This is a genomic window from Methylomonas fluvii, from assembly GCF_014850975.1.
Lineage (GTDB): Bacteria > Pseudomonadota > Gammaproteobacteria > Methylococcales > Methylomonadaceae > Methylomonas > Methylomonas fluvii.
Genome location: NZ_JACXST010000003.1, coordinates 1 through 115343, shown reverse-complemented (window position 1 = coordinate 115343; position 115343 = coordinate 1). Strand labels below are relative to the sequence as shown.

General features: G+C 50.4%; 103 protein-coding genes, 4 pseudogenes and 1 CRISPR repeat array (1 of these 108 running past the window's edge). Of the genes and pseudogenes, 67 read left to right on the top strand and 40 right to left on the bottom strand.

Annotated elements, in window-relative coordinates:
• Positions 1–1176: the 3' portion of a glutathione-disulfide reductase gene (gene gorA, locus EBB_RS18040; RefSeq protein ID WP_192395156.1), read on the top strand. The gene continues 177 nt to the left of window position 1, outside the view; only the last 1176 of its 1353 coding nucleotides appear in the window; its start codon lies beyond the left edge, outside the window; it ends in the stop codon at positions 1174–1176.
• Positions 1177–1269: 93 nt separating this feature from the next.
• Here gorA and EBB_RS18035 read toward each other — a convergent pair whose 3' ends face one another.
• Positions 1270–1623 carry an EF-hand domain-containing protein gene (locus EBB_RS18035; protein ID WP_192395155.1) on the bottom strand — a complete coding sequence of 118 codons (354 nt, stop codon included), beginning with the start codon at positions 1621–1623 and terminating at the stop codon, positions 1270–1272.
• Positions 1624–2122: 499 nt separating this feature from the next.
• Here EBB_RS18035 and EBB_RS18030 point away from each other — a divergent pair, with 499 nt between their 5' ends.
• The gene (locus EBB_RS18030) at positions 2123–2557 is read left to right on the top strand and encodes a DUF2383 domain-containing protein (protein ID WP_192395154.1); all 435 of its coding nucleotides are present in this window, start codon (positions 2123–2125) and stop codon (positions 2555–2557) included.
• A gap of 320 nt (positions 2558–2877) precedes the next feature.
• On the opposite strand, the gene EBB_RS18025 is transcribed toward EBB_RS18030, so the two are convergent.
• The 5 genes and pseudogenes from EBB_RS18025 to EBB_RS18005 all read right to left on the bottom strand — a co-directional run bounded on the left by EBB_RS18025 (position 2878) and on the right by EBB_RS18005 (position 11278).
• The gene (locus tag EBB_RS18025; protein ID WP_192395153.1) at positions 2878–4002 is read right to left on the bottom strand and encodes a DUF1207 domain-containing protein; all 1125 of its coding nucleotides are present in this window, start codon (positions 4000–4002) and stop codon (positions 2878–2880) included.
• Positions 3999–4619, bottom strand: a complete 621-nt coding sequence (locus tag EBB_RS18020; protein ID WP_192395152.1) for a BON domain-containing protein — start codon at positions 4617–4619, stop codon at positions 3999–4001. Before EBB_RS18020 ends, EBB_RS18025 begins: the two co-directional genes overlap by 4 nt.
• A gap of 283 nt (positions 4620–4902) precedes the next feature.
• On the bottom strand, positions 4903–7137 hold the full coding sequence (locus EBB_RS18015; RefSeq protein WP_192395151.1) for a putative bifunctional diguanylate cyclase/phosphodiesterase: 2235 nt from the start codon (positions 7135–7137) through the stop codon (positions 4903–4905).
• Positions 7121–9751, bottom strand: a complete 2631-nt coding sequence (locus EBB_RS18010; RefSeq protein WP_192395150.1) for a chemotaxis protein CheB — start codon at positions 9749–9751, stop codon at positions 7121–7123. Before EBB_RS18010 ends, EBB_RS18015 begins: the two co-directional genes overlap by 17 nt.
• A 306-nt stretch (positions 9752–10057) precedes the next feature.
• Positions 10058–11278, bottom strand: a pseudogene (locus EBB_RS18005) (IS3 family transposase).
• 324 nt (positions 11279–11602) lie between these two features.
• Between EBB_RS18005 and EBB_RS18000 the strand changes: the two are divergent.
• Positions 11603–11812, top strand: coding sequence for a hypothetical protein (locus EBB_RS18000; protein ID WP_192395149.1), 210 nt, complete (start codon positions 11603–11605; stop codon positions 11810–11812).
• A 1654-nt stretch (positions 11813–13466) separates the two neighbouring features.
• On the opposite strand, the gene EBB_RS17995 is transcribed toward EBB_RS18000, so the two are convergent.
• The 3 genes from EBB_RS17995 to EBB_RS17985 all read right to left on the bottom strand — a co-directional run bounded on the left by EBB_RS17995 (position 13467) and on the right by EBB_RS17985 (position 15768).
• Complete coding sequence (locus tag EBB_RS17995; RefSeq protein ID WP_192395148.1) at positions 13467–13991, bottom strand: hypothetical protein; 525 nt, start codon at positions 13989–13991, stop codon at positions 13467–13469.
• Between the two features lie 336 nt (positions 13992–14327).
• Positions 14328–14489, bottom strand: a complete 162-nt coding sequence (locus tag EBB_RS17990; protein WP_192395147.1) for a hypothetical protein — start codon at positions 14487–14489, stop codon at positions 14328–14330.
• Between the two features lie 385 nt (positions 14490–14874).
• Positions 14875–15768, bottom strand: coding sequence for an EamA family transporter (locus EBB_RS17985; RefSeq protein ID WP_192395146.1), 894 nt, complete (start codon positions 15766–15768; stop codon positions 14875–14877).
• Between the two features lie 692 nt (positions 15769–16460).
• On the opposite strand from EBB_RS17985, the gene EBB_RS17980 reads away from it, so the two are divergent.
• From EBB_RS17980 to EBB_RS17940, 10 genes and pseudogenes are all read left to right on the top strand, one after another.
• The gene (locus EBB_RS17980) at positions 16461–17249 is read left to right on the top strand and encodes a TIGR00266 family protein (RefSeq protein WP_192395145.1); all 789 of its coding nucleotides are present in this window, start codon (positions 16461–16463) and stop codon (positions 17247–17249) included.
• A 137-nt stretch (positions 17250–17386) separates the two neighbouring features.
• Positions 17387–17782 carry a hypothetical protein gene (locus EBB_RS26025; protein WP_225587587.1) on the top strand — a complete coding sequence of 132 codons (396 nt, stop codon included), beginning with the start codon at positions 17387–17389 and terminating at the stop codon, positions 17780–17782.
• A 12-nt stretch (positions 17783–17794) separates the two neighbouring features.
• Complete coding sequence (locus tag EBB_RS26020) at positions 17795–18043, top strand: transglycosylase SLT domain-containing protein (RefSeq protein ID WP_306790038.1); 249 nt, start codon at positions 17795–17797, stop codon at positions 18041–18043.
• 11 nt (positions 18044–18054) lie between these two features.
• The gene (locus tag EBB_RS17970) at positions 18055–18363 is read left to right on the top strand and encodes a flagellar transcriptional regulator FlhD (RefSeq protein ID WP_192395144.1); all 309 of its coding nucleotides are present in this window, start codon (positions 18055–18057) and stop codon (positions 18361–18363) included.
• Positions 18360–18911 carry a FlhC family transcriptional regulator gene (locus EBB_RS17965; protein WP_192395143.1) on the top strand — a complete coding sequence of 184 codons (552 nt, stop codon included), beginning with the start codon at positions 18360–18362 and terminating at the stop codon, positions 18909–18911. Before EBB_RS17970 ends, EBB_RS17965 begins: the two co-directional genes overlap by 4 nt.
• Before the next feature lie 145 nt (positions 18912–19056).
• A pseudogene (locus EBB_RS26750) lies at positions 19057–19152 on the top strand (type IV toxin-antitoxin system AbiEi family antitoxin domain-containing protein); the annotation flags it as partial.
• 349 nt (positions 19153–19501) lie between these two features.
• The gene (locus EBB_RS26345) at positions 19502–19999 is read left to right on the top strand and encodes a nucleotidyl transferase AbiEii/AbiGii toxin family protein (RefSeq protein WP_229427604.1); all 498 of its coding nucleotides are present in this window, start codon (positions 19502–19504) and stop codon (positions 19997–19999) included.
• On the top strand, positions 19996–20217 hold the full coding sequence (locus EBB_RS26340; RefSeq protein WP_192395141.1) for a nucleotidyl transferase AbiEii/AbiGii toxin family protein: 222 nt from the start codon (positions 19996–19998) through the stop codon (positions 20215–20217). Before EBB_RS26345 ends, EBB_RS26340 begins: the two co-directional genes overlap by 4 nt.
• A 731-nt stretch (positions 20218–20948) precedes the next feature.
• The gene (locus EBB_RS17945; RefSeq protein WP_192395140.1) at positions 20949–22097 is read left to right on the top strand and encodes a Fic family protein; all 1149 of its coding nucleotides are present in this window, start codon (positions 20949–20951) and stop codon (positions 22095–22097) included.
• 538 nt (positions 22098–22635) lie between these two features.
• Entirely contained in the window at positions 22636–22911 is a 276-nt protein-coding gene (locus EBB_RS17940) for a hypothetical protein (protein ID WP_192395139.1), read from the top strand.
• Between the two features lie 8 nt (positions 22912–22919).
• Here the strand turns inward: EBB_RS17940 and EBB_RS17935 are convergent, their stop codons facing one another.
• From EBB_RS17935 to traF, 3 genes are read right to left on the bottom strand one after another with little or no spacing between them, the layout of a single operon-like run.
• Positions 22920–26117, bottom strand: a complete 3198-nt coding sequence (locus tag EBB_RS17935) for a conjugal transfer protein TraG N-terminal domain-containing protein (protein WP_192395138.1) — start codon at positions 26115–26117, stop codon at positions 22920–22922.
• 54 nt (positions 26118–26171) lie between these two features.
• Complete coding sequence (locus tag EBB_RS17930; RefSeq protein WP_192395137.1) at positions 26172–27611, bottom strand: conjugal transfer protein TraH; 1440 nt, start codon at positions 27609–27611, stop codon at positions 26172–26174.
• The gene (gene traF / locus EBB_RS17925; protein ID WP_192395136.1) at positions 27608–28609 is read right to left on the bottom strand and encodes a conjugal transfer protein TraF; all 1002 of its coding nucleotides are present in this window, start codon (positions 28607–28609) and stop codon (positions 27608–27610) included. Before traF ends, EBB_RS17930 begins: the two co-directional genes overlap by 4 nt.
• 67 nt (positions 28610–28676) lie before the next feature.
• On the opposite strand from traF, the gene EBB_RS17920 reads away from it, so the two are divergent.
• Positions 28677–28913 carry a hypothetical protein gene (locus EBB_RS17920; RefSeq protein ID WP_192395135.1) on the top strand — a complete coding sequence of 79 codons (237 nt, stop codon included), beginning with the start codon at positions 28677–28679 and terminating at the stop codon, positions 28911–28913.
• Between the two features lie 189 nt (positions 28914–29102).
• Positions 29103–29573: a conjugative transfer protein MobI(A/C) gene (mobI, locus tag EBB_RS17915; RefSeq protein ID WP_192395134.1), complete on the top strand. Its 471-nt coding sequence runs from the start codon at positions 29103–29105 to the stop codon at positions 29571–29573.
• A 401-nt stretch (positions 29574–29974) separates the two neighbouring features.
• On the opposite strand, the gene trfA is transcribed toward mobI, so the two are convergent.
• Complete coding sequence (gene trfA, locus EBB_RS17910; protein WP_192395133.1) at positions 29975–30841, bottom strand: plasmid replication initiator TrfA; 867 nt, start codon at positions 30839–30841, stop codon at positions 29975–29977.
• 8 nt (positions 30842–30849) lie between these two features.
• A complete protein-coding gene (locus tag EBB_RS17905; protein ID WP_192395132.1) occupies positions 30850–31308 on the bottom strand; it encodes a hypothetical protein in 459 nt (152 codons plus the stop codon).
• Between the two features lie 130 nt (positions 31309–31438).
• Here EBB_RS17905 and mobH point away from each other — a divergent pair, with 130 nt between their 5' ends.
• The 14 genes from mobH (at position 31439) to EBB_RS26010 (ending at position 47382) form a co-directional block, all read left to right on the top strand.
• On the top strand, positions 31439–33700 hold the full coding sequence (gene mobH / locus EBB_RS17900) for a MobH family relaxase (RefSeq protein WP_192395131.1): 2262 nt from the start codon (positions 31439–31441) through the stop codon (positions 33698–33700).
• Entirely contained in the window at positions 33697–35523 is a 1827-nt protein-coding gene (gene traD / locus EBB_RS17895) for a conjugative transfer system coupling protein TraD (protein ID WP_192395130.1), read from the top strand. The genes mobH and traD overlap by 4 nt, the downstream gene beginning before the upstream one ends.
• A 2-nt stretch (positions 35524–35525) precedes the next feature.
• Complete coding sequence (locus EBB_RS17890; RefSeq protein WP_192395129.1) at positions 35526–36158, top strand: IncC plasmid conjugative DNA transfer DtrJ family protein; 633 nt, start codon at positions 35526–35528, stop codon at positions 36156–36158.
• 129 nt (positions 36159–36287) lie between these two features.
• Complete coding sequence (locus EBB_RS17885; RefSeq protein WP_192395128.1) at positions 36288–37649, top strand: transposase; 1362 nt, start codon at positions 36288–36290, stop codon at positions 37647–37649.
• A 924-nt stretch (positions 37650–38573) separates the two neighbouring features.
• On the top strand, positions 38574–39068 hold the full coding sequence (locus tag EBB_RS26745) for a reverse transcriptase domain-containing protein (RefSeq protein WP_371741593.1): 495 nt from the start codon (positions 38574–38576) through the stop codon (positions 39066–39068).
• Positions 39069–39080: 12 nt separating this feature from the next.
• Positions 39081–39614: an RNA-dependent RNA polymerase family protein gene (locus tag EBB_RS26740; protein WP_371741592.1), complete on the top strand. Its 534-nt coding sequence runs from the start codon at positions 39081–39083 to the stop codon at positions 39612–39614.
• Positions 39615–39981: 367 nt separating this feature from the next.
• Entirely contained in the window at positions 39982–40935 is a 954-nt protein-coding gene (locus EBB_RS17875) for an AraC family transcriptional regulator (RefSeq protein ID WP_306790083.1), read from the top strand.
• 195 nt (positions 40936–41130) lie between these two features.
• Complete coding sequence (locus EBB_RS17870; RefSeq protein WP_223146866.1) at positions 41131–42588, top strand: alginate export family protein; 1458 nt, start codon at positions 41131–41133, stop codon at positions 42586–42588.
• An 11-nt stretch (positions 42589–42599) separates the two neighbouring features.
• Positions 42600–43841: an ABC transporter substrate-binding protein gene (locus tag EBB_RS17865; protein ID WP_192395126.1), complete on the top strand. Its 1242-nt coding sequence runs from the start codon at positions 42600–42602 to the stop codon at positions 43839–43841.
• Entirely contained in the window at positions 43838–44662 is an 825-nt protein-coding gene (locus EBB_RS17860) for an ABC transporter permease (RefSeq protein ID WP_223146865.1), read from the top strand. Before EBB_RS17865 ends, EBB_RS17860 begins: the two co-directional genes overlap by 4 nt.
• Positions 44663–44772: 110 nt before the next feature.
• Positions 44773–45312, top strand: coding sequence for an OsmC family protein (locus EBB_RS17855; protein ID WP_192395125.1), 540 nt, complete (start codon positions 44773–44775; stop codon positions 45310–45312).
• A gap of 12 nt (positions 45313–45324) precedes the next feature.
• The gene (locus EBB_RS17850) at positions 45325–46521 is read left to right on the top strand and encodes an acyl-CoA dehydrogenase family protein (RefSeq protein WP_192395124.1); all 1197 of its coding nucleotides are present in this window, start codon (positions 45325–45327) and stop codon (positions 46519–46521) included.
• A gap of 14 nt (positions 46522–46535) precedes the next feature.
• Positions 46536–47222 carry an ABC transporter ATP-binding protein gene (locus tag EBB_RS17845; protein WP_223146864.1) on the top strand — a complete coding sequence of 229 codons (687 nt, stop codon included), beginning with the start codon at positions 46536–46538 and terminating at the stop codon, positions 47220–47222.
• Positions 47179–47382 (top strand): hypothetical protein, encoded by a 204-nt coding sequence (locus EBB_RS26010; protein ID WP_223146863.1) that lies wholly within the window; start codon positions 47179–47181, stop codon positions 47380–47382. Before EBB_RS17845 ends, EBB_RS26010 begins: the two co-directional genes overlap by 44 nt.
• Here the strand turns inward: EBB_RS26010 and EBB_RS17840 are convergent.
• From EBB_RS17840 to EBB_RS17795, 10 genes are all read right to left on the bottom strand, one after another.
• Positions 47379–48809 carry an aminotransferase-like domain-containing protein gene (locus EBB_RS17840; RefSeq protein WP_192395123.1) on the bottom strand — a complete coding sequence of 477 codons (1431 nt, stop codon included), beginning with the start codon at positions 48807–48809 and terminating at the stop codon, positions 47379–47381. The genes EBB_RS26010 and EBB_RS17840 overlap by 4 nt on opposite strands.
• A gap of 116 nt (positions 48810–48925) precedes the next feature.
• Complete coding sequence (locus EBB_RS17835) at positions 48926–50197, bottom strand: MSMEG_0569 family flavin-dependent oxidoreductase (RefSeq protein ID WP_192395122.1); 1272 nt, start codon at positions 50195–50197, stop codon at positions 48926–48928.
• 54 nt (positions 50198–50251) lie between these two features.
• Positions 50252–50539: an MSMEG_0570 family nitrogen starvation response protein gene (locus EBB_RS17830; protein ID WP_192395121.1), complete on the bottom strand. Its 288-nt coding sequence runs from the start codon at positions 50537–50539 to the stop codon at positions 50252–50254.
• Complete coding sequence (locus EBB_RS17825) at positions 50532–51707, bottom strand: MSMEG_0565 family glycosyltransferase (protein ID WP_192395120.1); 1176 nt, start codon at positions 51705–51707, stop codon at positions 50532–50534. The genes EBB_RS17830 and EBB_RS17825 overlap by 8 nt, the downstream gene beginning before the upstream one ends.
• A gap of 2 nt (positions 51708–51709) precedes the next feature.
• The gene (locus tag EBB_RS17820) at positions 51710–52678 is read right to left on the bottom strand and encodes a sll0787 family AIR synthase-like protein (protein ID WP_192395119.1); all 969 of its coding nucleotides are present in this window, start codon (positions 52676–52678) and stop codon (positions 51710–51712) included.
• Positions 52675–53217 carry an MSMEG_0567/Sll0786 family nitrogen starvation N-acetyltransferase gene (locus EBB_RS17815; RefSeq protein WP_192395118.1) on the bottom strand — a complete coding sequence of 181 codons (543 nt, stop codon included), beginning with the start codon at positions 53215–53217 and terminating at the stop codon, positions 52675–52677. Before EBB_RS17815 ends, EBB_RS17820 begins: the two co-directional genes overlap by 4 nt.
• Before the next feature lies 1 nt (position 53218).
• On the bottom strand, positions 53219–54331 hold the full coding sequence (locus EBB_RS17810) for an MSMEG_0568 family radical SAM protein (RefSeq protein ID WP_192395117.1): 1113 nt from the start codon (positions 54329–54331) through the stop codon (positions 53219–53221).
• A complete protein-coding gene (locus tag EBB_RS17805) occupies positions 54309–55298 on the bottom strand; it encodes a Nit6803 family nitrilase (protein ID WP_225587765.1) in 990 nt (329 codons plus the stop codon). The genes EBB_RS17810 and EBB_RS17805 overlap by 23 nt, the downstream gene beginning before the upstream one ends.
• A 77-nt stretch (positions 55299–55375) precedes the next feature.
• A complete protein-coding gene (locus EBB_RS17800) occupies positions 55376–55858 on the bottom strand; it encodes an MSMEG_0572/Sll0783 family nitrogen starvation response protein (RefSeq protein ID WP_192395115.1) in 483 nt (160 codons plus the stop codon).
• A 618-nt stretch (positions 55859–56476) separates the two neighbouring features.
• Positions 56477–56638, bottom strand: coding sequence for a hypothetical protein (locus EBB_RS17795; protein WP_192395114.1), 162 nt, complete (start codon positions 56636–56638; stop codon positions 56477–56479).
• A gap of 217 nt (positions 56639–56855) precedes the next feature.
• Here EBB_RS17795 and EBB_RS17790 point away from each other — a divergent pair, with 217 nt between their 5' ends.
• Positions 56856–57167, top strand: a complete 312-nt coding sequence (locus EBB_RS17790) for an integration host factor subunit beta (protein ID WP_192395113.1) — start codon at positions 56856–56858, stop codon at positions 57165–57167.
• A 256-nt stretch (positions 57168–57423) separates the two neighbouring features.
• Entirely contained in the window at positions 57424–57933 is a 510-nt protein-coding gene (locus tag EBB_RS17785) for a DUF1993 domain-containing protein (protein ID WP_192395112.1), read from the top strand.
• A gap of 362 nt (positions 57934–58295) precedes the next feature.
• Here the strand turns inward: EBB_RS17785 and EBB_RS17780 are convergent, their stop codons facing one another.
• Positions 58296–58505 carry a DUF3820 family protein gene (locus tag EBB_RS17780; RefSeq protein ID WP_192396392.1) on the bottom strand — a complete coding sequence of 70 codons (210 nt, stop codon included), beginning with the start codon at positions 58503–58505 and terminating at the stop codon, positions 58296–58298.
• 46 nt (positions 58506–58551) lie between these two features.
• Here EBB_RS17780 and EBB_RS17775 point away from each other — a divergent pair, with 46 nt between their 5' ends.
• From EBB_RS17775 to EBB_RS17760, 4 genes are all read left to right on the top strand, one after another.
• Positions 58552–58890 (top strand): DUF2956 domain-containing protein, encoded by a 339-nt coding sequence (locus EBB_RS17775; protein ID WP_192395111.1) that lies wholly within the window; start codon positions 58552–58554, stop codon positions 58888–58890.
• A gap of 53 nt (positions 58891–58943) precedes the next feature.
• On the top strand, positions 58944–59432 hold the full coding sequence (locus EBB_RS17770) for an HNH endonuclease (RefSeq protein WP_192395110.1): 489 nt from the start codon (positions 58944–58946) through the stop codon (positions 59430–59432).
• Positions 59433–59690: 258 nt separating this feature from the next.
• Positions 59691–59873: a DUF6794 domain-containing protein gene (locus tag EBB_RS17765; RefSeq protein WP_192395109.1), complete on the top strand. Its 183-nt coding sequence runs from the start codon at positions 59691–59693 to the stop codon at positions 59871–59873.
• Positions 59860–60330 (top strand): hypothetical protein, encoded by a 471-nt coding sequence (locus EBB_RS17760; RefSeq protein ID WP_192395108.1) that lies wholly within the window; start codon positions 59860–59862, stop codon positions 60328–60330. Before EBB_RS17765 ends, EBB_RS17760 begins: the two co-directional genes overlap by 14 nt.
• A gap of 43 nt (positions 60331–60373) precedes the next feature.
• On the opposite strand, the pseudogene EBB_RS26735 reads toward EBB_RS17760, so the two are convergent.
• Both EBB_RS26735 and EBB_RS17750 read right to left on the bottom strand, forming a co-directional pair.
• Positions 60374–61129 (bottom strand): annotated as a pseudogene (locus EBB_RS26735) (transposase); the annotation flags it as partial.
• A gap of 84 nt (positions 61130–61213) precedes the next feature.
• Positions 61214–61524, bottom strand: a pseudogene (locus EBB_RS17750) (integration host factor subunit beta).
• A 260-nt stretch (positions 61525–61784) separates the two neighbouring features.
• On the opposite strand from EBB_RS17750, the gene traL reads away from it, so the two are divergent.
• The 14 genes from traL to traN all read left to right on the top strand — a co-directional run bounded on the left by traL (position 61785) and on the right by traN (position 75323).
• Positions 61785–62066, top strand: coding sequence for a type IV conjugative transfer system protein TraL (gene traL / locus EBB_RS17745; RefSeq protein ID WP_192395107.1), 282 nt, complete (start codon positions 61785–61787; stop codon positions 62064–62066).
• Positions 62063–62674 carry a TraE/TraK family type IV conjugative transfer system protein gene (locus EBB_RS17740; RefSeq protein ID WP_192395106.1) on the top strand — a complete coding sequence of 204 codons (612 nt, stop codon included), beginning with the start codon at positions 62063–62065 and terminating at the stop codon, positions 62672–62674. The genes traL and EBB_RS17740 overlap by 4 nt, the downstream gene beginning before the upstream one ends.
• Positions 62671–63624 carry a TraK domain-containing protein gene (locus tag EBB_RS17735; RefSeq protein WP_192395105.1) on the top strand — a complete coding sequence of 318 codons (954 nt, stop codon included), beginning with the start codon at positions 62671–62673 and terminating at the stop codon, positions 63622–63624. Before EBB_RS17740 ends, EBB_RS17735 begins: the two co-directional genes overlap by 4 nt.
• Positions 63624–64979 carry a TraB/VirB10 family protein gene (locus tag EBB_RS17730; protein ID WP_192395104.1) on the top strand — a complete coding sequence of 452 codons (1356 nt, stop codon included), beginning with the start codon at positions 63624–63626 and terminating at the stop codon, positions 64977–64979. Before EBB_RS17735 ends, EBB_RS17730 begins: the two co-directional genes overlap by 1 nt.
• Before the next feature lie 28 nt (positions 64980–65007).
• Positions 65008–65817: a DsbC family protein gene (locus EBB_RS17725; RefSeq protein ID WP_192395103.1), complete on the top strand. Its 810-nt coding sequence runs from the start codon at positions 65008–65010 to the stop codon at positions 65815–65817.
• Positions 65814–66341 (top strand): TraV family lipoprotein, encoded by a 528-nt coding sequence (locus EBB_RS17720; RefSeq protein ID WP_192395102.1) that lies wholly within the window; start codon positions 65814–65816, stop codon positions 66339–66341. The genes EBB_RS17725 and EBB_RS17720 overlap by 4 nt, the downstream gene beginning before the upstream one ends.
• A 128-nt stretch (positions 66342–66469) precedes the next feature.
• On the top strand, positions 66470–66769 hold the full coding sequence (traA, locus tag EBB_RS17715) for a TraA family conjugative transfer protein (protein ID WP_062329743.1): 300 nt from the start codon (positions 66470–66472) through the stop codon (positions 66767–66769).
• Between the two features lie 7 nt (positions 66770–66776).
• Positions 66777–67040 carry an RRXRR domain-containing protein gene (locus tag EBB_RS17710; protein ID WP_192395101.1) on the top strand — a complete coding sequence of 88 codons (264 nt, stop codon included), beginning with the start codon at positions 66777–66779 and terminating at the stop codon, positions 67038–67040.
• Positions 67037–69451, top strand: a complete 2415-nt coding sequence (gene traC / locus EBB_RS17705; RefSeq protein WP_192395100.1) for a type IV secretion system protein TraC — start codon at positions 67037–67039, stop codon at positions 69449–69451. Before EBB_RS17710 ends, traC begins: the two co-directional genes overlap by 4 nt.
• Positions 69441–69758 carry a hypothetical protein gene (locus EBB_RS17700; protein WP_192395099.1) on the top strand — a complete coding sequence of 106 codons (318 nt, stop codon included), beginning with the start codon at positions 69441–69443 and terminating at the stop codon, positions 69756–69758. The genes traC and EBB_RS17700 overlap by 11 nt, the downstream gene beginning before the upstream one ends.
• 4 nt (positions 69759–69762) lie before the next feature.
• Positions 69763–70326, top strand: coding sequence for a signal peptidase I (lepB, locus tag EBB_RS17695; RefSeq protein WP_192395098.1), 564 nt, complete (start codon positions 69763–69765; stop codon positions 70324–70326).
• A gap of 55 nt (positions 70327–70381) precedes the next feature.
• Positions 70382–71512 (top strand): TrbC family F-type conjugative pilus assembly protein, encoded by a 1131-nt coding sequence (locus tag EBB_RS17690; RefSeq protein ID WP_229427603.1) that lies wholly within the window; start codon positions 70382–70384, stop codon positions 71510–71512.
• On the top strand, positions 71509–72540 hold the full coding sequence (locus EBB_RS17685; RefSeq protein ID WP_192395096.1) for a TraU family protein: 1032 nt from the start codon (positions 71509–71511) through the stop codon (positions 72538–72540). Before EBB_RS17690 ends, EBB_RS17685 begins: the two co-directional genes overlap by 4 nt.
• Complete coding sequence (gene traN / locus EBB_RS17680) at positions 72507–75323, top strand: conjugal transfer mating pair stabilization protein TraN (protein WP_371741590.1); 2817 nt, start codon at positions 72507–72509, stop codon at positions 75321–75323. Before EBB_RS17685 ends, traN begins: the two co-directional genes overlap by 34 nt.
• Before the next feature lie 86 nt (positions 75324–75409).
• Positions 75410–78125: direct repeats of the CRISPR family, unit length 29 nt; unit sequence CGGTTCATCCCCGCGGGTGCGGGGAACGC.
• Positions 78126–78257: 132 nt separating this feature from the next.
• Here the strand turns inward: traN and cas2e are convergent.
• From cas2e to cas3, 8 genes are all read right to left on the bottom strand, one after another.
• Positions 78258–78590, bottom strand: a complete 333-nt coding sequence (gene cas2e, locus EBB_RS17675; protein WP_192395095.1) for a type I-E CRISPR-associated endoribonuclease Cas2e — start codon at positions 78588–78590, stop codon at positions 78258–78260.
• The gene (gene cas1e / locus EBB_RS17670; RefSeq protein WP_192395094.1) at positions 78571–79482 is read right to left on the bottom strand and encodes a type I-E CRISPR-associated endonuclease Cas1e; all 912 of its coding nucleotides are present in this window, start codon (positions 79480–79482) and stop codon (positions 78571–78573) included. Before cas1e ends, cas2e begins: the two co-directional genes overlap by 20 nt.
• 422 nt (positions 79483–79904) lie before the next feature.
• Entirely contained in the window at positions 79905–80792 is an 888-nt protein-coding gene (cas6e, locus tag EBB_RS17665) for a type I-E CRISPR-associated protein Cas6/Cse3/CasE (RefSeq protein WP_192395093.1), read from the bottom strand.
• Positions 80792–81574: a type I-E CRISPR-associated protein Cas5/CasD gene (gene cas5e, locus EBB_RS17660; RefSeq protein ID WP_192395092.1), complete on the bottom strand. Its 783-nt coding sequence runs from the start codon at positions 81572–81574 to the stop codon at positions 80792–80794. Before cas5e ends, cas6e begins: the two co-directional genes overlap by 1 nt.
• Positions 81575–81583: 9 nt before the next feature.
• Complete coding sequence (gene cas7e / locus EBB_RS17655; protein WP_192395091.1) at positions 81584–82651, bottom strand: type I-E CRISPR-associated protein Cas7/Cse4/CasC; 1068 nt, start codon at positions 82649–82651, stop codon at positions 81584–81586.
• Positions 82652–82667: 16 nt separating this feature from the next.
• Entirely contained in the window at positions 82668–83231 is a 564-nt protein-coding gene (gene casB / locus EBB_RS17650; RefSeq protein WP_192395090.1) for a type I-E CRISPR-associated protein Cse2/CasB, read from the bottom strand.
• Positions 83232–84806 carry a type I-E CRISPR-associated protein Cse1/CasA gene (casA, locus tag EBB_RS17645; protein ID WP_192395089.1) on the bottom strand — a complete coding sequence of 525 codons (1575 nt, stop codon included), beginning with the start codon at positions 84804–84806 and terminating at the stop codon, positions 83232–83234.
• Between the two features lie 300 nt (positions 84807–85106).
• Entirely contained in the window at positions 85107–87818 is a 2712-nt protein-coding gene (gene cas3, locus EBB_RS17640; RefSeq protein WP_223146862.1) for a CRISPR-associated helicase Cas3', read from the bottom strand.
• A 170-nt stretch (positions 87819–87988) separates the two neighbouring features.
• Between cas3 and EBB_RS17635 the strand changes: the two genes are divergently transcribed.
• Entirely contained in the window at positions 87989–88858 is an 870-nt protein-coding gene (locus tag EBB_RS17635) for a BrxR family helix-turn-helix transcriptional regulator (protein ID WP_192395087.1), read from the top strand.
• A 315-nt stretch (positions 88859–89173) separates the two neighbouring features.
• On the opposite strand, the gene tnpA is transcribed toward EBB_RS17635, so the two are convergent.
• Together tnpA and EBB_RS17625 are read right to left on the bottom strand one after the other, a co-directional pair.
• Entirely contained in the window at positions 89174–89605 is a 432-nt protein-coding gene (gene tnpA / locus EBB_RS17630) for an IS200/IS605 family transposase (RefSeq protein WP_192395086.1), read from the bottom strand.
• Between the two features lie 214 nt (positions 89606–89819).
• Positions 89820–90494: a hypothetical protein gene (locus EBB_RS17625; RefSeq protein ID WP_192395085.1), complete on the bottom strand. Its 675-nt coding sequence runs from the start codon at positions 90492–90494 to the stop codon at positions 89820–89822.
• 438 nt (positions 90495–90932) lie between these two features.
• Here EBB_RS17625 and ssb point away from each other — a divergent pair, with 438 nt between their 5' ends.
• The 10 genes from ssb (at position 90933) to EBB_RS17575 (ending at position 100401) form a co-directional block, all read left to right on the top strand.
• Positions 90933–91373: a single-stranded DNA-binding protein gene (ssb, locus tag EBB_RS17620; protein ID WP_192395084.1), complete on the top strand. Its 441-nt coding sequence runs from the start codon at positions 90933–90935 to the stop codon at positions 91371–91373.
• A 145-nt stretch (positions 91374–91518) separates the two neighbouring features.
• Positions 91519–92571: a phage recombination protein Bet gene (bet, locus tag EBB_RS17615; RefSeq protein WP_192395083.1), complete on the top strand. Its 1053-nt coding sequence runs from the start codon at positions 91519–91521 to the stop codon at positions 92569–92571.
• A 118-nt stretch (positions 92572–92689) separates the two neighbouring features.
• The gene (locus EBB_RS17610; RefSeq protein WP_192395082.1) at positions 92690–93022 is read left to right on the top strand and encodes a hypothetical protein; all 333 of its coding nucleotides are present in this window, start codon (positions 92690–92692) and stop codon (positions 93020–93022) included.
• Positions 93022–94023 (top strand): YqaJ viral recombinase family nuclease, encoded by a 1002-nt coding sequence (locus EBB_RS17605; protein ID WP_192395081.1) that lies wholly within the window; start codon positions 93022–93024, stop codon positions 94021–94023. The genes EBB_RS17610 and EBB_RS17605 overlap by 1 nt, the downstream gene beginning before the upstream one ends.
• Before the next feature lie 220 nt (positions 94024–94243).
• Positions 94244–94465 carry a hypothetical protein gene (locus tag EBB_RS17600; RefSeq protein ID WP_192395080.1) on the top strand — a complete coding sequence of 74 codons (222 nt, stop codon included), beginning with the start codon at positions 94244–94246 and terminating at the stop codon, positions 94463–94465.
• A 154-nt stretch (positions 94466–94619) separates the two neighbouring features.
• Positions 94620–95561, top strand: coding sequence for an AAA family ATPase (locus tag EBB_RS17595; RefSeq protein WP_192395079.1), 942 nt, complete (start codon positions 94620–94622; stop codon positions 95559–95561).
• 2 nt (positions 95562–95563) lie between these two features.
• Positions 95564–96331 carry a hypothetical protein gene (locus tag EBB_RS17590; RefSeq protein WP_192395078.1) on the top strand — a complete coding sequence of 256 codons (768 nt, stop codon included), beginning with the start codon at positions 95564–95566 and terminating at the stop codon, positions 96329–96331.
• Between the two features lie 83 nt (positions 96332–96414).
• On the top strand, positions 96415–97620 hold the full coding sequence (locus EBB_RS17585; RefSeq protein WP_192395077.1) for a DUF3150 domain-containing protein: 1206 nt from the start codon (positions 96415–96417) through the stop codon (positions 97618–97620).
• Positions 97621–97704: 84 nt separating this feature from the next.
• Complete coding sequence (locus tag EBB_RS17580) at positions 97705–99525, top strand: VWA domain-containing protein (protein WP_192395076.1); 1821 nt, start codon at positions 97705–97707, stop codon at positions 99523–99525.
• A 342-nt stretch (positions 99526–99867) separates the two neighbouring features.
• Positions 99868–100401: a hypothetical protein gene (locus EBB_RS17575; RefSeq protein WP_192395075.1), complete on the top strand. Its 534-nt coding sequence runs from the start codon at positions 99868–99870 to the stop codon at positions 100399–100401.
• Here the strand turns inward: EBB_RS17575 and EBB_RS17570 are convergent.
• Positions 100379–100753 carry a hypothetical protein gene (locus tag EBB_RS17570; protein ID WP_192395074.1) on the bottom strand — a complete coding sequence of 125 codons (375 nt, stop codon included), beginning with the start codon at positions 100751–100753 and terminating at the stop codon, positions 100379–100381. The two genes, EBB_RS17575 and EBB_RS17570, sit on opposite strands and share 23 nt — an antisense overlap.
• Before the next feature lie 164 nt (positions 100754–100917).
• On the opposite strand from EBB_RS17570, the gene EBB_RS17565 reads away from it, so the two are divergent.
• The 4 genes from EBB_RS17565 (at position 100918) to EBB_RS17545 (ending at position 104303) form a co-directional block, all read left to right on the top strand.
• The gene (locus EBB_RS17565; RefSeq protein ID WP_225587578.1) at positions 100918–101580 is read left to right on the top strand and encodes a hypothetical protein; all 663 of its coding nucleotides are present in this window, start codon (positions 100918–100920) and stop codon (positions 101578–101580) included.
• A gap of 150 nt (positions 101581–101730) precedes the next feature.
• The gene (locus EBB_RS17560) at positions 101731–102231 is read left to right on the top strand and encodes a hypothetical protein (RefSeq protein WP_225587576.1); all 501 of its coding nucleotides are present in this window, start codon (positions 101731–101733) and stop codon (positions 102229–102231) included.
• 86 nt (positions 102232–102317) lie between these two features.
• On the top strand, positions 102318–102533 hold the full coding sequence (locus tag EBB_RS17555) for a hypothetical protein (RefSeq protein ID WP_192395072.1): 216 nt from the start codon (positions 102318–102320) through the stop codon (positions 102531–102533).
• Positions 102534–102653: 120 nt separating this feature from the next.
• Positions 102654–104303 carry an ATP-binding protein gene (locus EBB_RS17545; RefSeq protein ID WP_225587574.1) on the top strand — a complete coding sequence of 550 codons (1650 nt, stop codon included), beginning with the start codon at positions 102654–102656 and terminating at the stop codon, positions 104301–104303.
• Between the two features lie 765 nt (positions 104304–105068).
• On the opposite strand, the gene EBB_RS17540 is transcribed toward EBB_RS17545, so the two are convergent.
• Positions 105069–105836, bottom strand: a complete 768-nt coding sequence (locus tag EBB_RS17540) for an IS5 family transposase (protein ID WP_223146861.1) — start codon at positions 105834–105836, stop codon at positions 105069–105071.
• A gap of 245 nt (positions 105837–106081) precedes the next feature.
• Here EBB_RS17540 and EBB_RS17535 point away from each other — a divergent pair, with 245 nt between their 5' ends.
• A complete protein-coding gene (locus tag EBB_RS17535) occupies positions 106082–108499 on the top strand; it encodes a caspase family protein (protein ID WP_192395071.1) in 2418 nt (805 codons plus the stop codon).
• A 109-nt stretch (positions 108500–108608) separates the two neighbouring features.
• Here EBB_RS17535 and EBB_RS17530 read toward each other — a convergent pair whose 3' ends face one another.
• Positions 108609–109643, bottom strand: a complete 1035-nt coding sequence (locus EBB_RS17530; RefSeq protein WP_192395070.1) for an IS5 family transposase — start codon at positions 109641–109643, stop codon at positions 108609–108611.
• Between the two features lie 102 nt (positions 109644–109745).
• Between EBB_RS17530 and EBB_RS17525 the strand changes: the two genes are divergently transcribed.
• Positions 109746–110900, top strand: coding sequence for an esterase/lipase family protein (locus tag EBB_RS17525; RefSeq protein WP_223146860.1), 1155 nt, complete (start codon positions 109746–109748; stop codon positions 110898–110900).
• Positions 110901–110986: 86 nt separating this feature from the next.
• Positions 110987–115343 (top strand): nSTAND1 domain-containing NTPase (locus tag EBB_RS17520; RefSeq protein ID WP_192395068.1); only part of this gene is annotated, 4357 nt, incomplete at its 3' end.

Here is a 115343-nt window from a genome sequence, read left to right as displayed (position 1 = left end):
TTTAAAGACGACTTTGCCGCCGCTGCCGGCTTCGGTTGGACGCTGGACAATGCCTCCTTAGATTGGCCCAGTTTGATCGCCAACAAAAACCGGGAAATCGAGCGTCTGCAAGCGGTCTATCAACACCACTTGCAACAATCCCGCGTGACCATTTTTACTGGCAAAGCACAATTGCTCGATGCCCATACCGTAGCGGTCGCCGGCAGACAATGTACGGCAAGACGCATTTTGCTGGCCACCGGCGGCTGGCCGTTTGTGCCGGATATAGCCGGCAAGCAACACATCGTTACCTCTAATGAACTATTTTCCCTGGATAAGTTGCCTGAGCGCATCGTAATTGTCGGCGGCGGTTACATCGCGGTCGAATTTGCCAGCATTCTAAACGGGCTGGGTGTCGATACGACTGTTTGTCATCGGGGAGAAAAACTGCTGGAGGGATTTGACGAAGATATTCGCGATTTTTTGGCCGCTGCGATGCGCAAACAAGGTATCAAGATTCTATTCAATTGCGACGTCCAAGCTATTGCTGCTGATGGCAATGCCTTTAGCGTCAGCTTGCTGGATGGCAATACCATGACGACAGACTTGGTGATGTACGCCACCGGCAGAACGCCGAATTCGCGCGGATTCGGCCTGGAACAATTGGGCGTAGCCCTGGACGACAAAGGCGCGATCATAGTCGATAGCCACTATCAAACCAATGTGCCGTCCATCTATGCGCTGGGTGATGTCACCGACCGAGTGAACCTGACCCCGGTAGCGATAGCCGAAGGCGAGGCGCTAGTGAGTAATTTATTTGCCAAGCAGTCCCGACCGGTGGATTACGATAACATTCCCACCGCCGTGTTTTGCCAGCCCAATATCGCCAGCGTCGGTTTAACTGAAGCGCAGGCGCGGCAAAAATATTCGGACATCGATATTTATAAAACCGAATTCAAACCCATCAAAAATATGCTGTCGGGTAAAGACGAAAATACCCTGATGAAAATGATCGTGGAGCGCCATACGGACAAGGTGATTGGGCTGCATATGATAGGCGCCGATGCGCCGGAAATTATTCAAGGCATGGCTGTAGCGATGCGTGCCGGCGCGACCAAAGCCTTGTTCGATTCGACTCTCGGCATCCACCCTACTGCTGCCGAAGAGTTTGTTAGCCTGCATAAAGCCGTGTCCTAAAAGACGCTTTGCAAGGCAATGCATCCTTGCCGTTATAAGCATTAGCGCCGATCCGGGGAGACTAACGTCTCCTGGGATTGGACTTATATCAACTTACTTAACTTCGCCTTCGCGTTTGGTTTCCATTTTCAGATTTTGATATTCGTGCTGTTCAAGCTTGCCATCGTTACCGGCATCGACTTTGTCGAAGGTTTGTAATAAATAAGGAAAATTCTGTAACTCGCTTTTAGTAACGACGTGATCGCCATTAATATCGGCTTGAGCAAACGTGGGCAAATTACCCTTACCGTCAGGTGATTTTTTAGCGGGTTTTATCTGCGAGTTCTCGGCATTCACCGGCTGCATAATTGCACTCAGGCCGATAGCCAGCACACCCGCTATCCGGATAACTTTAGAAAATTGACTGATATTGTCAGATGTATTGCTGATCGTGTTATTGGTTTTCATATTGATTCACTTTGATTAATAAATATAAGTATTTTTTGGTATAAAAAATAGCCTTCGAGATAATACCTATTTAGCTTTGAAGCCTTGATAATTAAGGCGTGCATTTAAAATGTTTTGAAATTCACCCGAAATCCATGGCAGCAATTAAAAAAAATACACCTGCCATTAATTCATACCCTCGCCTAATAAATTAATATTCCGATACAGCTTAAGTTTACTCCCTACCCATTAATTAAGTCGGTTCGCTGGCGCACATATTAATTTTCATGAAAGCTATAAAAATGGGGGTCTATGTTTGGCGATACTGCCCACGCAAGACGTTTCGGAGAAAATCTCACCGCCCATAAACAATTGCAGAGAAACAGCATTTCAAACAGTAGAGCTGTGTGTGTTAGCGAACTGATAGATTTCCATTTTATTTGTACAGTCGTTATCGTGTGCAATCAACTGATCTACTAGTCGCTAGTCACCCCATAATCAATCAGCTGGGAGTTTTCTTATGTCTCACATCCAATCATTGCTACAAAATGAATTGTCCGCAGTGGCAACCTATCAACAGGCACTGAATAGATTCAGGAAAGAAACTGCTCTGGGAGAAATGGACGTTTTAATGTCTTCTTTTGAGGAACATAAGGCCGCCGTTTTCAGTTTGCAGGGCAAAATTCAACAATTGGGCGATATAGCCGTTCAAGATTCCGGAGCTTGGGGGGCTTGGGCAAAAATATTCATGGCCAGCGCCATGTTGTTGGGTAAACAAGCTGCGCTAAAGGCCTTGCGCGAGGGCGAATTAACCGGCTTAGAGGAATATGAAAAAGTGTTGCAGGATCATGAACTGCCATCGGACATTCGCTCTTTGATCGAAACCAAACTGCTGCCTGCTCAGCAAAGACACATGCGCACGTTGGACAGCCTATTGGTTGCAGTAATGGCCTAGGTAAACCGTTTCAGGTGCATGAATGCCTAATCTTCTATTATGTATCCATGCACCTGAAAAACCCGCAGACAAGTATCGACCACTTGCTAGTCTAAACTAATCCCGCGTTGCCTGGTAATTTCCGTTAGAGCCGCTTCAATGCCCAAGGCTGCAAGATACGGCCGATGCGAGGCCCATCGCTTCGACTATATCCGCGACAGCCAGAATCTTGGACTCCAGCAGTAGGGCGTCGCTATGCGGTACCGGCGGATAGCCGCCCTCTTGTTCCGCCGAAAAAAGCACACCGATAGCAATTCGCTTTGTCTGCTAACATAGGCAATCTAAAAATGGTAATGCGCTCCCAAGCCGACGTATTCCACTTTGTCTTTGTAAAACTGGCCGCTGGGCGAATAGCCGTTGAAATATTCGACCAGAATTTGCAGTTTGCGTCCCAGTACTTTGGAATTGTCGAATTCGACCCCGGCTCTGGCCGATATATCGGCGCTCCAGTTGTTTTGGTCGTAGTTCTTGATGTCGGCGGCAATAATCGGACGCATCGATGCAAAATCCAGACGCCATGGGCTTCTAAATTCGATACCGTATTGTGCCGACCATTTTTTCAGAGCAGACGGTTCTCTATCAAACAGACCGCCGCCGCCACCGTAGATACGCACGCCATAGGGCAATTCGTAAGATAGTTTTAAATCCACGCCCTCATAACTGAGGTTGACCCGCTCGAATGTGGTATTGACTTTGCGCAGCAAAAACTCGTCGCCCAAATGCGAACTTTGATGATAAACGCGGCCAAATGCGGAAAATTGCCCGGCACGCACGCTGGAATAGATAGAGGCAATAAAATCGGTATTGACAAGGTCGGCTGACGAGGCGTCCAGGTTGAAGTCGCTGAACACACCAGCCTGCAAGCCGGCTTCCCATTGCGCCGTGGAATTACCGATATTGGCCCGATAAAACGGTATGGTTTCGCCAAAGCTTACCGAAGCTATATCGCGACCGTCGAAATTATTGCTCTGGTAATTGCGATAAGTCGCGGAAAAATGCGCCCAACGCGGATCGGCTAATAGCCCTTTAAACAAATGCCCGGTCGGCAATAGTCCTGTCGGCAACACGAGGCTCTCGGCCGTGGTCAACGTTGTCGGATCAGCAGCTAGCGAAGCGGCCTCCTTGGCATGTACCTCGGTGGTTTCGGCTATTTTCACGGCATTCACACCGGGAATTTCCGCCAAGACCTTACAGGCCTGAGCGCGTTCCGCACCGGACATCCCTGCGGCAGGCAAGGTAATCACACCGTCTTTTACCGTCAATGCCGGCATATCGAGTTTTATACTGTGCTTCAAAGCGGCAGCAGCATAACCGGCGATATAGGCATCATCGGCGGGCGTAGCCTGCGCCATAGGAGCCGACAGCAACAAAATGCCCGCTAAGCTGGTTAATGAATAATGTCTCATTGTTTACTCGGCACGCTGGTTTTAACCAATAATTCGTTTTGTACCGACTTCACATGTTCCTGACCGTTAACCAGGCCAAGCGCTCTGCCTACCAATTGCTCAGAATCCACCGTGCCGCGCAAGGTGACCACACCGTTTACAGTCGTTACGTCAATCGGCGCCAGTTTCAGGAAGTCATCGTTTAGCAAGGCTGTCTTAACTTTGGCGGTAATCACCGAGTCGTCCAGGTATTCGCCGGTTGCTTTAGTGCTATCCACCACCGCATCCTTGGCCGCTTCAAGGCGGTGTTCGGAATGATTGATGGCTTGATCGATCTGTTTGCCGGCTTTTTCCAATGAGTCGTTGGACGTTTCTGCTGCCTTATCGATGGATGCTTCGGCTTTTCCCGCTTGCTGCGCTACCGACTCTTTTGCCGCTTCAATTTTCTGCCCGGCTTTTTCAGCGCTTTGTTCGATTTTTTGTCCGGCGTTTTCCACGGCCTTATCGACTTTTTTTCCCGCTTTTTCCGCCTGACCTTCCGGCTGGCAAGCGGCAAGTCCTAACACGGCAGACAAACAGGCCATCGCGAACAACTTGTTACTGAAGAGTCTATAGGGATAATCGGATCTGATTTTCATGGCTTGTTCCTTGGGAATGGGTGATTTACGGAAAACGTGCCGAGTCAGGCGGCACTGCATGCGTTAGCAAAAATCCGCATGGAGATGGAAAACCCGGCTGTTTGGAAGCTAGTTGCGATTCTAGGGACAGAACCGGGAGCAGTCTGTACGCTGCCGAACATTGAGTATTGAGTGTTGCCGTTGCAATGTAGATCTACGAGGCAATCACTTGACTAGATTGTGATATATGGCGACAGGGCAGAAATTGGGTTTAGCCTTCCTTGGTTTTACGGAAAGCCGCTAACTAACTGCTTGCCACAGATTCAGTCTTTTCAACCGGAAATAGCTTCTCGAACTCCTCGGCGGTCACCGGTTTCGAGAACAAATAGCCTTGCCCATAATCGCAGCCGGCCTTAATCAGCAAGTCGCGTTGTTCTACCGTTTCCACTCCTTCAGCAATCACTTTCATTCCCAAGACGTGCGCCATTGCGATAATGGCTTCGCAGAGCGCCATGTCGGTGGAGTTGGCGACCAGATTGGAGACAAAGGCCTGGTCGATCTTTAAAAAATCGATGTGGTATTTTTTTAAATAAGATAGCGAGGAATAGCCAGTGCCGAAATCATCCAAAGACGTTTGCATGCCGGCATCTTTAAACGCCAACAATTTATCGGATACCACGCTGGAATTATCCAACAATAGTCCCTCGGTGATTTCCACGGCAATACAGCCGCCCGGCAAGCCCAATCGGTTTAAGTGTTCAAACCAATCTGCCATTTTGTCGCTGTTATTATGAAATTGCGCCGGGGATTTATTGATACTGATCTGAAACATGGAATGGTGATTAACGCGCCACTTGGCCACCTGGTTGGCTACCTGATGGAACACCCAGGAGCCTATCTCGGCGATCAAACCGCTGTCTTCCGCTATCGGAATAAACTCGGCGGGACTCACCAAACCCCGCGTGGGATGCTGCCATCGCACCAGCGCCTCGGCTTTTTTGATTTCGCCCGTCGCCAAATCCACAATCGGTTGATAGGCCACCCAGATTTGATTATCGGTCAAGGCGTGTCGAAGATCGTTGGTTAACCGTAATCGAATCTCGGCGGCTTCCTGCATGGCCGGCGTGAAATAGCAAAAGCGGCTACGGCCCAAGTCTTTGGCGGCATACATAGCCTGATCGGCTTTCTTCAGCAAGTCTTCCATCGTATCAGCATCATCAGGGTATAAGGCAATGCCAATACTGACCGAGACATAGCAACGTTCGTTATTGAGTTGAAATGGTGCCGTCATGGTGCGCAACATCGCCTGCGCCACCCGGTCGATGCTGTTGATTTCGTGCAGTTCGCTCATTATCAACGTAAATTCATCGCCACCCGGCCGGGCCAGCGTGTCGGTGTCGCGAATACAACTCGTCAGGCGCTGCGTGGTTTCCTTGAGCAATCTATCCCCGACATCGTGGCCCAAGGTATCGTTGATGTCCTTGAAATGATCCAGATCCATGAACATTAAAGCCAGCTTTTGATGCTCGCGGTGGGATTTGTTGATCGCCCGCTGCAAGTGGTCCAGAAACATGCGCCGGTTCGGCAGACCGGTCAGCGGATCGATATTAGCTTGTTGATGAATCAATGCTTCGGCGCGGCGTTGTTCGGTGATGTCCGACGCCATCGCCACGCGGCGAATCACCCGGCCATTGTCCCCGTAAACGGTACTGATGGATAAGCGCGCCAGATATTCCGAGCCGTTTTTTCGTTGGTTCCAAATCTCGCCTAGCCATTGGCCGGTACTATTCAATTGCTTCCACATCTCGGTAAAAAAAGCCTCATCATGGCGGCTGGATTTCAGTAAAGAGGTGTTTTGACCAATGGCTTCGGCGGAGGAATAACCGGTGAGTTTGGTAAATGCCGGATTGACGGCAATGATTTTATGGTGGGTGTCGGCTACTAGAATGGCCTCTTCGATAGCCAGATAAACAGTCGCCGCCAATTGCAATTCTCGCTCGTTACTTTTGCGCTCGCTTATATCGACCATGGCGGCCAGACAGGTTTGGCGGTGGCTATCTGCTATGGCCTCGACCGTCACCCAGCGAGGATGACCGCCAGGTTCCAGCACAATTTCGCAATGCTGCGAGCCTGGATTGGCAAACACCTTTTCCAGAAAATCCCTGAAAACCGGTCGATATTCGCTTGCCACGATATTGGCAAAGTGTCGCCCGGTTATTTTGTAGCGCTCGATACCCAACATCCGCTCGCCGTTGAAATTGGTCTGCTGGACGCTGCCGTCCTTTGCCAGTGTAAAGTACGCAACCGGAGCGAAATCGAACAGTTCGGCATAGCGTAACAAGGCTTGTTCCGCGCTGGTACGGGCTTCTTGTAAAGCCTCGTTTTGCATCTGTAGTTCGATTTGATGCACTTGCAATTCATGCATCAACCTATGTTGCGATTCGCTGGCGCTTTTCGGTGCTGTTTCTGCTAATTGCCGTTCCGCGCGCTGACGTAATTCCCCGCTGTTATTACTGCTGCCATCATGGCGTTTTTTCATCGCTGTTCCTTAATTCGGCTTCCAGCTTTTTAGTTTCGGAGATGTCGATGAAGGTAATCACCACACCGTCGATTAAATTATCTTGAGTGCGGTATGGCATGATGCGCACTTTAAACCAGCGCTCGTCGCGGGCTCTGATCTGTTTTTCCACAAACACCAGGGTTCGCAGCACCGCTTGGGCGTCTTGTTGTAGGTCTGGATAATCCAAATCGGTGACAATATCCGATAACGGCCGGCCGACATCGGCGGCGATCACTTTGAACAAATGGCTGATGTGGCTGGTAAAACGGCGGATGTTCAGGGTGTTATCCAAAAACACCGTGGCAATTTCCATGCTATTCAGTAGATTGTTCATATCGTTGCTGACCCGCGACAGGTCGTCCACTTTGACCTGCAACTCGGCATTCACGGTTTGCAGTTCCTCGTTTAAGGACTGCATTTCTTCCTTGGAGGTAGTTAACTCCTCATTGGTGGACTGCAACTCTTCGTTGGTCGATTGCAGCTCTTCGTTGGCGGATTTCAACTCTTCTTGCGAGGTCTGCATTTCTTCGCGCAAGGTTTGTAAATCTTCGCGGGCTTGTTGCAGTTCATTTTGCAACGCTTTCTGGGTAGCGCTCGGTGTTTTACGTATCGCGCTGCCACTAGCCGGCGCTGCGACATCGGTAAACACCACAATCAACATGCCGTTTAAGGCCTCCGGTTTAGTGATAGCTTGAACCGTCAGATTCACTATTTGGCTACCCCCGTTGGTGCCGACGCTGAGCCCGGCCACGTGCACGGCTTCAACTTGACTGCGGGCTTTCTTTAGTGCACCGATCAATTCGTGCCGTAAACCTTCGCGGGCCATGGCGTGAATATTCCAGTTGGCCTTGCCAGCCGCAGGTTCCAGGTATTTCCCGGTGCGGCCGCTGATATAAAGGATATCGCCGCCGGCATTAACCAATACCGCCGCCGGCGAGAAATGTTGCAGCAACAATTGATCCGCCAAGGTTTGCAGGTTGGCAATGGATGGGGTTTTGTCGGTGTCGTTGGTCATGGGTGCTATTGGAAAAAACTTGGTAGGAAAATCCACATCCAGAGGAAAAGGCGTGCCGATCCGCCGGTAAAGTCGCGATTTGTTGTCGATGACACTGAATAAATGCCCGGTATTGCCCGTGGTTTCGGCATTGCCTAGCAACAGAACCCCCTGATTGGCCAGCGTGTAATGGAACAACAAAATCAATTTTTTCTGCAATTCCTGGCTTAAGTAAATCAATAGATTACGACAGCACAGCAGATCCAGCTTGGTAAACGGCGGATCCATGATTACGTTATGCGACGCAAAGATCACCATCTCGCGAATTTCCTTATTAATTCGATAGCCGCCATCGGTTTTGCTGAAAAATTTGTTTAGGCGTTCTGCTGACATATCTTCGGCGATATTAGCCGGATAAAGCCCTTGCCGGGCTTTGTCTATCCCGTCTTGATCAAGATCGGTGGCAAAAATTTGCAGCTTAAACGGCTGCGGCGTTTGGCTGGCCGCCAACGCTTCCTTGAAAATAATAGCCAGTGAATAGGCTTCCTCGCCGGTTGAGCAGGCGGCCACCCAGGCCCGAAAGGCCTTACCGGCCGGATACTGCACGAACAGCGTGGGCATGGCCTCGGTCTTCAAAGTCTCCCATACCACCGGATCGCGAAAAAAACTGGTCACGCCGATCAACAGCTCCTTGAACAGCAAATCCAGTTCTTGCTGATTCTCCCGCAAATAGCGCACATATTTAGCTATAGAGTCGATCTGGTGCAGCCCCATGCGCCGCTCGATACGCCGATAAATGGTGTTTTTTTTGTATAGCAAAAAATCGTTGCCGGTGCGCTCGCGCAATAGGATGACGATTTGCTCCAACGCACTTTGGTTTTTTAACTCCAGGACAATGTCCGGCACGGCATGCAATCCGCGCGGGCGGTGCTGCAGATAGGCCAGGATTTTTCCCCACAGCTCCGGAGGAGTCTCCACAATGTCCGCCACACCGGCGTTAATCGCACTACTCGGCATCGAATCGAATTGCGCGGACTCCGGCGTTTGCACCACGGCCAAACCGGCATTTTCCTTGATGGCACGCAAGCCCAAGGTGCCATCCGAACCCATACCCGATAGGATAACGCCAGTCGCGCGTTCATGCTGATCGTCGGCCAAGGCCCGAAAGAACGAATCGATCGGCAAACGCAAACCTTTGGGTGCCACCGGTTCAAGCAAATGCAGCTTGCCGTGCAGGATGGACAAGTCTTTGTTGGGGGGAATCACATACACCCAGTTCGGCGCAATTTTCATGCGCTCACCGGCTTGGGTCACGTTCAACGGCGTCACACGCTGCAGCAATTCCGGCAGCATGCCCTGATGATTGGGGTCGAGATGTTGAATCACCACAAACGCCACGCCGCAGTCAGGCGGAACATGAGTAAAAAACTGTTCCAAGGCCTCCAAGCCGCCCGCTGATGTGCCTATGGCAATAATAGGCGGTGTACTATCCGAATCAATACCTGGCTTGCTGGTATTTAGGATTTTGGGTGTTTGCTTGGCGGCACTAACAACCGTCAACGCATTGGAGCCTAAACTGGCCGGGTTGGTTTTAACCATGTTTCAGCTCACTTTGAGTTAAATTGACGGCAGAGAATTACATTTTGCCATTCCTTAACCTGCATAATGCTTAAGGTTTGCAGAGAGTACATTCACAAGCGTTTAATCCAAAATAAATTGATTACTTATACTTGCTGGCCGCTAAGTGATCTTCTAAAGGTTTAAAAATAACGCTTCCATAAGCCTAAGTCGGTGCGCTATCGCACATCGGTTCTTAGTCCGAAGGGCTTTAATGCATAAATTCTGGAACAAACGAGCTCCCCCTAACCCCTAACTTGATGTGTCAACACTAAACCGGACACATAGTTAAGCGGCTTGATGCCGCAATTCGTAATTAACCGGAGACAGATAGCCGCTGGCGGAATGAAGCCGCTCTCGGTTATAAAACACTTCGATATATTCAAAAATCGTTTGTTTAGCTTGGGCTCGGGTTTGGAAGGTTTGCTGGTGAATCAACTCGGTTTTCAGGGTATGAAAAAAGCTTTCCGATACGGCGTTGTCCCAACAGTTGCCTTTTCGGCTCATACTTTGTTGAATGCCGTGTTGTTTGAGCAAAGCCCGATGGCTTTCTGAGGCATATTGGCTGCCCCGGTCGGTATGCCATAACAAACCTTTGCTGGGTTTACGTTTCCAAATAGCCATTAGAAGTGCGTCATTAACCAACTGGGTTTTCATATGCTCGGCCATTGACCAGCCAACGATCTGACGGGAAAACAAGTCGATGACCACCGCCAAATACAACCAGCCTTCTTGAGTAGAGATATAGGTAATGTCCCCCACATAGACCCGGTTTGCTTGATCAACGGCAAACTGCCGTTTCAGATGATTGGAGGCAATCGGTAGATCATGATTGGAATCGGTGGTGACTTTAAATCGACGCTTGGTTTTACAGACTAAGCCTGCTTCTTTCATCAATCGTCCAATCCGGCGTCGACCCACCGCTTGACCTTGATGGGACAACGCCATTTTGAGTCGACGGGTGCCGTAAGTGTGACGGCTTTTTTCGAATGTCGTTTGCACCATACCGCTGAGTTGGGCATCTTCTCGCTCCCGTGATGACGGTGCGCGATGCAACCAGGCATAGTAAGCGCTTGGGGAGACTTGTAAAAGCCGACACATCGAAAGCACGGTGAATTCCGGCGAATGTTGCTTGATCCAGGCGTACTTCTCGGCAACCGCTCCTGCGTTGCCCTACCTCCTGCATCCATGCAGTCGACCGTTGCTCCTTGGCAAAGTACCCGCAGGGCATAAATACGCGGCGACCTTTTTTAGTAGATCCCGCTCCTCCGTCAGGCGAGCGACCTCTTTCTGGAGACGCTTGAGTTCGTCGTAAAGATGATCATCAGTTCTTGTCGGATTATCAGGCGATTGGCGACGACTGTATTTGCCAATCCAGGTATGCAGGGTATTCACGTTGATGCCAAGATCAAGGGCGACCTGGGCAACAGATTGCTCTGATTCATTCACCAGTTTAACGGCTGAGGCTCTGAATTCGGCAGTATAGGTATTGGGTTTTTCTCGGCTCATAGGATTCACACTTCTTTTTAAACATTGTAAAAGTGTGTCCAGCAAAGTGTAACCACATCATACATTGATGGCCGAGTTAATTCGGACGATCAAATCTCGGGGCGAAAACGGTTTCGTAATGTAATCATTGACCCCGACTTCAAACGCGCGTACGACTATTATGTTACGAAAATGTGACACTTCCTTCGTCACTTTGGCAAGCAGCTGAAACCCGCAACCATCAGCACGAATCGATCTCGACGACCACCATTACGAATACTAGATCACAGATTTCAGGACAATAAAGATGTAATGTCATGGGCTTTAAATCATCAGAAAACCAACATGTCCCTAAAAAAACATATGACCCTGACACAACAGATTAATCACGCCTTCTTGGCGCCGAAGGGTTACGACGGCTACCGCAATATGCAATCTCACGATGGTCAAGGCATTTACGATTCATACATTCGCCATAGCAAACATATTGCATCCGGCATCACCCAGCAAAACTTCCAAGTCAGTTTTGTCAGCAAATTCGATAGAGCCGTTTGAGTAGCTAGTATTCCGCCCCGTCACTGGTTACCGCATTTTATAAAAGCTATTTCTTGATAGATGACATAACCGTTTAATAACTAGAATGTTTCTTAAGACAACTTTAAGAAACACTCTATAAGTTAAAGGTTCCTACAATTCCCCTACACGGTAGTAATGGACACTAAACCCGCATACTCAGATCACCAATTCAAATCATATAAGCACAATAAACGGCTGTACGTTGCCATAGATGGATCGTTGAAGTCTTGCATGACGGGCCCATTGCTAGAATTGCCCATCGACTTTAAAGAATGGACTCACTCGGACACCCGTAACGTTGTCTTGTTTGCCAGCAGAGCAGCGTAATACCGAGACTTTTTGCGATCCCCCGGGGAGGTGTTCCAGTGACGTTGAATGTTTGGCCATAATGGACAAGCCTAACTGGGTGAGTTTAGTTGTCACACCCCAGACTTCAACGCGATGATAGCCAAATCCAGGATGCGTAAGGCGGCAAACTTATATTCAATCTGACAAAGTCAATGTTCGGCGGGTGTTCTCAGAATGTTCTGGTAAGAAATCCGGTGTGTTGGCGAATACTGTCAGCATATGCCATCAAATCGTTAAATGCCTGAACACAATCTCGATGGTAGGGATGTCTGTTATTATTTAGCGGATGGGTTCGATCCTCCGTCAAATCGTTTATCACCCGTTCAATCTCCAAAAGCTCTGTCGGTTTCTTGTAGAAAAGTTCACTCATTTTCCTGACTCATATTTTCATTTTTTGAAGCTTTAGCTTACAAATGCCCTATGACATCAATGTGACAAAAAGACCTCATTGAGTGAATTCCCGTATCGCTTTTTTGTTTGTTGATCGCCAACATCACACAAAGCATCTAACTCCTTCATCAGCGATGACAGCCTGAGTAAAATGGCAGTCTGAAAACAATCATTCCGTCGAGAATTGACAGTTTACTGACGCAAATGTCAGTTTCTTGCGCCAAAGCCCTGAATCTAAAGTCCGTACTGACTTTGCAATCAATGTATTGCAGGCATGGCATTTTCCTTGCTGTAGCTGAGATATCTAATCCGCAATTAACATTGCCGGTTAACACCAATCAACTGTATACACGGGGAGTTTACATGTTAAGCATAGACAGAAAGCAAAGCTCTTTTAAATCGGCTCACGAGGTTAGCAAATTAAGCCCAAACTATCTTTATGAAATTGATTTGATGAGTAAAACCACTAATTGGATGAGCCAGTCAGGTAACAAGAATAGCATTGCCATAACCAATAAACACATGTGTGGGCGTTGATATCGTTTCTCATGGTAGAGGATTTTTGTCTCTCAATTGGCTAGTTTCCAGCGTCGGTTGAAGATTAGACACTGTAACAGAGTGTCCCCCAATTCGAACCAGTAAGTCGAAGAACCGCAAACAGTTTTTCAGTTCACCTAACTTGGTCGATCTCCAGCCGATCCTATCCGGAAACTTTTCAGTCGGTCAATGCCGAGCTAGCCGCTGAGCTGAACAATCCTAAGAAATTTTTGGTGACTGAACCGACCAAACGCCGAAGTTCGAAAAAGCCCGTTGCGGATTTTGGGTTGGACTGTGGCGAATTATTTTGGAACAGTATTAGGCAGTTTAGGGGAAATTACCGCACCTATCCATTAGGTCAGGCACTATTTTTAGCTTGCTTGATTTGCCAATCCCCTTGACGAGGTTTCACGTTTGCCAAAACGACAGCGTGGCTTTGCCCACAACCAGGCGTTCCGGGCCCAAGTTTCTTATGGCCCAAACATGCATTTTCCGTTGAAAGCTCGATTTCGGCTGTTTCGATAATAGTTGCGTTGACCAACCCGTTAGGCCCTTGTACGGGCGTGGAAGGTATTTCCAGAAATTTGATGCCTACATAAAACGATGTGGCCAAGGTACCGATGGCTATTCGTTGTTGCTCGACTACTTCAAGTTCATTGCCCTCGCAGTCGATCGCAAAACCGGGTGCCACTAAAATATCGCCGCCTTCAATTCCAACGTGTAGCCCGTGTATTACGCCCCAACCGTGTGCGAGTCTGTTGTGGCGGCGAAGTCGATCACGCAAATATTGCTGATCTCTTTCGAGGTCCGCTAGTGTTAATAATTGACCATTGAAATAATTCGTGCGCTCAGGTTTTTTGGCTATCCCGGAATAACTGTTCATATCGCCTCAGCAATTGTTAGATTCATTAGATGGTTCTACCATGTAAACTTATCTGGTCTCAATAATTTTATGATTGTCAACCCGATCAATTCTTAGAAAAGCTTCAAGGAACCAGCCTTTTCAACCATAGCCCAGGCTAACATGGCGATGCTTGATTATAAGACCTGACCCCTGAAATTGGTTATGCTGGCGCCACGTCATAAAGTAGTCTCATTGGATTTGATTCGATGACGGGATAAGGGAACTGCCGATTGTCAGCATCGCTCCCAACTACTTGTCTCACAGTCATCGCACAATAGCCTCCGTGATGCCATCCTCCAGGACAACTCGCTTTGACTACCGCGTATTCGCGATCGGTAACTGAGCCCAGATCGAGACATGTTTGTCGTATGCGAGGTTTTGCACCACGATTTTGAACGAACCGTTGTAGTTAAAACTTCCCGTACCGGACGGGAAAGAGTTGCTAAGGGCTAATGCGAATTCTACTGGCGCAGTCATGGTGTTTCCCCTGTTTAAATGGAACAATCTAAATGTTAGACTCCATTTAAACAAATAGCCGCGATGTTTTATGTGACTTTTTTAACACGGGTGCGTTTAATGATTCGCTGAACAAGTCTGCAATCTGGCAATGCTGCTTTGCGTCGCTAGTTACAATCTTCGATGCCCTAAGAACAGGCCTTACATGACCAGCTGCCTATGAGGGAAAGCGGATTGATTCATCACAGATGATAGTAAGAATTTCTCCGCCTTAAGAGAAATTTTCAGACACGGTCATAAAAGTTAGCCTGTGTATAGGCAAACAAAGCCTGTTGTAACTGATTGCACTCTTGTCATTGACGGCGACCATTTAGGGGTTATTAAACCTAAAGCACGGCTTGCCCCATTAAACTATTTGCATAATACCCGCAGTCATAATGCCAACCAGAACGAGTTTGGTACGCAGTCTATAGCATGCTGCTTCATTACCGTACCGGTGTTTTAGGGAAAACATCAGGATACCCAGCACAAAGGTATAACCCGGAACAGTAGTTTCCATAGCCGCCGCCAAACTAGGTGAACCTAAATCGACTGCACGTTGGCTAAAGTATAGAGCGATTACATTGGCGATTTCGATACCTAGAATAAGCGGTGCCAAGGGTTTGATTTTAGGTAGGTTACACCTAAATGCCTTGCGGACACTTGGCACCACCACAAGCGGCAACACACCGCTTAACGCTACACCAAAAATGATAGTCACGAACCCCATGAAAAAAGTGATATGTGAAAATACGAATTTTTCGATCAGTATGGCTGATATCTGAGCCGTGGATGCCATCAACATCAACACAATTGAATGTCCATTGCCCTGTCGAGAAACATCTATTAGGCAAAAACAAATAGACGCTAACACCAACACGCCTATTGCAAGGTAATAACACGGCTGTAAGACATCGCCCATCAAATAATAGCTGGCCAACGGCATCAGTGTGGGTGTGAAATTACCATACGCTGCAACGATGCCTGCTTCGGTTTTTTCTAGTGCCTGAAAATAAAACCCTTGTCCCAACTGGATCAGCCCGCCAGCCAGTAAGGCCAGTGCGATATAGTGCCAATCTGGAAATTGCCATTCAACTAAAGGCAGAATACAAAGCCCTAACAATAGAATGAACATCGTAGCAAGTGAGCTCGTGATGACCCCCATCCAAGGGCGATAAAACACATTGCCAACACAATGACTATCCAGGATATGAACTAACGCCCAAAAAGGCGGGCCAAGAAATGCGTAGAAGAGCCACATGGGTTTAGCACCTAATCTCGAAGTTCGTAAAATAAAATGGAAAGTAGCTGCTGTGCAAAATCTGTGACGGGCAACTCTGGGTTAGAGACTGGCTCATTTTTGATAGGTTTATATTCATGGAATTTCGGCCGACACCGCTAATTGAATAAAGGACGCTGTATGCACTGAGGTCGAAGACTGATGGTGCATATCCCTACATATCAAAGCGTGTGCCAACCTTTATATAACTAGGTCAATTGCTATCTATCTAATTGTTATTACTTCTTTATATGTATCTGATCTGAGTTGAAACAGCAATGCGGTTTCTCTTGCCTGAACTTACTTTGTTACGAAATACCGCTAGAAATACGAAATTTCGCTACCAAGCTCTGGTGTTCGGGAAACTCGTTGAAGCTGATGTGCAAAAAGAATGACAACTCAATTCGACCGTGAGGATAGGATTGTCGTCATTCAACGCGCAGCTATAGAAATAGCTGGTGTGCGAATACCCCGACCATCTGGCGTGAAAAAAATAGCAATAGCAGTCAATTTTTTATAGCGCAGTCAGGATAGCTGTCGAGTGCTTGATTCATCGAGACGGATATAATGTTGATTCACGTAAAGGACACACAAATGGAATTTGTCTTGGTATAAGCCATACTATAATCTGCGAGCTACAGTGGTCATTAAATTTAACTGAGGGAGCATAAATCATGCGATGCCATGAAGTAGACTACGAACTGTTCGGCGATGACACGCAGATCGTCGAGATCGAACTGGACCCCGGTGAAACCGTGATAGCCGAGGCTGGCGCCATGAACTACATGGACGACGGCATTAGCTTTGAGGCCAAAATGGGCGATGGCTCCAAGCCGATTGGTGGCTTGTTTGATTCACTGCTGCATGTTGGCAAACGTGTCCTCACGGGCGAATCGATTTTCCTAACCCATTTCACCAACCAGAGCCAGGGTAAAAAAAGGGTCGCCTTTGCCGCACCTTATCCCGGGAAGATCATACCCCTGGAGATGGCTCAACTCGGCGAAGAACTGATTTGTCAGAAGGACGCATTCCTGTGCGCTGCCCTGGGTACGTCGATCGAAATTGCATTTCAGCGCAAGCTGGGAGCCGGCTTTTTTGGCGGCGAAGGCTTTATCCTGCAACGCCTGCGAGGTGATGGTAAAGCCTTTATCCATGTCGGCGGGACAGTGATCAAAAAAGAGCTGAAAGGCGAAACGCTTCGTGTGGACACCGGTTGCCTGGCAGCATTCACCAAAGGTATTGAGTATGACATCGAACGCACCGGCAGCCTAAAGTCCATGGTGTTTGGCGGAGAAGGGCTTTTCCTCGCTACCTTGAGAGGACACGGTACTGTTTATTTGCAAAGTCTGCCATTCTCACGACTGGCTAACCGAGTGTTACAGGCCTCTTCCTCCGGTTCGGGTTCAACAAAAGATGAAGGCTCAATTCTAGGCGGGTTAGGTGATCTTTTTGGAGATAATTGATTGCTACCATCTAAATAAATTTCAGATTTCTTGCACTCACAAGATCGGCGAAAAACGCCTAATACAGACGTTTTTCCAACATATAGAATTTTTAGAAACTTCGTACACTCTCTTCAAAACCAGAAAGTGAGTTTGCGATGCAAAATATTCATTGGAAAATTCAAGAATTTAAGTTACTTGGCGCTTCAACCCTGTCGCCTGTAAAGCAGTTTTGGATTGGCGTGATCGGAGGACTTTGCCTCATCAGCCACCCCATTGAATCCATGGCCGATGACGCTACCCATGCTAATATCAACCTCCGACATACCAGAGTTTCCAACACTAAATTACGAAACACGCTGTGGGAACAAGTCGCAATTAAGCATCAGCTTGATCCATACATTTTATATGCCGTTGCACTGGTTGAGTCCGCTAATAGTGCTGACCACGTCAAGATAACGCCCTCCCCCTGGTCTATCAACAAATCGGGTAAGTCGATCATTTCCGCGTCACTGCAAGAAGCTCAACACATCCTCGCTAAAACTATTGCCTAAGGTAATCGGAATATTGACGTTGGCATGATGCAAGTCAATCTTTACTGGCATGGTCACAAGGTCGCAAAACCAGAACAACTGCTTAACCCCATCACCAACCTTGAAATCGGTGCGAATGTATTGGCTGAGGCTATTCAGTCATCCCCAAACAATCTGGAGTTAGGGATAGGCCGTTATCACAGTTGGCAAAATGCACAAGCCGCTGTCCAATACGGACAACGCGTTATTGCGGTTGCCAACCAAATTAGGGCCTTGATCTAAGGTTTAACGGGATGGATGATAATCTTTACAACCTGAATCTGGATTATCTGATCACGGCAAAAGAGCTAATCTTATCCGGCAATGAGCAAAAAGCCTTGTTCTGTTTGGGGCTGACGCCTGAAGCCACTACACATATCAGAAGTATGTCAATCAAGCAATTCAAGCAACTTGCCCGTAGCGACTACTTGAAATTTGCTCCCCGCTTTAACCCAAACCAATGGGAAGAGTTCCTACAAAGCGTAAATGCTGATGATGGTTCAGCAGAAAGTCGTGCTAGTGAGTTATTGATGTTTTTACCCTGTCCCAACAGCAAGTCATGAGCCAGTTGAGCGCTTATCAATCAGGGTTGAAAGAACACAACCTGGCATATGAACTGTTAAAGCGAAAATTACGAACGTCCATCGTTAGGCAAATCATCAAAATCCTGCGACCTAAAGACCTTCGCTATATCTATTATTCCATCCATAAAGAGCGGCCTATTTCGGGTGTCATTCCCAGCGTTGAAGCCATCGCACAAACACGGGAGTCGTTCCTATACATGGCTTTGTTTGCTTCGATTTATCGCAGTGCCAGTCGCGTAGACATCAAAACCAATATGGATATAAACGCCATCGTTTTTGCTTGGGACTATTTTTGCAATATGTTTCCAGGCCATATTCGTGAACGTCGACCTTACGGCCGGATAAGGCCTGCTAATTTTGATGAAGCTTGGGTGATTACTCACGCCATGAAAGCTGGCTCAGCGGATTTGCAATACTGCTCAGGTTGCCGCAGGAATTATTTCATTATTTACTGCACCAATTACCCACCGATTTGCCAGATTTGCGCCATGAAAAACGGAGGTGTTCGTAAGGGCCGACCTAATTGATGGTTTCTAATGGCATCGATCATGACAAATTAACTAGTTGCTATACAACGGTATTTATTGACATTTACCTAGATTATGCAACGCCATAATCACCATGGATACTAATGCTGACAGACTAATCGAACTAGCGCGATAGCGCGGACTAATCCGCCCGTGTGATCTCATGCCATTGGAAATACCTCGCGTATCCTTGACCCGGGCTGTTCGTCGCGGACAACTTGAACGCGTCGGACGAGGACTGTACGGATTGCCGGGGCGTGAGATTTCAGCTCACGGATCGCTGGCGGAAGTGGCGCTCAGGGTGCCCAAGGGCATTATCTGTCTGCTATCTGCGCTACGTTTTCATGGACTAACAACACAAGCGCCTTTCGAAGTATGGCTGGCCATCGAAAATAAAGCCATCGCCCCAATGCTTGAATACCCGCCGCTACGCATAGTCCGCTTCTCGGGCGCCGCGCTGACTGAAGGTGCTGAAGAGCACATCGTGGATGGCGTAACCATCCGCATCACCGGCGTCGCAAAGACCGTCGCCAAATGCTTCAAGTACCGCAACAAAATCGGGCTTGATGTCGCCCTTGAGGCACTACGCGATGCCTGGCATGAGCATTCGAAACATAGGGGCATCGATTCGGGATCGTCTGTTCAACAAGGCTCGGGCAGAAATGCTGGATTACAAACTGTTGCTGACCCGCTACGCATTGGAACGCCTGCTCTACCGTCTGAGTGTCTCAGAACAGCGAGACCAATTTCTGCTTAAAGGTGCACTGCTGTTCGACTTGTGGTTCGATGTACCGCACCGCGCCAATCACGATGCCAATTTTTTGGGTTTTGGTTCTGCAGAAATTCCTCATCTGGAAAAAATATTTCAGGACATCTGCCAGATTGATGTTGAGGACGGCATTGCGTTTCAGCCCGATTCCGTCAAGGCTGCCGAAATCCGGAAAGAAGCAAATTATGCAGGCGTTCGAGTGACGCTGATTGGCCCGCTCGATAGCGCTCGTTGCCGGGTACTGATGGAAGTTGGTTTCGATGACTCGGTCGTGCCGGTCCTGAGGATGTCTTTTACCCGGTCATTTTGCCTGACATGAGCACGCCAAAAATACGTGCCTATCCTCGTTACACGGTCGTTGCTGAAAAGCTGGAAGCATTAACATCACTGGGTGTATTAAATAGCCGGATGAAGGATTTTTTCGATCTCTGGGTGTTGGCAAAACACTCTGATTTCGAAGGTGCCTTACTGGCGAGCGCTGTTGCAGTAACCTTCGAACAACGGCGAATGGCTATTCCCCAGCGAGTGCCGGCTTAAGTGACGAGTTCTTCACCGATTCTCAGAAAGAAAAACAATGGCGGGGTTTTCTAAGAAAAAATGCATTAACCCGGCTGTCACTGGAGAAAGTGATCAGCAATTTGCGTGAATTTCTTTTGCCTGTGTTGGCAACAATCTCTACGGATGGCCGTCTCGATCGGACTTGGCATGCTGGAAAAGATGGCAGTAGTTGGTATTTTTCGAATTCATTCAATCCCACCGTATTTCGAGTGCTTCAACTTGGTCTGCACCACTGAGTAAAAACCAAGACACAGCCATGCACCTTTATCTCTTCACTAACGACTCGTGCCATCCAACTCTGTAATAACGCTCGCACGCCACGCAAGGCTTCCCATTCAGATTCGGGTAATTTTGCTCGAAGCCGCTGCAATGTAGCCAGCGCAACCTAGGGTTCGGGCCAGGATAAAGCTCGAATGACCATGCCCGCTGGCCCGCTTCCCTAGCAATAATTGCCAACGATGTCCTTGTAGAACTCAACGGCACGATTGTCTGTCCCACCAAGCCGTTTTAGGGCTTCGATAAATTACGACGAAACGCAGCCCAAGTAACATGCCTCGTCATGGCGCAACCCTTCACCGATATAAGACTTTCGTGGTGTTTGATAGCCCAGTGGAGCAAACTTCGCGTATTCAAGTATTCTTTGAAAGCCATGCATTAAATTAAAGAATGCTTTAATATGTTTGGGATCAATTAAAGAGAATTTACATATCATGCGCAGCACTGGCGATTACATCATTTCTACAACTTTGGGTGAGCCGGTGCGAGCGTTTGTCCCGCATTCCTTGCCGCCGAGCAATCCCGCTTTAGCTGTCGAAAGCTTAGCCGCGCTCAATCATAACGCTGAGTTGGCCTTGGCAAGGTTATCGGGGGTATCCGGCCTTGTACCTTCGGTGGATTGGTTGTTGTATAGCGCGATCCGAAAAGAGGCGTTACTGACCTCGCAAATCGAGGGCACTCAAGCCACGTTAACGGACTTGTTCGATGACGAAGCTGGCTTTGCCATCAGCAACACAGACGATGTGGAGGAAGTGACCAACTATCTACGCGCCTTCCGTCTGGTGCAGGATAACCTGCGCGCTGCCGATGGCTTGCCGATCAGCGTCCGTTTATTGTGCAATGCTCACCAACTTCTGCTGGATGGGGCGAGAGGCACGGGTAAACAACCCGGCGAGTTGCGCCGTTCGCAGAACTGGATTGGTGGTACCCGGCCCGGCAATGCGGCGTTTGTACCGCCACCGCCGGAACGGGTCGCGGATTTGTTGGCCGATGTGGAACGTTTCATTCACTCAACGTCGTCTGAGGGCTTGCCGCCATTGGTGAAAATTGCCCTGGTTCATGCCCAATTTGAAACCATCCACCCATTTTTGGATGGCAACGGCCGAATTGGTCGCTTGTTGATTGCAGCGTTGATGGAGCATTGGGGCTTATTACCCGAACCCTTGCTCTATCTTAGCGGCTATTTGAAACAACACCAGAGCGAGTACTACCGCTGTTTGTCGGCCATCCGTAGCGAGGGTGACTGGGAAGGCTGGGTGTCATTCTTTTTGGAAGCGGTGGCGATGGCAGCGACCGATGCTGAACGTAGCATTGTGGCGATTGCCAGCTTGGTCGCGGCGGATCGGCGGCGCCTGCTGGGTGCGGCGAAAGTCGGCCCGGCCAGTTATCGTTTGTTTGAATTACTGCCGATGATGCCTCGATTCAGTATCGAACAGGTGCGCCAGAAACTGAACACGACCTTTCCAACCGCTACGGCGGCGGTCAAGGTTTTGGAAGAGCTGGGTATCGTAGTGGAATTTACCGGGCTTAAAAAAAACCGCAGTTACAGTTATCAATCTTATATCGATTTGTTGGCGAGCTGATGGACATAAATCGAGTGTCAGAAATCTAAATTCGTTTCTGACAAATTGCATATGAAGCAAGCCGCTTTTCGCGCATACAGGCAAAATTAATGGCCTGTCATTCTGACTCAGACTTATGGTGAAACTTATGAACTTAAACGTGTAAAAATCCAATAATTTCAATACTATGACTTGGCAATTGACCAATACCGCCGTACGATACTCGCACCAAGATATTCGGGAGCTATGGATGTCATCTTCTCTGTCAAACCGATTTAAAGTCAGCACCACTTTTCAGCAACCCCAATCCGTCCAATCAATGTTTATCGGACATCACGCTACTGTACATTGCCATGAATGTAGCCGAGCAATGGTACCGAGGGTCGTCATTTACTATGGACAGCCACTGAAATCGATTTGCCCTTTTTGTGGTGCTACTTTCACAAAATTCCAAAGCGGGCTTGGACGATTCATAAATCGATTTCATACCTCAAAGCCGTCACTAGCGGTTTTGGGCCAGCTATTGCTCATGGCTGTTTGCAGCCTGTTACTATTTGTCATGAGTGATTTAAACATCGTGTCCGACCAAATTGGCCTCGCAGCCTTCTATGGTGCCGTAATATTTGGCGTCACATTCCTCGCGGAATTACTTTTTCAGGGCATTGAACAATTAGCATCCAAGCTATCCCATGAAAGTAAATACTATTGGTTAACACTAATTACGATCGGTATGTTGATCGCGATCAATTACAGTGAATTGACGAGCTACATAGGCGGATTTTTCTTCATTATTGTGCTTCGCGGACTGGTTGTGGGACTAATTTGCTTCCGATGATCTTCCCACTAATAATTGACTCGACCCAGGGCCCGATTGTAGTTACCGATTTGATTGACTAAATCCATTCGATTCTGGCCCGCCGCACCCAAAAGCAATTTGGCGATATTGTTCCCTTCGACAGTCCCGTCCTCGTCAATCATCTCCTGCTTAAGCTTATCGAGTAGGCCTAGCTGCGTACCACCGACATCAATGCCCGCGAATGCTTCAAACAGGGCTGCACGATAATAGGCTTGTTGATTGGGTGTTAGTCTGTCAGCCACTGCATTGACTCGTTGATCTGCCCAAGTTTGGGTAGCCTCCATAAACCCTGGATATGACTGAGAAGCTGCAAATTTGACCGACTCCCAGACATCAGAGCCCTGAGAACGAGCCTGTTCATAGCCTTCATTGAATTGTTTGATGTATTGGCTACTGGCCGAACCACCTGCTTCAATGTTTTTAGCCGTGTTGTAAAGACTTCCCCCCAAATAGTTATAAGACGCTTCAGCCGCCGAAGGCGTATCGTTGGCCGCAGCAGCAATGGCCGCTTTAAAATGCTCCGCTTTGATTTTGGCCAACTCGGCAAACCCGGTTTTGGAGGTTTGGTCTAGACCTTGAAGGTTCTGATCATGATTCGCCTCGATGGCCCGCTGACCAGAACCGACCTTGTTACCGGTACGATTGATTTGTTGCTGCGCACGATGACCGAGACCAGTGACTTCAGTTCGCGGATCAACCAGGTTAACTTGCTCGACATTCGACTGAACGCTTCCGATGTGTGGCACCCGATTCTGCAACGATTCGTTTCTAACGGGGCTATGACTTTGATCCGCTTGCGGCCCGTTGAAGGCATCGCCCAATAATTGGTAGCCGGCGACTTCGGCTTGCCGGGATTGCTGATTGTCGAGGGTGCGATAGCTGGGCGACGAAAACCCGGTTAACAATGACATGCCCGCAGCGGCATAAGCCTGTTCACTGTTACTGATCCAACCGGCAGCTTTCCACTGCGAGGCCAGTCGCTGGGTATCACCGCGCAACCCATACTGATCCAGGGTGTGATCGAGGCGTTCCATCAGGGAGTTGTCATTAGCGATCTTGTAACCGGTTTCCGCCGCACCAAAGCTGGCCTGACTCCCAAACCGTTGTTGTGCCGATGCCGTTTGTTGGTAGGTTTCATTAGCCGAAACCACATCCGTTGCGCTGCGTTGCAAAGAGGAAAGTGATTGACTTTGTAAACCCATTGAAGCCACATTCCGGGTACCGTCCTGCGCATCCATCGCCAAGTTTTTGGCCAGACCAACCTGATAACCCTGCGCATCATTAACGGTTTGGCTAATATCGGCGGCAATGGCATCTGACTTATCCTGCCCCACTTTGAAATCGTTCTGCAAGCGTCCGGAAATTGCTGCACTTAATTGATCGTTACCCAGTTTGGCGCCGGCATTAGCACTGCCGGCGACCAGTGCGGAAAAACTGTCTGCCGAAATACGGGTATCCGCATGTTTCTTGGCAAAGGCTTCACCGAACTGCCGGTTATAAGCATCGGTATGACTGGAACTGCTGGCGATCTGTTGGCCCAGTGAGCGACTATCAAAGGCATCATGGGTAATGCTGCTGGATTTTGAGGCAGTGGACGACAAGCTGTTCATGAAACTGCTGGTCGCTTGCTCTGACGCGCTATACGCCGATGAAACGGCCGCACTCATATCCTTGCCGGCAGAGAACGTGGGTAGCACTTTGTCACTGCCGGTCTGGGTCACAGCCGAGAGCGGACTGTACTGATGCTGCGGCTGGGCATTTAAAATTGGTGCCGGACTGATGACATCCGGGGTGGCAATGCGTTCGTTGGCATAATCACCGCCGTCCATCCGCCCCAGAAAATGCGTGGCGGTGACTGCCCCCCGATAAATCAACATCAACGTAATGGCCGGTGTCGATGCCGCCAACATGCCGCCGATGGATAGCCACTGCTGCAACTCCATATCCAGCTGGTAAATGCCCATCATCGATGGCAGATTGTAATTGGCTGAGGTCAGTGCCGCCATTTTGCCGGCCGCCGACATTTGGAGAAATAAGTTGATCACCGCCAGAATCGGCATCCATAACTGGATCCACAACAGCATCGAGAAATAGCCAATATTCATGCGAATACCGACACTGCCAAACAACACCACAAAGGCCATGAACGGGGCGATGGCATAACTCAGGCCTTCGATGAACGCCATCATCGGCCGGACGATTTTCGAAAACAAGGTCTGTTCTGCCGCCCATTGAGTATTGCGCTGCTGAATAGCTTGTTCGATCATCGAGGCCTTGGTCCAGTGCAGACCGTCTTCATGCCGCCCCACCACGCCTTGCTCAAACATCGGCATGATCGCCGACATCAACATGTACTGACTGGCATCCACCACACCCGGTCCCGCCAGCGCATCAAACGCATCCTGGATTTTTGCCAGGGTGTCTGCGGCAGCCGGCACCCCCAGAATTTGTTGTAACTGGGTTTCCAGGGCCGTGCTAAAGGCGCCGTTGGCAAGATTGCCCAGATTGGTCCAGGCATCGGTACAGGTTTGGGTTTGCGGCTGACCACCGATATAAATCTCGGTCATGTAAATGTCCGAGTCAAAGCGAATGGCATTGAGCGGATCGGCATCGCGCAAAATCGCATCGACCGATTTCAGATGTAAATCCACGCCGGTCAAGGTACATTCCTTGACGTAATTAGCAAACGAAGCTTCCATGTCGCTACCGGCGACCGGCGCATTGGCTGCACCTAAATGAATCCGCGATAACAGGTTTTTGCGCACCGCCGTTAAAGTCTGCAAGCTATCGGCAAAGCCATTGCCGGTCATGGTCGGTGTACCAAAGGCTTGTTCGAACAATCGGGTGGTGCGATAGCCCATATTCGACATCACACTCCCAACCACGGCCGGCCCCATGGGTACGTTATCGACCACCACTACACTGCCGGTATAGGCATCTTCGATACTGACTCGCACCGACGGCGCATACAGCATCAACCACAGCACATAGGCGATGAACAGATCTTGATAGCGAATGCCGCGACCATCGAACTGAATCAAGGCGCGCAGCATGATAATAATCACACCGATGATCCCACCAATAGCCGCTGCCGTGCGGTAATCACCAGTACCGGCGATCATGGCGACTGCATTCAATACTGCTTGTAGATAGGCGGAATCGCCCACGGAGAAGATTTCAAACATGGGCTACCTGCTTTTATCTAACTCGAAAATAAGACACCGCGTCATGAACCGGCATTACGGACTGGGCCACGCCGTTCCAGTGGCGGAAACCTGAGTGACGCTGCCGTACTGACGCGGTTTGACGGTATTCATCAACTGTTGATAAAACGCCATCAGGGTTTGTGGATTGCCATAACGACCGGCAATGGTGACGTATTCATCTTGAATCTGTTGCCTGGCCACACTCAAAGAATCCATCAGCAATTTGGCGTAGGCATGGTCATTGATTTGCGCGGCCACCTGTACAGCGTTCAAGACATCGTTGACGATCAATTGCGCCAGTTCTAAGGCAATCACCGGTGCTGCCTCTTCAGCCCACAGTTTGGCGATACCGGCATCTTCCCGGGCCAGGTTATGAATCATGCCGCCGATGGCATCGGGCACGGTTTGCATGAAGGCTTGTTCAGCGGCGGTAATTTGGCCGCTGTTGGTGGCGAATTTGTAGATCAGGCCATTTCCGTTATTGGCCGAGCCGAGCAGCATTTCCATCACACGCTGTTTGAGTCCGACCAGATTGACGTTGCGGACGATGGGTTTCAAACACTGATCAGCACCGGTACCGTCCGAGCAGACATAAAGACTCACCGTTTGATAGCTGTTACCGGCATCATTGCCGTACATCAAATCCTTGATGCGTAAAATTGGTGGCGGTGCGCTGATGGCGTTGTTTTCACCTTTGCCATCGGCAGCGGCTTGCGGGGCATCGACGATCACCGTGCCGGAAATACTCATTGCGGCCTGCAATAAATCATTTCCGCCGAAGCGAAACCAGGCGCCGGCGTTTTGGTTGACCAAGGCTCGCCACACCAGATTGCCCTGGATTTTCTGGGTCATGTCATTAGGGGCGTTTTGTTTCACCTGCTGCATCGGATCGCCTAATGTGCTGGTATTGGTCCAACTGGAGAACACATCGCTGATGCCTTGGGTAAACGAGGCGTTGGATAAATTGACCTTGCTTTGTAAATCGAAGGCTTTGACGGTATCGTTGACCAAGCCCTGCGATAACCGACAGGAATTACTGAACATCTGGTTCATTTCCTGAATTTTCTTTTGCAGGTCGGTCATGACCGAAGCGCACCAGGGGCACATGGCGCCGACGGCCAATTGAAACGCATACCCGGCGGCATTGCCCGCGACGTTACGCAGCAACTGCACGAACTGGTTGAAGTTGATAAAACTGAAACTGCCACCGAACAAATCGATACCACCACAACCCGCGCTGAACGATGGCGGTACGAACGACACCAGATTGGTGTTAGTAATGCCATTGCGAGCGACCAGACTGCCGCCAGTAATCACGCCACGGCGTTGGCCTAAATGGGCGGTCGGTGCAGTAAAGTTGGTCATGGTGCCAAACATGCCATCCATCTCCTGCTGCAAATCGGCATAGGCCGGCACACTAGATTCGATCAACAACAGGAATACGACGAGACGTCGAAAGGGAAACGAAGTCATGGAGTACTCCCATATTGCGCACCGGCTTTCAGTGCCTGAATCAACGAAAGCGGATTTTGAGCGGTTGATGGATTGATACTGCCCGCTGCCGGTAACAACAGTGGCGTCGCGCGTAGGCCCTGGGTGGTTTGATATTGCGAGGAGTCCAGCCAGCCGGCTTCCTTGGCCGCCAATAAGATACGGCTGGTGGCTTCTTCCAAAGACAATACGCCTTGCGACAATGGCACGATCTGTTTCGGCGGTTTCATCAAAAACAGCGCTGGGGTTTGTTCAACACCCAACAATGCGGCTTGACCTTGATCGATTTTGAACTGGTTGAACAAGCCATTGGGCATCGGCAAACCATCCAGTGACACCGGATAAATCTTGAAGCCATAGCTGCGCTCCAACATCGCCAAGATCGGTGCCTGCACATGGCAATAGCGGCAATCGGAACGAAAGAAAAACAAAATCCCGGCTTTGGCGGCAATGGCTTTCAGGGCTTGATCGGCAGCGACACTGGCTTGGTGATTGGCTTCGTTGACCGCAAAGGTTGAAATCGGACGGCGCACCGATTCATCGAGTTGCGGATCGGACATCACCACGTAACGGGCGGCATGGGTAAAGCGCTCGGCTTTATCCATCATCACTCGCTGCAGGTAATAAAACGCCGCCACATTTTCCTGACTGGGCTCGTCAATGGCTTTGTTGAGATATTTTTCCAGATTTTGTTTGAGCCAGGCTGAGGTCAGCGGTTCAGGCTGATCAGTAACAGGCACAACCATCGACGCTTCTAGCTTGGCCGTATCGGACTGAGGAACGGGTTTGGGAGGTTCGACTTTGGGTTCGGGCTTAACGGGCTTAATCGGCTCCGGCAACACTTCATACCAAAACCAGCCGCGTTGTTTGTCTTCGAAATACGACGCAGCACTTAACTCGCCCGCGTTCTCTGCCCTGACAGCAAAGACCGGCCAGTAAACACTCAACAGTATCAGGGATAGACGCACGATTCGGTTCATAACCGCATTGTCTATCTAACCACATCCTCATCATCATGCAGCAAATGTCGAATTTGGCATTTGCTGCATGATCGACCTGTTTTTCGATTATCCAAACCATCCTGCAGCTAGTGCCGTTTTCGGCATTTGCTGCAATCATCGCGTTGCGATCAGCTGCCTACAATGTTTTGCGCCGTGGCGTGTCTTGCTTGAGTTCCTGAACAGGATGAAAAGGGTCAGGATCCCTGACATATTCAGGGAAATCGACGTGCTCGTTTTTGAAAATCTGGTCGCTAAAAACGCTGAACAGGTAAACGATCAATGAGATTGCTCAGGGATTTTCATTCGACAACACACCAAAAATCCAACTCAAAATCCCTGATAGTACAGGGATAAGGCAAGCAGCATTCCTGTTCAGACATAGGCTTCACGCCATGGCACACACCCCATTTTTAGCCTCTTTCCCCTCAGGGATTTACACCCAAAATCCCTGAAGATAAGTAACAGGAATTTTATGCGCACTGAACCATCAGAAAATCAGCCTACCTCCACATTGGAAAACGGCGTACACATTTGGCTGGAAACACAATTCGAGCAACTCCATGACCAGGCCCGTATGCTGGTCGATGATTATTGGCGACAATTACAAAGCCGGCAAAAAAAAGTGGCCAGCAATGAACGCGGCCGAATTGGGGTTCGTATCCGGCGCCGGGAAAGTAGTCTGTCGTTTAGCATCGAGTGGTACCGCATGGCCTCATTACGCCAAAACGGCCAAACCAAACCGATATGCCAATACCTCAAAAAAGGCCTTGGCTATCGCTACCCATTGCAGAAGATTTTGAAAGGGGAGCCGGATTGGGAACAAACCTTGGTGGAAGAGCTGGAAAACGAGTTTGTCGATATTCGCAAGCAACTCGCGTTACTGGGCAAGATCCGCGATGCCTACCACCAATTTCAACAGGCTAGGCAAGAAGGCAATCGTTGAGCAGTGGTTCGTAGCAACGATCGATGAGAAATTAATTTTGAATTCTGAAAAAGCCTAAAAGTTATCCACAACTAGGCCTTTTCTATATTTAGATTAAATAAAGATTATAAATAGATTAGCAGCCTGTTTTTGGGTGTTTGAAGAATCGCTACAGGCCTTATCCCACATAACCTGCAGCGATTTCACTTATTCGGCTTGGCGTCGGTCGAATGCCGTGTCAAACGTCGTCCTAATGCCGTGCTTTTCGTCGGTCGAATGCCGTACCTGTCGGCCGAATGCCGTTACCACGTCGGTCGAATGCCGCGCCACTGTCGGTCGAATGCCGTATCCGCGTCGGCCTAATGCCGTATCAAGAACAACAATCTGGCCAAAATCAGCGTCGGTCGAATGCCGTGCTTTTTTCAATGCGATTGCCCCGCCAAATAGCGCTGCTGACTGAGTGTCGGGCGCTTTTTGATCTTGACGGCATCATCGCCAAGTTCATAATTTTCCAAGGCTCCAATCTCTATCAAGGCATTGAGGGCTTTACGCAAACGGTATTTAAAATCGCGTAAGGTATGGGCGCCACTTCCACTCAAGCGATGGATGGTGGTTATTTTCAGGGGATACGGTGCCGCGTGAGACGCCAAAAAGCCATGTAACCACAGTGCCAAGGGTTGCTTGCGCAATTTTTGCCGTTGTTCAAATTCGATGTAGGTGTAGCCTTCTTCAAACAGCCTTAACATCGATTCTGTCAGTTCGACCACATACCGCTGTGTCACTTCATCGCGGTAATAGCGCAAAAAGCCTTTCTCACCGAAGGTGTCGCGGCCTTGAAAAGTGATCTCGACAAAAGCGCCGCCCAGCCGGGCCATCGACTCTTTGAGCCATTCGTGCTGACTTTTGCCACTGCTGCGACCCAAGGCCGTCAACAGGCCATAGGCGGAAAAAGTGACGCCAAATCCGGGTAATTGCTGTCTGGACAGGTGAATGATCTGCATCCAGACATCAAGATCGGATTGATTAAGCTGCACGCCCAAGTAACGCACTTCAATACCGTCTACCGACGCTAACAACGTCCGTTTTTTGTAAGCAATGCGCTCATTACCCTGCACACCGGCAAACAAGGCACTACGTAAACAGGCGTTGGGCGTACCTCGAATGGTCGATGGCCAGGTTGGAATGGATTTCAGCGGTTCAACGACCTTCAGTTTTTCAGATTTACGCTCGACCAGTTTTTGGAAACGATCGGTGAGATTGTTCAGGCTGTCATGGTTAGTTTTTCTCATGGCATGGCCTACTTCTTGAGGCTGTAGGGCGTGCAGCCATGACTCAGCATTTGGCGTGGAATTTGAGTCACCAGAATCAATGCGCGCTCTTCCGGCGTCATATCTAGCTGGTGATGACAATATTTGCGCCAGGCTCGCTCAAGTAGTTCGGGATCTTCAATGTTTGTTTGGCTACTGACTTCGCCATCGGTCTGAACCAAACGTTCAGTGTTTGGTTCGGTCACTGTTAAATCGTGATCAACCTGCCTGACGACATGCTCCAGCGATGAGGCACGATAAACGGCACCGCCGAGCGCACTGGTTTGCCAGGCAGTATCAAGTCGCCAAGGCTGGTCTGGTTGAGACAACGGCAAAAGAGATTCGATGATCGTTTGACTGCTGGACGGGTCTGGCTGTACCAACGATTGACATGCGGTGCTGGTCAGCAACGTCAGCAGGCAATATGCGGTTAGTGGATTGCGTTTCATGGAAGCTCCATAAGGTTTTTGGGAGCTCGTTACACTAAGCACTCTTTTTCCAAGCCATCTTGCAGCTAATGCCGAATTTGGAATTAGCTGCAAGGTGGACCCCTGCGGTTTTCTGTCAGCATGGTTTGCTATGGAAAATCTCTATACCCACCTCATTCAACGCATCGGCAAACGGCTTTTCGGCGAAACGCCGGCTGTAACGATTGAGTTACCAAAGCCAGTTGAAGAAGAGATACCGCGTTATCCACCATTCATGAAGGGGCTACCGGCCGCACCGGTGGAACGGATTTTGGCTAGCCAAGCCGAATTGATCCGAGCCATCGAACAGGCTTTAGCATTACCCGATGAGTTATACCAATCGGTCGTACTTCCCGTGATTGCCCGCTATGCGGCATTCAGCCACTTATTGCCGGCGTCCGAATCCCATCACCATCGCGGGGCGGGTGGTTTATTTCGTCATGGCTTGGAAGTTGCCCATTGGGCTACCTTATCCTCACAAGGCTGCTTGTTTGCTACTCATGCAACGCCACGCGAGCGTAAAACCCTTGAATTACGTTGGCGACTGGCCGTGTGTTTTGCGGGTCTTTTGCATGACATTGGCAAACCAGTATCGGATATTGCTGTCGTCGACAGACAAGGCCTATACATCTGGAATCCCTGCGATGAAAACCTGACTGACTGGGCCGAGCGCTATCAAATCGACCACTATTTTTTACGCTGGCGGGAGAATCGCCATAAGCGCCATGAACAATTTTCGGCGTTGGTAATTGAACGAGTACTGACCAAAGCCTCACGTTCCTACATACTGGAACCCGGTCCCGATATTATGCAGGCCATGCTGGAAACCATTCATGGTTTGAATCGCGGTGCCAAGTTATCCGAACTGGTCATCGCCGCCGATTGCCAAAGCGTTGAGCGTGATCTAAAAGCCCATTACCACAGCCATGATTTGGCGATGGGCATGCCGGTGGAAAAATACTTGTTCGATGCCATGCGCCGTCTGATCAAAAGCGGACAATGGCTAGTCAATGAAAAAGGCGCCCGGCTTTGGCGATTTCAGGAAGGCATTCATATCGTTTGGCGAATGGGCGCACAGGATATCGTCGCCATCCTGACCAAAGACAAAGTACCGGGGATTCCCAGGGACGAAGATACCCTGGCTGATATTTTGATCGAACGTGGCTTTGCGATTGCCAAAGTGGCGAGTGATGGCCGGCAGTATCGCTATTGGAGAATGCAACCGGAGGGTCTGGATGTCGGCTTATACATGTTGCGCCTTGCTTCCCTGGAATTGATCTTCAGCAACGAGCCTCCATTTGCTATCCATGCCATCGAACTGGCTGATACGCCGGAAGCCGATACCACCATCGCGAGCGATGAGCCCAACCAAAATCCTACTGCAATTGACCATCCAAATGCTGAAGAATGGGATGTTAATCAGGCTGTAGGTGATGGTACTTTGACCGCTCAGTCATCCGTCATGACCGAAGAGGAAACAGCCATCTCACCTGGGAATGCCGATGTGCAGGTAATCGCAGCAGCTGATGAAACAGGTTCACAAAAACCATCTGGAAATAGCGAGACACTGATAGCCCATCATGAAACCGTAAACATCGCCACCGATGACAGCAATAGTAGCCAAACCTTGACCATCGCCTGGTTACGCACACAAGGAAAAGCCGGTGAATGGTTGATCGAGATCGCTGATAAGCTCAATCGCGGCGAATGGCAGATGGGTGTGGAAGTCGTGGCAAGACAAACACAGTTTTTACTGGCATTCCCTGGCGTACCTGAAAAACTCCAGGTCGAACCGGCCGCATTCATTCAGGCCATTGAAGCCAAAGGTTGGCTCATCATCGATGTGCTGTCACCCATGCTTAAAGTACAAAAGGTGGGTCAAATTCGCGGCCTGCTGTTGGCTGAAGAACCCAGCAATAGGCTGGGAATACTGCTCACCCCTGTAAGCGCGAATAACCAAGCAATTCAGCCCATAAAGCCTAAGAAATCGAGTAAAAAATCACCCGAAATTGCAACCCCAGATAACTCAGTACCGAGGCAAGCGACAGCCGATCGATCATCCATCACGTTGCAATCATCCTTAGTCAAACGATCGCCCTCCCCTCGCCCGCCAGCTAAAGCCGATGCAAAACTCGCTTATCCAGAAGCCATATTGCATTGGTTGCAACATGTACGGTCAGTAAATGCCACAAAAAAACCACAACCAGGCGACACTGACGAAGCCTGGCATTTCGTTTCGGATGATGAACTATCGGCCTATTTAGAGCAGTATCCGCAATTAAAACGCTATGACTTTCTGCGTGACATCGGTTCACTGAAAGAATGCCAAGTCATTGGTCGTGGCAAAGGCGTAAAAGTCAGAATCGAACCATGAAATCCGATTACGACTATCAGTTTCCCTGGCGACCGATTTACGAAGTCACTGCGATTGCCGGTTGGACAGGAGGTGCGGGTCTGGCGTATCTGACCAGTCGCTGGTCGGGATTACCTCGTGAGCCATTCGACTGGTTGATGATTGCGTGCGGAGTGATGGTGTGTTGGCGACTGCCGGTGACCGTGAGTCTCTGGTATCGAAAACGACGGCTTAGTCAATTTCGTTTCCAATATCTGGATGCGGAAAAACTCAAAGTGTATGTCACAAGCCATCCCGACGACCTTTGGTTTGGTTGGGGATTCGACTGGGTGCAAAAACATGCTCAGTTGGCCTATGAGATTCTCAAGCGCGATGTCTCGACGCTAATTCCCACCGATCATCAACGCATGGGCTCGGCCTGGATCCATGGCCTGGAAATCTCGGAAAGCGATGTTCGCCAACCGATTCAACATACTGCGGGGCACACGTTACTGGTAGGCACTACGGGCGCTGGAAAAACCCGTGCTTTTGATGTTTTGGTCACTCAAGCCGTATTGCGCGGCGAAGCGGTGATTATCATTGATCCTAAAGGCGATAAGGATTTGATGGCGTCGGCCAACCGCGCCTGCCAGTTAGCCGGACGACCAGAACGCTTCGTGTATTTCCATCCTGCCTTTCCGGAAGACAGTGTGCGACTGGATCCCTTGCATAACTTCAATCGACCCTCGGAAATTGCCAGCCGCATTACCGCCATTTCACCGGGTGAAACAACTTCCGATCCCTTTAAGGCCTTTGGCCAGAAATCTCTGGATAACGTGATTCAAGGACTGATGGTCATTGAGGAACGACCTACCTTATCAAAATTGCGTCGTTATCTGGAAGGCGGGCCATCCACGCTGGTGATTCAGGCGTTGGAACGGTATTACGATAATTGCCTGGGCAATTGGCGTCAGGAAGCCAGGCCGTATTTGAAAGCCGCCAAAGACACCGATTCCAAAGCCGCGGGCTTGGTACGCTTTTACCGGGAGTACTTGCAATACCAAGCGCCCAACTTGGATCTGGAAGGTCTCTTGTCTTTGTTCGAACATGATCGTACTCACTTCAGCAAAATGGTGGCGTCCTTGATACCGATCATGAACATGCTGACTTCGGGACCATTGGGGCCTTTGCTATCACCCAATCCGAATGACGCGGATGATCTGCGGCCGATTACCAATACCGGTTTAATTATCGAAAAAGCCCAGGTGGCGTATATCGGTCTGGACTCGTTATCAGATGGTCTAGTCGGTAGTGCTATTGGATCCATTCTGCTTGCGGATTTGGCTGCTGTGGCCGGTGATCGTTATAACTACGGCGTCTCGGATAGACCCGTGAATGTGTTTGTCGATGAAGCGGCCGAAGTCATCAACGATCCATTCATTCAAGTATTGAACAAAGGCCGTGGCGCTAAAATTCGCTTGTTTATCGCCACCCAGACCTTTGCCGACTTTGCAGCCCGTACCGGTTCACAGGATAAAGCGCGTCAGGTATTAGGCAACGTCAATAATTTGATTGCCCTGCGGATCATGGACAGCGAAACGCAGCAATACATCACCGACAATCTGCCTAAAACCCGCTTGAAATACATCATGCGCACCCAGGGTGTTGCCACCAGTGCGACTAATCCGTCCATTTTTTCCGGTAATGTCGGCGAACGCCTAATGGAAGAAGAAGGTGATTTGTTTTCGCCGCAACTTTTGGGGCAGTTGCCTGATTTACATTACATCGCCAAGTTATCCGGCGGTCGCATCGTTAAGGGTCGCTTGCCGGTGCTGCAATCGGCATTTGATACCCAACCGACCTGACCATGCAACGCAATTTGCTATTCAGTCTGATGATCTGGCTGTTGGAAGTGATCCTGGTGGCCAGCTTTGTTTCGGATCGCTGGACGCGGGAAATCCAGGCAACCGAAGATCGAATGCTGATTGCCTATTTCGACGCAAAAAAGGAAGCGGAGATTCGGCACACGGCGCAGCACTGGTTCGACCAATTGTTTGTCCGCACCGGCATGAGGGAGAGTGTATACCGTTACTTCATTCCAACGGAGCGCGAACGACAAATGTCCAAAGGCTTTGAAGATGTTGGTCGCAATGATTTGTTTCCGTTCATTCAAAGCAGACTCGATGTGCTGTGGGATACCGTGTATCAGATGATCAAGCGCTTCGTCATGGCTTGTGCATGGCTCCCCTTTTTGGCCGTAGTCATACTCCCGTTTGCCGTTGATGGCTTGATTAGACGCAAAGTCAGCCAGACCAATTTTGACTACCCCAGTCCAATGGCTCATCGTTACAGCCTCTATGTCATGCTGGGGGCGTTATACCTATTACTGATGGGACTGACGTTGCCATTTCCAGTACCGCCGCAATCCATGCCGATCGGCATCTTCATAGTGGCCTGGGCGATGAACACGTTATTAGCTAATACGCAGAAACGGGTATGAAGAATAATTTTGAGTGTAATTTGATTTGAATGAACTAATTCGGCCGATTGTGTTGAATAACTCCTAAGATAACTGGTTTCGAGAGGAGTAAAATAAGGCTCGACTCCGATCAGATCGAGAGATACCGCCATGATGGGACAACAATCTGGGATACAGGAACAACTGTTTTTCTGTTTCAGTCTGGAAAACCATGTACCGAAAGATCATCTGTTGAGAGGCATTCACTGCCTTCTCGATCTCGGCGACTTCCGCCAGCAATTATCAGGGTTTTACAGCCCCATTGGCCGGCCCTCGATTGATCCGGAATTGATGGTCCGCATGTTGATTCTCGGCTACTGCTTTGGGATTCGCTCCGAGCGCCGCCTGTGTGAAGAAGTCCATCTAAATCTGGCGTACCGCTGGTTTTGCCGACTGGATTTAGACGATCCCGTGCCGGATCACTCGACCTTTTCCAAAAATCGCCATGGCCGTTTCCGGGAAAGTCAGGCATTCCGGTTGCTATTTGAAACGGTCTTGCAGCATTGCATGGCTGAGGGTTTGGTGAAAGGCGAAGGCTTCGCGACCGATGCGAGCATCATTAAAGCCGATGCGCAACGGCAACGCCGGGTTGAGGGGAATGACACCGTGGACTGGGGCGATCCCGAACAAGCGTCTCGACCGGTACGCGAATACTTAGCCGCGATAGAAGACATCAACGATCCCAAAGAAACTGCGCGGACCTTGTCACTGACCGATCCTGCGGCAAGTTGGACAGCAGCACCCGGTGGTCCGGCTTTCTTCGCGTACTCCACCAATTACTTAATCGATCTGGAAGCGGGCATCATCCTCGATGTTGAAGCCTCCATGGTTAACAAAGCCGCCGAAGCGGAAGCGACGCAGACCATGATCGACCGGGTTGAAGAAAAATTTGACCTCAAGCCCGACCGACTGGTGGGTGACACCAACTATGGCACCGCCGCCATGCTCGGTTGGCTGGTCGACGAAAAAGACATTGAACCGCATGTCCCCATGTTTGAAAAGTCAGAACGCACCGACGGCACCTTCGGTCGTGCCGATTTTACCTTCGATGCTGAAAACAATCGCTATACCTGTCCCGCGGGTAGGTTTCTGAAAACCGCTTGGCGCAGTAAAAAAAAGAATCCTTACCGCTACCGGGCTAGCATACTCGACTGCCAGGCATGCCCACTGAAATCCCAATGTTATCCGAATATGGACCATCGGCAGATCGACCGCGGTCCGCATGAATCTGCTCGGGAAGTAGCGCGGGCCATTACTACAACCGATGCCTACAAACAGTCCCGCAAGGAGCGTAAGAAGGTCGAAATGCTATTCGCGCACCTCAAGCGTATCTTACTATTGGATAAGTTGCGATTGAGGGGATTTAGCGGGGCACAAGATGAGTTCTTATTGGCAGCGACCGCCCAAAATCTGAGACGAATGGCGAAAAGGTTGGCCATCACTAAGCCAATAGCCCAAGTATTACCTGCATAACGGCCAATCAGGCCGGCTTTACCCTCCAAAACTCAAAATTTGCCTGTTCACATCGAGCAAAATTCCTCAGTCGTTCAAAGTACCACAGTCAAACACTCGAAAAAATACCGACTTTTTCAACAGGTGCGCCGGGAGGCCGGCAAGGAGTAGGCGGTGCAAGTCCGCTACGATGAAGGATTAGCGATTCACATCGGCCCCGAGCCGTGCGCAGGCATCCGCGAGGGTGTCGGCGAAGCGTCGGTTGGGGAACGTGCAGGCCAGCCATTGAGCCGCGAAATAAAGTTAGAACCGGGTGCCGACGCCGTGTGTTGGTCGGAAGGCAATACGGTAGCGTGCGTTATCGCGAGTGCGCTACCGACCCGGCGAGGTCTGAGACCCTGGCATGCACGCAAGCTCGTTGTTCGGAAACCGGGAGATCTGCTGTCTACCCGGGTGGTGGATACGTCACCGGGTCGCATCGGGAAGGCGAGGAGCCGAAGCCGATGATGAACGGGCGGCAGAAGTCGGACCTCGGCATAGTAGCATTGAAGCAGGCGAACAAAACCGGAAAACCGGTGGCGGAGTCCGCGGAGCGAAGGCCGGGGGCCAAGGGGAACAAGGTAAGATTGCACACGGACCGGACGCTGGGCCGGGTTTCCGTGTCCCAGCGACTCGACCCTGTACAAGGCTGAGGAAGCAAGAGCGATTCACGACGCTGTTCCATTACCTCGATATTGATCTACTGCGGGAGTCCTTCTTCTGGTTACAACGGAAGTCGGCGGCTGGCGTAGACGGTGTTGTGTGGGGGACTATGAGGAGGACCTGGAGAATAGGCTCGTTGATCTGTACGATCGCTTGCGCCGAGGGGCTTATCGGGCGTTGCCATCCAGGCGGCAGTACATTGCTAAAGCGGATGGTTCGCAACGACCATTAGGCATCGCCGCGTTGGAAGACAAGATCGTCCAACGCGGCGTGGTGGAGGTGCTGAATGCCGTGTACGAGGCTGACTTTCTGGGATTCTCCTATGGGTTTCGGCCGGGGCGCTGCCAGCATGATGCACTAGACGCCGTCGCGTTTGGGATCATGCGCACGCCAGTGAACTATATCTTGGATGCTGACATCGAGAAGTTCTTCGATCGCATCAGTCATGATTGGATGATGCAGTTCCTGGCACATCGTATCGGTGATCCGCGCATCCTGCGGTTGATTCGCAAGTGGCTGAAAGCCGGTGTACTGGAAGACGGCAACGTGACGCCGGCAGTGATGGGCACGCCTCAAGGGGCGATCATATCGCCGCTGTTGGCGAACATTTATCTACACTACGTTTTCGACCTATGGGTACATCGGTGGCGACGCCGCCAAGCCCAGGGAAACCTGATCGTGGTCCGTTACGCCGACGATACCGTCATCGGTTTCGAACATAGGACCGATGCCGAGTGATTCATCAGCGAGATGCGTGAGCGGGTAGCGCAGTTCGGGCTGTCCGTGCATCCACAGAAGACACGTCTGATCGAGTTCGGGCGACAGGCGGCCAGGCGGCGTGCCGAGCGCGGATTGGGCAAACCGGAGACGTTCAACTTCCTGGGTTTCACGCACATCTGTGCTCGGACTCGGCGCGGTGCATTTGCGCTCAAGCGTCTAACGCGTCGTGATCGGATGCAGGCCGCACTGCGGAAAATCAAGGAAGAATTGCACCGAAACCGGCACCACGCGATTCCGGAACAAGGAGCAAAGCTGCGTCAGATATTGACGGGGTACTTTGCGTACCACGCCGTACCGACGAATGCCGAGAAACTCAGTGCTTTCCGGCATCATGCTGTTCGAGCCTGGCTCTGGGCATTGCGACGACGCAGTCAGAAAGACAAATTCTCCTGGGAGCGCATCAAACGGTTGGCGGCCTATTGGCTGCCTCCTCCGCGCATTCTTCATCCGTGGCCTGACAAACGCTTTGCCGTTACACACCGGAGGTGGGAGCCCGGTGCGTGAATTGCGCACGCCGGGATCTGTGCGGGGGGTATCCAGTAATGGGTATCTCTACCGCGACAATCGGCCAATACTGGTCAGATGCATGGGGTAAATGTGCGCCCGTTACGAATGCAAAAGCAGTCATTAGTTCAATAAGTAGCTGTTGCAAAATCTGACATTAGATTCAAACCACCATATCTAAACTATACCGTAATTTAGAAATCTGATTTGATTGGCTATTTGCATTCCAAGGTTTGGAAATAGCCATTTGATTTCAATGCTCGTTGCTGATTATGCGATAAATAGATATATGTATGCTCAACAATCATTTTTAGGCAACTTGACTGGTCTTTATACTGAACCACCTTGATGTTCGTTTTTAACGGTGATGGAGGCCTGCTCAATGAATCCCGTGACAGATCAATTGGCTCATTGGTTGTTAGCTAGTTTGGAGCTTGATACAACGCTTTTTCATGTCGGTCAGTATTGCGGCACATGGAGGGCCGCTCCCTCAGATGTGATGCGATCAGGATTTCACTTGGTATTGAACGGCCAATGTTGGCTGCATTTGCCCGACACGGTGGAAGCCTTACCCTTGCAAAAAGGCGATGCGGTGTTTTTTATCCGCGAGACTACTCACTATCTCAGTCCAAGCGCATCTCCCGATGATCCGGCGCTGTGCCGGGTCAAATCCGGAGACATGTTACCGATTGACGAAAGCGTACCGGATGCGGTGGCGCTGGCCTGCGGCTTTTTCCATTTCAAATCGGGACTAAGCGCGATGTTGCTTAGCTCTTTCCCCGACTATTTAATTATTCGTGGCGACCAAACCGAACTGCTGGCCGCCAAAACCATCTTCGATCTAATCCTGACCGAAGCCAGGCAATCCGGCGAAACCGCGTCGCCGTTGATTGTTCGACTGACAGATGTGTTATTTTTTTACGCGATTCGGCAATTGGCGACAACCCAGGAAATTTCTGCCGGTCTCTGGGCTGTGGTGCAAAGCCCCGAATTTGCCAAACTGGTGGAAGCAGTAATCAATGAGCCAGAGAAAGACTGGCCGGTCGAGAAAATGGCCGATTACAGCCATATGTCTCGCGCGACTTTTTTCAAACGTTTCAGCCAGGTGGCCGGACAAACACCCAATATTTTTTTAGTGATGGTGCGGATGAAAATGGCCGCGCAATTGTTGAGGCAAGGTAGAACGATTTCTCAAGTCGCTGAAAAAGTAGGTTATCAATCAGAATCGGCATTTTCGAAAGCCTTTAAGAAAGTAATAGGCCAGCAACCTGGTGCCTATCAGAAAAGTTCACATTATTTCAATAAAGTAAAAACCAATTAGCTTGTTAACAGCCTTTTATACGAAGGAGACGATTTAGCAGAAGGTCGCGACGCCTGCGCATTTTAAATAAATTTATATCCAATAAAATCTCACTCATATTGTTTTTTAATTATTTGATATTGAGATATGGATATAACTAAATTAGATATACGCTTAAAATATATACGGGGCAATATTACACTACCAATTTTTATATTGAGCATTATCAATATTGATTTTTATGCCGCCGCTATCGCCGCCGACAAACCGTTGGGGCAAATCAATGATAACTTGCGTATCACCGGTGAGTTCAGAGGCCGATATGAAGCCTATGACTTTTTCAAGCCAGGACCTGCCAGCAACAATAACAACGACTACGATTTTTGGGCTTTACGCGCACGCCTCGGGCTTTTGGCGACCAGTCGTTTCGTAGACGGCTATGTGCAAGGGGAATACAGCGGCGTTTACGGTTTGCCCAATAATTCTTTCGCCACGCCGGGAGGCGCATTGGGTTTAGGCGCACTTTATTACACGGAGAACCACAACAACACCTCGCCCAGCGATGTGCATCTGAAACAAGCGTACCTGAATTTCAAATTCGATCCGCTCGGCTTGAATGGATTATCGCTGAAAGCCGGGCGCTTCGAAATCAAGGAAGGCCTGGAATATCAAACCGGCGATGCCAAATTCGATGGTCTGAAAACTACTCGCGTTTCCCAACGCCTGCTTGGTACTTTCGACTTTGCCCATGCCTCGCGTAACTTCGACGGCGTATCGACGGTTTACGATCAGCCTCAATACAACATCAGCATCAGCGCCACCCATCCGACGCAGGGCGGCTTCAATCTGCAGGCACAAAATGAGATCAGTAATATCGATTTGTTTTATACCGCCGTCACCAGCAAGAAAGACGCATTGCTGCCAGGCACCGAAGGCCGCTTGTTTTACCTATATTATGGCGACGAGCGCAACATCAAACCAATAGACAACCGTGCCGCAGGTTTGCGACCCCTGTTGAGCAATTCTGATTTACGTATCCACACAGTCGGCACTAATTTATTGACCGTTCAAAAGCTTGGTCCGGGCGCTGCGGACGCATTGTTCTGGGGCGCTTACCAATTCGGTGACTGGAGCAATCAAACTCAGCAAGCCTGGGCTTACGATGTCGAAGCAGGTTATCAATGGGCAGGTTTGCCGCTAAAGCCCTGGGTGAGAGGCGGTTTTTTCCAAAGCTCCGGCGATGCTAATGCGAACGATGGCAAACACGGCACTTTCTTTCAAGTGTTGCCAACCGTGCGCTTGTACGCGAAATTTCCGTTCTTCAATCTGATGAATCTGAACGACGCCTTCGCCCAGTTAATCGTCAGTCCGACCGATAACACCAAGGTCGCGGTTGACTTTCACCACTTGACCCTGTCGGAACGCAACGATCTATTCTACGCTGGCGCCGGCGCCAGTTCGCAAGATAACAGCTTCGGTTTTCTGGGTCGCCCCAGCAACGGCAACAGCACCATCGGCGAACTGGTCGACATCAGCTTTACCCACAACATCAATAAGGAACTGTCCTGGAATGCCTATTACGCGCATGCGTTCGGCGGCAGTTACGTGGATAACTTTTATAGGCAGAAGCAGGACGCCGATTTTGCTTACGTGGAATTCAATTACGCTTTTTAACGGAGACGACCATGACACATAACAAACCAGATCACACAAACCAAAGTTTGGATGAACTACATGCGGCGGGTTGCTCTTGCTGCGGCGGAATCAGCCGTCGCGACTTCATCAAACTGACCTCAATTCTAGCCGCTGCCTCGGCACTGCCGGGCGGATTTGCCAGAGCGCTTGAAGCAGACCCTAAGCGCCCCTTACGTATCGGCTATTTGCCGATTACCGATGCATCGCCGTTGCTAGTCGCTCATGCGAAAGGCTTTTATCAGGAACAGGGCATTGAGGTAGAACAACCCAAACTGTTTCGCGCGTGGCCGCAACTGGTGGAAGCCTTTATCGCCGGCCAGATCGACGTAATTCATCTGTTGGCACCGACCGCTGTGCTGATGCGCTATGGCAGTAAGTTTCCAGCCAAGATTGTGGCGTGGAATCACGTCAATGGCTCTGCGTTGACTGTGGCGCCAAGTATCAACCAGATCAGCGATCTGGCGGGCAAGACCGTAGCAATCCCGTTCTGGTTCTCGATTCATAACGTGATTTTGCAACATTTGTTAAGGCAGCAAGGGCTGGTCGCAGTCTCGAAACCGGCCGGCACGGCCTTAAACACCAACGAAGTGAATCTGGTGATCATGCCGCCGCCCGACATGATTTCGGCCTTGGCCAACGGTAGCATCGCCGGCTATATCGTTGCCGAACCGTTTAATGCGGCGGCGGAAAATCTGAAAATCGGCAAGATTCTGCGCTTTACCGGCGATGTCTGGAAGTCGCACGCTTGCTGCGTGGTGTTTATGCGCGAAGCCGATTTACAGCAGCGGCCGGAATGGTCACAGGCGGTAGTCAATGGCATCGTCAAAGCCCAGGCCTGGATCCGCGATAACCGCCAGGGCACGGCGCAATTGCTGGCCAAGGAGAGCGGCAGCAACTACACCCCGCACTCTCAGGTCGTGCTGGAACGGGCTTTGTCACATTACGACGACACTAGTTATGGCTCGCAAGGTGCACTGAAGCATGCCGATTGGCAACAATCGCGGATCGACTTTCAACCCTATCCATTCCCGTCATACACCAAGCAATTGGTGCAATTGCTGAAGCAGACTCATGTTGAGGGTGACAATGGCTTACTGGCGACACTCGATGCGGATTTCGTCGCCGGTGATTTGGTAGATGACCGTTTCGTCAAGGTCGCCATCGACAAACTGGGTGGGCCGAAGGTGTTTGGTTTACCCGATAATTTGAGCCGCGAAGAGATTCTGGCATGAGCGCGATTCCTGAATCAGGAACTCGGCAAGCATTGCCGACAATGCCCCTGAATACCATTCGCCTGAGCGCTCGGAGTTTGCTACCGTTTGCCGGGCTGTCAATCGCATTGCTTATTTGGTGGGCGACGACCAGTCCGCTGCTCTATCCCGACAGCGTGGCGGCTAAATTCGCCCCGGCAGCCTGCTTAGAAGCGCTATGGACACTGATAGCAAGTGCCGAGATCTTTCCGCATATCCTCGTTAGTCTAAAGCGAGTGTTGCTGAGTCTGCTGTTTGCATTGCTGGTCGGCATTCCCCTGGGTGTGCTGGTGGGCGTATCGCGTTCGGTGGAACGGGCAACCGGGCCATTGTTTCAGTTTGTAAGAATGATTTCGCCATTGTCTTGGATGCCTTTGGCGGTGATGGTATTCGGTATCGGCGATGTGCCGGTTTATTTCCTGCTCAGCGTCGCAGCAGTCTGGCCGATTATGCTCAACGTTTCGGCCGGTGTGCATGCTATTGATCCACGCTGGCTGACCCTGGCACGCAGCCTGTGCGCTAATCGCCGGGAAACTATTTTGCGCATCATCGCGCCTGCCATCGTCGCCCATATTATGACCGGTATTCGTTTGGCAATCGGCATCGTCTGGATCGTACTGGTGCCGGCCGAAATGCTCGGAGTCAGTCAGGGCTTGGGTTATTTCATACTCGATACTCGTGACCGTTTAGCGTATTCGGAATTAATGGCGGTGATATTAATTATCGGTCTGTTGGGATATTTATTGGATTTAAGCGTGCGTTTGATTACCCAAAAATGGACACATCGCCGCCAGGACAACTAATAATTACAACTCAGACGAATGAGCAGAAACTTGCGAGTTTAGAACATTTAATGTTTTTAAAACTATTCATAAAATAAAGCCGTATTTAATTTAAATAACCCGAGGATTTTATGTCTCAAGTAAATGTAAATTGTTTTTATCCGGATTTATTAAGGCCTATCGATAAAACCGGCCTAGAAAACCTCGCCGAAAAAGGTAAGGCCAACCCCGACTCCAAAGTCACATTAAAAGCCAAAACTGTCTGCGAAGGCCAGTTCCGCAACTTGACTTATATTCGAAATCTGGAGCCTTATGTCATCGACGAACCGCCACACCTGTTAGGCGAGGACACTGCACCGAATCCATCCGAAGCCTTGTTGGCGGCATTGGGTGCTTGTTTGTCGGTCGGTATCCATGCTAATGCCACTGCGCGCGGCATTGCCTTGAGCAAATTGGAGCTGGCCTTGGAGGGAGACATCAACATCACTGCTGTCTGGGGTGTGGGTGATTTGGCGGATAACAAGCCGCTGGGCTTTACCGCGGTAAGGGTAAACATTGACCTAGAAGGCAACGCCGATGCTGCCACGTTGGCGGACATCATCGCCCACGCCAACCGTTGGTCGCCAGTTGCCAATACTTTGCGCAATGCGGTGCCGGTGACCGTCAACTAAGGCGGACAATTCATGTACCAAGCAGCCCAGCACGCACAAATCAGACAAATTCAGCCTACCATTGACTCCGCCGAAACGGTGATTCTCGGCGCTGAGTTGCCGGACTTGGTGGAATTGATCGCCAAACAATTGCAGCCCAATGTCGTCGCCATAGATCAGGAAGGCTTCTATCCAACCCAGTTTTTGCAAGATCTGGGCGCTTTGGGCGGCTATGCGGGTGTTATCGCGCCGGCCTTTGGTGGCAGTGGTTTCGGTTTAACGCACAGCGTGCAGGTTATGTATAAAGTTTCCCAAACCTGCTTATCCACCGGGTTTGCAATATGGTGTCAAACCGCCTGTCTGCGTTATCTGCAACTGTCCGATAACGAAAACCTCAAAACCCGATTTTTGCCGGAATTGGTCGATGGTCGGTTGCTGGGCGGCACCGGTTTGTCGAACACACTGAAATTCAAATGCGGTATCGAACGAGCATTGCTGAAAGCTCGGCGGGTTGCCGGCGGCTATGAAATCAATGGCAATTTGCCTTGGGTATCCAATCTGGGGCCGGGACATGTGTTCGTTACGGGTTGCCCAGTCGAGGATGACGGTCGTTTGCTGTTTTTTCTGGTGGAAACCCAGCGCAGCGGATTTCGCTTAGTCGAGGGCGGCCATTTTGCGGCTATGGAAGGTACCGGCACACTGGCATGCCAGTTTCGGGATTATTTCGTCGACGATGATCATGTGCTTGCCCAGCCTGATAAGTCCGAAAACTATCTGGCAAAAATCAAGCCCGGCATGATTTTGGCACAGATGGGTATGGGTCTGGGCTTGATTCGGGCTTGCATAGACTTGATCGAATCCGCCAACAAAACCTCGGCGCTAACCAATCAATACCTGAACGACCAAGCCGAGGAATTGGCGGATGAATTTGAGATTGCTGAGCGGGAAACCTACAGGCTGACGCGGTTGCTGGATAACGATCCGGCAGCCGATGTGCTTGCCGATGTATTAAAAGTCAGACTGGCGGGGGGCGAATTATCGCTGCGCGCGTCGCAGTCTGCCTTGTTGCATCAAGGTGCCAAGGGCTTTCTGACCCACTCCGCAGCGCAGCGTAAAGTCCGCGAAGCCTACTTTGTCGCCATCGTCACGCCGGCCATTAAACATTTGCGCCGGGAACTCGCGAATCTTAAGGGTGCTGAAGTTTGTGCCTTGCCTTTGTCGAAAACATGACCGGAGCATCGAGCATGTATATAGAATTCAACCATACCGAAGTTGTTTTTCAACAGCCGGTAAACCACTCCCCCGCCTCGGACGACACGCTGCTTGAGGTACGAGGCTTAGCCAAGCAATACCTCAGTAAAAACCACACGATTGCTGTGTTTGACAATATTGATCTGCAGGTGCGGCCACACGAAGTGATTTGCCTGTTGGGCGCTAGCGGTTGCGGCAAGTCTTCGTTGCTAACCACGTTGGCGGGCTTGCAAACTGCCAATGCCGGTGAGATTCGCTTCGCTGGCGAAGCCTTGAACAAGCCCGACCCGCGCTTAGGCATGATGTTTCAAGACCCTTGCTTGTTACCGTGGCTCAACGTACGGCAAAACATCAGCTTTGGTTTGACCTTGGACACCGGGCCGAAGTTTTGCAAGGTAGAGCTTAAGCAAAAAATCGACACCGGGATGCAATGGGTAGGCTTGCAAAACTCAGCCGACGCTTATCCCAGTCAGTTATCAGGCGGCATGGCGCAGCGGGTATCCTTGGCAAGAGCTTTGGTGCGTAATCCCGACATACTGTTGATGGACGAACCCTTCAGCGCCCTGGATGCGATTACCCGTTTAGGTTATGCAAGAATTACTATTGAAGCTGATTGCCGATCGCCGCAGCGCGGTAGTGTTGGTCACCCACGATATCGACGAAGCCTTGATTTTGGCTGATCGCATCCTGCTGATGGGCGGTTCGCCTGGGCGTATCGTTAAAGAGTGGATCGTGCCAATTCGGCAACCACGGGTACAACAACTGCATCGCTTAATCGATTTACGCATGGAAATACTAGAGACTTTGTCGTCCAGCTCTGCTGAATCTAGCGACGGTTAGCTATTTTCTGCCAGTAAATCTCGGGCAATATCGCCAAGCTTCTTTAACGCTTTTTCCACCCTGTCATTCCACGGCACCGCGCAACTCAAACGGATGAAATTGCCATATTTCTTTTGTGTGGCCGAGAACAAGGGGCCGGGAGCGATGATGATGTTTTCCTGGCTGGCGCGACGGTGCAGTTCCATGGCATTGACGCCGGCTGGCAGTTCCACCCACAAGGCAAAGCCACCCTCGGGCTGGGTCACTCGGGTGCATTCCGGGAATAACAGGCTGACGGCCTTTAAGGTCAATGCCACGTTGCGGGCATATTCCTGACGCACATGCCGCAGGTAGCGGTCGTAACCGCCTTGTTCCAGCATGTGCGCGACTATCAGTTGGTTCAGGGTCGGCACCGCCTGATGTTTCATGTATTTCAAGTTTTCCACCCGTGCCATGTAGCGGCCCGGCACCAACCAGCCTACGCGCATGCCCGGCGATAGGGTCTTGGCGAAGGAATTGCAATATAAAACCTGACCGTTCCGACTCCAGGCTTTGCAGACCGAAGGCCGGCGAGAACCAAAGCCCAGGTCGCCGTAGACATCGTCTTCGACCAATGGAATCTGCTGCTTTTCCAGCAAAGCCACCAAGGCTTGCTTGCGTTCGTCGCTCATACACGAGCCGAGCGGATTGTTGTAATTGGAGACGATTAAACAGGCTTTGATTGGCCATTGTTCGATGGCCATTTGCAGTGCATCCAGCGACAAGCCGTCGTGCGGATGAGTAGGAATCTCCAGCGCTTCCATGCCGCAGGATTCGATGACTTGCAACAAACCGTAAAAGGTCGGCGATTCTATGGCAATCAGGTCGCCGGGTTCGCAAATAGCCATTAACGCCAACCTGACCGCTTCGCGCGCGCCGTGGGTAACCACAATATCGTCCGGGCTATCCGCGCACTGCAATTCCACCATGCGCTTGGCGATTTGCCGGCGCAGTTCCTGGTTACCCAGCAATTCTTCGGCGTCGAAACAGCGCTTACCATAAGCGCGCGCTACCTTGCCGGTAGCGTGTTGCAGGGCATGGGTAGGTAAGAAATCGGCATGCGGCACCGAGGAGCCCAGGTTGATCTGATACGGGTCTTTGGCCGCACGCAGAATTTGCCGGGTTAGCGATTGGCCGGTGACTTTGGCGGGTGTGACCGGCGCATCGGAAATGTCCGGCTCCACAATCGCCTGCCGACGGAAGCTGCTGACATAGTAACCGGAACGCAAGCGCGCTTGAATCCTACCGCTGTCTTCCAACAGGCGATAGGCTTCCAGCGCTGTCGAAACACTGACATTCAATTGCTGACTCAGCTTCCTGACCCCGGGTAGTTTTTCGCCTGGTTTGTAAACACCCTGCTCGATATGCGCAATCACCGTATCCGCGACGGTTTCGTACAAGTGTTTCATGTTTTTATCCAGGTTGATCCATGCATTTGCGCCGGGCATTGCTAGTATTGCTTCGATCAGGAAGCGCCATTATAGAGGCAACTGTGCGCTTGCCTGACCATACCGATTACTAGCGATTAAAGCTTAACCGCATCCTTAACCGCCAATTTGCTATGAATAATACCTGCCAAATAGTCTGCATCATCGGCAATCCCCAGGAACCGTCCGGAACCCCAGGTATGCAACCAAGGCAAACCGATAAAATACAAACCCTCCACGTTGCTGACGCCGCGATCGTATTGCGGAAAGCCGCGGCCATCGAAAGCGGACAGTTCTATCCAGCGGTAGTTCGGTCTAAAACCAATCGCCCAGATGATGCTGGTGATATTTTCGGCATCGGCATCAATGCGGGTAGGATCGAACTCGGGTTCCCATACTTTGCGGAACGGCGGCTCTACCGGAGCATCGATATTATTCTCGGCGATGTAACGGTCGATGTCATTGCGGATATTGACGTAGATGTCGTCGGCATCGTCCAGGTTTTTGGTCAAGTCGGGTAAAAACTCCAATCGGCTACCGTTGATATTGGCCATGCTGCCGTATAGTTTCACGCCTTCCAAGGCAAATTTCCGCAAGTCGATTTCGTGGCCGCCGCTACGCCCGGTCAGGTAGTGATTGGTTTTATGCTTGGCTTCGTCGCCCAAGGGATGGCGGTCGATGGTCAATTGATAAAAGCCTAGGTCAAACAACCATTCCGTGGTCTCGCGACCGCGATACATGCGCGGCGAACGCGGGGCGCTACCGACGGCAAGATGTACCTTGCGGCCGGCCAGATGCAAGTCTTCCATTAACTGCACGCCGGATTGGCCGGTGCCGACCACCAGCACTTCTCCTTCGGGCAGTTGCTCTGGGTTACGGTAATTGACCGAATGGATTTGGGTGATGTGTTTGGGCAGGCTGTGGGCATAGTCGGGCACGATAGGAATATCGTAGCCGCCGGTTGCTACCACGACATGGTCGGCCGAAAATTCGCCGGCTGAGGTGCTGACATGCAATTGGCCTTGCTTGCCACGCCACACCCGATTTACCGCGACACCTTCCATGATGGGTGGATTCACTTTTTTGGCGAAAGCTTCAATATAATCGACGATTTCATCTTTCAGCATAAAGCCCTGCGGATCGTCGCCTTGGTAGGGAAAGTCCGGCAGTTGGCATTGCCAGTTTGGGGTGACCAAACAAAAGCTGTCCCAGCGGTCGTTACGCCAGGAATGGCCGATGCGGTTTTTTTCGAAGATGATATGGTCGATGCCGTGTTTTTGCAGATTATAACTGACGGACAAACCGGCCTGTCCAGCGCCCACGATAATCGTGTCATAGTGCAGGCGGGTATTTTCGGATTTTTCTTTCATGACGTCCTCGTTTTGACTTTTGCTATTTGCGTTGAGTGGCTGTGTGGTAGTGGTTTATTCGATGAACTCGGTTACGCTTACCTGGAGATCGTCGCTATCCAGATATTGGCTGGCTTTGGCTTCGATTTCCGCCAGTTGGCTCATCGCGCTGGAACAGGTGTAACCGTATTTTTGCCGCACCCGCTCGCTAGCTATTTCCAGCGCTTCGCGGCAGTGCTTGACGAATTCCGGCAAGGGATAACTTTGGCCGGGTTGGAAATAATCCTTAATCACCAATGAAGGCGAGTAACACAGGCTTTCGGTTTGGTCCGGCCAGCGGACGCGGAAGCGCATTTCAGGCATGTTTAGTCCCTTTGGTATTGAAAAGTGAACGGTAAATTTCAAGATGGGTGTCGGCTGATTGCGCCCAGGAAAATGCCTCGCTTAAACGCTTAGCGATAGGTGGCAGGCTATCCGTGGGGAAATCTTCGACGGCTCTAAGCATCGCGATTGCTATCGCCGCGCTGTCTTCTGGATCAGTCCAGATGCAGTCCTGATCTTGCAAATAATCGGTAAAAGGCGGTCTTAGCGAAACAATGGCCGGCGTGCCGGAAACAATGGCTTCCAACACCACCAGACCAAAGCCCTCGGTCAATGATGGAAACACCAGTGCGTCAGCCAGGCGGAACAAACTTGGCATGTCGGCATCGGGTAATGGGCCGGTGAAAATCAAGGATTGGCCGGGGCTAGACTGCAAACCACTCTCGGCGACAGCAGCATTGAAACGCTGGCGATACACATCATGATTTAACAAGCTGGCACCGCCGACGATGATCAATTGGGCATTGGGGCGCTGCTGTAAGACCTCTCGGAAAGCGGCGAAAATGCGTAAGGTGTTCTTGCGCGCCTCGATACCGCCGACCACCAGAAAAATCGGGCCGCCGCGCGTCAAACCTAACGACTGGCGCAGTGTTTCATCATTAGCTTGCGGCGTGGGTGAATAGCGTTGCATATCGACACCGTTATTGACTTGCAAAGCGGCAATACGATGCTGCTTGTGCAATTTGTCCTGCCAATCACGGCTGACGCACAAGACTTGTTGCGCGGCCAGGAAGGAGCGGTTTTGCCACGCTGCCAACGAACTATCGTCGAACTGATCCAAATGATGCACGGTGCGGATGAAACCATCGACAATGCCGCGTTCAGAAAGTCGGGCCATCGCGCTACCGCTGATGGCATCCTGGGCGTGGTAAATATCGAATGTCTCGGTCGTGGACTGGCTGAAGTAATCGATGTACGCCTGAATGCGCTGGCCGACACTGGTAACAAAATCACCGCTCAATGTGGGCAGCGGTATCAGGAATGTCTGGCAACGTGCGGAACGGAAGAAATCTTTGCCGGGTTCCGCTGCGGCGATCAAAGTCACATCGTGCCCTAAATCCTGCAAGGCCTCCGCCAATTGCATAGCGTGTACCACACCGCCGCGTGGGTTAACAGAATGAGTCAGCATGGCAATGCGTAGTCTTGGCATCGCTAATCCTGCCGTTTTGGGCAGCAGCCAATCAAAGCTTCGCTGTGTAAATCCCAGAGAAGTTGTTCGTCGTCGCCGGCTTTCAACCTTAGCCGGCGGCTATCGTCAGTTTTGCCTATTGCCGCGCAAGCGATGCCGCGCTGCTTAAACAGTTCGATCACCGCTGCACTGTTATCCTCATCAACACTCAGCACGAAGCCGTAGCTGGGAAAACAGCGCAACCATCTTTCTAGGTTGATATTGCTAGGGCGGGGAATGGCGTTGATGTCGATGACGCCGCCCACATCTGAGCATTCAAATAACATCAGCAATGTGCCGATCACACCGGCATTACTGATGTCCTTAGCGGACGCGCATAATTCAGTTTCAGCCAGTGTTGGCAAAAGCTCTAAATCCTGGCGCAGACGTTCGGGCGGCGCGCCGGTACTGGCATCCCACCAGAGGTACGGTTCCCGGAAATGGCCACGCAAATCAATAGCCGCTAACAGAATTTGCTCAGGTTTGGCGGCAAAGCTGCTCAATAGCCGTTTGGCACGGCCCAGGATGGCTACCGAGAATTGCGGAGCATCGTTTCTTAAATTGGTATGGCCGCCAACCACTGGCACTCCATAGACTTGCGCAGCGGTTGTTAGCCCCTCCAGAATCGGTTTGGCTTGATTTTCGCCGTTGCTCCAGATGGCATCGACGACGGCGATAGGCCGACCGCCCATCGCATAAATATCGCTGACATTGACCATTACCCCGCAATAGCCGGCAAACCAGGGCTGGCTGGCGACGAAGTCATTCAGATAGCCTTCGCAGGCCAGTAATAGATAGCCGTCAGCATCGGGAATGGCGGCGCAGTCGTCGCCTACGACAATCTCCGCGCCGGCATGCATCGGTAAATGCTGCATGACACGCGCGATATCGCGCTTATGCCCCAGCCCTGCGCTCTGGCGGATTCTGAGCGTCAAGTCAGCCAGCCAGGTCATGCCGCCATCCGCGTTGTGGTAACAAAACCGATGGCGCCGTCGGCATAAGGCGGATACCAAGCCAAGTCCGCTTGCATCAGATAATGCGGCCTCCCGTGCACGGAGATTTCCTCTAAGGATTTCCAGTGCAGGCGGCGGAACAGCAATTGGTTTCGACTTTGCACCTGTGCCAGAAAGATGGTGCAGCCCTGAGCGTGAGCTGAAGTGACTGCCAATTTGATCAGCGCCGCACCGAGACTGCCTTGTTTACGATAGCCTTGATCCACCGCCAACCTCGAGCCCCACCAAACGCCGGGTTTTTCCTGATGAATACGCACGGTGCCCACTACTCGATCCGGTAAACCGGCGACGCAGGCGATGGCGACGATGGGTGTGGCGATATTGTCAATGTCGTCCAGATCGTCGCCGGCAAAGATACCTTGTTCCTCACAGAACACTGCCTGACGTAGCGCCATCATTTGTTTGCGCTCCCAATCCTCGGTGACGAATTTGATCAGGTAGGCATTGGCAAAAAACGGTTTAAAGTTATCTACCCACATCTCACACCTCATAACTGGCGAGTGCCGAGCAGGCACCGCATTTAGCGCAGCCGGCTTTCATGTCTTGGGATAGCAGATTTGCCTGCTTCAGCATCGCGCCCAATTGCGGCAGGATTTGCGCCATAAAGCCTGGCGTCGGCGCCGGATGGTTTGCCAAGGGCGTGCCGGTAATGGGTACGAACGGCACCACGAAGGGGTAAACGCCTTTAGCTATCAACCGTTCGGAGACCGACAAAATCGCTTCCGGCGTGTCGCCCAAACCCGCCAGGATGTAGGTACTCACCTGACCACGACCGAACACTGCAACTGCGGCGTCGAATGCATCCATGTAACGTCCCATAGCAACACTTGCCTTGCCGGGCATGATGCGGGAGCGCACTTCCGGCGTGACCGCTTCTAGATGCATGCCTAAGCTGTCTATACCGACGGCTTTCATGCGTTCGAACCAGATGTCGTCGTCTGGCGGCTCACATTGGCCTTGAATGGGTAGATCGACTGCCGCTTTAACGGCTACAGCACTTTCGCAGAGCAGTGCCGCGCCCCTATCCGTTAGATTCGGCGTGCCGGTGGTCATGACCATGTGCTTGACCTGATCCAGTTCCACCGCTGCTTTCGCTACCTCGGCCAGTTGTTCCGCCGTTTTACGTAAAATGGTCTTGCCCGCTGCCAGTGATTCGCCGATGGCGCAAAACTGGCAAGAGGTTTTACGGTTGCCATAACGGATGCAGGATTGCAGTAGCGTGGTCGCCAATACATCGGACGAATGCAGCGTGGCGATCTGCGAATAAGGAATGCCTTCGGCAGTCTGTAAACCGTAAAAAAGTGGTTGTCGGGGAAATTCAATATGACTGACTACTACGCCATCTCGACGAATCTCGCTGATGCCGTGTACGTCCGGCCGACTGGCAACGAACGGCGACTCGCAAGCCGAGACCGTGGCAATCGGTATCATCACGGTTCGGCCAGCCAAGTTAACGGCTTTGTGATCGGAAGGACCGGCGCCACCACGGCGGCCGGTTACGCCAACTTCACTGTCTTCCAGGCGTAAGCCTAAGGACTGCAGATCGGCGATCAGCTCTGCCAGACCAACATTAGTTTGTGTTGATAGCATCATCGCGTTCGCTCTCTTGGACGGTTTGAGTTGAAACGGCTGGTCGTTCGCTGAACATAGGTGCCGCCGGCCTGTCGTCGATGCGCAGGCTCAGCAATTCCGGCCTAGCGTAATGGCCGACCGAATCCATCATGCGTTTGCGTTTGGTGATTAAATTCATATCCAGATCGGCGATCAATATGCCTTCACCTTCGCGCAAGGGTTCGACAACATGCTGACCTTCCGGCGAGATGATGGCCGTGCAGCAACCGCCGCGCAGGGCTTTTTGCAGGCCAGGGTCGGTGGTCACCGTGTCAATTTGTTCGTCACTGAGCCAACCGGTGGCGTTAACTACAAAGCAACCGGATTCCAAGGCATGGTGGCGGATCGTGACTTCAATTTGTTCGGCAAAAATCGGCCCAACCAATGAACCGGGAAACTGGCTGCAATGGATTTGTTCGTGCTGGGCCATCAAGGCATAGCGGGCCAGTGGGTTGTAATGCTCCCAGCAGGCCAAAGCACCAATGCGACCTATGCCGGTTTCTACGACCTTTAAGCCCGAGGCATCACCTTGACCCCAAATCATGCGTTCGTGATAAGTCGGGGTGATCTTGCGGCGTTTCAGCGCCAGACGACCAGTTTCGTCGAATATCAGTTGCGTGTTGTACAAGCTGCCGTGGTCGCGCTCGTTAATCCCCAACACCACCACAATGCCGTGCGCCTTGGCTTGCGCCGCGACCGCGTCGGTGATTGGTCCCGGCACCGTCGGCGCGTAATCGTAAAGCTTCAAATGCTCGCGGCCCTGGGTGACCGGCGGCAGTACGAAGGAAAAATACGGGTAATACGGCACAAAGGTTTCTGGGAATACCGCGATTTGTGCGCCTTTCGCGGCAGCGTCGCTGATGGCCTGGCAAACCTTGTCGCAAGTAGCGGTGGCGGATTCGAACACTGGCGCGATCTGGACGGCGGCGGCTCTGACGATAGTGGACATAGTCAAAACAAAATCTCCTGCTGCGAGTCAAAAAAAGCCCGAACCTAGGTTCGGGCGAGCACAGATGGCTGGAGGATTTACAGCGTCCAAGTATCCATAATGAAAGCGTTGTCGCGCTGATGGATCAGCACTATGTCTAACACGTCCAATGGGCTGATCGGCCTAATACCCGGTAACAAGCTGGGTTCGCCATGGCCGTACAAGGCTTGTAAGGCAAAGCGGCACGCATAAACTTTGCCGCCTTCTTCGATGAATTTGCCGATTTGATTGGCGTAGTTTTGGTGACCGGGAAAAGATTCGTCGCCCAGACGCGGAAAGCCGCGTTGCAGACCTAAGGTGACACCCGGCCCATACAGCAGGATGGAGGTTTCGAAGCCTTTGCGTTGTAAGCGGGTAGCTTGCAACAGATTGACAAAACCTATCGACCCTTCAAATGCGACAGTGTGGAATTTGACTAAGGCTTTCTGCCCTGGTTCTGCTTTGACATCTTCAAATACTTTTTCTTCGAAATCGACAAAACAATCGCCTTTTTGATGGGCCGGTGCGGTGACTGCGGGCATGAAATTCTCCTGGATGTTAGTAAAAAATGTCCCGCATCGGAGGGATGGGATGCAGGGTGGTATTCTGGTCGTCAACCGTTACCTGATCGACGGTGAATACTTTACTAACCCAGGAAAAAGCCAAACAGATTCAGTTTATTGCTTAATTTTTAAGTACAGATTTAGCTAAAAGTGATCTGTATGGCTTGAAACTATGCACAACTGTTATGGTCAAATGTTGCCTGATCGGCATAGCTGTTGAACCTACCAATAAGTTCCTGCAGGCTTATTACCGATGTTGTTTACAAAAGATAGAGGAAAATTGACGAGCTGATTCCTTCTGATCTAGAGAGTTTTGTCCGCTTTGTATTTTGAAGCAGTCAATTTATAAAAATGGCCGAGCATCGAGTAGGGGTCGCGATTTGCATGTCAGATTGTTAGCAGTAAACAAGACCTAAATACAGCAGCGTCTTCTATCAAGGGACTCGGAAGCTAAGTTAAGAAGTTCTTACCGGATTATTTGATGCTGGAAAAACAACAGCCACAAAAAAAGCCCCTACAGTCATCAACTGTAGAGGCTATGGAATGTTGCGGCTAGGAGGAGCCGCGAAATACAACGAGGAGGTTACAACACAAAAATCAAATACGAGCAGGCATCGCCAAATCCAAGTTACTGGCTAGCGATGCGGCACCAAACAACAGCGTGGACAGAATGAATTGACCGGACATAAAGCTCAATACACCGGTTACAAAAAACAATCCGGTTGTGACGTCTTTGTATATGCTTTTTGGAGAGTTCATCTGGTTCACCTTTGTCTAAGTTTGGTCGCTTTGTAAGTACGACTTAACTATAAACCTATTCATAAAATAAACAATAAGACAGTTAAAGCATATTTTGTTTCCATTAAAGAAACAATTGACTAATTCTTTTGCGATAACCCGCGCAGCATTAAAATGATTACATGCCTATACCGAATGACTTATGCCGTTATTGTTTTTTGTTCTCAAACATCTCGCTATGACCAAATCCGAAGTGATTGCCGCTATTGCTAATAAACAACCGCATCTTCTTCAAAGAGACGTTGAGCTTGCGATAAAAAATATTTTGGGTGTCTTAACCACCACCTTAGCGAACGGTGACAGGATTGAAATTCGCGGACTTGGTGGTTTTTCTATTACACACCGCGATCCGCGTATTGGCCGGAATCCCAAAACCGGTGAAATCGTTAGTGTGCCGAGACGACGAACTTTGCACTTTAAGCCTGGTCTCAGTTTGCGCGACAAGGTGAACGCCTCACGCGAACGCTGCAAAACCATTAGAGACGCCTAGTTTCCTTCAGGCAAAAAAAATCCAGCGATGTGCTGGATTTGAGGGAGGAAGTTATTGCACTGAACGTCTCTGCAATGGTGAATATAATATCAGTATTTTCTTATATTTCGAATGCGGCATAGTGTCACACGCTGTAACTAGACTGCGTCGTACCGTTCGATTTTTTGCAGCGTCGCTATCGCTAAAGTGCAACGATTAGCTTGTTGCGTCACATCCATTGCCATCTAAACACAATAACGATTCAGGAGAATTGACCATGTCCAGCTTAATGTATGCCGCTGCTATACCGCCGATGATCAAAAGTTTGACCAACTTACGCGCCATCTTAGAGAAAGCTATCGCCTATGCGGAAGCCAAGAAGATTGATCCTGCGGTATTGGTTACTGCACGTCTTTATCCCGATATGTATCCGCTATCACGGCAAGTGCAAATTGCCACCGATGTTGCCAAAGGTGCCGCATCGCGTTTAGCGGGATTAGAACCGCCCAAATACGAAGACAATGAATCCACCATTCCTGAACTCTTGGCTAGACTTGATAAAACCATTGCTTTACTGGAATCGTTTACGCCGGATCAAATAAACGGCGCGGAAGAAAAAACGATTTTATTACCCATGCACGATAGAACATCCACGTTTACGGGACTAGAGTACCTAACCGACTTTGTGCTTCCCAATGTCTATTTTCATGTCACCACTACCTACGGGATATTGAGGCATAACGGTTTGGAGATTGGTAAGAAAGATTTCTTGGGCGAGGTTGGCTAAACCCCGCAGACCAAATAACCAGCTCAAAAAACTGCATGAACATATCAGCAAAGATTGATAGTCACTTCATCCATTCGGGTCGGTTTTGATTGCTATAACGCACTCAAACCTTCATTAATCGACTACACTGATAAGCAAGGGACTAAAACCTACGTTAGATTTACCTCGACAGTTTATCCATTCGTCTATTAGACAAGGGGGCTTGCAACTGATGATCGTAATTTACAAAATAAACAGTGGTCTATATGACCGTATTGATTAGTCAAATCAATTGAATAGTTACCGATAAGAGCCTCCCTAGTGTCATGCTACGGAGGCTTCTTTATGTCTGGGGTTGATAGATCGCTTATTGCCTATGATGTTCATTTTCTCAAAGGGTCAAGTAATGGCTTGAGGCCGTTGTGTTTAATTTCTTGCATCAGTATCATTAAGCGCCCCAGTTCACCCTTGGGGACACCTTCCCGGACAAACCAATTCAGATAGTATCCTGGCAAATCAGCAATAACACGCCCTTTGTATTTTCCGAAGGGCATGGTCATTGCCACCAGCTTCTTCAAATCATCTGGATTCATCGAGATAGAATGTTCGTTTGGATTTAACGCTGATACCATTCTAACCATGACCAAAGACTATTATCAAAAACCGTCACCCCAGACGCAGGAGGAAGCGTTGAAAATTGCCAAGAGCATTCAACGTCCCGCACAAACAAAAGAACAAACGAAGCTGATTGCTCAAGGTATTCAGCAGGGTATTGACCTCTATAAACGGCAGCAAAAAGAAAAAGCCCGCGAATTAAACAAGCAGCGTAAAAAACTGGCTAAACAAAAAGAACAAATAATTGAACAGGATGACCAAGAAGATCAGTCGGTCATCATTTACCAACCACATTGGTTGCCTTGGTCGTTGTTGATAATAACTTGGTTGGTAATCGGCATTTACTATACGCTGGTGAAATAAACGTATAACGTCGCGTTTGCTTGCTACCGGCGTTGGCACCTAGGGAGGTTATGATGCTTAGATTATCTAGATTGCTATCACTGGTATTCTTAGTGTATTCAGTAACGACTATCGCTGATGATATTCCCGATTTAGCAAAGACACCTGGTGTAACGCGCCTAGGATTGACCAAGACCAAAGTATGTAGCATTAAGTGGGGCGCCGATGAACGTCACGTCACTCCGAACATGAAGAAGCAAGTGTTTGCAGCATATGGGTATAGCGGCTATGACGATCCTCGCTGTACTGCCGATGCGCATGGCAAAACTTGCGAAATTGATCATCTCATCAGTCGTGAATTGGGCGGTGCTGATGACGTCAACAACCTTTGGCCACAAGCCTATGGTGGAACGCCTTGGAATGCCCACCTTAAAGACAAGTTGGAAAACCGGTTAAACAAGGAGGTGTGTGCTGGACGTCTGTCCTTAAAAACCGCTAGGCAGATGTTAGTCAACGATTGGCGTAATGCTTACGTGCAATATTATGGCAAAGTTGCTGGTTAAGGTCGTTAATCACCCTCGTAGGCCAGCTACCTGGTCATTCAGGCCCCACCCGATGTTATCCCCAATCCCTGTGGAAAACTCTGTGACAAAACCGTGACAACGCCCCTTAAGTAGCTGCCAGCAAACAAGGAAGGTCAAATTGTATAAAAATTGACCAGTATTCAGCCACGAGTTATTACAACCGCCGTGCACGGTCAATCAGGCCGTTAATCGGCTTGTATTGATCACGGACGAAAGCGAACGCCAATACTTTCGAGTATGGAGGAAGATGAATTGATCAATCTCCACTTTTGCCTTGGGGTGGCGATCCGGAATGCCTTTGGATTGCACAAGTCCGACAGCGAATTGCTGGCGGCCTTTGGTGTGGGGATTCATCCGGATGATGCAAATGGATTGATCATCAAGGCGCTTTGGAAGCGGCTGCAAAATGGCGAAGAGTGATAGTCGGGCATATCCCGAATATTCATTTGAAACTTCCAGGGGTCCGGTTGGCCAGAAGGTAGCGAGTCTCCAGCGTGAAGCGGTCAAATACAAAAGCGGGAATTTGCCCGCTGCCGTCGCCTGCTTAGAAGCGGCCGCTGATTTGATGCGGCAGCATCCCGGTAATTATCCCCTGGACCGGTGGTTACGCTTACCGATGGTTCTCCAGCATGTCGGCCACTTTGATGAAGCTATCGAGGAGTTTCACCGATTACTGGATGAAATTGAAGAACGTGTCAATAATGAGTTTTCTTGCTCGAAACCGGTAATACGGCAAAAGATTGTTCATCTGAATTATTTCCAGATAGACGACAAGATGAGTTTGGCCTGTAAACGCCAGAAACTAGTCAATCAAGCGAAGCAGTATGCCGTATTGGCGGAACAGCACTATCAGGAGTTTTTGGATAAATCAGATTGATGCTTGCTGCTTTTTAGTCGTCCCTGAAAAAGCCGAAATTTTTTCAGGGACGACCGTTCTCATGCGAACGATAAAAATGGTTCGGACAAGAATGTGTCCCAAAGCCGAGACAGCGACTGGCAAAATGAGACCAAAAAATCCTCAACCGCCTGAGGATCAAACGGATGTTGTGGCCGGCACCGCACAGAATGGCATGCAACGCATCGCCCATTTCGCCTTTCAGGTAGTTGCGTCCCAGTAAGCCGTCGTTCTTCAGATGACCAATGACCGGTTCGATGGCATTGCGACGTTTGAATGGGCGTTTGAGTCGTCGGGTATTTACGCCGCGTTTTTGCCGGGTTTTGTAAATCGTGATGCCCGCGAGCTCGACGCACCGGTAGCCCAGATCGACAAACACTTCTTTGGCGCGGGTGCCGCTCAGAATTTCCGCCTGTTCCAGACAAGATTACAGTGTGTGTCCATCATAGGGATTACCCGGGAAGCTGCGGGCACCCAGCACGAAATTGCTCTTATTGGTGACGGTTATCCCTACCTTGACGCCAAACTCGTATTTTTTGTGTACCTTGCCCTTGGCAATACACTCCACTTCCGGGGCGTGAAAGCTGTACAGCTTGTTTTTATCCTGGGTTTGCTGAGTCAGAATACGCTGCGTTTTCTCCAAGGTGTCCTTGAAGGCCAGCTTGACGGCATCGGATTGGTCAAGCAAGTGACGATCGATATCCCGGTAAACCCGTCCCACCAGGGTTTTCAGTTGTTTGAGCATCTTGCGTTTGCGATTCATTTGCTTGGCATGACTGTAGCAGCTCTTCCTTGCTCATATCCGACCACTGGTCGGATTTTTTTGCCTATTGTTTTTACCGTGAAGTCACGGCACATCCAAGCGCTAGACATCCCTAATGGTTTTGAAAATCGTTCGTGAGGCGTTGACCTTTTCTCGCAAGTCCAATCCTGGCTTGAAGTGCAGCATATAGCGACTGGGCACATGCACCGTATCACCCGTTTTGGGATTACGCCCCGTTCTGGCCCGACGCTGGTTTATTGAAAATCCCCCAAAACCACGGATTTCGATTCGTTCGCCGTTTGCTAAGGCAGTAGTCAATATTTCAACCACACTGTTTACCGCAAGTTCGACATCTTTTTGAAGCAAATGAGGTTGTTTGTGGCCATCTTGGCAATGAGTTCCGATTTTGTCATTTTATTATTGTCGCCATTGGTCTTTGGCGTAATGATTTAAGATTTAGATAGGATTAAAGCTTTTAGTTTGCCGGAAGATTAGACAAAACTGAATAACCGAGCAACGTCAAGGCAAAACGTACAGCACTGATCGTTCCCACCTATCGCATTACCACTAAAAAATTGCCACGCCTTGCAGCAAATGCCAAATTCGACATTTGCTGCAAGATGCCTTACTGAATATCACTTCACAATGATGACCATCCTAATCAGAGGTCATTATGGAACCCGTTGCCATTCCCCAAGCCATCGACGATCCGATTCACATTCTGTTGTGGAGTGCCGACGAGATTGTGCCGTTCATGGTCTGCATGCTCACGGGCATGTTGATCGACCACTTCATTCCTGCACTGGCCATTGGATTAATCGCGGTTAAGTTCTACCGCCGATTCCGTGACAACCGGCCCGACGGCTATACCTTACATGCCTTGTATTGGTTAGGGTTGTTGCCCAGCCATGCAATGACCATCCCTAATCCGTATATCCGGCGGTTCCTGCCATGAAATTGTCGGATTTTCTACAGACCTGGGACGGTCACGAGACCGAGAACCGCTTTAGCCGGGTGATTATCATCGGCTTGCTGGTGGTGTGCGTGATTACCTCGCTGGCCGCCTGGCGCACCGAGCGCAGCATCATTCTGGTACCCCCTACCCTTAGCCATGAAGTCGAAGTCACCCGCACCTCAGCCTCTAGTGAATTCAAGGAATCGTGGGGCTTGTTTCTGGCGGAACTGTTGGGCAATACCACGCCCGCCAATGCCGATTTCCTGAAAACCGCCATCGAGCCGTTATTGGCGCCGGACATTTATCGCAGCGTCCTGGATGCCATGACCGATCAAATCAAAGCCATCAAGATGGATCGAGTGGCGATCAGCTTTACCCCACGTCATGTCGATTACGAAGCCGAGACCAATAAAGTCTTCGTCAGTGGCGAACTCAAAAGCCAAGGCCCCAATTCCAAACCGGACATCAAACCGCGCACTTACGAATTCATCATCGCCATCAAAAACTACCGGCCGCGTCTGGAGTTTATCGATGTCTATCCCGATGCCCCGAGAACAGTGGAGCGCTTAAAAGCCCTGCCACCCCAGCCAGGAGAACTCAAGCCATGAATAAAACCTGCCGCCATTGGGCATTGCTGTTGATCATCAGTAGCACTGCGTCCGCCGAGGAGTTACCGATCACCGTATTACCGCCGGTGACCACCGTGGGCGATCGAATACCCGAATCAGCTGAGCCATCGAGCGATTCACAATCGCTGGGTATCGAACTGCCACCGGTTGACGCCAGCGTATTAAAAGCAGCCAACCAACAAGTCTCTTCATCGGTTGCGCCACAGAACATTCAAGTCAAACCCGGCATCAACGAACTGATGCCGATTGCGGTGGGTCATCTGAATCGTTTGGTCACGCCGTTCGATAATCCGGTGGTCACGACGACCAGCCAGGCTACGACCAGTACCAAAGGCAAAATTGTCTATGTGGCCACTACCGATGAGACGCCGGTGACCTTGTACATTACGCCGGGCGATAACCAGGACATTGCCTTGTCGCTAACACTGATTCCCAAACGCATCCCGGCCCGGGAGATTCATCTGAGCCTAGATAAAGACAGTGTTAAGGTGCTGACCAAACTGCAACAGCAGTCTGCCGCATCGGGCAGCAAAGCCAGCGATCAGGAACAGGCCTACATCACTCAGCTAAAAAAGTTGTTCCGCGATCTGGGTCTGCAAAAGACACCAGCAGGCTATGCCCTGCGCGAGCCCAGTAAATCCGAACACATCCATTGCCTGCAAGATAAAGTGCAGATTCGGACCGGCCAGGTGTTGGAGGGTCAGGACATGCTGATTCTGGTGGGTCTGGCCCGTAACACCAGCAGCGATCCATTGGAATTGGATGAACGCGCTTGTGCGACCAGCAAGGACGACGTGTTGGCGGTCGCCGCCTGGCCCAAAGTCGTGCTGGGACAGAATGAATCCACCGAACTGTATATCGCGGTTCGACGCGAACCTGAATCTGAATCCACGCTCAGACCGTCTTTACTCACCGGAGGCCAACGCTAATGGCCGATGTCGATTCATGGTGGTCCACGTTAAGCCCCACGGCCAAACGTAATTTGGCCGTCGGTGGTATTGGCGGCGTATTGCTGGCCACCATCATTGGTTTGGCCACCGTCACCCCGGAAGTCACCAAACCCCTCAGTAAACAAGCCACCATTCAACACATATTGACCGATAGCGATCCGCGATCGTTAGGTATTGATGGTATTTCGGCACAGCTGCGGGATTTACTGCAAAAGAATGAAGAGCAAAGCCGCCGTCTGGCTGCGATTGAAGAGCAGCAAAAACGTGAGCAGCAATCCGATGAACAACGCTTCAAACAATGGACCGAAGCTGAACGGGAAGCCTATGACCAGAAATTACAAGCCGTGTCCGGTGAAGTTGCGTCGCTTAAAAACAAACCGACGGCATCGACTCAATTGTCGGCTGATGCCCCAACAACGCCGAGTACGGCCTCCCCTACCCTCAACCATCCGAATGACCACCGATTTCCTCCGCGTTCATCATTAGATAGCAACGACCTGAGCAGCGCCTTTGAACAAGCGGCTATTCCGGCACCTAACCACGGCAATACCGGCGTCTCGGGCGGACGATCCGCCAACGGTCAACCAACCACCGCATTGCAAATCCGTGTCATTAAGGACGAGAAGTCCTCCACTGAAAATGCTGAGAGTAGAACCACAGGCGACCAACCCGCCAAGCACAGCGAAGTCTTTATTCCGGCGGGCAGTATTTTAACGGGTGTTCTATTGAATGGCCTGGATGCGCCGACCGGCAAGAAAGCCAAGAAAGAACCCATGCCGGTGCTGTTTCGCATCAAGAAGGAAGCCATTCTGCCCAACCACTTCCATGCCGATGTGCGCGAGTGCTTTCTGTTGGCGGCAGGCTTCGGTGACTTGAGTGCTGAACGGGCTTATTTTCGGGGTGAGACCTTTTCCTGTGTCCGTCAGGACGGTGGCGCGATTGAAGTGCCTATGAATGCCTATGCGACTGGCGAAGACGGTAAAAACGGCGTGCGCGGTCGTGTGGTGTCCAAACAAGGCGCCCTACTCGCTCAATCCATGATGGCCGGCTTTTTACGCGGCTTTTCCGATGCCTTTGGTCGTAACCAGATTCCGGTGTTGATGACCGGCGGTTTGGGCAGTCTGGCAGGCAGCACGCCATTCCAAAGTGCTTTTTCCTCGCAGTCCATGGAAGGCGGTGCCTTGAAGGGTGCCGGTTACGCCATGGAGCGGCTGTCGCATTTTTACATGGATATGGCCGAAGAAATTTACCCGGTCATCGAAGTCGATGCCACGCGCCAGGTCAACTTCATCGTGCAAAAAGGCACGGCACTGAAGCTGAAGTCACCGAGTTAATTCATTCAATCCCCACTCAAAGGTCGTTATGTCGCTACGCAAATTCCATTTACTGCTGCTGGCACCACTGTTAGTGACTTCAGCCAGTTTTGCTGCCAACCCACCAAAGCCGGCGATTTCCGAAATAGCCGCGGGCCTTTTATCGATCAAAATCGATGGCATGCAGGATTTACCGATCACGGGCCTGAAGATGGTCAAGACCGGCGAGCAAACCGTGTTCATTTCCAGTAACGGCCGCTTCGCGCTAACTGGCGGCAAATTGATGGATATTTGGACCCAACAGGAAATCAAGGATCTGCCCGACATCGACAAAATCGCCAACCGCATTGATCTGTCGCGCATGAAACTCAATGTCGACGATTTAGGCCCGGTGGCGATTGGTCACGGCAAGACTTCGGTGTTGGTATTCATCGACCCGCTTTGCCCGTATTGCGGCAAAGTGATGAAAGACCTGCAAGCCTTGCAGGACCAATACACCTTCAAGTTGGTGATGGTACCTATCCTCGGTCCCGAGTCGCAAAACATCGTCGTGCAATTGACTTGTCAGTTGGGATCCAGCGACACCAAACTCAAAGACAGTGTCCGTGATCGACTGTTGAAGCAGGATTACGCTGGATTACCGACCGAACCACCTAGCCCATGCAATAAAGAGCCGCTGCAAAAATCCGTGGTCACCGCCAAGCTGTTTGGCTTGCAGGGTGTGCCGTTTCTGATTGCCCCGGACGGTCGTACCCACAGCGGTGCCCCTGACGTCTTGGCAGATTGGTTAGCCAATAAACCGCATGAGGTCGCCAAAGCGATTACCCCTGAAGCCTCTAAGACTGAGAAAAAGCCATGAGCCGTAAACACCCTTTTTTATTGTATGTTTTCGGCCTGATTGGATTGAGTTTATTATCCGGTTGCGCCACCACCGAATACGGCTGTAAAGGCATGCCTGACGAACCGCAATGTTTGTCAACCACGCAGGCCTATCAAGAAACCAACCGCGCCTTAGCGGACGTGACAGTCAATCCCGATCATCCAGCGGAAACCGCACCTGCTAGTGACCTTATTCCAGCAGTCCAGCAACCGGTACCCAAAATCGATGACCCGACACCGATTCGCACCCCATCGCAGGTAATGCGGATCTGGATTGCACCTTGGGAAGACGCTGAAGGCGATTTGATGGTGTCGAACTACGTCTACACCGAACTGGAACCGCGGCGCTGGATGATCGGCAAGTCGGCACCTTCTTTAAGTCCATCGTTAATTCCCTTGCAAGTCGAGCAACGCGCGCCGGAAAAGCACCCTTTAGCAGACGTTGATGCTGGCGAGTCGCGGAATATGCAACCGACGCTGAACATCCCAGCCGCCAAAAACTAAACCCTACACCTTCACCGCCGGACTTTCGGGTTCAGCGAGCCTTAGCGGGCGACCGCTTATTGTTAAGCCGGAAATTCCTTCCGAGACCAGACGGGCAGCCGTCTTTACTTACACAAGAGGTCGTTTCAATGAAGTCGTCTACTCGAAGCCAGGTGTTAGTGGCCCTGGCATCGCTTTTTTTCCTATTGATGGCATCCGACGCGATGGCCGGTACCGGCGGTACCGAGTTCAACAACGTCTGGACCTTGTTGACCGGCTGGGTCGAAGGCTTACTCGGTCGGATCATTGCCATCGTGTTTGTGATCGTCGGCCTGGTGGCCGGTGTGGTGCGTGGCAGCATCATGGGCTTTGTCCTGGGTGTGGCCAGTGGCGTGGGTTTGTTCGCAGCGCCGACCATCATCACCAATATCGTCACAGCAACCCTGTAAAGGCGTTATGAGTACAAACACCGGACCACACACCCCTTCCGAGCTGGCGGCGGGTGACCGCCGTAACCCCGAACACACGACCGATCGCACGGTTCGCGTTCAGGCCGCCGATGGCACACCACTCAATCCCTGTCATCCGGCGCGAGCGCGGGAACTGCTCCGCCAAAAACGGGCGATACGGGTCAGCCGCCATCCTTACACAATACGTTTGTTGCAAGCCCATCAAGCAGCCGCCATGAATATGCTGTACAGCGAGGAGGTATCAAAATGAAAGCCTCCCGAACCCATACAGCGGACAGCCTGTTTTCAGCCTTAGCTTATGACAACGCACATCATTTATTTTTACTGGCCGATGCCAGTATCGGTTTTGGTTTTATCTGCCGGCCACTGACCGGCGCCGATCAAAGCGTCGCGGCCCGCGTCAATGTACTGCTAAACCAGGACTGGCCGACCGAGACCTTGCTGCAAGTTAGCTTATGGACCTCACCAGACATCGAAGAATCGCTGGCGGTGATGCAAACCCGGCGGATTAAACAGCAAAAAAGCACTTATAAAACCATGACTGGTGCCAGTATTGAGTTTTTGCGCCAAGGCACGACCAAACCGCCAGAAGCGATTTCAGGGGCCAGATTACGACGTAGTCATGTGATCGTCACGGTGAAATTACCCATCGCCAACCCCAGACCTAACGAAGCCGAAATCCGTCGGGCCACGGAATTGCAACTCGCCACTCAACAGTCCTTATCGACGATTGGTTTGTATCCTTCGATTTTGGATGCCGATCAGTATGTGCGGGTGTTGAATACCCTCCTCAATTGGAACCCCGATGCCGGTTGGAAAGATCGTGTCGTGCCGGAATGCGATCCGACCCAGTTGATTCGTGATCAGCTCTTGGATTACGACAATGCGGTTGAGACCGATGAAAAAGGCGTCTGGCTCGGCAATAAGCGCGTTAAGACCTTATCCGCCAAACGCACACCGGATCATTTCTATTTTGGGAGCGCCAAAAGCTATCTGGGCGACATTCTGTCAGGCACCCGTGGCATTCGCCAAAATGCCTTGCTGAGTTTGACCCTACATTACCCGGATGCCGAATCGACCCGCACCCGCCAGGAAGGCGTGCGGCAATTCATTACTAACCAGGTCAACACACCAATTGCTCGCTTCTTGCCGGCATTGGTACAGCGTAAACACAACTTCGACGTCTTGTTTGAAGCCTATGGCGACGGCGACCGGCCAATCCGCAGTTATTTTGGTGTGCTGCTGTTTTGCGACGAACAAGAGGAATCGGCTGCCGTGTCCAATGCGCGGGTGTATTTCCGAGAACTGGGTTTTCAGCTGCTGGAAGATAAGTATTTTTGCCTGCCGTTTTTCCTGAACTGTTTGCCCTTTGGGCCGGAACGTTCTGCAATTGCCGACCTGAAACGATACCGCACTCTGGCCACCCGCCATGCCATTCCGCTATTGCCGCTATTCGGCGACTGGGCAGGCACCGGCACACCGACCTTGAATTTCGTCTCCCGTAACGGCGAACACATGGCTGTGTCGCTGTTCGATACCACCGGCAATTACAACCTCTGCATCGCCGCCGAATCCGGCAAAGGTAAATCCTTCCTGACCAACGAGATCATCGTCAGCTATCTGACCGAAGGCGCGCAGATCTGGGCGATCGATGTCGGCCGCTCCTATGAAAACCTCTGCGAGGTATTGGAAGGCGATTTCGTGAAATTCACCCACGGTTCCGGCATCTGCATGAACCCCTTCGAGATCGTGCAAAACTTTGAGGAAGAAGCCGATATGTTAGCCGGCTTGGTCAGCCAGATGGCGGCACCAACCGAGAAACTGACCGATTTCCAAACCGCCGGTCTCAAACGAATTTTGAAGCAACTCTGGACCGAAAAAGCCCAGTCCATGTCGGTCGATGACATTGCCCGGCAGCTCTGCGCCGAAACCGATCAACGCTTAAAGGACGTCGGCGAGCAGTTGTTTCCCTTTACGACTAAAGGCGAATATGGCCGTTACTTCAATGGCCGTAACAATGCCAAATTCGCCAACGACTTTACCGTGCTGGAACTCGAAGAACTCAAGGGCCGCAAACATCTGCAACAGGTGGTGTTGCTGCAACTGATCTACCAAATCCAGCAGGAAATGTATCTCGGCGAACGCAACCGGCCCAAGATCGTCATCATCGACGAAGCTTGGGATCTGCTCACCGAAGGCGATGTGGCCAAGTTTATGGAACATGGCTACCGACGGTTTCGTAAATACGGCGGTGCGGCAGTGACCATCACCCAGTCGGTGAACGATTTATATCGCAATGCGGCGGGCCGGGCCATTGTCGAGAACTCGGCGAATATGTATCTGCTTGGCCAGAAAGCCGAAGTCATTGATGGCATGAAGCAGGATCGGCGCTTGCCACTCTCCGATGGCGGCTACGAGTTGCTTAAAACCGTGCATACCTTGCCTGGCGCCTATTCGGAAATCTTCTTCATCACCGAAATGGGCTCTGGCATAGGTCGTTTGATCGTCGATCCCTTCAAACGCATTCTGTTTTCCACCAAACCGGAAGATGTGCAGGCACTCAAGCAATTGCGCCGGCAAGGCTTGAGCTTGGGCGACGCCATTCAACAGCTTCTCGACAGTCGACAACCCAAACCCCGCGAGGTCAGCCATGGACGTTAAATCACAATGGCTGAGCATGGTATTGATCGCCGCCAGTTTAGGCACCGTGGGCGGCTGGTTTGCCGCGCGTCAACAATTGCAGCAACCCATCGCTCGACTCAATCTTGTGACACCGGTGTTTATCCTGGACCGGGCGAAGCTGATTCAGTCGATACCGCCCAATGCTACGCAAGAGCAAATGACCAAGATGGTTGACGACTGGCAAGGCCAGGCCAAAAAACTAAGTGATGCGGGCTATCTGGTGATTGATTCGACTGCCGTGGTCGCTGCGCCCAGTGATTTATACATTCAAGCGCCAGGACGGTGAGTTTATGAGCACGCATCATCAACCCGCATCCTCTACGCAATCAAAACCCGGCCGATTAAGACCTTACCAAACCAAAGCGGCTTTCGGGATGTTCTTGCTGAAAGCGCTGCCCATCTTGGTATTGATATTGGCCGTTGAACGCTACGTCGGTCAACGCTTCCTGTTCGGCGGCGACGATCAAGTGGATCGCTGTTTACCGGATAAATGGATTTATCTGATCGACACCTACAACAAAGACATCTGGCGAGGCGATCTAATGGCGTTTCGCGCGGAACGCATGGCCCCGTATTTCAAGGACGGCCAGATTATCGTCAAGATTGCCGCCGGTGTCACCGGTGATCGAATTCAGGTCGACAGTCATCAAACTACGGTCAACGGTTCACTGATCATCGAAGGCTTGCCGTTGGCGGAAAAACTCAAAAAACCCGCCGCCAGCTTTAAACGCAATGAAACCATTCCACCGGCAGCCTACTGGATGACCGGGCAAACGCCGAAGAGTTTTGACTCGCGCTATTGGGGCTATGTCTACGACCACCAGGTGATTGGGCGGGCTTATGCGTTGTTTTGATCGACCACTACATCGTTGGCTGCAATCGGCGCTTTGTTTTCTCTGCTGCTTCTGTGTGCAGACAGTTAAGGCGGAGGAAGCCTGGCTGCAACGTTCTCAGGCCATCTTGCAAGCCTTGGAAGGCCAGCCTCGACCGGATTGGCTGAACGGTCAGACTGCACCGTTGGACCTGAAACGCCAGGCGATGCAGGTATTTGAAACCGCGCAATCAATTCAAAACCCTGCGTTATCAACGGGAACGGAAAGAAGCCTTTCGACAAACCAATCCAACAAACCCCTCACCCTTATATTTGTCTCATTTTCGCTCGGTGATACGGCGCTGAAAGGCATTTTTGAAGAAGCTTCAGGGCGAGATGATGTGTTGCTGGTGTTTCGCGGGCCTAAGCCCGGACAAAAACTACCGGCGTTGATGGCGGACCTCAAACGCTTGCTGAAAGACATTGAGCAGCTGCCCAACATCCTGATTGATCCCACCCGTTTTCAACACTGGTCGGTAATATCCGTACCGGACATCGTCGTCGAACAAGACGGACAATCGCGTTTACACGTTCGTGGTGTCAGTAGTTTGTCCTGGCTGGACGAGCAGATCAAAGCCGGCAAACGAGGTGATTTAGGCACCTTAGGCGATGTCGGTGAGATTGCTGAAATCGACTTGCTCGAAGATATCAAACGCCGGATGGCCGCCATCGACTGGAAACAAAAGCAACAACAAGCCATCGCTCGATTTTGGGCACAACAGAAATTTGAAGATTTACCCACGGCTCAGGCCGATCGTGATCGGACGGTGGATCTGACCATCACCGCCCCGCGGGATCTGGTAGCGCCCAACGGCCAATTAATCATCCGTGCCGGACAAACCGTCAATCCGTTGGACAAAATGCCGTTTGGCTTATGTCTGATGGTATTCGATGCCACGGTACCGGCTCAGGTCGAGCTGATTCAGCGTCAATCCTGCCAGGACAAAAAAGCTCGTGTGCTGTATTTGGCCACATCCCTACCGCGTCTGGATGGCTGGGAACAGTTGAAGACATTGGAAATCACGCTGCAGGCACCGGTGTATTTACTGACGCCGGATGTGCGCAGTCGTTTTCGATTACAGCAGGTACCGGCGATTGTGGAACAGGCTGGCAACCACCTGATGGTTCATGAACGCAAAGTGCCGCCTTCACAGGGAGCGCGGTTATGAAGCGAAGCGTTTTCCACTGGGTTTTTGGGGTGCTGATGGCACTGACAAGCCCGCTTTATGCCGATACCACGACAACCGCTACTGATCCTTTATGCGCCGATGCCCAGCTGTGGTCGGGCAAACTCATCACGGATATTTGTTGGAGCTGTTTGTTTCCGATTCGCGCCGCCGGTGCCTCGTTAGGGGGTGGCAATGTGCCGAGTATCGCTACCGATCAGAAGTTCTGCTTCTGTACCGATCCCATGGGCATACCGGAACTGGGCATGACCATGGGTTTGTGGAATCCAGCCCGTTTGATTGAAATCGTCCGCAATCCTTGGTGCTCCCCTGCCCTTGGCGGTCATAAGTTCAGTGCCTCGAATGTGCGTTTGATTGCGACCACCGGCAAGGCCGACTTCGATGCCAGTGAGATGTCGTTTTTCAATTACCACTACTTCGCCTTTCCGCTGACCATTATGCTGGATCTGTTCTGGGATGGTCGCTGCAACAGTGACGGCTACCGGGATTTCGATTTGCTGTATGTCTCAGAACTGGATCCCACCTGGAACAACGACTTACTGGCGTTTTTTACCAGTCCGGAAACGGCGTTGTTTGCCAATCCTGTAGCGATATCGGCTTGTGTCGCCGATGCCGCAGCGGCAGCCACCGGCAATCCTTTGGATGCGTTGTTCTGGTGTGCCGGTGCTTGGGGGCATATGTATCCCTTATCGGGCATTTCGCCGACCAGTTACGGCACTGATCCTCGAATTACCAGTTTGCTGGCGACACGGGCAACGGCGGCATTACATCGCCGAGGCCTTGCCTGGAAAACTTCCGGTAACGAGTCTCTGTGTGGTGGCTCCATTTACCCCTTTATCCCCAAATCCCAATACCGGCTGTCGATGTTCTATCCGGTCGCGGAAACCGAATCCAACCATGTCATTGGTGAAACAACGTTCAAATGGGGCGCTGGACGTACCTTTCCGGGGCCAGGTGAAGATCACCTCTACCTGCTGTGGCGTTGGCAGGACTGCTGCGTGGGTTTGTGATGGGCTTCAGAGCGCTATTCGATCCGCAGTGCCGGTTTGTCCAGACACTGTCTGGAATATTGTGCGTGACGCTGGCCTGGACGCCGTTTGGTGTGTCCTGGGCGGATGCGATTCAAGCCGCAGGCCAGCAGGGACAGCAGACTGGGCAACAAATTCTAGGTGGGTTTCACTTTCCGCTGGATAACGGCAGTGGCGTGATGACCTTGAATCCGGGTTCGACGCAGGAAAGCACCCTCTCGATTGGCACGTTGTTTCCGGATGCCAATACCACCAACAGCACGACCGCCAATATCACCAGTCTGTATGGCAATAATCCCGGCACGATTGCTGCCGGTTTGGATGCGCAGACCTCGTTGAACACCGAAAGCAGTGCCACCGGCAATGCCTATCGCACCCTGGTCAACAATGCCCACCAGTCGCATCCGGATTTACAAAACGATGCGGTCTGGAATGCTGGCGATCAAGTGTTTGCCCATTTTACGCCTTGGGCGCAGTCGTTCTCGGACTGCACCACGGTGACGACGCAAACAGCGACTAGTCATGCGGTACAGGTGCCGGATTATCAACTGTGTCTGCGCCAACCGACCATACCGTCCAGTTGTACGGCGACACATCAAGTGCAGGTCGAACCGTTACTGACCTATGTATCCGGTAACGGCGGCATCTCAAGCTGCGGTCCGGGCTGTATGGATTTGTATGTGGGTGTGGTCGGCGACAATTACTGGTCAGCCGGTTGTAGCGTGTTTACTTGGCAAGTCACTTATAACGTTATCCACCCGGAAGCGATTACCAGTGCCACCTTGGAAATGGTCGAGTTCGATGACCATGCACGGGTGTATTACGGCGGCAATCTGATTTATACGGGTTCCTCGGGCTGGGGCGGATCTTGTGAGCTCAGCAAAAGCTGGGTGGATCATCCGAATACGGATGTGACCTATGCCTTCAACAGCACCGGCAATAAGGTGTTTCGACAGGACACGATGGTTGGTGGCAATGGCGAAGGCTATTCACGGATTCGCCTGCGCTACGATGTCTCGAAGTTGATTAGCCAGGATCAATGGAGCTGGAGCGGACCGAATTGCCAAAACCTGGCCAATGCGATTACCGATGGGATTTGCCAGGCCGGCAGTCAACTCAGTTGTACCAACGACCCTGCCAATAACACGGGTTGTTATGTCGATCCAACATCGCAAGTTTTGATGTGTGGGTCGGATTTAAGTCAAGCGCCGGTGGCCAGCTCAACCGGAATTCGTAATACCTGCATGAGTGTCTCGGCGTCAGGCCAGTGTGATTTAAGTGCCACGGGACAATGCTGGACCGACACAGCAGGCACGCATTGTCTGCAACCGCCGAGTGGTAATACACCGACCACCCGTTGTTCCACTTTGGAAAGTCGCGGTTGTGCGTTTATCAAAAGCCAGTGCTTGGACGTACTGGGATCCGGTACCTGTTGGGATAGCGTCGATACCTATGACTGTGGCCAGTCGGTGGCCATTCCCGGTATTCAAAGTAGCACCCAGCAGCAATGTGCGGGCCCGATTCGCTGTATGGGTGAAGACTGCGTGACGGTGAACCGTACGCAAAGTCAGGATTTCAGCAAGGCGGTGGCTTTACTCAATACCGCTCAGCAAATGGCGATGGATTTGAGTTGTGATTATGCCAATGCTGATCTGCAGCAGAAAGATCCCACCTCCTGCCAGGTATTCAAAGGCAAGGATGCGAGCTGCAAAATGGTCGGCGGCACCTTGAATCTGGTGGATTGCTGCGAAACGCCTTCAGGTGCCATGGGGCTTGGAAAATACATCGACTTACTGCTGGCCACCAGTCAAATGGACAATGCGATTATGACCATGGACAGTACCTCGGCGATTCGTGGTGCCTGGGAAACCCTGAGGACACCGTTCTCAATGGCAGGCGATGCCTGGAATGGCGTGCAAAACAGCTTTGCCTCCGGCGTCAATGACTTGGTCGGCTCCGATTTGCTCAGCGTATCGGATATTGCCGAGCAAGGCCTGTTGGATGCACTCAAAACCGAACTGACCAATTCCGTGGCGGAATGGATCGGTAGTACCTTTGGCGAGGCGGCGGGTAATGCCTTGTTCAGCGCTGGTGGCCAGGCGGCGTTCGATTCGGCGGGCAATCTGACGCCAGCGGCGCAATCCGGCGGCGTTGAACTGGGCGGCGGTGCAGCCGTGGCCGGTGAAATGCTCAGCACCTTGATGGGAGCTTATACCGTGGTCATGATCATCATCATGATTATCCAGATGGTGTATTCCTGCGAACAATCGGAATACGAACTGGCGGCGAAAAAGCAGTTGAAAGTCTGCAAAGACTTAGGCACCTTCTGCAAAAGCAAGGTCGCTGGCGTCTGTTGGGAGCGCGAGGAAAGCTATTGCTGCTACAACTCGCCGCTAGCACGCATCCTCAACGAACAAATCAAACCACAACTGGGGATGGATTTTGGTACGCCGGAAAATCCCAGTTGTAGCGGTATCAAAGTATCGGATCTGTATCGCGTCGATTGGACTCAAGTCAATCTGGACGAATGGTTAGGCATTCTGGCACAGACCGGGCATTTGCCGACAGACGCCAATGCTGCATCCATGTTGAATCTCGATCAATTGACCGGCAGCGGCAGCCGGTTGAATCCGCAGAAATACGGTGCTGCCTCCAGTGGTCGGCAGGATACCTTAACCCGCACCCAAGGCCGGATGACCGATCTGAATGTGCCCACGGTCAAAAGGCAGTCGGAACTGGAAGGCTGGGGCATGGGGCCGCAATAATATTGGTGACGTCTTTCGACCATGTCAGAACCATAATAGCTGTCGTACTTTATACAAGATTTTGCGATTAATTCCGAGATCAATTTCGGTTCATCCCCGCGGGTGCGGGGAACGCATAACTACTTCCATTGAGCCATCTTGCGGAAGCGGTTCATCCCCGCGGGAGCGGGGAACGCAGCGGTGGTGGAGCACCTTGGGGCTTAGCCATCGGTTCATCCCCGCGGGTGCGGGGAACGCTAATGGCGCAGTTAGGTTTTCGTTTCCGTCAACGGTTCATCCCCGCGGGTGCGGGGAACGCGATATTCAGGTTGACGAGTACAGCAGGGTGTTCGGTTCATCCCCGCGGGTGCGGGGAACGCCACTTTGTCAGGTACCTGGGCCGGATTAGCCGCGGTTCATCCCCGCGGGTGCGGGGAACGCCATTTCCGAAGCTGAAAGCTGTTTGTTCATGGCGGTTCATCCCCGCGGGTGCGGGGAACGCGCAATAGAGGGTGCGCGGCATGAGTGATCATTCGGTTCATCCCCGCGGGTGCGGGGAACGCTTCTCCGCCAGCTTCCCGCCGTAGGTGGACAACGGTTCATCCCCGCGGGTGCGGGGAACGCATCCGGCCGGCCATGAGGTTTTCCGGTGCTGGCGGTTCATCCCCGCGGGTGCGGGGAACGCCAACGCTGGAAATTTCAGCCGGCACCGGGTTGCGGTTCATCCCCGCGGGTGCGGGGAACGCAATGAATCAAAGTGGGCCATTATTTCGGCCGGCGGTTCATCCCCGCGGGTGCGGGGAACGCCTCTGCAACGTCTGCGCCCTTTTTCCATGTGTCCGGTTCATCCCCGCGGGTGCGGGGAACGCGAATTGATACCGTGGACCAGTCACAAAAATAGCGGTTCATCCCCGCGGGTGCGGGGAACGCCGGATGACCAAGGCTATCCGCAAACTGATAGCCGGTTCATCCCCGCGGGTGCGGGGAACGCTGGCACAACGCTATCACGACAACTGTAATCAGCGGTTCATCCCCGCGGGTGCGGGGAACGCAAATGCTTAAGTTGCTGGAGGTTAATCCAAGGCGGTTCATCCCCGCGGGTGCGGGGAACGCTGGTGATGCCTGGCGTTACCTTTGATTATCGGCGGTTCATCCCCGCGGGTGCGGGGAACGCTTTCTCGATCATTTCCGGAGTAGTGACTGATTCGGTTCATCCCCGCGGGTGCGGGGAACGCTACTACTGCGACTGTTTACCCTCCTTATAACGCGGTTCATCCCCGCGGGTGCGGGGAACGCAAGACCTGGAACAACTGGAATCCGCGCCATGACGGTTCATCCCCGCGGGTGCGGGGAACGCGAAACGGCGGAAACGTTCACGCTAACAACTGGCGGTTCATCCCCGCGGGTGCGGGGAACGCGGTGGTGGTGCGCCTGCAACTGGTTCCGGTGGCGGTTCATCCCCGCGGGTGCGGGGAACGCTTTCTCGATCATTTCCGGTGTGGTCACTGACTCGGTTCATCCCCGCGGGTGCGGGGAACGCTGTAACCGGTACCCCGGGCAGTGGTAAGAGTGCGGTTCATCCCCGCGGGTGCGGGGAACGCCAGGAAAGCGACACGCTAACTGCGACCGCCAACGGTTCATCCCCGCGGGTGCGGGGAACGCTTTGTAATGTCAAATTAAGTTAAATGAAATGCCGGTTCATCCCCGCGGGTGCGGGGAACGCGATAGCGGGCATCAGTGCATAACCGATGATGACGGTTCATCCCCGCGGGTGCGGGGAACGCGCGTTCAGATACGATCATGTGTCCGCCTCTTGCGGTTCATCCCCGCGGGTGCGGGGAACGCCTCTTCATCTTCGCCGTATTCGTCGTCATCCGCGGTTCATCCCCGCGGGTGCGGGGAACGCGCCATTGGTGGGATTGATAGGCACACGGAAGACGGTTCATCCCCGCGGGTGCGGGGAACGCCATTACCCAATAAACATACTGCGGACCGACGGCGGTTCATCCCCGCGGGTGCGGGGAACGCGTTGAAAATGAGCTGCGCAACCTGTTTATCGACGGTTCATCCCCGCGGGTGCGGGGAACGCCGCTCCAAACTGATCGACCTCGGCGTAGTGGCCGGTTCATCCCCGCGGGTGCGGGGAACGCTGGCCGGGGCGTAACGGGCGGGCGGCGCATGTCGGTTCATCCCCGCGGGTGCGGGGAACGCAACACCCAAATCGGCGGCAACCATTACAAAGGCGGTTCATCCCCGCGGGTGCGGGGAACGCGTTTTAAGCGGTTTAGTGGCGGTGGGTAATGCGCGGTTCATCCCCGCGGGTGCGGGGAACGCCTTGCCGTGCGCCTTTGCCGCGTAACTCCATCACGGTTCATCCCCGCGGGTGCGGGGAACGCGCGTTCTTTGCCTCTGTGCTGCGGCTGTTTACCGGTTCATCCCCGCGGGTGCGGGGAACGCCTCAATAGCATCGGCGCGGCTGAGGTTTATTACGGTTCATCCCCGCGGGTGCGGGGAACGCTTGAAACGCCGTATGGGTAAGCCTCAGTGTGACGGTTCATCCCCGCGGGTGCGGGGAACGCCAACGATTCAAGAGGCGCCCGATCTTTGCAAGCGGTTCATCCCCGCGGGTGCGGGGAACGCTCACCCGCCTTTGATTGCACCTCAAACTATCGCGGTTCATCCCCGCGGGTGCGGGGAACGCGTTCGGGTAGGTGTCACCGTTGTCCATGTAGGCGGTTCATCCCCGCGGGTGCGGGGAACGCCTCAATAGCATCGGCGCGGCTGAGGTTTATTACGGTTCATCCCCGCGGGTGCGGGGAACGCACTAATCGTAACTTATTGTTACGCATATAAAAATAACTCGGCTAAACTTCTACCGAATTTTTTACCTTTTCCAAGTTGTTAAAAAGCTGACGAAACCACTTTGCGCCCTGTACCCCAACAGAAATTTAGTACCTATTTTCCCTCACCCGCCCCTCTCCCTGAGGGCGAGGGAGACAAATCGGCTTCGTCCGGCGGAAAAAACGACACCAATTTCAAGCCGTCCAGTTCTACGGGCAGGCGGCGGTTTTTACCCAGCGTCATAAAATCGAAACCCGATTCGGTATTGGTGGACCAAGCCATTACAGCGTTGCCGTCTTCCAAGCCATCCTCGACTTGCGACCAGATCATTTCGCGCACCTTGGCCGACAAGTCGCCGACATAGACGCCAGCGCGAATTTCGATTAGCCATACGGCCAAGCGCCCACGCAGTCTGGGCGGAACGTTTTCAACTACGATGACCAACATCGCCGATGCCCTCCGCATTGGGAATGGCCGGGGCAATGTTCTCCTCGGCCGGTTTGGGGACTTCCAATTCGCCGGCCGCCAGCACTTCTTCGATGGTCGGGATGATTTTGCGCAGAATTTTGCTTTGCCGGAACACGTCGCGACACATCAAGCGTACTTCGCGCTCCGGGTTGGGATAATTCTTGGCGGCGATTTTGAAGGCGTGCGGGACGATCTCGTCGAATTTGAACAGGTCGGCGATGTCATAAACAAACGACAGCGGCTTGCCGGTGTGGATAAAACCGATGGCCGGGGCGTAACCGGCGGCCAACACCGCCGCTTCGCAGATGCCGTACAGGCAAGCAGTCGCCGAACTGAGGCAGCGGTTGGCGGTGTCGCTGTTGTCCCAATCGGTATGGTCGTAATTGCGGCCATTCCATTCCACGCCGGCCTGTTTGGCCAATAATTGGTACAACTTCCTGACTCTGGCGCCTTCTATGCCGCGCAGTTGCTCGACGCTACGGCGTTCGGGCGGTTTTTCGCCGAAACGGATTTCGTACATCTTGCGTACCACTTTCAACCGCGCGTCATCGTCCAGCGCTAGTTTGGCTTGATACAGCAATCTGTCCGATCTGGCGCCGCCTGGCTGGCCGGCTGCATATAATCTGACACCGGCTTCGCCGACCCAGACCAGCAAGGTCCCTGCCCTGGCGGCCAACGCGGCGGCGTGATGGGAGACGCGAGTGCCGGGTTCCAACATGATGCAAGCGATGGTGCCGACCGGGATGTGGGTGCGGATACCGGTTTCGTCGATGACGACGAAGGCGCCGTCTTGGACATCTATTTGGCCTTTTTCGATGAAGACCAGGGAAACGCGTTCTTTCATGGCGATGGGTTTTAGGGGAGGAAGCATGTCGAACAGTCCTTATTCAAGTGACAATGTGAGTAATCGGCGCCAATCAATCGCTAGGCTGGGGTTTGCTGGTTGCGTTGGCCATCCAAAATCGCATACCCCGCCGGCAAAAAGCGCCTATCGCCGGTTTCAGTTCATTTCTTATTCGCGGTACGAGCAAAATCGATCCAGAAACAGCGATACTTCCGAAGCCTTCTGGGCAACCACAGAAGGTTCAAGCGCACCTAGGAAGCATTCTATCGTACGCACGGCAGGCTCGGATGCACGACCGAAACGTTTGGCGGCACGCCCGGAAGGTCTGGACGCACGCACAGACCGTTTGCGGGCAGCCACAGAACACGCGTCGGCACCTCCGAAACGCTTGTGCACACCGACAAAGCCTTGGTAATCACCCACAAAGCGGCCGAATGCACAGACACCGCCTAGCGATTGCCCAATCGTCTTACCATCAACAAGCCGCAACCGAAGGCTTTGGCCCGGCCCAGACCGGTAAACAGAGTTTGGCGGAATTTTTCGGCGTCGGTGATTTGCAGTTCGCCGGTGAAATCGACTGAGCTGAAGCCTGATTTTTCGCCTTTTTTGGCGGTCTTTTGCTGCAAGCCGTGCCATGCGTAAGTGCTGTTTTGCAACTTGGGTAAACCGTCATCGCTGCTCAGTAACGTAAATCCGCAACGCTCGCCTTGCTTGATCATCCAACTAGTCAGTGCCTGATCGACGCGGGCTTTGATCGCCCATTCCAACTTATCAGCCAAGCCGGAGATTTGCCCCAAACGTTCGGCGTAACGACTATCCTCAGCCAATAATTGAGACAGTTCCGCCTCCAGCCCTGCCCCGCCATTGTCCAGTAACAGTCTTTTGTAGATACCTTTGTCTATTTTGGCGGGCAAAGCACCATCCAACCCATGCGATTTGATCAACAACGCCAAAAACTGCAATTGCGCATCCATGACCACATCATGCTTTTTGCCTTGCCGACTGACCACTGGGTTGACTCGGCAATCGAATTGCATGCATAGGCCGTTCGCCAATCGTGGGTCGTATTCTTTACTCTCGACCTTGAACAACGACCCTTCAAGCTCAATAGGCTTATTTTGCGAAACGACGTAATACAAGGGCTCTCCGCGTACCGCCGGCGACGGACCAATCTGTTCGCGGGCAATTTCTTCGCGGTAGAGAAAAGTCCGTTTGTCCTGTTCAGGAAACAAATCCCATAACAATTGATGGCAACCGTAAACATTGCCTTCCAACACCCTCGCCAACTGCGACGATTTGTAAATATCCGGCCGTATCCTGACCCTGGAAAAATACATCACTCGCCTCCCTGATAAAAATAATGTTCCTGCCGTGGCGCGAACTGCCAGCGTTTGCGTGACAAGGGTTGATCGTGACGAATGCGGGTTTGCCGGCGTTGTAAATCGCTGTCTTTGGCAAAGTCTTGTGGCTCGCCTTCCCAGTAATAATGCCGCTCACCACCGGCATTCAGCCAATAGGCGTCTTGCTGAACCGGCTGACCCGCTGCGCCATCCACCTGCTTGCGCGGCAATAACGGTTTATGTAAATAGGCTTTGAACGCCGTCAACAAATCGGCTTGCTCCGTCAACAATTGCGGATTCAATGGTGCGGCCAGCGGACAAGACTTGCGGCCCAGATACAAATGAAACAACGGCTTGCGCAAGTTTTCCTCGATCTGCATCAGGCTGAACGGTGCATCCGCCAAGGCGCGCAAAGCCACGACGGCCAAGGCGTCGCTACGGTATTCGCGGCTGGACAAAATGGTGCCTAAACGCTCCTTACCCAATATCAGCTCATCGCGGCGGGTGCGGTAAACGAACTTGCCGGTCGAATCCGGCACTTGCGCAGTATGGTAATCGCGCAACAATTGGCCGGTACTGAACACTTCGACGGCCACTTGGTAACCATTCTGCAAGCCGGCTTGTTGCTCTTCGTCGTTACGCTCTATGCCTAAAGCCGCGCCGACCAAACCCAAAATCGCCGACTTGCTTGGATAATTGGCGCTATGGCGGCTCTCTCCGACGGCGATTTCGCCCCAGCTCGCCAACGGCCCATATAAACGGAATAACAATAAGTCCATGATCGGCTCCTATTGGCCGACGAAATCGAGCAATTCGGCCAGCTTGCCTTGGCGTTGCGACGGCAAGGCATTCAGTTCATAACGAGTATCCGCGCAAGCGCCGTAAACTTCGTCAAAACTGCTGTTCTGCTCTTTCAACGCGGCAATGGCCTGAACGGCATAATCCTCAGCTTCCCGGCCGATGGGTTTCAAATAAGCCACCGACAAGGTACGCGGCTGCTGGTCACCTTTTTCCGCCAATACGAAGGATGCATAAGCCCTGGACGCAAAGCTGTTTTGCTTGCCTTCCGGCGCGACTTTGACGGCGGCTTCGGTCAAGGCACGAATAGCTTGATTGGCAAGCTCGGTATTGCCGTCCAGGTTTTTAATCAGCAACTCGCGGTTGATACAGATGTAGGCATAAAACAAACCGGCGGCGAAACGGGTTTCGCCAATGTGGGCGGCGCCCATGTCGTCCTGTCCATTGTTCAAATCATCGACGGCGGTGAAATAATCGTCTTCGATCACCACCGGATGCACGCTAATAGCGTGCGCCACTTGGCAGGAGGCTTCGATGTTGTAGGCCGGGCTGGACGCCAACATGCGACCGAACAAGGCGATGTCTACCGCCTGCTCTCTAACGCGCAGCAAATTCAATTCCTCTTTTTCCGGCGCTCGCGGTTCGGCAATCAGTTTTGCGGTCAACGTATCCAATGCCGCCCGTTCCGCCGGGCTGACGTGCACCAACTGCTCGATTTCCAATTCGGCCAGCGGATCGTTTTTGTCGGCTTTTTTCAAGGCGCCGAATACGCCGGCGATAGCCTTGGTGCATTCCTTGGCGTCTTTTTCTTTAACCCCGCCTTCCAGCAATTTGTTGTAGATCTCCAAACCGAGCAATTTGGTGCGCGTACCCAAATGGCTGCCAACCGCCGCCTGGAACAAGTCCGAGGTGCGCCAAGTTCGCTTCAGGCATTGCGACGATACCCGCAAGCGGTCGTAGCCGCCCATCTTCGCGGTTTTCGGGCTGCCTTGATCATCGCGGTTCAGGTTGGCGGGCGGGTAAGCGGTCAACAAATGCAATTGAATGAAACGGCTCATGTGTCTCTCCTTGAAATTAATTTTTGGGTAAGGCGGTGAAATAGTCGGTGGCCCAGCGTATGGCAAGGCGGTCTTTGGGATAGCGGCCAAGCGGCTGATTGAACTCCTTGTGCCAATGAATAATGTCGTTGACGAGCGATACGACATTGGCGGTTTTGCCCAGCAAACGAATCGCACGCAGCATGCGCCGGTAGAAATCTTCGACGGTTGGGCTTTTTTGCAATTGCTGAAAGCGCAGTTCGCTCATCGGCGGCTTCGCTTTATCTTTCGCCGTGCCCAATTGGGTTGCGAAGCGAGCGTTAACGTCGTTAGTTTCGACATGCGCCAGCAAACCGGCAATCGTCGCCGCGACCGGCAAGCGCTGATCGTCCGACACTTTTTGCGGAAAGCCGTCCGGCATTTGCCGCAAGAAATGAAAAAAGGCGTCGGTTAACAAAATGTCTTCCGGCGCTTCGGCGCGGCGCAAACGGGCGCGGGCGCCACGATTGCCGCCCCGGTCGCCATCGTCGCCGTTCAACCAGCGATGCCAAGCCAGCAAAGCCGGTAATTCCTCAGGCGTTAAAAAATAGTTCTCGCTCATTTAGGCAGCCTCCTCCGTTTTGGCATGGGTTTTTAATTGCTTGATGATTTTGTTGCCGTGAAAACGGCCCAACATGGATTTCCGGGCATTGATAATCCGTTTTAAATCGAGGTCTTCCGGGTTAGCGCTTAAAGTTGCGACTTCAAAAACCTCGGTCATTTGCGATCTCAACGCTGCAAACCAATCGGCGTAAATGTCAGCTGGGGCCATATCGCCGCCGTCCGAGAAGACCGCCAAGCGTTCCAAGAGGCGGAAAAACTCGGCTTCGCTGGCTTGCCAAAATTGCGAGTCGATTTGGCTCATGTCGCCTTTTGCATCTTCCGGACGGCGGAACCAGGCGGCTTTGACTTCGCCACGCAAAATCTTCACGGTTTCCCGTGCCGCATCGATCAATTCGCCAGCCCAGCCGACAAGGTTGTGTTGCTGTTGCGCGGACAGATAAAACACCGGAAACCTCGCTTCGTACCAGCAACGCGCCTTCATGTTGTCCATGTCGTAACCGAAGCACCACAACGCCGCTCCACCTCGATCCGCCAGCATGCGGCCTCGCTCCTGGCTGTAATGCCGGACAATTTGTGCAGCTTTATCGCCGTTGCTATCGTCCTGTAAGGCCATCCCCAACCAATGCCTATAACCCAAGCCACCTTGCTGGCCTTTCAACGACAACGGCGGATTAACCTTTTTAATGTCATGGCGGTAGGGTGTTAGCGGATGCTGCCAGGCGCCGTCGTAATTGGTGCCATAGTTTTTGGTGCGATATTCGCGGAATAGCGATTCGGCATCGCATCCGCATAAATCACAGGCGCCGGGCTCGGAAGTTTCGCTCAAACGAATCCTGCGCGGCATGCCCCAATAAGCATGTAGTGGATGAACATCAGCCGGCGTGGTGATTTGGCCTTTTTCGGAAGTGCGGGTTTTGCCTAACCATGGCATAACGGCGTTTTCCAGCTTATCTAACGGTTGCAGATCTTCCTGATTGAACACATTCAACCAAAGTTTTTGCCACAACGTGGTTTGGGTAGCTTTGGGGATGACCAAGGTCGTCAACGGCCCGCCACCGCGCAATCCGACCCGATGCCCGACGCCTCCGGATGGCGCATTGGTCTGCAAGGTAAATAATGCGATGGCTGCACAACTTGGACATAGCTGGTTCGCCGAACCGCGTTTGATGAAGTGGTCGAGATTGTCTTTCAGCGTTTTACCGCCGGGCGCTTCGATCAGCAACGCCGCGATAGGCTTGACTTCACCGTCCGGCAGTGCCAAATCCTGCAAAAATACCGGGCCGTTATCGCTGGTCAGTTCGAACGCTGGCGAGAGAGATGAAAAACGACCTTGCAAATTTGTGGCGTCAGGTGCCTCTTCCCAATGCTCCAGCCATTGCTCCTCGTCTTCGGGTACAAACCCGGTTTGCAACAAACCAATCAGGAACTGATACAACGCCCCCTGAAAATCCGGCCTCGGCGCATTGATTTCGATCACCGGGTTTTCGATCTCACCGATTTGCCAGGGCGCAATCCAATCGTTTTGGCCGTTTTGGCGAATAACCGGTATCCATTTCTCGGTAACAAGATTCATGTTATCTCCTGTGAATTCAATCACATCTTTAGTGCCACGATTATTGCCAGCACCAGAGCCAAGAAAATTACAGCTGATGGCGCAGGCGAAAACGAATTGACGACACTTACAAAGCCCTTAATTTGATCCATAGCAGCCCCTCATCTCGTAATTGACGGCGAGATGATAACCTGGAAAAAATAGAAATCAAAGCTTCTTTCTTTATCTAATTTACAGATTGCTTGAAATCAATTAAAATCTCCGTCATTCCCCATATCGATGGGGATGAACCGCTTCTATCTTTGTCTTGATGAAGCAATATCATACGTTCCCCGCACTAGCGGGGACTTCCCCAACAAATCCAAGCTTGGCCGAATACGGGCTTTGCCCCTCGATCAAAGGCAAAACCTCCAGCCAGCGCAAGGCTTTTTGTTCGTTTTTCAAAGCTTCAATCTGCGGTTTCAAATCATCCGGTATTTGCCGACTGACTTTTTTCCATTCACGTTCCGGCAACTTAATCGTGCTCAATGCCCAAGCATAACGATCGACATCGGCGTAAGGTTTAAGCTGACCGTCAACCAACAATGCCAATGCCACCGCAACACTGTCCTCTTCGCTAAGACGTGTCGGGATTCGGGTTTCCTCATCCCAATCGCCGCTTTTCCGGGTATAACCTTTCTCCAGCTTCAAACCGTTCAAATCGGCCATGCTCCGCTGAACCATGGTTTTGCCTTCCGCATCGAACGACGCTTCTTGCAATGCAAGCGGTATCCGAGCCTGCGCTTCCTCGGAATAGACACCTTCGATCAATTCCCGTGCGTCATCCGGCATCGCGAAGCCGCCTTTATCCTCCAACAATCGCACCGACAACCAAAGTTGGCCGATATGCGGATAAACCGCTTGGGTGCCGGCGTGATCCGGTTTCAGCCAAGCTACATTTGCATCGTCCGACGGCATCGGTGCATACAGATAAAACACTGGCTCGCCGCGGCCATCTTCCGAGCCTTGTTCTCGCAAGCGGCTGCCTAGCGCATCGCGGATATGGCGACGCAAGCGGCCGGCGCGTTGAATCAACAAATCGATAGGTGCCAAGTCGCTAATCAACACGTCGAAGTCCAAATCCAAAGATTGCTCGACGACTTGAGTAGCAATCAGAATTTGACCTTTGCGGGTATCATGCCCTGATGGTTCACCAAAGGTCTGCAAGGTGCGGTTTTCGATGGCTTGCCGGTCTATCATTGCAAAACGGCTATGGAACAGTGCCACAAGGTTGGCAGAAAAGCCGCTGCTCAGCAGGGTTTGATAAGTCTGGCATGCGGATTTGACAGTATTACGTATCCAGCAGACGCAGTGGCCTTGCTCGATGCTTTGCCGAATTTTGGCGATGATTTGGTCTTCACTATCCAACCGCTGAACATGAACCGTGCGTTTGACTTCGGTTCGGGTATCGATGGGCGTTTCCAGCGCTGGTGCCGGGGCGTGCGTCGCCAACGGGTACGCTGCCGGATAGGCCAAACTCGGACCTTCCAATCCGAGTCCTCTATGAAAAGATACGGTCAGATTTTCGCGCATAGTTTGCGGCAAGGTGGCCGATAGCAAAATCGCACTGCCGCCCTGGCGGGCATGGGCTTCCAATAACGTCGCCAGCAGCTTTTGCATATAGCTGTCGTAAGCGTGAACCTCGTCCACCAATAGCACTTTGCGGCCCAAGCCCAACAGCCGCAAGGACTGATGGCGCGCCGGCAATACCGCCAATAAAGCTTGGTCGAGCGTGCCGACGCCGACATCGGCCAGCAAGGCTTTTTTGCGGCTGTCCGCCAGCCAGGCGTTGCAGTAAGCGGTGGCGCTCAGCTCCTGATCTTCTTCGAGCCGACCGCTTTGATAATCGACATCGATATTGGCTTGTTCGGCCAGTACCACAGAATCGCGAAACGCTTGCGACAATTCACGGGCACCGTGCGCCAGGACCAGAGATGGCTGTTCGCCGGTTTGATAAAAACTGCGGTAAACCTTGCCCAAACGCTGGTACATAGCGTTGGCGGTCGCCATGGTTGGCAAGCCGATGTACAGACCGTCAGCCAAACCTTTTGCAATCAAGCGTTGAGTCAAAATCAGCGCCGCTTCGGTTTTTCCGGCACCGGTGACGTCTTCGAGGATGAAGAGCTGCGGTTGATCGGTAAACGGCTCTTCGACGGCATATCGTTGTAGAGGAGTTGGTTGTTGAATGAAAGGGAACAGGGTTTGCACTGAATCGAATTGTCCGGCAACGGGCGACTTCGGCAAATTGGCTAATGCTTGTTCAGCCTTTACCAATGCGATGTTTTCCCAATAACCAGCAAGCTTCATCGGCTGGTCGCAATAGCCGAAATACTCCTGATTCGAACCGAGCCAGTCGGCTATTACCGCGATGCCAGCCAATTGCCAGGACATGGGCTTCAGGCGCTTGCTTAAGTTTTTATCTGTTAACGAATGGAACTCAAAACCACTCAGTAAGCAATCGATCATGTCTTGAACGAAGGCCAACGCAGCTAGTTCGTCGTTGGCCTCGAAGAAATTGCGAAGCCGAAAACTATCCAATTTCGGTGGCATGCCATGGTGGCCGGTAACGATTTCCAGCCAGGAATCGATTTTGTTGATCCAAGCAGCGTGCTCTGGCGGAAAATTTTGCGCCAATTTTTCTTGCAAAAAGTCGCGCCAAAGCGCGAACCCCAGACTATCGTGACGTTCCGAGTAAGTCATTCTCGGATTCGGTTTTACCAAATCGCCGGACAAATTCGTTCGCAAACCTTGAAAAGCCCGAGCAAACTTGCCCAAATCGTGCAACGCCAGACAAAACGTAAACCAACGTTGAAGCCAATTCGGCTCGACTTGTAGCTTTACAGCCAGTTGTTTACAAACCGGTGTTTCTGGCGCCAACCAACTCCACCCAACCGCCGCCACATCCAAACAATGGTAAGGCAGTAAATGGGAAGCCGGCCCGGTTTCGGTTTCCGGTTTGGCTTTACCCCAGTATTGGAAATAGGATGCTGTCACGCTCAATCCTTGGTTTGTTTGAAAATCCATATCTTGCGGACATTATCCGCCGCCAAATAGTGTAGTCGTTTGTTAGCCTTCATCCGAAAGTAACCGATTTACCAGTTAATAGTTGCGGTAAACTGTACCTCATAACTAAATTGGCATGCAAATAAAGTTTGCATATAATCATGACTGATAACGAGCAGGATTTATTACTCAAGTGGGACGTGCGCCAGCGCTTGACGTTGCTGGAAGCCACCGTTTTCTGGACAGGAGAGTTGGTAACCAACTTTTTGACGGAAACCTTTGCCATTAGTCGGGTGCAGGCTACCAAAGACATCGCACTTTACATATCGCTACGGCCGGACAATCTACGTTACGACCGCTCATTGAAGCGCTATCTGATTACCGACCAATTTGTTCCGCTCTTGATCACTGGTCACCCGCATGAGTGTTTGCATGTGCTGCAGGCAACACAGAACTCGTCAGCATCGATACTCACTTTAATCAGTAACTTACCCGCTGTTGAGGTTGTCTCAGCCCCGATGCGCCTAATCGATATTGCCGTTTTAAGACCGATTTTACAGGCGGCGCGTTTCGGTTTACTTCTTGAAATCGAATATCAATCCATGACCAGGCCCGAGCTGGCTGCGCGCCTGGTGCAACCCAAAACTTTAGTATTCGATGGTTTGCGTTGGCATATGCGGGCTTTTAGCCTGACCCATGGCGAGTATCGCGATTTCGTGCTGGCGAGAATTTGTGTGGCCACGTCAAAAGGTAAACCGGATTCGCCCAGCCCTGTTGATACGGCTTGGGAAACATTACTGACTGTTAATATAGGTCCACATCCTGGCCTAAGTACATCCCAGAAGCAAGCAGTCGAACGCGATTATGGGATGATAAACGGATGCATTTCGACGCAAGTCAGAGCGGCACTATTGCCGTATTTTTTGTTGGCACTTCGTATTGGCAACGACGATTTAAAACGCGAAGCCATCACTCAACAAATCGTTTTGCTCAATCGTAACGAATTGGGAGCCTTTATTGATTTTAACTAAGTAGTGAGCTTCGTCACCCAGCCATTAGTATGTTGATCACTTCTCAACCGACTAGTCCAAGTTGCAGCCCATTATGGCGTGATCCAATTTTCCCCAAACTCTGCCAGATTGCGTATTACCGCCTTGTCTGTAACCAATGTTCGCCAAGTTGCTTTTAACAAACTCTGCTCCCGTCATCATTTGGTAAGCCTTATCTTAGTTAGCATTAGTAAATATCCCCCGGCAAAGCCGGGGGCTTTATGTTGTGAACCGCTCAAAGCGGTAAATAGGGTCGCTAACGCGGCCCTTTAACTTTAGCCGCCAATAGGCGGCGACTCATTGCCAAAGGTTCATTTGTTCGATTCGTTGGTCTTCCTGTTCTTGATGACGGATATACTCCCGTATCATCGTTTCGTCCCGGCCCACTGTCGAAACAAAATACCCCCGCGCCCAAAAATGTTGACCAACAAAATTCCGCTTCTTTTCACCATAAACACGGGCCAAGTGAATCGCACTCTTCCCTTTGATGTATCCAATCACCTGCGACACCGCATATTTCGGCGGGATCAATATCAGCATATGCACATAATCCGGCATCAAATGGCCTTCCAATATTCGGCTTTCTCTCTGACTAGCTAAGCGCAGAAACACTTCACCTAAATGCTTTCGCAACGCCTTATACAAGGTTCGACGGCGGCATTTCGGTATAAACACCACATGATATTTGCACCCCCATTTCGAGTGACTTATGCTCTCGTTCTCGTCCATCTGGTTCTCCTCTTGCGTTTGCTTGGCGGCTCACGCTACCGAGTTTCCTGATGGACTCCTCTAAATGTCAAACTCCTGCTGTCTCCCCGGCAGAGCCGGGGGATTTCTCATTTTTGGTTAAGACATATTGCAAACCAACCCGCTTTAGAACCTACTCCAAACCTTATGATCGGATAATCCCATCATAACTAGAACAGTTTATCCAGATTAGTAGTCATATTGACCCGCCACTTCCGGTGGTTTGCAATGAATCGGGTTCATCAATCACTGACTCGTCCTCGGTAACAGTATCCGGCTCATCCTGAAGCCCAGATTCTTGCCGTGCCAACCGTAACTCTTCACCATGCCCTTGCGCATACGCCTCCCGATGCGCCTGCCGTTCGATGGTAACAATTCGATTAGCCAAACGCTGTAACCGTTGCTGCCAATGGTATCGGGCATCTACGCAATGCTTATTGTCGATGACCTGGCATAGCCACAAGCTATCCATGACCATCATCAACTGATCGAGAAGCCGAATCAGCTCTACAAACTGGGCGATTTGCGGCGAGGCAATCCGAGCGACAAATTCGCTAGGATGGGTGTAGGTGGGTATTTCAGCAATCCCGTTATCGGTTTTCAATTTCTCCAGCCGGGCTTTTTCTTGCTGAAGTTGTTCGGCGCATTCGGTAATCATCATGCTGACAATGGCTTCAATTTCATCGACGGCTTGTTCCTGGCCGACGATCCGTAAAATCACATCAATGGCATACAAAGACCGAATCAAACGCTCATAACTATTGCGTATGACCCGAATGGCTTGCTCGCTGTTAATTTTGAAAGTTCGTTCAAACACCGGACGACTAATCGCAGTTCGGGCGGGTTTATTCGGTGCGGAAGTTTCAGCCATTTGCGTTCCTGGTTCACGATAAGAAATAGCGCCCGATAGTAAGCCAAGATTTTTTAATGCCCTTTGCAGCTAATGACGAATACGACATTAGCTGCAAGGTCCACCCAAATGTTTTCTGCTTCAATGCCACCGACAGTTGTTGGCCGGCCTAGCCTGTTCAGATTTTTCAGTAAGGCCGATTCCGGTTAGCAACTCCACCCAACTCTTCATGTTGTCTTTCAAGACGGCTGAATCCGGCATTAGCCGGCGTTCCGTTATTAGGCGGCGGCGATGATTTTCATCGTCGTGTCAGGTGCGTCAAGCCTGATGTGTTTTTGTTTTTACCCTGTCCGGGAATGTATTTTCCCAACCGGGATGATGCCTCAAGGACGATTCCCATCACCGCGCAGATGGGCTTATTTCTTAACTGTCGGGCGCGGTCGATTGGAGGATTTGATCATGGCAAACCGTGGTGTGAACAAAGTCATTTTATTGGGTCGTCTTGGAGCCGATCCGGATATTCGGTATCTGCCCAATAACGGCGGCAAAGTAGTTGCGGTGCGTTTGGCGACCAGCGAAATCTGGAAAGACGCAAAAAACGCCAAACAAGAACGCACCGAATGGCATCGGGTGGTTTTTTTCAAAAAACTGGCCGACACCGCCGGTGAATATTTAAAGAAAGGTAGTCAGATTTATGTGGAAGGCACGCTTCGCACCCAGCAATGGGATAAAAACGGCGAAAAACGCTACCGCACGGAAGTCGTGGCTCATGAACTGCAAATGCTGGATCGTGCAAGCGATACGTCTGGCACCAATGGCACGTCTCAGTCATCTTCATCATCCTCTGCGCCTGATACGGCCGGTATGGATGAGGATTTTGATGATATTCCGTTTTTCTGATCAACAGCATTGAGTGACTTCCGGCCAACCGGCTTGATCTGATCACAATTTGCCGAATAGCGTTGCTATCTCGGTGTTTTTTACCCCATGGGGACGTCATTCCCCGGCTGGGGCATTGCGTCCTCACTTTTTAAGGAGACACGCAATGAGCAATCAATCCCGTACCAATTACCCACCCAAAACCCGCAATCTGCTGATGCCGATTGACGCAAACCAGGTCTATGGCCTTTCCGAGCAGTCCTGGAAAGTGCTTACCGAAGTGACTTTCCCCACAGCTAAAACCCCGGAAGCCATCCTAATGGCTCTGGATTACTGCAAAGCCCGCAAGCTGGATATTTTCAAAAAGCCGGTGCATGTGGTGCCGATGTGGAGTGCTGCTTTGGGGCGTAATGTCGAAACCGTCTGGCCGTCCATTATGGAAATCCAGACCACCGCCTCGCGCACCGGGGTTTGGGCCGGTATGGATCGCCCCGTATGGGGGCCCGATATCACCAAAACCTTTACCGGACGCTACAAGGACGACAACGACCAATGGCAGGAATCCAGTGTCACCGTGACATTTCCCGAATGGGTTGCGGTAACCGTGTACCGGATTGTCAGCGGCAAGCGCTGTGCCTTCACCGAAGAAGTGTATTGGCAAGAAGCCTATAGCACCGCCGGTGGTAAAAACTCACAAGTGCCCACCGCCATGTGGATCAAACGGCCGAAAGGTCAGTTGGCCAAATGCGGTAAAGCGGCTTCACTGCGTGCGGCCTTTCCTGAGGAATGTGGCTATGCCGCAGAGGAAATGGATGGCAAAAGCATCGACGAGATCCATGATGGCAGTGTGATTAATGGCACAGCCAGTCGCGTTGACGAAGCAGCGTTTAGCGATGATGCGATCGTTGGCACGGTCGAACCACCAAGGGTGATTGATCTATCAATGATTTCACCCAAGGTGCAAAAAGCGGTCAGTGAACTGGTCCGACGTACCGCGTTGGCTGGAGCCTGGAAAGCGGCTTACGACTATGCCAACAACAAGTTTGTCGGACTGGATTTGACCTTTGCCATTGCGGAATTGGACAAAGCCTCGACAGCGGCCGTGGCAACGTCTACAGATGCCCAGCATCCGATTGACAGCACGGCCATGCCGCCGATGTCCGATCCTGCTTCTGAAGCGCTCACCCAAGCACGGGAAACGCTCGGGACGCATCGCTAATCGGTTGTTGTTTTAACTTTTAACTGCCAGCAAATCGCTGGTCATTTTAAACCCTACGGGCGTCTTGCATCGCCCCTGGGGTGCATGTCATGGCGCCTTTTTTATTGAAGGAGATGTCATGAATGCTATTGACCAATCATCCAACCGCATACCCTGTCATACCGACTGGCATCGTTACGATTCACCGACGGTGTTACGCCGGCATGGACGCAGTTTCCTGGAACGCAGCTTAAATCCAGGTAATCCAGTCCATGAAATCCAGGTGCCCACCCCATCTGAATTGCAAAGTATGGTCGAAAGTTATGGTGGGCTTTATCTTGCTCATGCCGATCAGACTTTACTGGTCTTTGCCGACTATCACTGGGCCAGGCGTTGTAATCATCAACTCATGAAACGCGGGTTGTCGACACTACGTCTGGGCTGTCATATTCGCTTGCAGGAGCAACGGTGATGAACATCATCAATGTCTCGCAACGATCACCGGAATGGCGTTTATGGCGTTCACAAGGGGTCAGTGCCAGTGAAGCGGCGATTATTATGAATCGTTCGCCGCACAAAACCCCTTGGCGGTTGTGGGCCGAAAAAGTTGGCCTCGTGCTCGAAGCAAACCTGGATAACAATCCGTTGATTCGCATCGGTATCGCGCAAGAACCCGAAGCCTTACAACGCTTCGAGGAACAGCACGATGTCATGCTGCTACCGCTTTGTGCGGAATCCGAGCAGTTTCCACTGATGCGAGCGTCGTTTGATGGCTTATCGGACGCTAACGAACCGGTAGAAATCAAATGTCCGCATGAATCGACCTTTCTGGATGTCATGCTCAACCGCGAACAGTCTGAAGCCTATCAACTTTACTGGTGCCAAGTGCAACAACAAATTTTGGTAGCCGAGGCGCAACGGGGTTTTTTGTATTTCTACCATCAAGGTCAGGACGTGACGTTTGAGATCCAACGGGATGAGGCTTTTCTCAGTCAGTTGGTCGATACCGCCATGGAATACTGGGCCAAGGTCAAAAACCGCAAGGAACCTGACAAGCAACCGGAGCGGGATTTGTATTTGCCGCAAGGTCAGTCTGAACAGCAATGGCAGCAACTGGCGGCGAACTATCGCAGCCATGCCACGAAAATCGACGACCTGAAAGCTCAGCTTAAAGCTTTGGAAACCCATCAAGCGGACATCGAGCAAAACCTGGTGTCGTTAATGGGTGAGTACTTGCTGGCTGAACATTCCGGATTACGGGTAAGTCGTTTTCAATCGCAAGGCGCGATTGATTACAAAGCGGTGCTGAAGGCGTTATTGCCTGATGTTACCGAGGCTGTACTCGACCGCTACCGTAAATTGCCCACCCCAAGGGTGCGCATTACCTGTCGTGATGACAGCGGTCGCTTGGCGGAAGTGTCCTTTGATGCGGAAGCCTTGAAAGACATGGTCGGTGCTGATTTCTGGTTCTGATCTCGGATTTTGTCGTCAGTGAGGAAAATTTAGTTCGAAAACAGTTTAGCTGTTTGTTAGGACACACGCTGCTCCGGTGTAAGCCGGCGTTTCGCTGTGAATTAGCATGAAGGTCAATCGCTTTCATGTGCCAGGTGCATCAAGCCTGGTTTGCAGTCCCGTTGGGGTTCATCACCCTAGTGGGTCATGGTGACCCCTTCCATCAACCAAGGAGGTCGCTATGAATAAAGACTTTTGGAAATGCCTGTTTTGCTGGTTGGAAACGGCCAGTGTTGACGAGATTAGGCATAAGCAATGCGTGGTTCGGCAAATGCTCGATCAAACCCGAGATCCGGATTTAAAAACCGACATTCGGCGAATATTGCGCTTTATGGACGAGGAAATGCTTGCCCGTGCGGAATTGGCGAACCTGATGCGACTGTCAGTATCGATGCCGCGCTAAAGTTAGCTTTGACACCGCTATAACCTTTTATCGTTCAATGTATTAACCCCCCTGGCTAGCCAGGAATTTATCTCAACCCGACGGGGACACACTACCCGTCAGGGAAATGGTGTGCCTCGTGTTGCGGGTTCAACCCAAGCATAAGGAGTTCACCATGTATCAATCCTATTCGATTGCCGACACATTCGGCATACCTGCACCAGCCGCCATGAAAGTGGAAGGCTTTATCCCTGGACAAAATGCCTATATCCCGGCGCAAAAGCCGTATGTGTTTCGCAAGGATCACTTGCGCGATGTTCTGGCGTTTTTAGGCGCACACAATGGCGATGGCTTATACCTGACCGGTCCTACCGGTTCCGGTAAAACCTCGTTGTTGGAGCAAGTCGCTGCGCGTCTCAATTGGGGCGTGCATTCGGTCACCGGTCACGGTCGGCTGGAACTCAATGATCTGCTGGGCCAGTACATGCTGGTCGACGGCGGCGCGATGAAGTGGATCGATGGTCCGTTGACCCTGGCAGTTCGCTTAGGGCATGTGCTGTTGATCAACGAAATCGATGCCATCGATCCTGCCGAGCTGATTGGCTTGAATGAAATTGTCGAAGGGAAACCTCTAACAATTCCGCAGACCGGCGCTGTGATTACTCCGCATTCCAAGTTTCGTTTGGTGGCCACCGGCAATAGTGCTGGGTCTGGCGATCAGTCGGGCTTGTACCAAGGGGTGTTACGGCAGAACCTCGCTTTTCTGGATCGGTTTCGTTTGATGGAAGTCGGTTACCCAGAACCTGAAGACGAAATGAAGCTGTTGGCCGATGTGGTGCCAAGCATGCCGGAAACGGTACGCGAAAGCATGATCAAAGTCGCCAATCAGATTCGTAAAGTCTTCATTGGCGGTGCGGATGGCGGTGGCATGTTATCAGTGACCTTATCCACGCGCGGTTTAGTGCGTTGGGCATCATTGGTTGCCACCTTCAAAAGTGCGCCCAATGCCTTGGCCTATTCCCTGGATCGGGCCTTGACCTTTCGGGCTGAACCCGCCGAACGCGAAGCGATTCATCGGATCGCCAAGGATGTGTTCGGTGATGACTGGCAGGTCTAGTCATGGCTGCCTGGAATTTATATCGTCATCGTAACAGTGACGGCAGTTCCAAAGACTGGGCAGTCAGGAGTAATTCGGATGGTTCAATTACGACACGTTGGGGCAAAACGGCATCCTGTTTACCAGGTGTCAGTAACCGTAGCGGTGTTCGGCAATTCGACATCGAAAAGCAAAAACAGGCCAAGGGCTATGTGTTGGTCGCCGAGGTGGAAATTGATGGTGATGGCAATGTGGTGTTTCCGGGTAATGCTTCGGCAACTCCATCACCATTGCCTGAACCTGATTCAAATCCCGAACTCGTGCCAACACCCCCGGTCGAGGTACTGTATTGGACCATTGATTGCCATGCAAAGCAGCCGGTTCGAGTGGAGCTGGGTATCGAGGTCAGGCGACTGATCGGCGTTATTCAATCCGTATCGGATCAGCAATCTAAGCCTGAAAAATATTGGGATGGCTGGCAACAATTCATTGATGCCACCCTCAATGCCGAAACCTTTGAACTCAGTGGGCAGATCAAATCAGTGCATGGCGTTTTGCCTTGGCTGTTTTTACTGGCGCTGAAAGCAAAAGGCTTTAAAGGCGTGGAGATTGATATTGCCACCGAAACTGCCCGAGATCTCTCGGTCGATCTGAAAGCTGAACAAGATGTGCTGGTGTTTTTTGGCACCGGTCTGGACAGCATTCGTGACACTGCCGAAGTCTTAGGTTTGCTCAAACCCCGATTAAATCTGGCAGCGGCCATGTCCCACACGGACGACTGCTGGTTTTAACCGGTTTTTTATTTTCATTAAACCCGACAGGGGCACATCGGCCCCAGCGGGGATGGGTGTGCCTCTCATTTTAGGAGGTTCCCATGTCCCATGAAACGCAAGTGATCTTAGACCGCGTGGTCTTGGTAAAAGTGGACGCCAATATCTACGGTGCCCGCAAGAAACTGAAAAAAGAAGACCTGGTGCTGGCCGACGGTAGCAAATTGCCGCCGGAGGACTTAGCCAGCCTGGGTTCAAAACGTTTGCTCGATCCCGATAAGCTGACGGTATTTAACCGCCTGAAGAAAGAAGCCGAACGCATTTGTTTGCGCGTTGGCACTCGCTTTCTGGGGGGCTTTGCCGTGCCGGTTGAGTCCGCTGCCAGTATTACTGCGGAACTCGAGCGCATAGCGCTGGATTTTGCTGCAGCTAAAACCGAGTTTATCGCCGGTTACGATGCGGCGGTGACGGACTGGGTGGTTCGCCATCCGGAGTTCGCCGGCATTATCGAGCAAGCGGTGGATTCGGTGGAGTTTGTCTCAACGCGGTTGTCGTTTGATTTTCTGGTGGTTAGCGTTGGTTTACCCGAGGGCTTGCCGCCGGCGGACATTGCGCGTCTGGACAGCAAAATCGGTTCGCTCAGTGAGCAGATGTTCTACGAAATATCCGTAGAAGCCAATCAACTGATCGAGCAGTCGTTGCTGGGCAAGGAGCAAGTAACGCGTAATGCGTTACGGCCGATTCGCCGCATGCGGGACAAACTCGATGGCCTGGGGTTTTTGGATCATCGGGTCGCACCGGTCGTCAGCACCATTGACGATCTGTTGGCGAGAATCCCCACCAAAGGCGCCATTGAAGGCGGCATTTTACAGGAGATTATGGCCACGGCGATGCTGTTGTCTGATCCGGATAAAACCCGGCGGCATGGTGAAGGCTTGTTGGTAAATCAAACACCCGTTGTTGAAGAGACGGATGTTGATGAAATCGTCGATCATGCAGAGTTAGAACCACCAACGGTACTAACAGCAACAACAGTCGCAGCAGAACCAACACCACTCATCGTTGAAAGTGTTTCAGACAGTCCCGATTTTACCGATCTGTTTGACGGCATCTTTGATGATGAACTTGAAGCGGATTCTGCAGCGGATGACTGGGCGATTGAGGTCTTGCTGGATAAAAGCCAGGCGTCACTGGACACAGTTAACTTTGCTGATGAATCCAACCACTCAGAGAATTCAGCAACACCTGAAACGGTGATTGCAGGAAGCGATGACGAGGCGGACGATTCTGACCAGGATTACTGGTTCTGATCTGACGCCATTTAACACTTTACCCACTGGGGCAAATTCATGTCCCACTGGGGTCATGGTTTGCCCTTAATTTAGGAGCACACCATGAAAAATAGAACCTTACACAACGCATTTCCCATCGTCGCGGCCGCCATCGGCAATCGCTTTGGCGTCAAAGTCAGTGTCGGCGGTGATAAAGCCGAAACCGATGGGCAAACCATTTGGCTGCCGGCCTATGAGGGTGATGATCCGGATTACCAAGATGTCGCCTGGGGACTGTTGGCACATGAAGCGGCGCATATTCGTTATTCGGATTTTTCGCTGCGCTATGGCAGTTCGGTATTACGCCGGCGCTTATGCGGTGCCATCGAAGATGTCCGCATTGAGCATGAACTGGCCAAGGACTTTCCGGGGACACGGCTGACGATACGCACTGTGATTGAAAAGATGATAGTCAAAGGCGACTTTGTCGCCAGCAATATCGAGGATCATCCTGCCAATATTCTCTACAGTTTTGTATTGAAAAATTTGCGTGCAAGGGTACTGGGTCAAACTGCCTTATTACCTTTGGTCGCGCAAACCGAAGTGGCACTGAAAGCGAAATTTCCGAAAGGTGCCGTAACGCGGGTGAAAGGCTTGTTGTCCGAAGTGCCGCAGGGTTTGCAGTCAGAAAGCGATTGTCTGCACTTGACCGACCGTATCCTGACCATGATCGAGCAGGAATTCGAGCAACAACGGCAGCGTAATCAGGCACAGCCAGCGGCAGATGAGGACACACCGCCTGAACCGGATGATACGGATCAGGCCGCTCTATCAGCAGTTTTGAACGGTTCGAACGGCTCGGATTCCGAGGATGATATGGAACACGATCAACGTTTACCTGCCGATAATGACGACGAACAGTCGTCAGAATCCGGTGGTAACGATGATTCAAATCCGGAAAATCCTGACGATGACCCGGCAACGCCATCCGGCAGTTCGACATCCAACCCGCAAGGTGAGGATGAAGAAATCGCGGAGATTGCCGATCCGATGGGCGTATTGCAAACCTTGTTGTCCGCTGGTGACAGTGACATCGAGCAGGATTTCTTCGAATCGCTGAAATCGGCGTTGTCGTTGGCTGTGGAAAACGTTTCGGAATTACTGATGCCCAGTGGCCACGAGCCAGCGATGGATGATCGAGCCGGTGCGTTTTTGCTGCGTAAGGTGCAAAGCGAATCGGGGAAAATCCGCGCCGCGTTGCAAGGCTTGGTGCAGTCACAAACCCTCAGCCACTCGCAACACGCGTGTCGTGGACGGCGGATGGATGGCAAGCGTTTACACCGCTTGCCGTTAGGCGAAACCAAGGTGTTTCAGCGCAAACAGACCAAACCAGCACCCAATACGGCGATTCATCTGTTACTCGATAAATCCGAAAGTATGGGTTATCAGGTAACCGATAGCCAAGGCCAACCCATCGGATCGCGTATGCCGATTGCGATGGAAGCCACCTTGGCATTGGCGATGGCCTTTGAAGGTATTCCAGGGGTTAATCCTGGCGTCACCGCGTTTCCTGGGTCTCACGATGACTCGGTATTTCGCTTGCTGGAACATGGCCAACGCGTGAATACTCGAACCGGTGCCTTTTCGCTGGCCGCCACTGGCAGTACGCCGATGACCGAAGCAATTTGGTTTGGTGCTGCCTCGCTGTTGCGTTGCCGGGAACCGCGCAAAGTGTTGATGGTCATGACCGATGGTCAGCCCAACGACACTTTGAGTACGCTGGAACTGTTACAGCGTTGCCGTGATAGCGGTATTGAAACGGTCGGCGTAGGATTGGGATTGGATGTCAGTCATCTGTTCCCGGTTGCCATCACCATTAACGATCTTTCAGAGCTGAGAGCGCAATTGTTCGAACTCTCGAAATCGTTGTTGTTGGCGGCCTAAGGCCAGTCAATTATCCGTAGTCCAATCCTTGGCTAAAGCCTTGGATTGTGGCTACGGGTAGCTGATTGCAACCGTAGTTTGTCGAATGCACTCAATTCATGGAGCCCATTCGACAAACAGACATTTCATGCGTTCTTTCCAGAATGCTGAATCCGACTTTGGTCGGCGTTCCGTCATTAGGCGGCGAGCACGTTAAACCGTGATCGTGTCGGGTGCGTTAGGCCCGATGTAAAGCGCAGAGATATTACTCTCTGCAAATTCTAAACCCACTTCGGGCGACCATCGCCCGGCCGGGTGCTGTTCATTCGAAGTGTTTTCTTAAATTTTTAAAGGAGAACTTTAATGAACTTTATTTTCGGCATCATTATTTTGGCGCTGTTCATCCTCGCCTTGCGGGTGATCTGGGCAACTGCGTTGCAACTGCTGAGCGCATTGAAACATGTGTCTCAAACGTTTCACCGCTATCGTGCGCAACGATTAGCAGGAAACCCGTTACCGGTGATTATGCCTCAAATCCGTCATGAGGTGGATTGGGTGGCCATGTCCGATTCGGTGCGCCAGGAAATTCAGACGCGCAATCATAGTGTCAATCGTGAGGTCGTTCGACTGGAAGCACAATTACAGGCTAAGTTAAAAACCATCGATATCTATGAGGCAGATATTCAAATCGCTAAGCTGGAACGGGAATTATTGAAGATCAAACCAGTGATCGAAAATCCCGAGCCTGAAGTCAAAAAACCTCGGCGCTCGAAAAAGCAATCGGTTGTGGTTTCTGACTCAGCGGCCCAGAAAATTCCGCACCAGGTATCCCAATTACGGGCAGCACTGAAAGGCAACGGTTTATCCGTGCCGGTCAGTGAGTCTGTCCGCCATTGAAAACCGCAAGCGTCGCACCGGTTTGTGTCATTACGGTGCGTACCGGGCTAGCTAAATCAATCTTAGGCTCGTCGAAACGAAAGCTATCCGGCAGCAGCGATTGGAGATCCAGAAAGGTTTCCCGTCGCAATTGTCGGATATTGCTCAACAACTCCCAGGCGCGCTTCGGATCGTCGATATTTTGCAAAACATCGGCTTCCGCGGCATCCAACTTGGTCAAAATTGTTTTGCAAAGATTTAACGCATTCAGTCTGGGATCGAGTGGTATTGCCATCGATTTTCGTACTGGTTGCGCGCTCTCAGTCTGCTTAGGACTGAGGAAATCAAAAATGCGCAAAATATCGTCAAACATGGCTATTTCTCTGCTTTTTAATGAGTTATAGCCACCATATACCGATTTTTTCGCGAATTCAACCCCGCTGTATGGGCCAATTTTTGGCTTTAATCAGCGTTCTTTACCTGCAGGAACCTCATCCTGCCGGGTGGTCGTTCCTGCATTTTTTGGAGGACATCACCATGACATTAATCGAACAACCAAGCGTTACCGCAATGCAGACCGACGTCAGCACCGTTCGTTATCTGAATCAGTACCGCTGCCCTTACTGCCAAACCGAATGGGAGGATGGTTGGGATTGCGGCTGTAACGATCGCTGCCCGGACTGCAACAAGGAAATCGAGCGTTATGAAAGCGCATTGATCGAGGGTGAATCGGCGAAAACCGAATTGCCAGTTGAAGAACCAGCCTCAGCCAATATCACGCCAGAAGGCATGAATCGACGTTTCGTAGTCTCCTACGAAATCGACTATGTGCACCGGGTGGCGGTGGGTATTACCGCGGACAGTCCCGCAGCGGCACAACAGCTTGCCGAGCAAGCATTCAATGACGCCACGATTTGGGATGACACCGCTGCCATGCCGTTATTGTCCGATGAATATCATGAATCGGAGGGTGAAAGCTTGGTATGGGAAAGCGTTGCCGTTGCACAGTTGCCGGAACCGGATTATTCGGTACGGCAATCAAAGAAGGAACAAGCGGCCATGCGGGTTTGCCGGGGTTTGATTGAAGCCTATCAACAAGGCGAAGCCAACGGCGGCAGTATCGATTGGGACGACTTGGATCGGCTGATTCCTGTGGCGTTACAAGCCTTGGGAAAAACAGCTCTGGAAATCCAATCCTAAAAACTGAGCGCGGTGTTTAAGCGCGCAATTTGTAAAAGTCTGAGTTAGCCAGGTCATTCGATTCGGCACTCATTTTTATCCACCCACACGGGAATGTCCTATTCCCGCCGGGGAATCGTGATGTTTCCGTATTTTATTGAGGACAACATCATGAACTCACACATCTTTGAACACACGTTCGGCACGGGTCATTGCATCCAATATCAGCGTTTGCCGTCCGGCACCTGTTATCACGCCGATACACCAGAACCGGTGGTCGAGTTGCTGGAACAGTTGCGGTACAGCCGACGCAAAATCCGACTGTATTACGGCGATACAACTACCGGTCAATCCTGGCTCGATGAGCATGACGTCATCGGCTGGATTGGTAGGTCGACCGGCACCATCAAAGTGCCGCTATTGATCGAACCCGGCGATGTTGGCGGCCCGGCATTGCTGGACCATTGCATCGTTCGTGTAGACAGTCCCCGCCAGGTACTTTACCAACATGACGACTTTCGAGTTGGCGAGGTGGAACTAGTGAAAGGTGAGCTTAAACGCTTGCCCTGGGAAATCTGCATCGACGGTGCAGTGCATGCCCGTTTTAAATCCAAAACCGAAGCCAGACACTTTGAGAGCTTTATTCAAGGTAATCGGTTTTCGTTTATTTAATCCCACTTGGCTGGAAGCTGTTTATCCTGCCAAGGTTACAGATCCAGCCTGCAACATTTTCTTGGAGGTTGATATGCAATCCGATTTTGAACCAATCTTGGGGGGTAGTCAGCGCTATTGAATTGATCCAGGCACTCGATGTCGTGGTCAATTTGGCAGAAGGCGATTGTCTGGAAACGACTGACCCTTTAATCGCAAGCGATCCGGCATTATTGCTAGAAGCGCACTGCCAATTGAGGGTGTTAGAGACCTTTAACGCATTTTTAGCAAGGCTAGCCGACAAACCAATTGCTCAAGCCTAAAACAACATGATTTAACCACTGGCCTAACCAGAATTACCCGCCTCGGGGAGATGAACGATTCTCCCCAAGGGGTTAGTCTGTTTCATGTCCTCGGGGCTTTTTTATACCCGGAGATAACGCATGAACACAGAAACTAACGAAGTCGCGATGAAAGTCAACCAAGCCAATTTGGTTAAAAGTCTACGCTTCAGCTTCACCAACAAAACCACTGTCCTGGGCGAGCTCATCCAAAATGCCCGCCGAGCTAATGCGGCCATGGTGGTGATTAACTTTTGCCCTGAAACCAAATCCCTTCAAGTTTTGGATGATGGCTGCGGCATTGAATCGATGGCAACATTACTGACAGTCGCCGAATCCGGTTGGGATGCGGACGTGATAGTCAATGAGCATCCGTTCGGGCTCGGCTTTCTATCGGCACTGTTTGCCAGTCGGCGCATCAGCGTCATCAGCAAAAGCGGATCAATCGACGTCGAAACCGACCACATTTTGGCATTTAAACCGGTGACGATCACGCCAGTCCACGACTGGAACGGCATCACTAGCATTGCCTTGCAGGATGTGGATATGGAAATGGGTCAAATTTCCACCACGCTGAAACGCTTGGCGCGCGGTTTCCCCATTCCAGTGCTGTTCAACGATCAATTGCTTGAATGTTCCTGCGCACTGGATGGTGGATTAACCTTTGTTGACACCGAGATTGGCGCGATTTATCTGCATGGCATGGATCAACCCAATGGGGCGCAATATGAGTTCGATGTCTATCTGCAAGGTTTGCCCATATATTCCTCGCACAGCTACACATCAAATCGCCATATTATTCATCTGGACTCTTCTCGTTTTCACGCCCGCTTGCCGGATCGTGACAAACTGGTAGACGAAGCGGATGTCATCAAACGGATTAAAGCGGTTCTGGCACAAACCATCGAACAGCGCTTTATCCAGATGAAAACCACTCTGTCTGATGAAGAATTTGTTGGTTTTTATGAAATGCTGCGGCATTGGGAACTGCTGAAGTTACTCAACGATGTGCCTGTAGTACCACCCGAGGCTTTACGGGAAATCATTGCTTATCCAGTCTGCGATACCGAAGTTTTTGATAACTTTGAGCAGCAACCGGATAAAGCCATGACCCGTATAGAAATTTTGGCTCGCGGCATCGTCTCGATTGACGATGACATCAAACAGGACGGCGCAGGGCGCTATTTGTTCGCCTGGAGCCGGGATTATTTGCTGTACCACGGCACACTGGATAGCGGGCATTGGCTTCATTCGCTGGTTCGGCATCTCAATGATGAAGAACTGGTGATTGAAACGGTCAATGAAAGCCATCAGGCCCAATTCCAAGGTGATTGGTGCTGGGTTAGCGTGCGTTTTTGCGATGCTTACCAAATCCGACTAGGACAGGATGTTGTTGAAATCACGGCTGATGCTTGCTACCAAGGCCAGGAAAACGCCGATGACATCATTGTGCCCAAAGGCGATAGCTCCGCTCAGGTGTTGCAACAAATGGCCAGCTTCAGAAGCGAGTACGATGAATTTCAAGAATCGACCTTCGAAAGCGATTCGGATGCCTTCGTTGCTTTTGTGGTGGCCAATACCGCTAGTGATCCAGCCAATGCTATGCAACGCTTGTTACCGGATTTTTGCGGTTGTCCTGCATTGTACGGTATAGCTTTCTTGGTTGAGTTGGATCAGCAAGGTAAACCGGCATCGGTGATCGCATATCCCGGAATCGGGTCAAATGCAAATCCTTCATACCAGCATGAATAGCTAAAACTTGATGCGTGAGCGCATTATCCAACCGGATAATTGCGCTCATTTTTTTACCAAAAATGAAAATAAGCCATAGTCCCATATCCGCCAAAATGTGCATATTCCACGTCAAACCAGCCCCCATTCCGATAAGCTTACGCTAGTGATGAATGACGGCTTTTGGAAATGGCGAATTGTCGTTATCGACCCAAACCCTTCTATCGAGTTTCTCCAAAACGGTCATTCAGTGAAATACAGATTCTTCGAAATGTTGGGCTATAAAGCAGACGTTGGTGGCCTCAACCTATCGGCCAACATGAGACGTACAGGAACTTCAAAGCAAAGTCAGGTGTATGCTTTATAGCCGCCGTTCGAGGAGAGAAGTTAAGCGTCGTGGCAAAAAGTCCAACTCAAGTAAATTACTATGCACCGAACTCTGCAACGAAGTAAGCAATCAAGTTTCGATTTGGTATTGCTGTTCGCTAATCTGTTTTTATAATTCGCTGATACCGACTTATAAAAGTGACATTTTTATTTGCCACATTTCCTCTATTTATACCTTTACATGTCATAGTATAACCGGACATTATGTCAATTTTGAAAGTCAGTGTGGGTGGATTCATTTGGGCTACTCGATCATTTAGAAAAGTTGGTTTTGAAAGCTTTTCTTGACAACTGATGTTAAAAGAGTAAAACCTAGTCAACTAGTAAGAAATGTTTTGGCAGCTCTACATGATAATGACGGCTATTTTTGGTTTTAATGTAACCGAAAAAACTCCAAAACTAATGCAAATGTAGAGACGGAAAGTCACACCCCTCCATACAAACGAAAAGCCGAGCTGTCGATGGACTTAGTAATGGCCGCAAACGATACACCCGACCAACCACGGTTTTCAGCTGCTTGAGCATTTTGCGTTTGCGCTTCATGTGTTTGGCATGATGGTAACGGTTGGCCATTAGCAGCAAATACGGAGCTTTGCGATTGTAATTTTGCCGCAACGGAATCTCATGTTGCTCGGCTAAACGCACCAGGTGCTGGCGGCAGCGTTCGTACAGTTTGCCATCCGTTGGATACGTGATGGCTTTTTCTTGAACCGTGCTATCGACCGTCACCGATTCAAAATCCTGTTTCTTGACGGTTTTGCTATCCACGCCAGCCTGGATCGTCACCGATAACATCCATTCACAGCCGGCTTCGCCAATCCGCTTCCGCCAATACGTCAGCGAGGTGGGGTGACAAGGCATCTGGTGTTGGGAATATTCTTCGCCGCAAAAGTATTGCCAGTACGGATTTTCCAGCCATTGCGCCACAACCGCTTCGTCGGAGCGTGCAAACGCATGTTTGAGGTAATGGAGACCGGTAATCAGCCGCGTGGGCAAGGCGGGCGCACCTTGATTCTCGGTGAAAAACTCACCGAACACATCCTCCAGTACTTTCCAATCAATCAGGTTAGCCAGTTGGTAAAGTCCGTGTTTTGGACTTAACAGATCAGCCAGAGGAGTGTTGAATAAATCGATTTGGCCGCTCGTTTCTTGGGATTTTGGATTCATTTTGAATAAAAATTTGCAAGAAATTAATATCTATTTTACCCGTTTCTTGCAATTATTACCCGAGTTTTTATTTAAATATTTATTTTTAATTCAATGCGTTAGCGTTGATTTTATGGCTTTTCAGGGACGACTAATTCTAAATAACTATACAACTTATTGGAACTTCTTACAGGACAAAACTTAGAGTTCAAAGGTACTTCAATGCTCTTGTAGTGGGATAAAACTTAAATTATAAGGAAGGTAAAATGACTGGCAACATATATTCATTGTTAGTTGGAATTGATAGTTATGCACCAAGCCAAGGTATTCAATTACCTTCATTACATGGCTGTGTAAATGACATCAAAGCTATCGAAACCTATCTCAAATATCGGATTGCCGGAGAATGGAAATTAATAGAACCCAAAATCCTATTAAATGAACGAGCTACGCGGGATGCAATTATATGTAGCTTTCAAGAATATCTTTGTCAAGCGGAGAGCGGCGATATCGCCCTATTTTATTATTCAGGACATGGGGGGCAAGAAAAGGCGCCTGAAGAGTTCTGGCATTTAGAACCTGATCACTTAAATGAAACCTTAGTTTGCTATGACAGTCGTTCCCCAGGTAAACACGATTTAGCCGATAAAGAACTCAGGTATTTACTGGTTCAAGTCGCTAAGAAAAATCCTCGAGTCATTGTGATTCTTGATTCCTGTCATTCCGGTTCGGGAACTCGAAATATCCCTCAAGGAGTTCGCCTAGCTCCAGAAGATAAGAGAGATCGCCCATTATTTAGCTTCATTTTTGCTGAAGACACAATCTTTATGGATCACCTCCTCAGTTCTTCAAAAGTAGACAAGAAAAAAACAGGGTTAGATTTGCCAAAAGGAAGGCATATTCTCATGGCAGCTTGTCGAGACTTCCAATATGCGAAGGAATATAAAGGGGACGAAGGTGAAACCAGAGGGATTTTTTCTTACTTTTTCCTGAAAAGCTTAGAGCAAACGAATGGCAGTTTATCATACCTGGATTTAGCCAGAAATATAGAGGCGTTGGTTAAGGGGAAAGTCCAAGATCAAGTCCCTCAACTTGAAGCAACTAACCCAGAAGATTTAAAAGAGTCGTTTTTAGGGGACGCGATTCCCGAACGTACTTTTTACTTCAATTTAAGCCACAGTATCAACCCTAATGATCAAGGCTGGGAGATTGATGGCGGGGTAATGCAAGGCATTCCAAAATCATCTTCTACAAATGAAACTACTTTATTAGCCATTTTCCCTGTAGGAAGCAAACCTGATGAATTAATGCAATTATCAAAAGCAATTGGCGAAGCAAAAGTTATTAAAGTCTTGACCACAAAAAGTAAAATAGAAATTACCAAAGGACAAGAAAATTTAATCCAAAAGCAAGGTTATTGGGCTGTCGCCACCAGTTTGCCTTTAGCGCCTTTAAAGGTTTATATTCAGGGGGAGTTGGCAGAGGAAGCAGGCATAATCTTAGCAAAGAGAGCCTTAGAAGAGTCCAATTGCGGTAATAAATCCCTATACGTTAAGCCAGTCGAAAACGCCAAAGAAGCTGATTACAACCTGTTAGTTGATAAAGGGCAATTCTGGATCAATCAAGATGAACGACCTGTTGTTGCTCCGATTCCAAAACAACCCGGCTATAGCGAAAAAAATGCTAAAGAAGCAATTCAAGCTTTAGAAGCGATCGCCCGTTGGCGCAATATTCTCAATTTGAAAAGTCCTCAAAGCAGCGAGATAAAGTCCAACGATGTGGAAATGGAGATTAATCTTATTGGTTATCAAGGAAAAGATGAAGAAATTAAACCCGCTCAAGACTCGGACAAACCCCTAACGACAGCTTCAGAACTGCGCCTAGAGTATAAGTACCAAGACGGGGAGTGGAAAAAGCCTGTCATCCAAGTCAAACTGATCAATCACAGCAGCCAGCAATTCTATGCAAATGTCATCAATTTGGCAGAAGATTTTTCTGTGGAAGTACCTTTTTTCGACGAGAGAAGCAGTGTATTGCTACCAATCCAAACCGTAGAGGGGGCGGGGATTGTGGCTGGCTTTGATGATATTATTCTCTACATACCTGATACGTTTTTAGAACAAGGAATTACTGAATATAAAGATGTATTTAAGTTGATTATCAGTAAAACAGATTTTAACGCCAGTTTACTTGAACAAGATGGACTGGAACCTCCAAAAAGGGGAAGGCGTGGCATAGAGCCTGAAAGTAGTCTAGACCGGTTAATGGATCGAATCCAAAGCCGTAATGCGGCTCGTTCTGGTGGAAAATATGACGATTGGATCGCCAAAGAAATTGCCGTTACGATTATCAAGCCACGAGATGCTGAACAGCTTCAACCTGGTAAAGGAGCAAAACTACTCAATGGTTTAATTGAAGTGCAACGCCACCCCAGTTTGCAGGCAAAAGTTACCCTGACCACAGTTTCCCAAACCACACGAGATATTGGTAATCTTATTGCACCACCCATTTTATGGGATGAACAAGGCATCATTGAGTCTTTTCAATTTACTACCAGTCGCGGTAGCGATCCCGGACTGGGTGCTGTGGAGTTATTTGATGTTAATAATGTTACCTGGGTCACCAAAGATGCGCCTCTCATTTTAAGGGGGCACCTCGAAAAACCATCGAAAAGCCCGGCTTAGCGCGAAGCCAAGTCAGTTTGTTCCGCAAAAACGCGGCAACTTATCCATTTTCTTGTTCTGCTTTCGTGTTGAAGAGCGATTTATTGGCTCTTCAGACACGTTTTGCCTGCTAACTGGCAAAAGCCGAGACTACGCCACCGGTTTTCAAACTGCATAACCGACGCAAGTTGTAGGCTGCCGCTTTCAGGTTGAGCTGTAAAACAGCTCGGTCCAATCCGATACAGCGCAAGCCTTTGCCGCCCATTTGCTCCAAGCTGGCATGGACATGCTCGACGCGGGCGCGGCTTTTGGCAATCCGGGTGTTGCGTTGCTTCTGACAATCCGACAAAGGCTTGCCTTTCCCTGCTTTGCGCTGGATATGCACTCGCCAGCCGGCCTCTTTAAGCTGGGTTTCGCGTTCACCGTCCACATAGCCTTTGTCGGCATAAAGATCGCGACAGGTGTTGCCAGTATCCAATACGGCTTCCAAATGATGCGTGTCATGTTCGCTGGCCGTGCTGACTTTGAGTTTGCGGATTAATTTGTAACGCTTGTCGGCACTGGTCGATAACTTGTAGCCGAAATACGATTTGCCATGCTTTTTCGTCCAGGTGGCGTCGATGTCCTTCTGGCGGCGTTGAGCAGGCTTCCAATCAATCGGCATCGCTGCTTGCTTCACAAGGTCTTTCTCGCCTTTTTTTAAGTGTTGCCGAGGTGCCGGGACGATGGTCGCATCGACGATTTGCCCGCAACGCGCGATATAGCCGTGCTTGTCCAATTCCCGGTTGACTGCGTCAAATAAGGTTTCGCGGGCATTGGCTTTGACCAATCGCTCCTTGAACGTCCAGAAGGTCGTGCGATCAGGAATTTGGCTGCTATAGCGCAAGCCCACAAAACGCTGAAAGCTCAGACGATCCAGCAATTGAAATTCCATTTGCTCATCACTCAGGCTGTAAAGCTGTTGCAATACCAAGGCGCGAACCATGATTTCAGTCGGAAATGGCGGACGACCACCTTTTTCCTGGCTCGGACGTGGCGCTGCCTCATCAATGGCTTTCGCTAAGGCGCCAAAGTCCACATGTTTTTCCAGAACTTGCAAAATATCACCCAGCTTATCGAGCTTGGCTTCGCGTTCTTCCTCTGCAAACAGGCTTTCTTTGATCATAAAGGCTCAGGTTTGTGGTTATGTCTTGCCTATTTTCTCATGCGCATGGGTTTTTCGAGGTTCCCAAGGGTTAACCAAGCCTTAGAGGAAGGGGAATATCTCTTGCCTTTAAACTATGACGGGGAGTTTTTCCTGCCTCTCGGTTTTGGAGTTAAGAAAGGAGAACAAATTGAAATCAAGCTGGAACGCTTGCCTGAACCTACTGCAAGTAGCCGTAGCTTGGGTGGCTCGATCAAAATTTTCTTCAAAAAGCTCCGCAGTCAAAAGCTAGGACATAGTTATGAATATCCCATTCTAGCAGCAGCACTGGTTAAAGAAGAAGGAAATAAAATCGAAGTTATTTACAATAAAGATTTCGGTAAAGTTAAAGGCTTAGTGGCCTCTGCTCAGAGGATTATCCTCTACATTCATGGAGTTATCGGCGATACCGAAAGTATGGTTGGTAGCGTACTACAGGCAAAAGTAAAGGTGAATGGCCAACAAGGTCCACTACAGAATTACTACGATCTAGTTCTGACTTTCGATTATGAGAATCTTCAGACCACCATTGAAGATAATGCGCGATCACTCAAACATCGGTTAGAAGCAGTGGGTTTAGGCGCTAAGCACGGCAAAGAGTTACATATTGTTGCTCATTCAATGGGGGGGTTAATCGCTCGCTGGTTTATCGAACGCGAAGCAGGTGGAACTAATAAAATGGTTCAACATTTAATCATGTTGGGTACTCCCAATGCGGGTTCTCCTTGGCCAGTCATTCAAGATTTGGCTTTCGCCCTTTTAGGGGAGGGCTTGAATCAAATTCCTGAGATGGTTTGGCCTGCAAAAGTAGTGGCTAATTTAGCCGCTAAGTCACTGATGTTTATCGACGATAATCTTAAGACTCTCGACCAAATGCAACCTGACTCCCCTTTTTTCCAGTCGATGATTCATAACCCAGACCCTAAAGTTCCTTATAGCATCATTGCAGGGGACAAGTCGCTGACAACATCATTACAGTCTCAAGATCGCTTACGGCGATTAATGGCAAAACTCTTTACTCCAGTCGTCAATAAAGTAGTTGATGGTTTAGTGTTTGGGGGAGAGCCTAACGATATTGCTGTTCACCTTGCCAGTATTAAAAGTGTGAGTGGTGATCGCACACCTCAGCCCAAAATTCTCCCTGATGTTGCTTGCGATCATCTGACCTATTTCACCACCGAAGCAGGTTTAAAGGCATTGGCGGATGCTCTTAATCCGTATTTTAAACAACCCTACTGATTTGTGTAAAACCAACAAAGAGCATCAAGCAGCTAGAAAAATGAACAATATCTAACCTTAACCACCTAAAAAAGGAAGCCATTCCGATGCAAATTAACCGAAGTTTAGCGATTATTATTGGGATTGATAATTACGAACATATTCCTAAACTCACGAATGCGGTTGCTGACGCTCAGGAAATGGCTAAAGTTCTTAAGGAGCTCTACCACTACGAGGTATTACTGTTACTCAATGAAAAAGCAAATAAGGAAAAATTTGATGAACTTTTAGCTAATCTTCAAAAGCAGATCATTGTGTTCAATGATAAGGAAATTAACGTTGAAAAAACCGATCGTGTTTTGTTCTACTTTGCCGGTCATGGATTTCCTGAGGAGGCACAAGATAGTCAAGATGGTCAGCCAGCTGGTTATTTCATGCCTCAAAACGTGGAGGATAGTAATAAAGAAACTTGGCTATCCATGCAGAAACTACACAAAGTTTTTACTGACTTAAACTGCCATCACTTATTAATGATTTTAGACTGCTGCTTCGCAGGTAGAATTTCTTGGGTTGGAAGTGGAAGAAATGCAGCGCGCTCCCGAAAATTGTATCAACAAAGTTATGACCGATTTATAAAATATCCAACTCAACAAATAATTACCTCTGCCGCCCATGACGAGGAGGCGCAGGATGTTTCTCGTTTTGCACAAAGGGGAGAAAAGAATGGACATTCGCCCTTCGCACATTTTCTGTTAAAAATGCTCAAAGGTGACTCCGATGGGGGTAAGGATAAATACATTGCGGCAATTTTTGATAAAAGAGTAATTACTGTCCAAGGTATTTTTACCTATTTGCAAGAACAACTGGCTGAAGAAAAAGCAGAACAAACACCTGGTCTGCTTCAGTCACGAACGGAGCAAGATGGTCAGTACGTCTTGTTGAAGGGTGAATACATTTTTCCCCTAGTTGGTTTTAATCGCGAAGATTTGGAAGAAATTAAGCTAGACGAGGATACGAATCCTTATAAAGGGTTAAACGCATATGAGGCAAAAGATAAAGACCTGTTTTATGGCAGAACAAGACTGATTGATGGTTCAAAAGATCCAAAAGAGCCGAAGGAAGGTTTATTTTCAAAAGTTAGCAAGCATGCGCTAACTTTGGTGTTGGGGGTTTCAGGCTCTGGTAAATCAAGTTTAGTAAAAGCAGGCTTGATTCCTGCTATAAAAATAGCAGGAGAAACTGGTCAGCAGAAGTGGATCATTCTTGAGCCTATGCGACCTGGAGAGTTTCCTTTCGATGCTTTAAACCAACTATTAACTCCACCGGGATCAAATTATTCTGGATTTACGAGCTTAGATAATCAGAAAAAATGCGAAATTATCTATAGTAATATTGGCAAGAAGTTCTCTCTAAATACCAAATTATTATTGGTGATTGATCAAGCCGAAGAGTTATTTACGCTTTGTCAAAACCCACAAGACTGTTCAGAGTTTATCAAGCTATTAGATAAGTTATTAACTGATCATGAACATTTGCGAATAGTGCTAACCTTGCGCTCTGAATTTGAACCTAAATTCAAAAATGCTTTAAAGGAAACCCGTAGGCAACAAATTTGGCAAGAAGTGCGATTTTTTGTTACTCCGATGAATAGGGAAGAGTTACAACAAGCGATCGAAGAACCTGCTGCACAAAAGGCGCTATTTTTTGAGTCACCCCAGTTAGTCAATGCCTTGATTGATGAAGTTATTCAAATGCCTGGGGCTTTACCCCTACTTTCTTTAACTTTGAGTCAACTTTATTTAAAGTATCTCAATGCTGAGGGAAAACAAGATAGGCATGACCGAACCATTACTTGGGCAGATGTATATGATGGAAAACTTGGTATTGGTGGTGTGCTTTTATCTCTTACACAAACTGCTGACGAGACATATAACAAATTAGTAAAAGAAAATGTTGATGCATCAACTATTCGTGATGTAATGCTGCGAATGGTGGTGAGGAGTAGTGGAGGTGAATTGGCTCGCAGAAGAGTATTAAAATCTGAATTAGATTATCCAAATAAAGAAAAAAATGACCAAGTAGATAAAATAATCAAATACTTCTACGAATCCCGTCTACTTATCAAACAACCAGATACAGAAAATAAAGAATGGGTAGAGCCCGCCCATGATGCTTTGATAACGGGATGGGGGAAAGTTAGAGATTGGCTGGACGAGAAGCAAGAGATCGTCCAAAAAGGAAGCGGGTCGAATCCGATTAAAAAATTTCTGGCTGTAAGTAAAGTCCTTCAGCTCCTCAAGTCCCTATTCCCAGTGTTCTTAACATCGAAAGAAAATGGCAATAAAAGCGATCTCACCGAAGCTGAAAAACACACAAAGGTAAATCTTTCTTTGCAACAAGAGGTGACTACTGCTGGTTTAAAATGGGAAGCGAACAAGAAAGAGACAAAGTATCTTTGGAATGCTAGCCCCTATCTTAATGTTTTAAAGCTGGTACTCAAATCTGAACAAAATAATAACTGGTTAAACAAGTTAGAGTCTGAGTTCGTGCAGCGTAGTCTCAACCAAAGAGAAAAAAATCGCCGCTTTATAATAGGCTTCGTTTTTACTGCGTTCTCTATCGTATCGGTATTTTCTCTAATTCAGTGGAAACAAAATCAGGAGGCTCAGAGTATAAATTTAGCTGAATCTGCAAAAACCATGTTTAAATCAGCTAAACAATTAGAAGCTTCGATTCAAGCGATAAAGGCTGGTAAAAAACTGAAATGGGTTATTTTTCCAGACGCGGTCGCCACTCACCAAGCTGTGGCAGCGTTACATGAAGCAGTTTTTGATTCATATGAATTTAATCGCTTGAAAGTCGAAAGTAATCAAGAGTGCGAACACCGTATGATGTCAGTAAGTAATAACAGGGATATTCAGCAAAAAGTAGAGGAATTTAAATTGGAGTTTAAATCCAAGAAACATAATTGCGCATTGTTGATACTAAATTCGACAAATGCTTCTGATAAATGGACGATTGCTGGATTTGATGATAAAAATGAATTTAAAGAATATTTGATCCATTATCCCAGTGATGAGTTGTCAGTAGCGCTGAAGAAAAAGACTAACCTAGGTGAGATTGTTGAGTTGGTTACATCAAAGCTAGGCCTCACCTCTGATGTAAATGCTAATGTTATATCTACACAATTTGGTTCTGATGGCAATATATTGATTTCACTGAGTGAAAATGGTATTGTCAAGTTATTGAGTCTAGATGGCAAGATAATCAAGACACTTCAAAACAATCTTGTCTCAGATGAGATTTATAAAAGTAATAACCCGACTAGATTCAGCGAAGAACCCATTTTTAAAATAAGCCCTGATGGCAAGATGCTAGCTTTATTAAGTGGCGGCAACATACACTTGTTAAATTTAGATAGCGAAAAGGTCACAACATTACCTAGTAATAAGTTAAATATTTCTGATATAAGTTTCAGTCCAGATTCTGAATGGTTGGCTTTAAAAATTGATGAAGGCGGCATTCAATTGTGGAATTTAGATAACAATAAAGTCAAAGTTATTCATAGTAATATTTCAAACATAGAACAAATGAGTTTCAGCCAGAATGGGAAGATACTGGCTTTGGCTGGGGATAAAAATTTTATTGAATTTTGGAATCCAGATAGACCAGATGCTAAGCCTCGGATATTTAGAGATCAATCTTTCACAGAGGCACTAAAATTTATTTTTAGCCCGGATTTAAAGTTTCTAGCCTTAGTTGATAAAGAGAGTCAAATCCAATTATGGAATATACAAACAGGCAAAAAAATCAACAAAAAAACTAACCAAAATGACGAGGACCTGAACCAATCTGATTCTCGTGAACCAACTCCTGTTTTCAGTCAGGATGGCAAAATGCTCGCAACATTTAGTTTTGATGGCATTCTTGAAGTATGGGATACAGAAACAAGCAAAATCCTTTGGAGTATCGAAGCGAGTAACGATGGTTCACATGGTTCTAATGCGAAACAAATCATGTTTAGTCCTGTAGGTAAAACACTTCTTACAATGGAACAGTCCGGACTTATCAAACTCTGGAACGCAGAAGGTAATAATATACCCAGGGAACTTCCAGTGGGATTAAAAAGTATCAGCAACTTAGCGTTCAGTCCCAAAAACCATATGTTGGCTTTGGCAGGTGAAAAAAAATTGTCAAAGCCAGTTAAAAAAGAGAAATTTATAGAACTTTGGGACCTAAATAGCAAAAATAATCCCATGGAAATTTCAGGTGAACACTCAGAAATCTCCAGTATTAGCTTTAGCCCAGACGGGAAGTTGTTGGCTTTGGCAGGTGAAAAATTGGAAAAGACAGATGTAAATAAACAAAATAACCAACTAATTGAACTTTGGAGCCTAGAAAGCGAGATACCTAAAAAAATAGAAAATACTCTCTCTCATCCTGGAGTCTTTAGCGTCAGTTTTA

What these genes read in the sequence shown, in the direction of transcription:
- EBB_RS17540 (WP_223146861.1), bottom strand. Translation starts at nt 105,836, where the DNA reads ATGAATCCAAAATCCCAAGAAACGAGCGGCCAAATCGATTTATTCAAC.
- EBB_RS17995 (WP_192395148.1), bottom strand. Translation starts at nt 13,991, where the DNA reads ATGAACAGTTATTCCGGGATAGCCAAAAAACCTGAGCGCACGAATTAT.
- EBB_RS17795 (WP_192395114.1), bottom strand. Translation starts at nt 56,638, where the DNA reads ATGAACTCTCCAAAAAGCATATACAAAGACGTCACAACCGGATTGTTT.
- EBB_RS26740 (WP_371741592.1), top strand. Translation starts at nt 39,081, where the DNA reads ATGCGTGAGCGGGTAGCGCAGTTCGGGCTGTCCGTGCATCCACAGAAG.
- tnpA (WP_192395086.1), bottom strand. Translation starts at nt 89,605, where the DNA reads ATGGACGAGAACGAGAGCATAAGTCACTCGAAATGGGGGTGCAAATAT.
- EBB_RS17595 (WP_192395079.1), top strand. Translation starts at nt 94,620, where the DNA reads ATGTATCAATCCTATTCGATTGCCGACACATTCGGCATACCTGCACCA.
- EBB_RS17970 (WP_192395144.1), top strand. Translation starts at nt 18,055, where the DNA reads ATGGATGATAATCTTTACAACCTGAATCTGGATTATCTGATCACGGCA.
- EBB_RS17600 (WP_192395080.1), top strand. Translation starts at nt 94,244, where the DNA reads ATGAATAAAGACTTTTGGAAATGCCTGTTTTGCTGGTTGGAAACGGCC.
- EBB_RS17575 (WP_192395075.1), top strand. Translation starts at nt 99,868, where the DNA reads ATGAACTTTATTTTCGGCATCATTATTTTGGCGCTGTTCATCCTCGCC.
- EBB_RS17835 (WP_192395122.1), bottom strand. Translation starts at nt 50,197, where the DNA reads ATGAAAGAAAAATCCGAAAATACCCGCCTGCACTATGACACGATTATC.
- EBB_RS17710 (WP_192395101.1), top strand. Translation starts at nt 66,777, where the DNA reads ATGAGTACAAACACCGGACCACACACCCCTTCCGAGCTGGCGGCGGGT.
- EBB_RS17785 (WP_192395112.1), top strand. Translation starts at nt 57,424, where the DNA reads ATGTCCAGCTTAATGTATGCCGCTGCTATACCGCCGATGATCAAAAGT.
- cas7e (WP_192395091.1), bottom strand. Translation starts at nt 82,651, where the DNA reads ATGAGCCGTTTCATTCAATTGCATTTGTTGACCGCTTACCCGCCCGCC.
- EBB_RS17865 (WP_192395126.1), top strand. Translation starts at nt 42,600, where the DNA reads ATGACACATAACAAACCAGATCACACAAACCAAAGTTTGGATGAACTA.
- traD (WP_192395130.1), top strand. Translation starts at nt 33,697, where the DNA reads ATGAAATCCGATTACGACTATCAGTTTCCCTGGCGACCGATTTACGAA.
- EBB_RS17980 (WP_192395145.1), top strand. Translation starts at nt 16,461, where the DNA reads ATGCGATGCCATGAAGTAGACTACGAACTGTTCGGCGATGACACGCAG.
- casB (WP_192395090.1), bottom strand. Translation starts at nt 83,231, where the DNA reads ATGAGCGAGAACTATTTTTTAACGCCTGAGGAATTACCGGCTTTGCTG.
- EBB_RS17850 (WP_192395124.1), top strand. Translation starts at nt 45,325, where the DNA reads ATGTACCAAGCAGCCCAGCACGCACAAATCAGACAAATTCAGCCTACC.
- EBB_RS17685 (WP_192395096.1), top strand. Translation starts at nt 71,509, where the DNA reads ATGAAGCGAAGCGTTTTCCACTGGGTTTTTGGGGTGCTGATGGCACTG.
- traA (WP_062329743.1), top strand. Translation starts at nt 66,470, where the DNA reads ATGAAGTCGTCTACTCGAAGCCAGGTGTTAGTGGCCCTGGCATCGCTT.
- EBB_RS17800 (WP_192395115.1), bottom strand. Translation starts at nt 55,858, where the DNA reads ATGCCCGCAGTCACCGCACCGGCCCATCAAAAAGGCGATTGTTTTGTC.
- bet (WP_192395083.1), top strand. Translation starts at nt 91,519, where the DNA reads ATGAGCAATCAATCCCGTACCAATTACCCACCCAAAACCCGCAATCTG.
- EBB_RS17875 (WP_306790083.1), top strand. Translation starts at nt 39,982, where the DNA reads ATGGAGGCCTGCTCAATGAATCCCGTGACAGATCAATTGGCTCATTGG.
- EBB_RS17890 (WP_192395129.1), top strand. Translation starts at nt 35,526, where the DNA reads ATGCAACGCAATTTGCTATTCAGTCTGATGATCTGGCTGTTGGAAGTG.
- EBB_RS17920 (WP_192395135.1), top strand. Translation starts at nt 28,677, where the DNA reads ATGATCGACCTGTTTTTCGATTATCCAAACCATCCTGCAGCTAGTGCC.
- EBB_RS17840 (WP_192395123.1), bottom strand. Translation starts at nt 48,809, where the DNA reads ATGAAACACTTGTACGAAACCGTCGCGGATACGGTGATTGCGCATATC.
- EBB_RS17730 (WP_192395104.1), top strand. Translation starts at nt 63,624, where the DNA reads ATGGCCGATGTCGATTCATGGTGGTCCACGTTAAGCCCCACGGCCAAA.
- EBB_RS17830 (WP_192395121.1), bottom strand. Translation starts at nt 50,539, where the DNA reads ATGCCTGAAATGCGCTTCCGCGTCCGCTGGCCGGACCAAACCGAAAGC.
- EBB_RS18015 (WP_192395151.1), bottom strand. Translation starts at nt 7,137, where the DNA reads ATGAAAAAACGCCATGATGGCAGCAGTAATAACAGCGGGGAATTACGT.
- EBB_RS17740 (WP_192395106.1), top strand. Translation starts at nt 62,063, where the DNA reads ATGAAATTGTCGGATTTTCTACAGACCTGGGACGGTCACGAGACCGAG.
- EBB_RS17825 (WP_192395120.1), bottom strand. Translation starts at nt 51,707, where the DNA reads ATGCCAAGACTACGCATTGCCATGCTGACTCATTCTGTTAACCCACGC.
- traF (WP_192395136.1), bottom strand. Translation starts at nt 28,609, where the DNA reads ATGAACCGAATCGTGCGTCTATCCCTGATACTGTTGAGTGTTTACTGG.
- EBB_RS17580 (WP_192395076.1), top strand. Translation starts at nt 97,705, where the DNA reads ATGAAAAATAGAACCTTACACAACGCATTTCCCATCGTCGCGGCCGCC.
- EBB_RS18010 (WP_192395150.1), bottom strand. Translation starts at nt 9,751, where the DNA reads ATGGTTAAAACCAACCCGGCCAGTTTAGGCTCCAATGCGTTGACGGTT.
- EBB_RS17545 (WP_225587574.1), top strand. Translation starts at nt 102,654, where the DNA reads ATGAACACAGAAACTAACGAAGTCGCGATGAAAGTCAACCAAGCCAAT.
- EBB_RS17885 (WP_192395128.1), top strand. Translation starts at nt 36,288, where the DNA reads ATGATGGGACAACAATCTGGGATACAGGAACAACTGTTTTTCTGTTTC.
- EBB_RS17855 (WP_192395125.1), top strand. Translation starts at nt 44,773, where the DNA reads ATGTCTCAAGTAAATGTAAATTGTTTTTATCCGGATTTATTAAGGCCT.
- EBB_RS17635 (WP_192395087.1), top strand. Translation starts at nt 87,989, where the DNA reads ATGACTGATAACGAGCAGGATTTATTACTCAAGTGGGACGTGCGCCAG.
- mobH (WP_192395131.1), top strand. Translation starts at nt 31,439, where the DNA reads ATGGAAAATCTCTATACCCACCTCATTCAACGCATCGGCAAACGGCTT.
- EBB_RS17530 (WP_192395070.1), bottom strand. Translation starts at nt 109,643, where the DNA reads ATGATCAAAGAAAGCCTGTTTGCAGAGGAAGAACGCGAAGCCAAGCTC.
- EBB_RS17775 (WP_192395111.1), top strand. Translation starts at nt 58,552, where the DNA reads ATGACCAAAGACTATTATCAAAAACCGTCACCCCAGACGCAGGAGGAA.
- EBB_RS18020 (WP_192395152.1), bottom strand. Translation starts at nt 4,619, where the DNA reads ATGAAAATCAGATCCGATTATCCCTATAGACTCTTCAGTAACAAGTTG.
- EBB_RS17610 (WP_192395082.1), top strand. Translation starts at nt 92,690, where the DNA reads ATGAATGCTATTGACCAATCATCCAACCGCATACCCTGTCATACCGAC.
- EBB_RS17815 (WP_192395118.1), bottom strand. Translation starts at nt 53,217, where the DNA reads ATGTGGGTAGATAACTTTAAACCGTTTTTTGCCAATGCCTACCTGATC.
- EBB_RS17605 (WP_192395081.1), top strand. Translation starts at nt 93,022, where the DNA reads ATGAACATCATCAATGTCTCGCAACGATCACCGGAATGGCGTTTATGG.
- ssb (WP_192395084.1), top strand. Translation starts at nt 90,933, where the DNA reads ATGGCAAACCGTGGTGTGAACAAAGTCATTTTATTGGGTCGTCTTGGA.
- traC (WP_192395100.1), top strand. Translation starts at nt 67,037, where the DNA reads ATGAAAGCCTCCCGAACCCATACAGCGGACAGCCTGTTTTCAGCCTTA.
- EBB_RS17560 (WP_225587576.1), top strand. Translation starts at nt 101,731, where the DNA reads ATGAACTCACACATCTTTGAACACACGTTCGGCACGGGTCATTGCATC.
- EBB_RS18035 (WP_192395155.1), bottom strand. Translation starts at nt 1,623, where the DNA reads ATGAAAACCAATAACACGATCAGCAATACATCTGACAATATCAGTCAA.
- cas1e (WP_192395094.1), bottom strand. Translation starts at nt 79,482, where the DNA reads ATGCTTCCTCCCCTAAAACCCATCGCCATGAAAGAACGCGTTTCCCTG.
- cas5e (WP_192395092.1), bottom strand. Translation starts at nt 81,574, where the DNA reads ATGGACTTATTGTTATTCCGTTTATATGGGCCGTTGGCGAGCTGGGGC.
- EBB_RS17700 (WP_192395099.1), top strand. Translation starts at nt 69,441, where the DNA reads ATGGACGTTAAATCACAATGGCTGAGCATGGTATTGATCGCCGCCAGT.
- EBB_RS17805 (WP_225587765.1), bottom strand. Translation starts at nt 55,298, where the DNA reads ATGTCCACTATCGTCAGAGCCGCCGCCGTCCAGATCGCGCCAGTGTTC.
- EBB_RS17945 (WP_192395140.1), top strand. Translation starts at nt 20,949, where the DNA reads ATGCGCAGCACTGGCGATTACATCATTTCTACAACTTTGGGTGAGCCG.
- EBB_RS17765 (WP_192395109.1), top strand. Translation starts at nt 59,691, where the DNA reads ATGGAGGAAGATGAATTGATCAATCTCCACTTTTGCCTTGGGGTGGCG.
- EBB_RS17590 (WP_192395078.1), top strand. Translation starts at nt 95,564, where the DNA reads ATGGCTGCCTGGAATTTATATCGTCATCGTAACAGTGACGGCAGTTCC.
- trfA (WP_192395133.1), bottom strand. Translation starts at nt 30,841, where the DNA reads ATGAGAAAAACTAACCATGACAGCCTGAACAATCTCACCGATCGTTTC.
- EBB_RS17990 (WP_192395147.1), bottom strand. Translation starts at nt 14,489, where the DNA reads ATGACTGCGCCAGTAGAATTCGCATTAGCCCTTAGCAACTCTTTCCCG.
- EBB_RS17940 (WP_192395139.1), top strand. Translation starts at nt 22,636, where the DNA reads ATGAGTGATTTAAACATCGTGTCCGACCAAATTGGCCTCGCAGCCTTC.
- lepB (WP_192395098.1), top strand. Translation starts at nt 69,763, where the DNA reads ATGAGCACGCATCATCAACCCGCATCCTCTACGCAATCAAAACCCGGC.
- EBB_RS17810 (WP_192395117.1), bottom strand. Translation starts at nt 54,331, where the DNA reads ATGATGCTATCAACACAAACTAATGTTGGTCTGGCAGAGCTGATCGCC.
- mobI (WP_192395134.1), top strand. Translation starts at nt 29,103, where the DNA reads ATGCGCACTGAACCATCAGAAAATCAGCCTACCTCCACATTGGAAAAC.
- EBB_RS17625 (WP_192395085.1), bottom strand. Translation starts at nt 90,494, where the DNA reads ATGGCTGAAACTTCCGCACCGAATAAACCCGCCCGAACTGCGATTAGT.
- EBB_RS17905 (WP_192395132.1), bottom strand. Translation starts at nt 31,308, where the DNA reads ATGAAACGCAATCCACTAACCGCATATTGCCTGCTGACGTTGCTGACC.
- casA (WP_192395089.1), bottom strand. Translation starts at nt 84,806, where the DNA reads ATGAATCTTGTTACCGAGAAATGGATACCGGTTATTCGCCAAAACGGC.
- EBB_RS17770 (WP_192395110.1), top strand. Translation starts at nt 58,944, where the DNA reads ATGCTTAGATTATCTAGATTGCTATCACTGGTATTCTTAGTGTATTCA.
- EBB_RS17725 (WP_192395103.1), top strand. Translation starts at nt 65,008, where the DNA reads ATGTCGCTACGCAAATTCCATTTACTGCTGCTGGCACCACTGTTAGTG.
- EBB_RS17985 (WP_192395146.1), bottom strand. Translation starts at nt 15,768, where the DNA reads ATGTGGCTCTTCTACGCATTTCTTGGCCCGCCTTTTTGGGCGTTAGTT.
- EBB_RS17565 (WP_225587578.1), top strand. Translation starts at nt 100,918, where the DNA reads ATGACATTAATCGAACAACCAAGCGTTACCGCAATGCAGACCGACGTC.
- EBB_RS17780 (WP_192396392.1), bottom strand. Translation starts at nt 58,505, where the DNA reads ATGAATCCAGATGATTTGAAGAAGCTGGTGGCAATGACCATGCCCTTC.
- EBB_RS26345 (WP_229427604.1), top strand. Translation starts at nt 19,502, where the DNA reads ATGCCTGGCATGAGCATTCGAAACATAGGGGCATCGATTCGGGATCGT.
- EBB_RS18030 (WP_192395154.1), top strand. Translation starts at nt 2,123, where the DNA reads ATGTCTCACATCCAATCATTGCTACAAAATGAATTGTCCGCAGTGGCA.
- EBB_RS17935 (WP_192395138.1), bottom strand. Translation starts at nt 26,117, where the DNA reads ATGTTTGAAATCTTCTCCGTGGGCGATTCCGCCTATCTACAAGCAGTA.
- EBB_RS17790 (WP_192395113.1), top strand. Translation starts at nt 56,856, where the DNA reads ATGACCAAATCCGAAGTGATTGCCGCTATTGCTAATAAACAACCGCAT.
- EBB_RS18025 (WP_192395153.1), bottom strand. Translation starts at nt 4,002, where the DNA reads ATGAGACATTATTCATTAACCAGCTTAGCGGGCATTTTGTTGCTGTCG.
- EBB_RS17860 (WP_223146865.1), top strand. Translation starts at nt 43,838, where the DNA reads ATGAGCGCGATTCCTGAATCAGGAACTCGGCAAGCATTGCCGACAATG.
- EBB_RS17845 (WP_223146864.1), top strand. Translation starts at nt 46,536, where the DNA reads ATGTATATAGAATTCAACCATACCGAAGTTGTTTTTCAACAGCCGGTA.
- EBB_RS17735 (WP_192395105.1), top strand. Translation starts at nt 62,671, where the DNA reads ATGAATAAAACCTGCCGCCATTGGGCATTGCTGTTGATCATCAGTAGC.
- EBB_RS26340 (WP_192395141.1), top strand. Translation starts at nt 19,996, where the DNA reads ATGAGCACGCCAAAAATACGTGCCTATCCTCGTTACACGGTCGTTGCT.
- EBB_RS17570 (WP_192395074.1), bottom strand. Translation starts at nt 100,753, where the DNA reads ATGTTTGACGATATTTTGCGCATTTTTGATTTCCTCAGTCCTAAGCAG.
- cas2e (WP_192395095.1), bottom strand. Translation starts at nt 78,590, where the DNA reads ATGTTGGTCATCGTAGTTGAAAACGTTCCGCCCAGACTGCGTGGGCGC.
- EBB_RS17820 (WP_192395119.1), bottom strand. Translation starts at nt 52,678, where the DNA reads ATGACCTGGCTGGCTGACTTGACGCTCAGAATCCGCCAGAGCGCAGGG.
- EBB_RS17535 (WP_192395071.1), top strand. Translation starts at nt 106,082, where the DNA reads ATGACTGGCAACATATATTCATTGTTAGTTGGAATTGATAGTTATGCA.
- cas6e (WP_192395093.1), bottom strand. Translation starts at nt 80,792, where the DNA reads ATGTATTTTTCCAGGGTCAGGATACGGCCGGATATTTACAAATCGTCG.
- EBB_RS18000 (WP_192395149.1), top strand. Translation starts at nt 11,603, where the DNA reads ATGTCCCTAAAAAAACATATGACCCTGACACAACAGATTAATCACGCC.
- EBB_RS17720 (WP_192395102.1), top strand. Translation starts at nt 65,814, where the DNA reads ATGAGCCGTAAACACCCTTTTTTATTGTATGTTTTCGGCCTGATTGGA.
- traL (WP_192395107.1), top strand. Translation starts at nt 61,785, where the DNA reads ATGGAACCCGTTGCCATTCCCCAAGCCATCGACGATCCGATTCACATT.
- EBB_RS26025 (WP_225587587.1), top strand. Translation starts at nt 17,387, where the DNA reads ATGCAAAATATTCATTGGAAAATTCAAGAATTTAAGTTACTTGGCGCT.
- EBB_RS17760 (WP_192395108.1), top strand. Translation starts at nt 59,860, where the DNA reads ATGGCGAAGAGTGATAGTCGGGCATATCCCGAATATTCATTTGAAACT.
- EBB_RS17930 (WP_192395137.1), bottom strand. Translation starts at nt 27,611, where the DNA reads ATGACTTCGTTTCCCTTTCGACGTCTCGTCGTATTCCTGTTGTTGATC.
- EBB_RS17585 (WP_192395077.1), top strand. Translation starts at nt 96,415, where the DNA reads ATGTCCCATGAAACGCAAGTGATCTTAGACCGCGTGGTCTTGGTAAAA.
- EBB_RS17965 (WP_192395143.1), top strand. Translation starts at nt 18,360, where the DNA reads ATGAGCCAGTTGAGCGCTTATCAATCAGGGTTGAAAGAACACAACCTG.